The sequence below is a fragment of the Pontibacter sp. H249 genome (assembly GCF_037892465.1).
Lineage (GTDB): Bacteria > Bacteroidota > Bacteroidia > Cytophagales > Hymenobacteraceae > Pontibacter.
The window spans coordinates 57,672-173,014 of the sequence record NZ_JBBKTR010000007.1; the positions used below are offsets into that span (position 1 = coordinate 57,672).

The 115,343-nt window shown below is 43.7% G+C and carries 106 protein-coding genes and 1 tRNA gene (2 of these 107 cut by a window edge); 34 read left to right on the plus strand and 73 right to left on the minus strand.

The features are described 5' to 3' along the window. The 4 genes from WG943_RS10650 to WG943_RS10665 all read right to left on the minus strand — a co-directional run. A protein-coding gene (locus WG943_RS10650) for an OmpA family protein (protein WP_340408840.1) crosses the window boundary here: on the minus strand, positions 1 to 1,709 show its 5' portion. The gene continues 247 nt to the left of window position 1, outside the view; 1,709 of the gene's 1,956 nt are visible here — the first part of the coding sequence; its start codon is at positions 1,707 to 1,709; its stop codon lies beyond the left edge, outside the window. Between the two features lie 21 nt (positions 1,710 to 1,730). Continuing rightward, entirely contained in the window at positions 1,731 to 2,213 is a 483-nt protein-coding gene (locus tag WG943_RS10655) for a hypothetical protein (protein WP_340408842.1), read from the minus strand. 90 nt (positions 2,214 to 2,303) lie between these two features. Next, positions 2,304 to 3,122 carry a (Fe-S)-binding protein gene (locus WG943_RS10660; protein ID WP_340408844.1) on the minus strand — a complete coding sequence of 273 codons (819 nt, stop codon included), beginning with the start codon at positions 3,120 to 3,122 and terminating at the stop codon, positions 2,304 to 2,306. A 107-nt stretch (positions 3,123 to 3,229) separates the two neighbouring features. Further along, positions 3,230 to 4,603, minus strand: coding sequence for a (Fe-S)-binding protein (locus WG943_RS10665; protein WP_340408846.1), 1,374 nt, complete (start codon positions 4,601 to 4,603; stop codon positions 3,230 to 3,232). A 169-nt stretch (positions 4,604 to 4,772) separates the two neighbouring features. Here WG943_RS10665 and WG943_RS10670 point away from each other — a divergent pair. Then, positions 4,773 to 4,845 (plus strand) — tRNA-Phe (locus WG943_RS10670). A gap of 135 nt (positions 4,846 to 4,980) precedes the next feature. On the opposite strand, the gene WG943_RS10675 is transcribed toward WG943_RS10670, so the two are convergent. Continuing rightward, on the minus strand, positions 4,981 to 6,090 hold the full coding sequence (locus WG943_RS10675; RefSeq protein ID WP_340408848.1) for a DnaJ domain-containing protein: 1,110 nt from the start codon (positions 6,088 to 6,090) through the stop codon (positions 4,981 to 4,983). 156 nt (positions 6,091 to 6,246) lie between these two features. Between WG943_RS10675 and WG943_RS10680 the strand changes: the two genes are divergently transcribed. The 3 genes from WG943_RS10680 to WG943_RS10690 are packed head-to-tail and all read left to right on the plus strand — an operon-like array spanning position 6,247 to position 7,944. After that, the gene (locus WG943_RS10680) at positions 6,247 to 6,627 is read left to right on the plus strand and encodes a phage holin family protein (protein WP_340408850.1); all 381 of its coding nucleotides are present in this window, start codon (positions 6,247 to 6,249) and stop codon (positions 6,625 to 6,627) included. Then, entirely contained in the window at positions 6,624 to 7,193 is a 570-nt protein-coding gene (locus WG943_RS10685; protein WP_340408852.1) for a hypothetical protein, read from the plus strand. The genes WG943_RS10680 and WG943_RS10685 overlap by 4 nt, the downstream gene beginning before the upstream one ends. Next, positions 7,183 to 7,944: a geranylgeranylglyceryl/heptaprenylglyceryl phosphate synthase gene (locus tag WG943_RS10690; RefSeq protein WP_340408854.1), complete on the plus strand. Its 762-nt coding sequence runs from the start codon at positions 7,183 to 7,185 to the stop codon at positions 7,942 to 7,944. Before WG943_RS10685 ends, WG943_RS10690 begins: the two co-directional genes overlap by 11 nt. On the opposite strand, the gene WG943_RS10695 is transcribed toward WG943_RS10690, so the two are convergent. The 7 genes from WG943_RS10695 to panC form a co-directional block, all read right to left on the minus strand. Beyond that, positions 7,927 to 8,853, minus strand: coding sequence for an AraC family transcriptional regulator (locus WG943_RS10695; protein ID WP_340408855.1), 927 nt, complete (start codon positions 8,851 to 8,853; stop codon positions 7,927 to 7,929). The two genes, WG943_RS10690 and WG943_RS10695, sit on opposite strands and share 18 nt — an antisense overlap. Before the next feature lie 160 nt (positions 8,854 to 9,013). Continuing rightward, positions 9,014 to 10,153: an acyl-CoA dehydrogenase gene (locus tag WG943_RS10700; protein WP_219876112.1), complete on the minus strand. Its 1,140-nt coding sequence runs from the start codon at positions 10,151 to 10,153 to the stop codon at positions 9,014 to 9,016. 225 nt (positions 10,154 to 10,378) lie between these two features. Further along, entirely contained in the window at positions 10,379 to 11,053 is a 675-nt protein-coding gene (locus WG943_RS10705; RefSeq protein WP_340408860.1) for a zinc metallopeptidase, read from the minus strand. Positions 11,054 to 11,057: 4 nt separating this feature from the next. Continuing rightward, the gene (rfaE2, locus tag WG943_RS10710) at positions 11,058 to 11,549 is read right to left on the minus strand and encodes a D-glycero-beta-D-manno-heptose 1-phosphate adenylyltransferase (protein WP_340408862.1); all 492 of its coding nucleotides are present in this window, start codon (positions 11,547 to 11,549) and stop codon (positions 11,058 to 11,060) included. Then, on the minus strand, positions 11,533 to 12,573 hold the full coding sequence (locus WG943_RS10715; RefSeq protein ID WP_340408863.1) for a lysylphosphatidylglycerol synthase transmembrane domain-containing protein: 1,041 nt from the start codon (positions 12,571 to 12,573) through the stop codon (positions 11,533 to 11,535). Before WG943_RS10715 ends, rfaE2 begins: the two co-directional genes overlap by 17 nt. Before the next feature lie 9 nt (positions 12,574 to 12,582). After that, on the minus strand, positions 12,583 to 12,930 hold the full coding sequence (gene panD / locus WG943_RS10720; protein WP_340408865.1) for an aspartate 1-decarboxylase: 348 nt from the start codon (positions 12,928 to 12,930) through the stop codon (positions 12,583 to 12,585). Positions 12,931 to 13,022: 92 nt separating this feature from the next. Further along, a complete protein-coding gene (panC, locus tag WG943_RS10725; protein ID WP_340408866.1) occupies positions 13,023 to 13,877 on the minus strand; it encodes a pantoate--beta-alanine ligase in 855 nt (284 codons plus the stop codon). 136 nt (positions 13,878 to 14,013) lie between these two features. Between panC and WG943_RS10730 the strand changes: the two genes are divergently transcribed. The 3 genes from WG943_RS10730 (at position 14,014) to glmS (ending at position 18,096) form a co-directional block, all read left to right on the plus strand. Next, positions 14,014 to 14,826, plus strand: coding sequence for a glycogen/starch synthase (locus tag WG943_RS10730; RefSeq protein WP_340408867.1), 813 nt, complete (start codon positions 14,014 to 14,016; stop codon positions 14,824 to 14,826). Next, positions 14,810 to 16,189, plus strand: coding sequence for a DUF4270 domain-containing protein (locus WG943_RS10735; protein WP_340408868.1), 1,380 nt, complete (start codon positions 14,810 to 14,812; stop codon positions 16,187 to 16,189). The genes WG943_RS10730 and WG943_RS10735 overlap by 17 nt, the downstream gene beginning before the upstream one ends. Positions 16,190 to 16,260: 71 nt before the next feature. Next, complete coding sequence (glmS, locus tag WG943_RS10740; protein ID WP_340408869.1) at positions 16,261 to 18,096, plus strand: glutamine--fructose-6-phosphate transaminase (isomerizing); 1,836 nt, start codon at positions 16,261 to 16,263, stop codon at positions 18,094 to 18,096. A 98-nt stretch (positions 18,097 to 18,194) separates the two neighbouring features. On the opposite strand, the gene WG943_RS10745 is transcribed toward glmS, so the two are convergent. Further along, a complete protein-coding gene (locus WG943_RS10745) occupies positions 18,195 to 18,884 on the minus strand; it encodes a 3-hydroxyacyl-CoA dehydrogenase family protein (protein WP_340408870.1) in 690 nt (229 codons plus the stop codon). 47 nt (positions 18,885 to 18,931) lie between these two features. On the opposite strand from WG943_RS10745, the gene WG943_RS10750 reads away from it, so the two are divergent. Continuing rightward, complete coding sequence (locus tag WG943_RS10750; protein ID WP_340408872.1) at positions 18,932 to 19,312, plus strand: RidA family protein; 381 nt, start codon at positions 18,932 to 18,934, stop codon at positions 19,310 to 19,312. A 96-nt stretch (positions 19,313 to 19,408) separates the two neighbouring features. Further along, the gene (locus WG943_RS10755) at positions 19,409 to 19,849 is read left to right on the plus strand and encodes a hypothetical protein (protein ID WP_340408874.1); all 441 of its coding nucleotides are present in this window, start codon (positions 19,409 to 19,411) and stop codon (positions 19,847 to 19,849) included. Positions 19,850 to 19,916: 67 nt separating this feature from the next. Here the strand turns inward: WG943_RS10755 and WG943_RS10760 are convergent, their stop codons facing one another. Further along, the gene (locus WG943_RS10760) at positions 19,917 to 20,948 is read right to left on the minus strand and encodes a YihY/virulence factor BrkB family protein (protein ID WP_340408875.1); all 1,032 of its coding nucleotides are present in this window, start codon (positions 20,946 to 20,948) and stop codon (positions 19,917 to 19,919) included. A gap of 188 nt (positions 20,949 to 21,136) precedes the next feature. Here WG943_RS10760 and gltX point away from each other — a divergent pair, with 188 nt between their 5' ends. The 4 genes from gltX to WG943_RS10780 all read left to right on the plus strand — a co-directional run bounded on the left by gltX (position 21,137) and on the right by WG943_RS10780 (position 24,362). Further along, on the plus strand, positions 21,137 to 22,678 hold the full coding sequence (gene gltX / locus WG943_RS10765) for a glutamate--tRNA ligase (protein WP_340408876.1): 1,542 nt from the start codon (positions 21,137 to 21,139) through the stop codon (positions 22,676 to 22,678). Between the two features lie 131 nt (positions 22,679 to 22,809). Then, positions 22,810 to 23,181, plus strand: a complete 372-nt coding sequence (locus tag WG943_RS10770; RefSeq protein ID WP_340408878.1) for a hypothetical protein — start codon at positions 22,810 to 22,812, stop codon at positions 23,179 to 23,181. A 130-nt stretch (positions 23,182 to 23,311) separates the two neighbouring features. Next, positions 23,312 to 24,079 carry a TIGR00266 family protein gene (locus WG943_RS10775; RefSeq protein ID WP_340408879.1) on the plus strand — a complete coding sequence of 256 codons (768 nt, stop codon included), beginning with the start codon at positions 23,312 to 23,314 and terminating at the stop codon, positions 24,077 to 24,079. An 82-nt stretch (positions 24,080 to 24,161) separates the two neighbouring features. Beyond that, positions 24,162 to 24,362 carry a hypothetical protein gene (locus tag WG943_RS10780; protein ID WP_340408881.1) on the plus strand — a complete coding sequence of 67 codons (201 nt, stop codon included), beginning with the start codon at positions 24,162 to 24,164 and terminating at the stop codon, positions 24,360 to 24,362. A gap of 170 nt (positions 24,363 to 24,532) precedes the next feature. Here WG943_RS10780 and WG943_RS10785 read toward each other — a convergent pair whose 3' ends face one another. Together WG943_RS10785 and lptB are read right to left on the minus strand one after the other, a co-directional pair. Further along, a complete protein-coding gene (locus WG943_RS10785) occupies positions 24,533 to 26,023 on the minus strand; it encodes a GH3 auxin-responsive promoter family protein (RefSeq protein ID WP_340408882.1) in 1,491 nt (496 codons plus the stop codon). 439 nt (positions 26,024 to 26,462) lie between these two features. Then, entirely contained in the window at positions 26,463 to 27,194 is a 732-nt protein-coding gene (gene lptB / locus WG943_RS10790; RefSeq protein WP_340408883.1) for an LPS export ABC transporter ATP-binding protein, read from the minus strand. A gap of 194 nt (positions 27,195 to 27,388) precedes the next feature. On the opposite strand from lptB, the gene WG943_RS10795 reads away from it, so the two are divergent. Further along, positions 27,389 to 28,195 (plus strand): glycoside hydrolase family 25 protein, encoded by an 807-nt coding sequence (locus tag WG943_RS10795; RefSeq protein WP_340408884.1) that lies wholly within the window; start codon positions 27,389 to 27,391, stop codon positions 28,193 to 28,195. Positions 28,196 to 28,260: 65 nt separating this feature from the next. Here WG943_RS10795 and recJ read toward each other — a convergent pair whose 3' ends face one another. The 14 genes from recJ to pdhA form a co-directional block, all read right to left on the minus strand. After that, positions 28,261 to 29,967, minus strand: coding sequence for a single-stranded-DNA-specific exonuclease RecJ (gene recJ / locus WG943_RS10800; protein ID WP_340408885.1), 1,707 nt, complete (start codon positions 29,965 to 29,967; stop codon positions 28,261 to 28,263). A 257-nt stretch (positions 29,968 to 30,224) separates the two neighbouring features. Then, positions 30,225 to 32,042: a tetratricopeptide repeat protein gene (locus WG943_RS10805; RefSeq protein ID WP_340408886.1), complete on the minus strand. Its 1,818-nt coding sequence runs from the start codon at positions 32,040 to 32,042 to the stop codon at positions 30,225 to 30,227. 130 nt (positions 32,043 to 32,172) lie between these two features. Further along, positions 32,173 to 34,284, minus strand: a complete 2,112-nt coding sequence (locus tag WG943_RS10810; RefSeq protein ID WP_340408887.1) for a peptidylprolyl isomerase — start codon at positions 34,282 to 34,284, stop codon at positions 32,173 to 32,175. Positions 34,285 to 34,367: 83 nt separating this feature from the next. Beyond that, positions 34,368 to 35,663, minus strand: coding sequence for a hemolysin family protein (locus tag WG943_RS10815; RefSeq protein WP_340408888.1), 1,296 nt, complete (start codon positions 35,661 to 35,663; stop codon positions 34,368 to 34,370). Further along, positions 35,660 to 35,839 carry a hypothetical protein gene (locus WG943_RS10820; protein ID WP_340408889.1) on the minus strand — a complete coding sequence of 60 codons (180 nt, stop codon included), beginning with the start codon at positions 35,837 to 35,839 and terminating at the stop codon, positions 35,660 to 35,662. The genes WG943_RS10815 and WG943_RS10820 overlap by 4 nt, the downstream gene beginning before the upstream one ends. Before the next feature lie 11 nt (positions 35,840 to 35,850). Beyond that, entirely contained in the window at positions 35,851 to 36,393 is a 543-nt protein-coding gene (gene lptC, locus WG943_RS10825) for an LPS export ABC transporter periplasmic protein LptC (protein WP_340408890.1), read from the minus strand. Between the two features lie 140 nt (positions 36,394 to 36,533). Further along, the gene (locus tag WG943_RS10830) at positions 36,534 to 37,826 is read right to left on the minus strand and encodes an OmpP1/FadL family transporter (protein WP_340408891.1); all 1,293 of its coding nucleotides are present in this window, start codon (positions 37,824 to 37,826) and stop codon (positions 36,534 to 36,536) included. After that, positions 37,819 to 38,535 (minus strand): type III pantothenate kinase, encoded by a 717-nt coding sequence (locus WG943_RS10835; RefSeq protein ID WP_340408892.1) that lies wholly within the window; start codon positions 38,533 to 38,535, stop codon positions 37,819 to 37,821. The genes WG943_RS10830 and WG943_RS10835 overlap by 8 nt, the downstream gene beginning before the upstream one ends. A 1-nt stretch (position 38,536) precedes the next feature. Continuing rightward, complete coding sequence (locus tag WG943_RS10840; protein WP_340408893.1) at positions 38,537 to 40,141, minus strand: pseudouridine synthase; 1,605 nt, start codon at positions 40,139 to 40,141, stop codon at positions 38,537 to 38,539. Positions 40,142 to 40,235: 94 nt separating this feature from the next. Beyond that, entirely contained in the window at positions 40,236 to 40,799 is a 564-nt protein-coding gene (gene scpB, locus WG943_RS10845; protein ID WP_340408894.1) for an SMC-Scp complex subunit ScpB, read from the minus strand. A 12-nt stretch (positions 40,800 to 40,811) separates the two neighbouring features. After that, the gene (locus tag WG943_RS10850; RefSeq protein ID WP_340408895.1) at positions 40,812 to 41,201 is read right to left on the minus strand and encodes a TraR/DksA family transcriptional regulator; all 390 of its coding nucleotides are present in this window, start codon (positions 41,199 to 41,201) and stop codon (positions 40,812 to 40,814) included. 253 nt (positions 41,202 to 41,454) lie between these two features. Continuing rightward, positions 41,455 to 41,931: a 6,7-dimethyl-8-ribityllumazine synthase gene (gene ribH, locus WG943_RS10855; protein WP_340408897.1), complete on the minus strand. Its 477-nt coding sequence runs from the start codon at positions 41,929 to 41,931 to the stop codon at positions 41,455 to 41,457. A gap of 165 nt (positions 41,932 to 42,096) precedes the next feature. Beyond that, positions 42,097 to 42,810: a tetratricopeptide repeat protein gene (locus tag WG943_RS10860; RefSeq protein ID WP_340408898.1), complete on the minus strand. Its 714-nt coding sequence runs from the start codon at positions 42,808 to 42,810 to the stop codon at positions 42,097 to 42,099. Positions 42,811 to 42,932: 122 nt separating this feature from the next. Then, a complete protein-coding gene (pdhA, locus tag WG943_RS10865) occupies positions 42,933 to 43,979 on the minus strand; it encodes a pyruvate dehydrogenase (acetyl-transferring) E1 component subunit alpha (protein WP_340408900.1) in 1,047 nt (348 codons plus the stop codon). Positions 43,980 to 44,107: 128 nt separating this feature from the next. On the opposite strand from pdhA, the gene recF reads away from it, so the two are divergent. The 6 genes from recF (at position 44,108) to bla (ending at position 49,324) form a co-directional block, all read left to right on the plus strand. Then, positions 44,108 to 45,214 (plus strand): DNA replication/repair protein RecF, encoded by a 1,107-nt coding sequence (gene recF / locus WG943_RS10870; RefSeq protein WP_340408902.1) that lies wholly within the window; start codon positions 44,108 to 44,110, stop codon positions 45,212 to 45,214. Between the two features lie 39 nt (positions 45,215 to 45,253). Continuing rightward, positions 45,254 to 45,895, plus strand: coding sequence for a hypothetical protein (locus WG943_RS10875; protein ID WP_340408904.1), 642 nt, complete (start codon positions 45,254 to 45,256; stop codon positions 45,893 to 45,895). Between the two features lie 77 nt (positions 45,896 to 45,972). Next, positions 45,973 to 46,296: a DUF721 domain-containing protein gene (locus tag WG943_RS10880; protein WP_340408905.1), complete on the plus strand. Its 324-nt coding sequence runs from the start codon at positions 45,973 to 45,975 to the stop codon at positions 46,294 to 46,296. 57 nt (positions 46,297 to 46,353) lie between these two features. Continuing rightward, on the plus strand, positions 46,354 to 46,908 hold the full coding sequence (locus tag WG943_RS10885; protein WP_340408907.1) for an acyl-CoA thioesterase: 555 nt from the start codon (positions 46,354 to 46,356) through the stop codon (positions 46,906 to 46,908). 282 nt (positions 46,909 to 47,190) lie between these two features. After that, the gene (locus WG943_RS10890; RefSeq protein ID WP_340408909.1) at positions 47,191 to 48,573 is read left to right on the plus strand and encodes a M28 family metallopeptidase; all 1,383 of its coding nucleotides are present in this window, start codon (positions 47,191 to 47,193) and stop codon (positions 48,571 to 48,573) included. A 16-nt stretch (positions 48,574 to 48,589) separates the two neighbouring features. Beyond that, a complete protein-coding gene (gene bla / locus WG943_RS10895) occupies positions 48,590 to 49,324 on the plus strand; it encodes a subclass B1 metallo-beta-lactamase (RefSeq protein ID WP_340408911.1) in 735 nt (244 codons plus the stop codon). 436 nt (positions 49,325 to 49,760) lie between these two features. Here bla and WG943_RS10900 read toward each other — a convergent pair whose 3' ends face one another. The 4 genes from WG943_RS10900 to WG943_RS10915 all read right to left on the minus strand — a co-directional run bounded on the left by WG943_RS10900 (position 49,761) and on the right by WG943_RS10915 (position 51,666). Beyond that, a complete protein-coding gene (locus WG943_RS10900) occupies positions 49,761 to 50,480 on the minus strand; it encodes a head GIN domain-containing protein (RefSeq protein ID WP_340408913.1) in 720 nt (239 codons plus the stop codon). A gap of 173 nt (positions 50,481 to 50,653) precedes the next feature. Beyond that, positions 50,654 to 51,034, minus strand: coding sequence for a hypothetical protein (locus WG943_RS10905; RefSeq protein WP_340408915.1), 381 nt, complete (start codon positions 51,032 to 51,034; stop codon positions 50,654 to 50,656). 84 nt (positions 51,035 to 51,118) lie between these two features. Continuing rightward, entirely contained in the window at positions 51,119 to 51,316 is a 198-nt protein-coding gene (locus WG943_RS10910) for a hypothetical protein (protein ID WP_340408917.1), read from the minus strand. A 155-nt stretch (positions 51,317 to 51,471) separates the two neighbouring features. Further along, positions 51,472 to 51,666: a zinc-ribbon domain-containing protein gene (locus WG943_RS10915; RefSeq protein WP_340408918.1), complete on the minus strand. Its 195-nt coding sequence runs from the start codon at positions 51,664 to 51,666 to the stop codon at positions 51,472 to 51,474. A gap of 212 nt (positions 51,667 to 51,878) precedes the next feature. Between WG943_RS10915 and WG943_RS10920 the strand changes: the two genes are divergently transcribed. The 3 genes from WG943_RS10920 to WG943_RS10930 all read left to right on the plus strand — a co-directional run bounded on the left by WG943_RS10920 (position 51,879) and on the right by WG943_RS10930 (position 55,751). Then, positions 51,879 to 52,688 carry an N-formylglutamate amidohydrolase gene (locus tag WG943_RS10920; RefSeq protein ID WP_340408919.1) on the plus strand — a complete coding sequence of 270 codons (810 nt, stop codon included), beginning with the start codon at positions 51,879 to 51,881 and terminating at the stop codon, positions 52,686 to 52,688. Between the two features lie 134 nt (positions 52,689 to 52,822). Beyond that, entirely contained in the window at positions 52,823 to 54,664 is a 1,842-nt protein-coding gene (locus tag WG943_RS10925) for a flavohemoglobin expression-modulating QEGLA motif protein (protein WP_340408921.1), read from the plus strand. 37 nt (positions 54,665 to 54,701) lie between these two features. Further along, positions 54,702 to 55,751, plus strand: a complete 1,050-nt coding sequence (locus WG943_RS10930) for a glutathione synthetase (protein WP_340408922.1) — start codon at positions 54,702 to 54,704, stop codon at positions 55,749 to 55,751. Between the two features lie 668 nt (positions 55,752 to 56,419). Here WG943_RS10930 and WG943_RS10935 read toward each other — a convergent pair. Genes WG943_RS10935 through WG943_RS10945 form a run of 3 tightly spaced genes read right to left on the minus strand, consistent with a single transcriptional unit; the run spans position 56,420 to position 58,262 of the window. Beyond that, positions 56,420 to 56,881, minus strand: coding sequence for a hypothetical protein (locus tag WG943_RS10935; RefSeq protein WP_340408923.1), 462 nt, complete (start codon positions 56,879 to 56,881; stop codon positions 56,420 to 56,422). Positions 56,882 to 56,902: 21 nt separating this feature from the next. Next, positions 56,903 to 57,415, minus strand: a complete 513-nt coding sequence (locus tag WG943_RS10940) for a hypothetical protein (RefSeq protein WP_340408925.1) — start codon at positions 57,413 to 57,415, stop codon at positions 56,903 to 56,905. A gap of 16 nt (positions 57,416 to 57,431) precedes the next feature. After that, positions 57,432 to 58,262 (minus strand): TonB family protein, encoded by an 831-nt coding sequence (locus tag WG943_RS10945; RefSeq protein ID WP_340408926.1) that lies wholly within the window; start codon positions 58,260 to 58,262, stop codon positions 57,432 to 57,434. A gap of 153 nt (positions 58,263 to 58,415) precedes the next feature. Here WG943_RS10945 and WG943_RS10950 point away from each other — a divergent pair, with 153 nt between their 5' ends. Beyond that, positions 58,416 to 60,269, plus strand: a complete 1,854-nt coding sequence (locus tag WG943_RS10950) for an ABC transporter ATP-binding protein (protein ID WP_340408928.1) — start codon at positions 58,416 to 58,418, stop codon at positions 60,267 to 60,269. 22 nt (positions 60,270 to 60,291) lie between these two features. Here the strand turns inward: WG943_RS10950 and WG943_RS10955 are convergent, their stop codons facing one another. The 8 genes from WG943_RS10955 to WG943_RS10990 all read right to left on the minus strand — a co-directional run bounded on the left by WG943_RS10955 (position 60,292) and on the right by WG943_RS10990 (position 70,185). Further along, on the minus strand, positions 60,292 to 61,170 hold the full coding sequence (locus tag WG943_RS10955; protein WP_340408929.1) for a DUF2490 domain-containing protein: 879 nt from the start codon (positions 61,168 to 61,170) through the stop codon (positions 60,292 to 60,294). Continuing rightward, entirely contained in the window at positions 61,125 to 62,903 is a 1,779-nt protein-coding gene (locus tag WG943_RS10960; RefSeq protein WP_340408930.1) for an SLC13 family permease, read from the minus strand. Before WG943_RS10960 ends, WG943_RS10955 begins: the two co-directional genes overlap by 46 nt. Positions 62,904 to 63,052: 149 nt before the next feature. After that, positions 63,053 to 63,487 carry a hypothetical protein gene (locus tag WG943_RS10965; protein ID WP_340408932.1) on the minus strand — a complete coding sequence of 145 codons (435 nt, stop codon included), beginning with the start codon at positions 63,485 to 63,487 and terminating at the stop codon, positions 63,053 to 63,055. 99 nt (positions 63,488 to 63,586) lie between these two features. Next, positions 63,587 to 64,051 carry a fasciclin domain-containing protein gene (locus WG943_RS10970; RefSeq protein WP_340408934.1) on the minus strand — a complete coding sequence of 155 codons (465 nt, stop codon included), beginning with the start codon at positions 64,049 to 64,051 and terminating at the stop codon, positions 63,587 to 63,589. Positions 64,052 to 64,147: 96 nt separating this feature from the next. Continuing rightward, a complete protein-coding gene (locus WG943_RS10975) occupies positions 64,148 to 64,771 on the minus strand; it encodes a rhomboid family intramembrane serine protease (protein WP_340408936.1) in 624 nt (207 codons plus the stop codon). A 101-nt stretch (positions 64,772 to 64,872) separates the two neighbouring features. Then, positions 64,873 to 65,847 (minus strand): polyprenyl synthetase family protein, encoded by a 975-nt coding sequence (locus WG943_RS10980; protein ID WP_340408937.1) that lies wholly within the window; start codon positions 65,845 to 65,847, stop codon positions 64,873 to 64,875. A gap of 7 nt (positions 65,848 to 65,854) precedes the next feature. Next, on the minus strand, positions 65,855 to 68,128 hold the full coding sequence (gene rnr, locus WG943_RS10985) for a ribonuclease R (protein ID WP_340408939.1): 2,274 nt from the start codon (positions 68,126 to 68,128) through the stop codon (positions 65,855 to 65,857). Between the two features lie 227 nt (positions 68,129 to 68,355). Then, positions 68,356 to 70,185 (minus strand): ABC transporter ATP-binding protein, encoded by a 1,830-nt coding sequence (locus WG943_RS10990; RefSeq protein WP_340408940.1) that lies wholly within the window; start codon positions 70,183 to 70,185, stop codon positions 68,356 to 68,358. 191 nt (positions 70,186 to 70,376) lie between these two features. Here WG943_RS10990 and WG943_RS10995 point away from each other — a divergent pair, with 191 nt between their 5' ends. Beyond that, positions 70,377 to 71,408 carry a S41 family peptidase gene (locus WG943_RS10995; protein WP_340408941.1) on the plus strand — a complete coding sequence of 344 codons (1,032 nt, stop codon included), beginning with the start codon at positions 70,377 to 70,379 and terminating at the stop codon, positions 71,406 to 71,408. Between the two features lie 78 nt (positions 71,409 to 71,486). On the opposite strand, the gene WG943_RS11000 is transcribed toward WG943_RS10995, so the two are convergent. The 7 genes from WG943_RS11000 to WG943_RS11030 all read right to left on the minus strand — a co-directional run bounded on the left by WG943_RS11000 (position 71,487) and on the right by WG943_RS11030 (position 82,712). Continuing rightward, positions 71,487 to 72,113, minus strand: coding sequence for a lipoprotein signal peptidase (locus WG943_RS11000; protein ID WP_340408942.1), 627 nt, complete (start codon positions 72,111 to 72,113; stop codon positions 71,487 to 71,489). Positions 72,114 to 72,254: 141 nt separating this feature from the next. After that, on the minus strand, positions 72,255 to 75,608 hold the full coding sequence (gene ileS / locus WG943_RS11005) for an isoleucine--tRNA ligase (RefSeq protein ID WP_340408944.1): 3,354 nt from the start codon (positions 75,606 to 75,608) through the stop codon (positions 72,255 to 72,257). Next, positions 75,589 to 78,045 (minus strand): efflux RND transporter permease subunit, encoded by a 2,457-nt coding sequence (locus tag WG943_RS11010; protein WP_340408946.1) that lies wholly within the window; start codon positions 78,043 to 78,045, stop codon positions 75,589 to 75,591. Before WG943_RS11010 ends, ileS begins: the two co-directional genes overlap by 20 nt. Before the next feature lie 218 nt (positions 78,046 to 78,263). Continuing rightward, positions 78,264 to 78,434, minus strand: a complete 171-nt coding sequence (locus WG943_RS11015; protein WP_340408948.1) for a hypothetical protein — start codon at positions 78,432 to 78,434, stop codon at positions 78,264 to 78,266. Between the two features lie 550 nt (positions 78,435 to 78,984). Beyond that, on the minus strand, positions 78,985 to 79,176 hold the full coding sequence (locus tag WG943_RS11020; RefSeq protein ID WP_340408950.1) for a CsbD family protein: 192 nt from the start codon (positions 79,174 to 79,176) through the stop codon (positions 78,985 to 78,987). 114 nt (positions 79,177 to 79,290) lie between these two features. Beyond that, a complete protein-coding gene (locus WG943_RS11025; protein ID WP_340408952.1) occupies positions 79,291 to 80,922 on the minus strand; it encodes a mechanosensitive ion channel family protein in 1,632 nt (543 codons plus the stop codon). A 287-nt stretch (positions 80,923 to 81,209) separates the two neighbouring features. Continuing rightward, positions 81,210 to 82,712, minus strand: coding sequence for a glycine--tRNA ligase (locus tag WG943_RS11030; RefSeq protein ID WP_340408954.1), 1,503 nt, complete (start codon positions 82,710 to 82,712; stop codon positions 81,210 to 81,212). 231 nt (positions 82,713 to 82,943) lie between these two features. Between WG943_RS11030 and WG943_RS11035 the strand changes: the two genes are divergently transcribed. Next, positions 82,944 to 84,080 carry a hypothetical protein gene (locus WG943_RS11035; protein ID WP_340408956.1) on the plus strand — a complete coding sequence of 379 codons (1,137 nt, stop codon included), beginning with the start codon at positions 82,944 to 82,946 and terminating at the stop codon, positions 84,078 to 84,080. Positions 84,081 to 84,309: 229 nt separating this feature from the next. Here the strand turns inward: WG943_RS11035 and WG943_RS11040 are convergent, their stop codons facing one another. The 12 genes from WG943_RS11040 to WG943_RS11095 form a co-directional block, all read right to left on the minus strand. Next, positions 84,310 to 84,768: a hypothetical protein gene (locus tag WG943_RS11040; RefSeq protein WP_340408958.1), complete on the minus strand. Its 459-nt coding sequence runs from the start codon at positions 84,766 to 84,768 to the stop codon at positions 84,310 to 84,312. A 77-nt stretch (positions 84,769 to 84,845) separates the two neighbouring features. Next, positions 84,846 to 85,340 carry a DUF4385 domain-containing protein gene (locus WG943_RS11045; RefSeq protein WP_340408959.1) on the minus strand — a complete coding sequence of 165 codons (495 nt, stop codon included), beginning with the start codon at positions 85,338 to 85,340 and terminating at the stop codon, positions 84,846 to 84,848. Next, positions 85,324 to 87,399: a cation:proton antiporter gene (locus WG943_RS11050; protein ID WP_340408960.1), complete on the minus strand. Its 2,076-nt coding sequence runs from the start codon at positions 87,397 to 87,399 to the stop codon at positions 85,324 to 85,326. Before WG943_RS11050 ends, WG943_RS11045 begins: the two co-directional genes overlap by 17 nt. Before the next feature lie 911 nt (positions 87,400 to 88,310). After that, complete coding sequence (locus WG943_RS11055) at positions 88,311 to 89,927, minus strand: Ig-like domain-containing domain (RefSeq protein ID WP_340408961.1); 1,617 nt, start codon at positions 89,925 to 89,927, stop codon at positions 88,311 to 88,313. Between the two features lie 75 nt (positions 89,928 to 90,002). Beyond that, entirely contained in the window at positions 90,003 to 90,890 is an 888-nt protein-coding gene (locus WG943_RS11060; RefSeq protein ID WP_340408963.1) for a class I SAM-dependent methyltransferase, read from the minus strand. Further along, positions 90,891 to 92,753, minus strand: a complete 1,863-nt coding sequence (gene mnmG / locus WG943_RS11065; protein WP_340408965.1) for a tRNA uridine-5-carboxymethylaminomethyl(34) synthesis enzyme MnmG — start codon at positions 92,751 to 92,753, stop codon at positions 90,891 to 90,893. Between the two features lie 67 nt (positions 92,754 to 92,820). Then, complete coding sequence (gene ybeY, locus WG943_RS11070; RefSeq protein WP_445323631.1) at positions 92,821 to 93,249, minus strand: rRNA maturation RNase YbeY; 429 nt, start codon at positions 93,247 to 93,249, stop codon at positions 92,821 to 92,823. Next, positions 93,233 to 93,658, minus strand: coding sequence for an ATP-binding protein (locus WG943_RS11075; RefSeq protein ID WP_340408969.1), 426 nt, complete (start codon positions 93,656 to 93,658; stop codon positions 93,233 to 93,235). Before WG943_RS11075 ends, ybeY begins: the two co-directional genes overlap by 17 nt. 28 nt (positions 93,659 to 93,686) lie before the next feature. Then, positions 93,687 to 96,998 (minus strand): DUF4175 family protein, encoded by a 3,312-nt coding sequence (locus WG943_RS11080; RefSeq protein ID WP_340408970.1) that lies wholly within the window; start codon positions 96,996 to 96,998, stop codon positions 93,687 to 93,689. Positions 96,999 to 97,139: 141 nt separating this feature from the next. Continuing rightward, a complete protein-coding gene (locus WG943_RS11085; protein WP_340408971.1) occupies positions 97,140 to 97,901 on the minus strand; it encodes an exodeoxyribonuclease III in 762 nt (253 codons plus the stop codon). Between the two features lie 144 nt (positions 97,902 to 98,045). Further along, on the minus strand, positions 98,046 to 98,402 hold the full coding sequence (locus tag WG943_RS11090; RefSeq protein ID WP_340408973.1) for a hypothetical protein: 357 nt from the start codon (positions 98,400 to 98,402) through the stop codon (positions 98,046 to 98,048). 59 nt (positions 98,403 to 98,461) lie between these two features. Next, positions 98,462 to 98,815: a carboxymuconolactone decarboxylase family protein gene (locus WG943_RS11095; protein WP_276498404.1), complete on the minus strand. Its 354-nt coding sequence runs from the start codon at positions 98,813 to 98,815 to the stop codon at positions 98,462 to 98,464. Between the two features lie 95 nt (positions 98,816 to 98,910). Here WG943_RS11095 and WG943_RS11100 point away from each other — a divergent pair, with 95 nt between their 5' ends. After that, a complete protein-coding gene (locus WG943_RS11100) occupies positions 98,911 to 99,597 on the plus strand; it encodes a ComF family protein (RefSeq protein WP_340408977.1) in 687 nt (228 codons plus the stop codon). 96 nt (positions 99,598 to 99,693) lie between these two features. Next, the gene (locus WG943_RS11105) at positions 99,694 to 100,848 is read left to right on the plus strand and encodes a hypothetical protein (RefSeq protein ID WP_340408979.1); all 1,155 of its coding nucleotides are present in this window, start codon (positions 99,694 to 99,696) and stop codon (positions 100,846 to 100,848) included. A 277-nt stretch (positions 100,849 to 101,125) separates the two neighbouring features. On the opposite strand, the gene WG943_RS11110 is transcribed toward WG943_RS11105, so the two are convergent. The 3 genes from WG943_RS11110 to WG943_RS11120 all read right to left on the minus strand — a co-directional run bounded on the left by WG943_RS11110 (position 101,126) and on the right by WG943_RS11120 (position 104,295). After that, positions 101,126 to 101,887 carry a creatininase family protein gene (locus WG943_RS11110; RefSeq protein WP_340408982.1) on the minus strand — a complete coding sequence of 254 codons (762 nt, stop codon included), beginning with the start codon at positions 101,885 to 101,887 and terminating at the stop codon, positions 101,126 to 101,128. A 95-nt stretch (positions 101,888 to 101,982) separates the two neighbouring features. Continuing rightward, the gene (gldJ, locus tag WG943_RS11115; protein ID WP_340408984.1) at positions 101,983 to 103,215 is read right to left on the minus strand and encodes a gliding motility lipoprotein GldJ; all 1,233 of its coding nucleotides are present in this window, start codon (positions 103,213 to 103,215) and stop codon (positions 101,983 to 101,985) included. A 63-nt stretch (positions 103,216 to 103,278) separates the two neighbouring features. Next, positions 103,279 to 104,295, minus strand: a complete 1,017-nt coding sequence (locus WG943_RS11120) for a PorP/SprF family type IX secretion system membrane protein (RefSeq protein WP_340408986.1) — start codon at positions 104,293 to 104,295, stop codon at positions 103,279 to 103,281. A 130-nt stretch (positions 104,296 to 104,425) separates the two neighbouring features. Here WG943_RS11120 and WG943_RS11125 point away from each other — a divergent pair, with 130 nt between their 5' ends. Beyond that, positions 104,426 to 107,431: an AsmA family protein gene (locus WG943_RS11125; protein ID WP_340408988.1), complete on the plus strand. Its 3,006-nt coding sequence runs from the start codon at positions 104,426 to 104,428 to the stop codon at positions 107,429 to 107,431. A gap of 272 nt (positions 107,432 to 107,703) precedes the next feature. Next, complete coding sequence (locus tag WG943_RS11130) at positions 107,704 to 108,489, plus strand: DUF4382 domain-containing protein (RefSeq protein WP_340408989.1); 786 nt, start codon at positions 107,704 to 107,706, stop codon at positions 108,487 to 108,489. A 190-nt stretch (positions 108,490 to 108,679) separates the two neighbouring features. On the opposite strand, the gene WG943_RS11135 is transcribed toward WG943_RS11130, so the two are convergent. The 3 genes from WG943_RS11135 to WG943_RS11145 form a co-directional block, all read right to left on the minus strand. Then, a complete protein-coding gene (locus tag WG943_RS11135; RefSeq protein ID WP_340408990.1) occupies positions 108,680 to 109,156 on the minus strand; it encodes a DinB family protein in 477 nt (158 codons plus the stop codon). A 2-nt stretch (positions 109,157 to 109,158) separates the two neighbouring features. After that, the gene (locus tag WG943_RS11140; RefSeq protein ID WP_340408991.1) at positions 109,159 to 109,548 is read right to left on the minus strand and encodes a DUF6970 domain-containing protein; all 390 of its coding nucleotides are present in this window, start codon (positions 109,546 to 109,548) and stop codon (positions 109,159 to 109,161) included. 66 nt (positions 109,549 to 109,614) lie between these two features. Further along, positions 109,615 to 109,998, minus strand: coding sequence for a diacylglycerol kinase family protein (locus tag WG943_RS11145; RefSeq protein WP_340408993.1), 384 nt, complete (start codon positions 109,996 to 109,998; stop codon positions 109,615 to 109,617). Positions 109,999 to 110,258: 260 nt separating this feature from the next. Here WG943_RS11145 and WG943_RS11150 point away from each other — a divergent pair, with 260 nt between their 5' ends. From WG943_RS11150 to WG943_RS11160, 3 genes are all read left to right on the plus strand, one after another. Then, complete coding sequence (locus tag WG943_RS11150; protein ID WP_340408995.1) at positions 110,259 to 110,975, plus strand: hypothetical protein; 717 nt, start codon at positions 110,259 to 110,261, stop codon at positions 110,973 to 110,975. 33 nt (positions 110,976 to 111,008) lie between these two features. Further along, complete coding sequence (locus WG943_RS11155; protein WP_340408997.1) at positions 111,009 to 111,602, plus strand: hypothetical protein; 594 nt, start codon at positions 111,009 to 111,011, stop codon at positions 111,600 to 111,602. Positions 111,603 to 111,756: 154 nt separating this feature from the next. Further along, complete coding sequence (locus tag WG943_RS11160; protein ID WP_340408999.1) at positions 111,757 to 112,698, plus strand: hypothetical protein; 942 nt, start codon at positions 111,757 to 111,759, stop codon at positions 112,696 to 112,698. Here WG943_RS11160 and WG943_RS11165 read toward each other — a convergent pair. The 3 genes from WG943_RS11165 to WG943_RS11175 all read right to left on the minus strand — a co-directional run bounded on the left by WG943_RS11165 (position 112,695) and on the right by WG943_RS11175 (position 114,284). Continuing rightward, a complete protein-coding gene (locus tag WG943_RS11165; RefSeq protein WP_340409000.1) occupies positions 112,695 to 113,000 on the minus strand; it encodes a peptide-methionine (R)-S-oxide reductase in 306 nt (101 codons plus the stop codon). The genes WG943_RS11160 and WG943_RS11165 overlap by 4 nt on opposite strands. 10 nt (positions 113,001 to 113,010) lie before the next feature. Then, entirely contained in the window at positions 113,011 to 113,412 is a 402-nt protein-coding gene (locus WG943_RS11170) for a methionine-R-sulfoxide reductase (protein WP_340409001.1), read from the minus strand. 95 nt (positions 113,413 to 113,507) lie between these two features. Next, on the minus strand, positions 113,508 to 114,284 hold the full coding sequence (locus WG943_RS11175; RefSeq protein WP_340409003.1) for an SDR family NAD(P)-dependent oxidoreductase: 777 nt from the start codon (positions 114,282 to 114,284) through the stop codon (positions 113,508 to 113,510). A 265-nt stretch (positions 114,285 to 114,549) separates the two neighbouring features. Here WG943_RS11175 and WG943_RS11180 point away from each other — a divergent pair, with 265 nt between their 5' ends. Beyond that, positions 114,550 to 115,343: the 5' portion of an alpha/beta hydrolase family protein gene (locus WG943_RS11180; protein ID WP_340409005.1), read on the plus strand. It continues 652 nt past the right edge of the window; the window shows 794 of its 1,446 coding nt (coding positions 1-794); its start codon is at positions 114,550 to 114,552; its stop codon lies beyond the right edge, outside the window.

Here is a 115,343-nt window from a genome sequence, read left to right on the forward strand (position 1 = left end):
TTGTCGTTTAGTACCTGCACTAGTTTATCCAGTTCTATGGCTGCATCTGGACGGATATTGGCTTTATCGAAATCGTAGAAGATGTTCTCCAGCACAATCGCCTTCTCTTTCACGATCTCGTTAAGCACTAGTGTAGCTGTAAGGCGAACCTCGTTTTCCTCCTCCGTCAGCTGGTCCTGCATTGGCATTTTATCTATAGTTGTGATGCGCTGGCGAGCTGTAAAGAAACCTGGCTTTTCTGCTATCAGGAAGTAAGTGGAGGCTGTATCCAAAGCAAAAGTAAAGCCGCCCTCAGTGCCCGTAGTTGCAGTACGTAATTTGTTTCCTTTATCATCCTGCAGCACAACTGTATGGCTGGTTACGGCAGTGCGTTGCTTTTCTTTATCACGCTGCTGGTACAAAGTGCCATCAACAAAGAAATTAACCGCTTTGCGCTTGCTTCTGGAGATAAAGTATAAATCGTCGCCGCCTTTCCCGCCATCTCGGTTTGAGGCAAAGAAGCCAGTATAGTTATCCTGGAAGAAGATGTTAAAGTCATCTCCTGTTGAGTTTACAGGTTGGCCCATGTTTACAGGCACTCCGTTTTCCATGCGGAACAGGTCAAGGTTTCCTAAGCCAGGCAAACCGTCAGAGGCAATGTATAACGTACCGTCTGGGCCAACAGAAACAAAGCTCTCATTGCCAGGTGTGTTTATACTTGGTCCTAAGTTTTCTGGAGTTGAGAAGCGGCCACTGCCATCTACTGTTGATTTGTAGATATCGTTACCGCCTAAACCGCCTTTTCTGTCAGATGAAAAGTATAAAGTTTTGCCATCTAGCGAGAAAGCCGGAGAAGAATCCCAGGCGCGTGGGTCGCTGATGTTGAGTAGCTTTGGCTCACTCCAATTTCCGGAGCGGAAAAATGAAATGTATAGGTCTACGTTTTGGCGGCCTTTCTTGGTGCCTTCATTGCCACGCGCAAAAACCATGGTGCGACCCTCGTCTGAAAATGTGGTTAGCGCATCGTGGATGCCTTCTAGATTTATACTTTCAAATTTACGGACAGCCCCGCCCAGCATTGCAGCCGAGTCGGTAAGTGTGGTAGCATAAACATCTATAAAGCCCTCACCGTTGCCCATATATTCCTTACCAGGGCCTCGCGTTGAGGAAAATACTAATTCATTGTTCATCACGTAAGGGCCAAACTCAGATGCATCTGTATTAAGAGCCTCTAGGTGCTGCACCTCATAGCGTGGCGCTTTGCGTAGAATATCGCTAAGGGTACTAAAGTTCTCGACCTCTCGGGCTGCTCTACCTTTTAGTTGCGGGTTAGATCCTACTCTTACATAATCCTGAAACTGGTTAAGCGCTTCTTCATACTTCCCGTTAGCTTTTAGTGCTAAACCATAGTAGAAGTAGGCATCTTCCTTCCTGACCTTGTTATCAAGAGCGGCTTTGTAAAACGGCTCGGATTGCGACAGGCGGTTAGACAACCTGTAAGCTTCTGCAATTTTATAATTTACCTCGCCAGGATTGTTGGCATTTTTCAGCGCTTGTTGGTAAAACTGAATAGCACGTTCATACTCTTCTTCTCCAAACTTTTTGTCGCCTCTGCTTAAATAGCGGCCCGAGCCGCAGGCGCTAAGCAGCATAACAAGCAGCAGGAACACACTAATTGCCTGTAGTTGATGCGCAACAGGCTTTGTTTGTCGCAATAGATGCATGAGCATGTATGGTTATGTTTTGCCAGATCAGAAATACCTGGAGAGCCAACTAGCACCGGCTGGTGTAGGCCACGCTTGCTGCAACTCTCCGTAATTGTTTACTAATGTATCAAAGTATAAAGTATCCTTTTTAATATCGCCGGCAGCCACTTTACTTTTAAGTTCATTCATAGCCACCGTTTCTACTTCTCCTTTATTCAGGAACGCCAGCTGCGAACGATCAAAAAACGAAACACCAAAACGCTCCTCCAGCTCTTTTACAAATCGCACTGAAGCATCTATAGAGCAACCGCTGGCAGCAGTAGCCGACTCGTTGTTAGCCAGCACCAGAAAGCGATCGTGCAGCAAATCTGCAGATGCCTGTAAGCCTTTTCCGTGGCTACTCCACTCAGTAGCAAAACGTTGCAAAAGCGGTTTTATTTCAGTCTGCTCTGCCTCTGTAAAGGGCCTGCTTGCCTGGTAAATCCAAAGGCGTGCCTCCGGCGGCAATTCATCAAACGGAATATACATACTTATTTGCTGATTGTTGGTTGTTGATCTTTGTTTATTACCTTCCTATCATCTAAGTATAGAAGCATTTAACAATTATGAATCAACAATTTATTTCGAAAGCCCTTCTGCCTGTGCTATAAGCTCTGCTATATCAAAAACCTTTACGGTTTCTTCCTGCTCCTTGTTCTTCACACCGTCGTTCATCATCACCATACAGAATGGGCAGGCTGTTGCAATTACACCGTTACCGGCTCCTAATACGGCCAAAGCCTCTTCAGTTCTCTCTATGTTAACGTCTTTTTTACCCGGCTCCGGCTCCTTAAACATTTGGGCACCACCGGCACCGCAACACAGGCCATTGGCCCGGCTGCGCTTCATTTCTACAAGGTCGGCGTCCAGGGCAGCCAATACATCGCGTGGTGCTTCATAAATATCGTTGGCGCGGCCCAAATAACAAGAGTCGTGGAAGGTAATACGTTTGCCTTTAAACGCGCCGCCTCCTTGTATCTTAACTCTGCCTTCGTTTATCAGCTGCTGCAGGAACGTAGAATGGTGAATCACCTCATAGTTGCCACCTAAATCAGGGTACTCGTTTTTGATAGTGTTAAAGCAATGCGGGCAAGCCGTAACAATCGTTTTAACATTATAAGCATTTAGTACCTCGATGTTAGTGAGCGCCTGCATTTGGAACAGGAACTCGTTACCGGCACGCTTGGCAGGGTCGCCGGTGCAGCTTTCTTCCGTGCCTAGTACGGCATACTTTACACCCACATGCTCCAGTATCTGCACAAAAGCACGGGTTACTCTTTTATAACGGTCGTCGAAAGCACCAGCGCAACCTACCCAAAACAATACTTCAGGTTCTTCGCCATTTGCAGCCATCTCGGCCATAGTAGGCACTTTTACTAATCTTTTATTCTCTTCCATCTGGTTATTTGTAAACGACAAAGGACCGATTGACAAAAGACACAGGTCTTTTATTTTGAGTCCTGTATCATGAAGTCTTTTGTCCTATGTCTAAAAAATTCTTTTGTCTAGTTTTTAGAAGGCACATACAACTCATCAGCCCAATTAAAGCGATCTGACGCCGGGAAGGCCCAAGGTGCACCGTTGTTCTCGATGTTGGTAAACATGGCATTAAGCGAAGCAGGCGCAGCTGATTCTTCGAGTACCAGGTAGCGGCGTAGGTCCATGATCGTGGAAACCTGGTCTATATTTACTGGGCAAGACTCTACGCAGGCGTTGCAAGTGGTACAAGCCCAAAGCTCTTCCGGTGTAATGTAGCCACGTAGCAACGTTTTCTCTTCTGTGGTATCTACGCGCTCCACGCCTTGCTCTTTGTAATGGTTCGGTGCAAAAATGGCCGGGTGCTCACCTTTTTCCTCCATTCTATCGCGGGTATCCATTACAATCTTACGCGGAGAGAGTAGCTTACCTGTTAAGTTGGCAGGGCAAACTGAAGTACAGCGGCCACACTCCGTACAAGTATAGGAATCCATCAACTGCTTCCAGGTCAGGTCTTCTACATCCTTTGCTCCGAAGCGTTGCATAACCGGGTTACCCTCAGCGTCTACCTCCGGGGCAGGAGGCTGGTAGCTTGGGTCCAGCATGGCTTTTATTTCATGGGTAATAGCCGGATTGGTCGTGAATTTACCCTTTGGCAATAGCTTAGAGTAATACACGTTCGGGAAAGCCATGATAATATGGAAGTGCTTGGAGCTTGGCAGGTAGTTCATAAAGGCGAGTATACCCAGTATGTGGAACCACCAGCCTACCTTGGCAATAATGTAAAGCTGCTCAGGATCTTCACCAAAGATGTCTACAAAGAAACTACTTACAGGGTAAAGCCCTACGACCTCCTCACCGGCCAGCAGCACGCGCTTCATATCAGCAATGTTAAATACGAACAGCGCCAGCATCAGCACGATCTCTACAATCAGAATGATGTTTGCATCTACTTTTGGCCAGGCACGCATCTCTACACCGGTTGCCAAACGCGGCACTTTGGTTACATTACGTCTCCACAGAAACATTACGCAGGCAATGATCACCAGCGCAGCCAGTATCTCGTTTAGTGCCATCAACCCACTGTACAGCGGGCCAACAAAGCCTAGCACACGGTGTGTACCGAAAATACCATCGATTAGAATCTCTAGTACCTCAATGTTAATTACGATAAAGCCAACGTATACAAAAAGGTGCAACACGGCAGGCAGCATTCGCTTAAACATCTTCTGCTGCCCAAAGGCTACCAGCAATGTTTTATTGATACGCTCCGATGGATTATCAGCCAATTCCACATCACGCCCTAGCAGCACGTTTTTGCGGATCTTGCGGATCTGCCACACAAACAAGCCAATACCTATGGCTGCTACTATCAGAAAGATAATGTTCTCTATTCCTATCACGGCAAATTATTCGTTATACATACTAATTTATAGTTAAAGATAGCAGAATAATGAGAAAAACGTATGTACAGGCAATTTTTTAAAATATTTTTCTCAAGAATGTTTGCTACTTAAAAGTTAGTTGCTACTTTTGCATACCCTTACGGAAGAGGGTGACACAACAAGAGCTGGTGATGTAGCTCAGTTGGTAGAGCAAAGGACTGAAAATCCTTGTGTCGTTGGTTCGATTCCAATCATCACCACAGAAAACCTCGTCAGAAACGGCGAGGTTTTTTTGTTTAATACCCTTCTCTTTTCCAGCACCTGCACAAGTTGCAAACCTGTCGTTATACTTTAACCTTTTATTAAAGATGCAGCAGGCATTACTATAACCGGAATTACCGCAGAAGTGTTTGCTCGCAGTTCATGCGCATTTCGAAGAGCGCGGCTGAATAACCCAGTTGGTAAGCCTGGTAAAAATGCGTGCACGCCGAGTCTGATTTTAACTGCTCCACTTCGTTGCGACCCAACAAGTATAAAACACGCCCATTCTGCTTATCCAGTTTGTAAACGGTTCTGTAGTCCAGTTCTGCGGCATAAAAATCTTTTAGCTTAGAATAACCAAAGCCTCTAAAGGTTAAAGCTGTAAGCCAATCCTTGTTACTCCGTTTGCTGTTCTTTAGGTAAACACTAAGGTCTGAGATAGCCTCCTCATACTTTCCTAGAAAGAAAAGTCGCACCTCCCCTCTTGCCAAGTAAGCACTCCATAGATTTTTATTAAGCATGATAGCTTGTGTAAGATCTTTTTCTGCCTGCTGGTATTGCTCCATTTGCTGATAACTGCGCCCTCGCATAAAGTATATCTGCGCCGATGGCTTGGCTTTTAGCTTAACCGCTTTATTCAGATCATCTAGGGCAGCAGAATAGTTTTCATATATATCTAACTCTATCATAGCTCGGGCCTCGTAGGCATCTGCGTTATCAGGCATAAAATGTATAGCATCGGAAAGTAAACGGTGTGCACTGCTATACTTACCATCTTCTATGTAGGTTAAAGCTGTTTTATACTTATCCTCTCCTGTTACATAATCCATTACTACTTTTAGTAGCAGACTAAACGTAAGCAAACCAGCCACAAAGGCAACGGTAATGTACCAGTCTTTGCGTGAGAAGCGATAATTGTCACGCTTAATGGGGCGGTAATAACGCTCCGATACACCAGCCGGCTTGCGAGTTTGGTAATAGCGGGGGTCAAATGCCTGTTGGTGCCGCAGTACACGCTGCCGCTCTCGCTGGTACTGCAGGCGCAAGTCGTAACGCGCTCGCTTGTTTGTGTCTGATAAGGTTTGATAAGCCGTATTTACTTGTTTAAACATTTCCTCTGCCAGCACATTCCCTTGGTTTTTGTCAGGATGGTACTTAACGGCAAGTCGCTTGTAAGCAGCTTTCACCTCTTGTGTGGTGGCTGAGGGGCTTATGCCTAAAATGCTATAATAGTTACGGTCCAAAAAGGTAAGATTCTTAAAAAGATTCTCTTTAAAATTACTTAAAAACGGACAATATACTTCAATTTCCGTACTACACTTTTAATCAGTTATACTTGACGTAAATTTTTGCACCTACCCACGTATACAGTAAAAGCAACAAAAAAAGCTATTAAAACTATGGAAATTCCTGACAACGGCACACGCGAAAAAAACTCCAGCCTTATAGAAAACTTTATGGGTTATATCGATACCCGTATAGATATCATACGATTAGAAGTACAAGAAAAACTAAAAGCTGTAATGGTAAATACCATTCATGGCGTTTTACTTGGAGTCGTGGGTTTTATGTGCCTTATATTTGTCAATATATTCTTAGGGCTGCTGCTTAACCACCTCCTCGACAGTTCTTTCTGGGGCTTCGGCATTATAGCGCTCATCTATGTTATACTTTTAGTTATACTTGTGATAGGCCTTGATAAGAAAGTATTTCAGGACATGGCTGATAAGTCTTTAAACAACACGATCTATAAATCTGATAAACGAGAGAAAAACATATGAGCGAACTATCGAACCCGCTGTTTGATAATGAACGTGATTTTTTAGAACGGCAAAAAGAGGAATATAAAAGAGCTTTGATGGGCGATGTAGACCACATCAAGTCACAGAGCCAGGAAATTGGTAAAAAAGTGGCTATGGCTGGAGGTGTATTGCTTGCCGGCTATCTACTAAAACGAATGCTTAGCGGCAGCGGGAAAAAAAAAGCTAAAAAGCAAAGCAATAAAAAAGATAGCAGTAAAACAGAAGCCAGAGCGTACGATTCAGCTGGCATTCCTGTAATGACCGAGCATGAATCCAGTGGTTATAGCTTTTCAGCTAAACCTGTACAAGAAGGAAAGAAAGGTAAGTCCAAAAGCAGAAAAGAATCTGGCAGCTTTCTGGATTCTAGCCTAGTAAAGGTTGTAGGATCACAGGCTGCAACTTTGCTTCTGATGTATATCACTAAAAAGGTAAGCGATCATCTGAATAGTATCTCTGAAAATAACGATATTGCAGCAGCCCCTGTTGAAGAGGTAACTGTAGTAGAGACAACTGAGATTATTGTTCCAAAAGAGGATGCCTTTTAAAAACCTTCGCTCACAAAAGCATACATCAGGCAGGAAGCACTTTGCCGTTCTGCTAGACCCAGACAACCTTAACGAGGCTTTCTGCCTGAACCTGCTATCCTTGAGCGAAACCCACCAGGTTGACTTTTTCTTTGTAGGAGGTAGTCTGATCACTTCTGAAAATCAGGCTAACATTATCCGGCTCATTAAAGAGCATAGCAGTATTCCGGTTATACTTTTCCCAAGCAGCAGCCTGTACATTGATAAACATGCTGATGGCATTTTGCTTTTATCGCTTATTTCAGGCCGTAACCCGGAGTTCCTGATTGGCCAGCATGTGATTGCTGCACCCATACTTAAGGCTAGTAATTTAGAAATACTGCCTACCGGATATTTGTTAGTTGATACCGGCCGCCAAACTACCGCCTCTTACATGAGCGGCACCACACCGATTCCTTTTGACAAACCAGCTATTGCCGCCTGCACAGCTATGGCCGGAGAGATGCTTGGGCTACAGTATATCTACTTAGATGGAGGTAGCGGAGCAAAAGAACCTATTTCTGCAGAGATGATTGCAGCAGTACGTGAGGCAGTAGATGTGCCAGTAATTGTGGGTGGTGGCATCAACACAAAACAAAAAGCAAAAGCTGCTCTAGATGCCGGTGCTGATGTGATTGTAGTAGGTAATCATATAGAAAAAAACCCCGGCTTTTTGGCCGAGGTTTCTCATCTTATCGCTTCGTATAACGTTGCCTTAGATGTTCATCGCTGATTCGCGACGACGCATTTTACCGGCAGGTATACCAAACATCATCTTAAAGCGACGGCAGAAGTAAGCGGTATCTTTGTAACCAACTTCTTTACCGATCTCGCGGATACTCTTCTTAGTAGTTCTAAGTAAGAATACAGCACGCTCCATACGCTGGTACTCGATGTAATCCTGCGGGTTAATGCCCGTCAGCATCTTAAAGTACTGGCCAACATAGTCCTCAGACACGTTTGCCACGTTAGAAAGCACTTTGTTAGACAGATCGCCACCTAGGTTCTCCTTAATGTAGTTGAACAGGTCGATAAGGCGAGGGTCTTTGAAGTATGTGCTATTTGTAGCCAGCTGCTCCACAAACATTCTGTTGCGAAGGATGTGGCGAACAATTTCCACTACAATATTCTCAGTATAGATGTTGATCAGACGCTCTTTACCTGGCAGTTCCTGCATGCTTTCTTCTACAACTTTGATAACCAGGTTAGCCAGTTTGTTGTTGTTAGAGATAAGGAATGCCGGCAGATCAAGCGACGCGAAGAAGTTTACAGAGTCAAATACTTTTGCCTCAAAGCTCACAAAGCTGTGGCTCTCTTCTGCATCACCGATCAAATCCAGATCGTTATTGTTTTTAAAGAACTTCTCTTTATTCGTGATCAAATCATCGTTAGAGATCGTTTTCCCTTCCCCGGCAGGACCGTAAGCTACTTTCGTGCTGCGGCCACCAGGTATGAACAACAACTCTCCTTCTTCAACCATTTGCTCTTCGTCCCCAAAGAAGATGCTACCTTTATGAAGCAGGATTAAGTTATTGCCTACATCGTAGGAGTTGCGAACCGTAAATGGCTGCTGCAACACCAGATTTTTTGCCTTAATGAACCGCACCCCAAGCGATTCAATAATCTTATTGTAATCTTCCATGTGTGTTACCAACTAACTTTTATACTATAAACCCTTTAATTATGGCCTAAAGCTAAGATTAATCTTTATAAAATTCAAAATAATTTTAAAAAATAAATTTTAATTAGATAAACACTATTCTTGGCTTAAACAACATGGAAACAACGTTTTAGGCCTTTTATTACTTCAGCAGTTCTCTTGAAATTACTATTTTCTGTATCTCAGAAGTACCTTCGTAAATTTGTGTAATTTTTGCATCGCGCATCAAACGCTCTACATGGTACTCTTTTACGAAACCGTAACCGCCGTGAACTTGTACCGCCTCTACTGTTGTTTCCATCGCCACCTTTGATGCAAAAAGTTTCGCCATAGCACCAGACTTACCATAGTCAGAGTGCGTGTCTTTGTCATGTGCAGCCTGCAGGCAAAGCAGACGAGCAGCCTCGATGTTTGTGGCCATGTCTGCCAGTTTAAATTGGATAGCCTGGTGCTTCGCAATCTCTACACCAAACGCTTTACGCTCTTTTGAGTATTTAACCGCCAGTTCGTAAGCACCAGATGCTATACCTAATGCCTGCGAAGCAATACCAATACGGCCACCAGCAAGCGTTGACATTGCAAACTTAAAGCCGAAACCATCTTCGCCAATGCGGTTCTCCTTTGGTACTTTAACATCTGTAAACATCAGAGAGTGCGTATCAGAGCCACGGATGCCCAGTTTATTTTCTTTAGGACCTATCTCAAAACCTTCCATGCCACGCTCAACGATTAAGGCGTTGATACCACGGTGCTTCTTTTCTGGATCTGTTTGCGCTATCACCAGGTACACAGAAGCTGTGCTGCCGTTCGTGATCCAGTTCTTTGTACCGTTAAGCAAGTAGTAATCGCCTTTATCCTCAGCAGTAGTGCGCTGCGATGTTGCATCAGAACCAGCTTCTGGCTCAGAAAGACAGAATGCACCGATAATCTCGCCTGTAGCAAGCTTTGTTAAGTATTTCTGCTTTTGCTCTTCAGTGCCATACTTCTCAAGGCCCCAGCAAACAAGTGAGTTATTTACAGACATTACAACAGAAGCAGAAGCATCTACTTTAGAGATTTCCTCCATGGCCAATACATAAGAGATAGTGTCCATGCCGCCGCCATTATACTTCGGGTCTACCATCATACCCATAAAGCCAAGCTCACCCATTTTCTTAATCTGCTCAGCAGGGAATTTCTGGTGTTCGTCGCGCTCAATAACGCCAGGCAATAACTCTGTTTGTGCAAACTCACGTGCAGCAGCCTGTACTGCCAGATGCTCTTCTGTTAATTGAAAATTCATACTTGTGTATATAAAGGATTCTGTTGAAACAATGATTTTAAGAATACAAAATTATGAAATACAGTGCAATTAAATCAACCCAGTACAACATAAATTGTTATGCTAGCCGAACATTTTTATACTTTACCAACTGGTTGGTACTTCTTATAAGCCTATTTAAACAATAAACGCCGGCTACACATGTGCAGACGGCGTTTATACAATATTATATTTCGTGCTAACATTTTAGTCGCGGCGGCCCATAAGTATTGAAACGTAGTATAGTAACGTTGCTAATGAGCCCAAAGCAGCTACTACATACGTTAGAGCTGCCCATTTTAACGCATCTTTCGCCATTCCGTGTTCTTGCCTTGTAACAATTCCACGCTGGTCTATCCAGGCTAAGGCACGTTTACTGGCATCAAATTCTACAGGCAGCGTTACGAAACTAAAGATGGTAGTTAAGGCAAACAGCGCTACACCAATAGTAAGCGGCACAGGTGTTGTTTGCAGCATAAAGATACCTATAAGTATAATCCACTGCATGTAACGAGAAGCTATACTTAGCGCTGGCACCATGGCCGAGCGGAACTTCAAAAACGCATAAGCTTTAGCATGTTGTACTGCGTGTCCGCATTCGTGAGCTGCCACGGCTGCTGCTGCTGCGCTACGCGCCTCATATACATATTCGCTTAGGTTAACTGTTTTATCTGTCGGGTTGTAGTGGTCTGTTAAACGGCCAGCCACCGACATAACCTTTACATCTGTGATGCCATTGTCGCGCAGCATCATTTCTGCTACCTCACGGCCAGTAAGCCCCGAGCTTAAGGGTGTTTGAGAGTATTCTTTAAACTTGCTCTTCAATCGGGCACTAACTCCCCAACTTGCAAGCATTATGGCGATCATTATAATCCAGATCATATGCTTATTTATACTTTACTTGGTTTTCTATTTTGTTTACGATATTGGTAGTAGAGTAACCTTTAACCAACGGAACTGTTTTAACCTCACCGCCTTTAGCCATTACCACCTCGTGCCCTACAATCTGCTCTACTGCGTAATCATCACCTTTAACAAGAATATCCGGTTGCACGAGCTTGATAAGCTCCAGTGGTGTATCATCGTTGAAGAGCACTACTGCATCTATAAACAAAAGAGATGCCATTACGCGCGCACGTGACATTTCGTCCTGAAGTGGCCGGCTTGGTCCTTTTATACGGCTAATTGACGCATCTGTATTAAGCCCCAGTACTAGTTTATCGCCAAGTTGTCGTGCTTTCTCCAGGTAATCGACGTGGCCCAGGTGCAGCAGATCAAAGCATCCGTTTGTAAAAACTACCTTCTGCCCTTGCTCCCGCCATACTTTTAGCTGCTCCTGCAGCTGTTGTTGCGTGTATATTTTATCGCTTGAACTCATGTACTGTTATTGGATTATCTTCTGTAGCCACAGGCTGCGAAGGGTGCACCATACTTGTTATAAAACTGATTACACCCATCACAACGACTAAAAGTGTTTGCGAAGTATGTGCTACCAAGGCATAAGCCATGCCTGCTTCTTTAGGCACCCCGTATAGGAGCAGCGTTGCCTGCACCAGCAAATGGTAAACTCCTACCCCACCCTGCACCGGCGCTGCCATACCTAAACTTCCAATCACTAAAACAGATAGTCCGGCTCCCCAACCTAAGTTACTCGTGGCTGGTATGGCAAAAAATACAATTACGCTTGTGCCATAGTACATCAGCCATACAAATAAAGTATGTGCCCAGAACACCCCCTGATTATCAAGTTTTGTGATACTAAACACTCCCTTCAGCATACCTTTTACAAAACTTGCTGCTTTCTGGAAATATGAATTCTGTCGCAGGCGGCTCAGGTAGCGTAGCACAATAAAGAGTATAACTACTGTTGCACCTAGCATAACCCAGAATACCCAATAAAGAGAATCTATAGTTTGCTCCAGTCCTGTATACTTATCAGTGAAAAGACTTAAGAAAAAGTCGCGGATACGGTTAAACTCTACCAGGAAGGTTATGCCTATGGCCAGCAGCAGCATAACCATATCGATAAAGCGCTCTGCGATAACTGTTCCGAAACCAGTGTTTACCGGCACGTTATCCGTGCGCTTCAGAATGCTGCAGCGAACCACCTCGCCCATTCGGGGCAGCACCAGGTTTGCCAGGTAGCCTACCATCATGGCGCGGTAGGTACGCAATACTGTTGGGCTATGTCCTGTCGGTTTTATCTGCATATGCCAGCGGTATGCACGGCTAATATAAGCAGCCACTCCCATCAGAAGCGAGACACCAACCCAAGTATAGTTTGTGTTCTTCAGCTCATCCCACATTTTCTGAAAATCGAGTTCCTTTAGCGCGTACCACATCAGAAATGCAGATACGCCCAATAGAAGTGCATATTTCAGAAAGGAGAACAGCTGTTTCATGCGCGGGATTTATACCAGGCGGTTGTGCTGATCAGGGAAAACGAGTGTTGGCGTGTGGGACTTGGCGTCTTCAAATTTAATGCTGCAGTAAGAGATAACGATAACAATATCGCCTACCTGCACTTTTCGGGCAGCGGGGCCATTCAGGCACACAGTACCAGTACCGCGCTCTCCTTTAATCACATAAGTTTCGAAACGTTCGCCGTTGTTGATGTTAACGATTTGTACTTTCTCATTCTCCACAACATTTGCCGCGTCCATTAGATCTTCATCTATTGTGATGCTGCCAACGTAGTGCAATTCGGCTTGAGTTACCTTACAACGGTGAATTTTGGATTTTAAAACCTCAATATACATGGTGTATCTTGTAATAAAGCGCAAAGTTAGACAATTGCCTGCATATTAACTACCAAACTCTGTGGCAGTATGCCTTGCCCCACTGAAACAACTTAACCTTCTTTTAAATTCACCAGCATATTATCTATCAGCCGAACAGAGCCTACATGGGCTGCAATGCATAAAGCCGCTTCGTTTGTGGCTATTACATCTTGTAGGGGCTGTAATGTATTAGGGTCAGCTATTTCAAAATACTCCAACTCTATTTGGCTTATACTTTGCAGATAAGCCTCTACCTCCTGTTTTATACTTTGCACTGGCTTTACGTTTATCATTCCGGCCGCCATTTGCAATGCCTTGTATAACTTAGCTGCTATTTGCCTCTGCTCATAGGTAAGGCGCTTGTTTCTCGACGACATAGCCAAACCACTCTCCTCGCGCACTGTTGGGTAGCACACTAAGTCTAGATTAAAGCTAAGCGCTTGTATTAACTGGCGCACAATGGCTACCTGCTGCAGGTCTTTCTGTCCAAAGTATGCTTTATGAGGTGTTATGTAATGGAAAAGCTTACTCACAATAGTAGCTACCCCATTAAAATGCCCGGGACGGTGCTCTCCTTCCATAACCTGTTCCAGCGCCCCGAAACTAAACTGCAGCAGTGTCTGTTGTGTGTATACCTCCTCAGCATCAGGCAGGAACAGGAAATCGCAGTTTACAGATTTTAGCAATGCAATATCCTGTTCAGATGTGCGGGGGTACAGTTTATAATCTTCCGGATTATTAAATTGGGTGGGGTTCACAAAAATGCTGCAAACCGTTATGTCGTTATCTTGGGCAGAGGCGCGGAGCAGTTGCAGGTGCCCCTCGTGTAATGCTCCCATGGTGGGCACAAAGCCAATGCGCTTGCCGCTACACCTGAGAGCTTGCATTTTTTCACGGATGGTGCTAACCTGCTTTATAACTTCCATTTAATCTGTATGCTTGGTATTATTAGTTTAAGGCCGGCAAATGTAAGTTATAACGCATAGAATTGAAAATTAGAATAAAAAATACTAATTTTGCACGTCCCATTACTGTTGCTTATTAATTTTTAACTTACAATTCATGTCAAAATTGCGAATCTTATACGCCGCCACCGAGATCAATCCCTTCTTACAAACCACTAAAGTAGCTGAGTTTTTACAGACGTTACCACAGGGTATGCAGGAGCGAGGGATGGAGATCCGAATTTTTGTTCCGCGTTTTGGCCTGATTAACGAGCGTAAAAACCGTTTGCACGAAGTGGTACGCCTTTCAGGTATTAATATTGCTGTTGGCGACGACGAGAAACCGTTGATTATTAAGGTGGCTTCTATTCCTAATGCAAAGCTGCAAGTATATTTTATTGACAACGAAGACTATTTCCACAGAAAATCCGTTTTCGTTGACAAGAACAATAAATTTCACCAGGACAACGACGAGCGTGCCATCTTCTTCTGCAAGGGCGTGCTTGAAACTGTAAAGAAACTTGGCTGGGCTCCGGATATTGTACATTGTAACGATTGGATGACAGGCTTGATACCGATGTACCTGAAAACAACATATAAAAAGGATCCTATCTTTAAGGATTCAAAATCTATGTTTACAGTGTACAACCATAATTATAAGCACAAGTTTGACGGAGACCTGTTAGAAAAAGTAAAGATGCTGGATATTGACGACAGCATGCTGGAGCACTTAAAAACGGCCGATTTAGATAGCTTTATCAAGATCGGTATGGAGTACGCTGACTCTGTGATCAAAACGAACGAAAACTTTAGCGATAACATTAACGAGCTGTTTAACGAGTTTATGCAAACCAAAAGCATCAACACTGTTACCGCCGACGACACCCTTTTAGACTCATACTACAACCTGTATAATGAACTTAGCCGTTAGAAGATTTCTATTATTCTTCTTTTCCATCGCCACCCTTGCATCCTGCGATGACCCTACAGATATTGGTATTGACCTGCAGGATGAGAACCTGATAGGCACAAATTTTACTGACACAATTACTATTAATACAGGCACAGTACTTTTAACTGACTCAATTCTGTCGTTTAGAACTGCCCCTGCGCAGGTAGGTTACCTGGCAGACCCAGTATTAGGCACTTTAAAGGCTACTACTTATACAGAGGTGGCGCTTAATGGTACCGATGTAAAATTCGGCGAGAATCCGCAGGTAGACTCAATGGTTTTAACGCTGGATTACAGCTTTATTTATGGCAACAAAACAGCGCCATTAAAGTTAAATGTGTTCCGACTGACTGAAGGGTTTCAGGAGAAAGCTTCATACTTTACAAACACTACTTTAGCAAAGCAGGAAGCTCCGCTAGGTTCTACTACATTAGTGCCTTTGCTTTACGAAAAGAAAAAGCAGTTCGATGTTGACTCGACAGCAGCAAAGCGCCTTGTAAAGATAAAGCTTCCGCAAAGCCTGATCAATGAGTTTGTTGCTCAGTCTGGAAACGACCCTCTTAAATCTCAGGCTAATTTTAAAGCGTTTTTTAAAGGTTTAGCAATTGCTCCAGCAGGAGAACCCAGCAGCATATTAGCGCTTAACTTAGCAGCCGATAGCTCAAAGATTGTGATGCATTATAAGAATGGAGCCGACAAAAAGAAGCATACTTTTCGTTTATCCGGCTCTGCTGTAAATTACTTTACAAACTTTGAAGGCAACCGTGCAGGCACAGCAGTAGCAGAGCTATCTCAGAATGGTGATTTTATACCGGCAACCGAGGGTAATGGCAATGAGAGTTATATTCAGAATAACACACAACTGCTTACAAAGCTTACACTGCCATACCTTGAAAATTTTAGAGAAGCAGCTGGCACCATCATAATTAACCGCGCTGAACTGATTGTTCCTGTTAAAGCGGCATCTACTGGAGCATTTTCAGCACCTCCACAATTGTTGTTGTATCAAACCAACAACACCAACCGCATCTTAAAAGATGGCAGTGGCAATGCTCTAACTGTACAGCAAAACGGTGTAGGTCAAATTAATTCCACAGCTTTTCCGGCTGCACTTACTTTTGATAATAAACGTAATAGATATGCTCTGAATATTACGTCTTATTTTCAGGCAATGCTGCTAGGCAAAAAGCCTAACAATGGTTTATTGCTGGCGCCTGCAGTAGTAACCAATTCACAATCGGGCACTAGTGTTGCATCAGATATCAGACCATTTAGAGCTATTATCAGCAACGCCGGCGACAGCAAAGTGCAGCTGGTTGTGTATTATTCAAAACTGGACTAGAAAACAAATTATTATACATTGATAGGTGCCTTGAAGGAGGCGCCTATTTTATTTTAAAAGAAAAAGGGAGTATGTGTGGAATTGTAGCATACGTGGGGCACAGAGAGGCTTGTCCCATTATCATTAAAGGTCTAAAAAGACTAGAGTACCGAGGATATGACAGCGCAGGAGTTGCCTTAATGAACGGTGATCTGAGGGTTTTCAAGAAAAAAGGGAAAGTATCAGATCTAGAAGAATTCCTGTCTGACAAGGACATCCATGGCAACATAGGGATGGGGCATACACGTTGGGCTACGCACGGTGAGCCAAACGACAGAAATGCACACCCACACTACTCAAGCTCAGGAAATATTGCCATCATCCATAATGGTATTATTGAAAACTATGCAGCGTTAAAAACCCTGCTACAGGAAAAAGGCCACACATTTAAGTCTGATACAGACTCTGAGGTTTTTATCAACCTGATAGAAGATATCAGAGTGAACAACAACTGCAGCATGCCAGAGGCAGTACGCTTGGCTATGCATGAGGTAGTTGGTGCTTATGCAATTGTTGTGCTTTCTAAAGAAAACCAAAACGAGCTAATTGCAGCACGCAAAGGTAGCCCATTGGTAGTTGGTGTTGGCAAAGGCGAGTATTTTCTGGCTTCTGATGCGACTCCGATTATAGAATACACCAACGATGTGATTTATGTAAACGATTACGAGCTGGTAGTAATTAAGGATGGCGAGCTGGAAATCAGAACAAAAGAAGACGTAAAGCAGACACCATACGTACAGCGCCTGGAGATGGAACTAGAGTCTATCGAAAAAGGTGGTTACGAGCACTTCATGCTGAAGGAGATTTATGAGCAGCCACGCTCTATACTTGACAGTATGCGTGGGCGTTTAGTTGCTGAGAGCAACCACCTGATGATGAGCGGCGTGCGTGAGTATGAAAATAAGCTGGCAAATGCGCAGCGTATTATCATAGTTGCTTGTGGTACATCATGGCATGCTGGCTTGGTGGCAGAGTATTTAATCGAAGACCTAGCACGTATTCCAGTAGAAGTAGAGTATGCTTCGGAATTCCGTTACCGTAACCCGATCATCACAGAGAATGATATTGTAATATCCATTTCTCAATCTGGTGAGACTGCCGACACGTTGGCTGCGATTGAATTAGCGAAGTCGAAGGGTGCTACCATATTTGGTATTTGTAACGTAGTAGGTTCTTCTATTGCCCGCGCTACAGATGCTGGTGCTTATACCCATGCTGGCCCTGAGATTGGTGTGGCAAGTACAAAAGCTTTTACAGCACAGGTAACGGTGTTAACACTTATTGCTATGATTTTAGGCAGCAAGCGAGGCACTTTGGAAACTTCCAAGCTGCACCAACTGATGGCTGAATTAGAAAATATACCTGCCAAAGTTGAGCAAGCGCTTAAGCTGAACGACCAGATTGTAGAGATTTCAGAAGTATTTAAAGACGTACCTAACTTCCTATACTTAGGCCGTGGTTATAATTTCCCGGTGGCACTGGAAGGCGCACTTAAGCTGAAAGAGATTTCTTACATACACGCAGAGGGCTACCCTGCAGCAGAAATGAAGCACGGCCCAATTGCTTTGATCGATGAGCAGATGCCAGTAGTGGTAATCGCAACAAAAGACAGCTCTTACGAGAAGATTGTATCTAACGTACAGGAAGTAAAAGCCCGTAAAGGTAAGGTAATTGCTATTGTAACTGAAGGTGATACTACCATTCCTTCTATGGCTGATTACGTGATTGAGATACCGGAAACAAGTGAGCACCTGATGCCGCTGTTATCTGTTGTTCCGCTGCAGTTACTTTCTTACCACATAGCGGTAATGCGCGGCTGTAACGTAGACCAACCTCGTAACTTGGCTAAGTCTGTTACGGTAGAGTAATAGCTAATAATGTATAAAAGGAAAGGGAGCCGTTTGGCTCCCTTTCCTTTTATCTAAAATATAAAAGATGCTCTAGGCAGTTAAAATTCTGCCGTTTTTTATACTTGCACAAATAAAGCCTCGCCTCTAAGATACTTTGTCTTCAGCAGCGGACAGATCTTATAGCGTTCTTCTTTAGTATCTTCGTAAACAGCTTCAAGCACTCGGTAAATATTACGAATACCAATCTGACTGGCCCACTCAAAAGGTCCTTTAGGGTAGTTAGTACCAAGCTTCATTCCAAGGTCTATATCCTCTACGCCTGCTGTCTCCTCTTGTAAAGTATAAAAAGCTTCGTTAATGATCATGCAGATCATGCGAGGCGTAACCATTCCTACACGATCATCTACTAACAAATAATCTGTACCTAAAACCTCGCATACTTCTTTCAGCTTAGTCTCATCTTTTTTGTTCAGAAGACTTACTTCAAGCACAGGTCTATTAAAAAGCGTAGGTAATCCGTTAAAGCCAATTAAAGTGCATGGCTGCTCCAGCTCACTCTGGTGTACAAGCGCAGCAAGTTGTACAGTTGCTGCATTGCAAAATACTACCTGCTCCGGTGCATACATACTTAAGCGCTCCGGCTGCTCATGCAATAAAAAGTCAAATACAACGTCTGTTGGGTTTAGTTGCTGATCCAGCAAGTTATGCGAATGCAAAAAAGTATAAGTTATACCCTCTTTCTCTTCTGAGAACTTCTGCTTGAATTCAGCGGCCATTTCCGGACCAGATAAAACAACTATATGCATATTTCTGTACTTTTGATGGTAAATATACACATTTAAAAGAATCTACTATGGCACATACTATTATCAACTCTACCAAAGCTCCTGCTCCAATTGGCCCATATAGCCAGGCAACTTTAGCAAATGGAACCCTTTATGTATCAGGGCAAATTGCGCTAGATGCAGAAAGCGGGAATCTGGTAAACGATAGCATCGAGAACGAAACGCACAAAGTGATGCAGAACCTGCAGGCCATACTTTCGGAGGCAGGCATGGATTTCAATAACGTGCTTAAGTGTACCATCTTTGTGAAAGATTTAAACAACTTCGGAAAAATTAACGAGACCTACGGCAGCTACTTCACCAGCAATCCACCTGCCCGCGAAACAGTAGAAGTAAGCCGTTTGCCAAAGGACGTGAACGTGGAGATCTCCTGCATTGCAACGAAGTAGTTTTTTAGACAAAAGAGTTTTTGACAAAGGACAAAGGAGCCAAGTATGGGTTCTTTGTCTTTTGTTGTTTTTAACTTATTTCTAAAACTACGGTTGATGACACAGTTTGTAAAAATAGTATTCCTTGGCCTAGCTCTATTTGTAATAGAGTTTTTACTGTGTACTTTTTTACTTCAACTTGATAGCATATATCAGTACAAAGTGCCTCCTTTAGCTATAGAATCTGCTTTAAAAGATAGTATAGAAATAAATTCATTGAGATTAATCTTATACTTTCCATTATGGATAGCGGCAGTATATTATTTACCTGATTACATTGCTATAAAAAAAGCAACTCTTAGGTTAGCAATTAAAAACAGTTCTTTATACATTATCCTATCATTGTTCTATTCAATATTATTTCCTTTTGCAGTAGCATACTTTACTGAATCTTTCTTTTTCATATTAGTACTTTCAACCTTTACAAGTCCTTTTATACTTAGCTTTACTCCTTATGCTAAGCGGATTTTTCCTAAAACAAGCTCCACTTATAACTAAAAAACCCGCCAACATACTTGCTGATGAAACACACAGCAAGGGCGGCTGAAAGTATTACTACTAAATTTTAAATATTCGCTCCCTCCTGCTTTTCTCCCTCATCAGTCACAGTAGGCTCTTCCTCTTCTTCCTCCTCTAAATCCCCATATACTTCCTTATCATGTTTACCGGGTTCTGCGTTAACAGCAGAGTTACCCACCTCCACCTCCTGCCTTATCACGCGCACGGCATAATCTGCAGGATAAATGTTAAAGCCATACTTACGGGAATACACAAACGTGAAAACGGCACCGAAAAAGATAATTTGTGAGGTAAAGAATACCCAAGTTAGTATAACCACAATAGAACCAGCTGCCCCATAAACGGACCCGACATCTGTATTACCCAAGTAAAACCCGATCAGCCCCCTGAACAGCACGAAGAGCAGCGAAGTAACCAATGCCCCTACCCCCACATCACGCCATTTAATCTTTGCATCCGGCAAAAACTTATAAATACAGGCAAACAAGAAAGACATTAGTAGAAAGGCAGACAAAAAGTTAGCCGCATGTATTACGTAAATTATCCAGCCGGAGAATCGTGCAGTTAAAAAATCTCCGATGGCTACCAGAATAGTATTTGCCAGCAGTGATAGCAGCAAGATAATGGCAATGGCCAGTATCATCCCAAAAGAAAGCACACGATCCAGTATCAGTTTAAGGTACCCCCGCTTAGGCACAGGCTTTACATACCAAATTTCGTTTAAAGAGTCCTGCAGCGATATAAAAACACCAGTAGCCGCTACGAACAAGGCAGCAGCACCTATGATAGCAGCAATGTTAAAATCGCCAAACTCATTTACATTCTCCACCATCTTCTGTACCGAATAGGCTCCTTCAGAGCCTATAAGTTCTTTAATGCGAAAGTATATTTCCCCGGAAACAGCCTGCTCCCCGAAAAAGTAACCTGCGGCACTGATGATGATGATAAGCATGGGTGGCAACGCAAAAATGGTATAATATGCCAGTGCAGCTCCTTTCTGGAAGGATTTATTATCAAGAAACTCCAACCAAGTTTCCTTTAGCAAGCCCCACGACATTAATAATCTTTTACGCACCATTACAAGTTGCCTCTTTATATCTATATAGCCAATACGCAATTAGCTGATTATGTTTATACTATGGCAACAGCAAACTAACTCATGTGTTATTTATACTTTGCAAAACACACTGCCTGTTAGCGTTACCGAAACCATAAGTTTATTTTGTACCTTTGCACCAAATCGAGATTCGAATACAAGAACTATACATGGAAAGAGAAGTTAGAGTACGCTTTGCCCCAAGCCCGACCGGGCCTCTCCATATCGGTGGTGTACGCACCGCCCTTTACAATTTTTTGCTAGCCCGTAAAACAGGCGGTAAAATGATTTTGCGTATCGAGGACACAGACCAGAACCGTTTTGTGCCTGGTGCCGAAGATTACATTCGTGAGTCGCTGGAGTGGTGCGGCATTGAATTGGACGAAAGCCCCTGGAACGGTGGCCCGTACGCCCCTTACCGCCAGTCGGAGCGCAAGCCAATGTACATGCAGTACGCCCTGCAGCTGGTAGAGAGCGGCCACGCTTACTATGCCTTTGATACCGCTGAGGAGCTGGAGGAAATGCGTGAGCGCTTAAAGGCTGCCAAGGTAGCTACGCCACAGTATAACGCGATTACGCGCGCCACTATGAAAAACTCACTTACCCTGCCAGAGGATGAAGTGAAGAAGCGCCTGGAGTCCGGCGACCCGTACGTGATCCGTTTGAAAGTACCTCGCAAAGAAGAAGTACGCCTAAAAGACCTGATCCGTGGTTGGGTAATGGTACACTCTTCTGCCATTGATGATAAAGTATTGATGAAGTCTGATGGTATGCCAACGTACCACCTGGCTAACATTGTGGACGACCACCTGATGAAGATTACGCACGTAATTCGTGGGGAGGAGTGGTTGCCGTCTGCACCGCTTCACGTGTTGCTGTACCGCTACTTAGGCTGGGAAGACACTATGCCTGAGTTTGCGCACCTGCCACTGCTGCTGAAGCCAGACGGAAACGGTAAACTGAGCAAGCGCGACGGCGACAAGCTGGGCTTCCCGGTATTCCCACTGCGTTGGCAAGATCCGTTTACAAGCGAAGTATCTTCTGGCTACCGTGAGAGCGGTTATTTACCAGAGGCCTTTACTAACTTCCTTGCATTTTTAGGTTGGAACCCGGGCACGCAGCAGGAGATCTTCTCTATGGATGAGCTAATTCAGGAGTTCTCTGTAGAGCGTATCGGTAAGTCAGGTACTCGTTTTGATATCCAGAAGGCACGTTGGTTTAATGAGCAGTACCTGCGCGCTAAGCCAGATAGCGAATTGGCTGGCTACTTAATGAACGCATTAGAGGAGCACGACATAACTACTACACAGGAGAAAGCAGAGAAGATCGCAGGCCTGATGAAAGAGCGTGTAAGCTTTCCGCAGGATTTCTGGAAAGAGGCTGAGTATTTCTTTGTAGCCCCAACAGAATACAGCGAAAAAGTAGCCTCTAAGAAGTGGAATAGCCAGTCTGTTGCCGTATTCGAAGAGTTTAAAAATGAGCTTTCTTCGCTGGAGAATTTCAATGCTGATGCCGTTAAAGACTTGCTTATAGCCATACTTGAACGCCACGGCATGAAGATTGGCCAGGTTATGCAGGCACTGCGCTTAGCTGTAACCGGTGCAGAAGCTGGCCCTGACCTCATGCAGATTATTGAAGTGATTGGCCGTGAAGAAACTGCTAACCGCATCGAGGCTGCTATAGAAAAACTGAGCCAATACGCTACAGCTTAAGCATAGCAAAGTATAAAATAAAAGAGGCCAGCCCTACAGGGCTGGCCTCTTTTATTTCCGGCACTTTTGGCTGGCTTGTAACAAATTAGCTCTTCTTAGCTTATACATCAGTAAGTATAACCTAGAAAATCATGGCTAAAAATAAAAAAGAGAGCAAGAGCAGCAAGAAAAAATCTCGGGTGCACAAAGACCTCGAAGGATTTGAGATAAAAGTAAACGAGCACGGCGAAATTATGTCTAACTATAGCATAGACCGCATCAACGAGTTCTTGAATAAGAATGTGGATGATAAGAAGCTGATGAAGCGCGATGCCGCCGAGAAAGCGAAACGTGAAGAAGAGGAAGAGTATCATGTAGAGGAAAGTGAAGAGGTAGAAGAAACCGATGAGGACTTTGTACGCAATACCAGCGGAACGTCTAACGAGGAAGATGAAGAAAAAGACTTACCTAAAGCACGTCGTCGCAAAAAAGGAAGCGAAGATGACGAAGACGAGGAAGTATAGCTTTTAAACGCAGTATATGAGCCTTAGTCAGAAGGGCAAGTGGTTAAACTTTGTTTAGCTACTTGCCCTTCTTCCATTATTTAGAATAAAAAGCTATCTTTCATATGTTATTAAAATAATCTAAACAACTATGAGAAACTCACACGAGATAGACTACAAAATTTTTGGTAATGACATACAGGTACTGGAAATTGAGCTAGATCCAAACGAAACAGTAATTGCCGAGGCTGGCGCCATGGTATACATGGAAGAAGGTATCGATTTCGAAACTAAAATGGGAGACGGCTCTAACCCGAGCCAAGGCTTTTTAGGAAAGTTAGTTTCTGCTGGTAGCCGCTTAATTACAGGCGAGTCGCTGTTTATGACGCACTTTACCCATCGCGGCCACGGCAAAAGCCATGTTGCTTTCTCAGCCCCCTACCCTGGCACCATACTTCCGGTAGACTTAAGTATGATGCGCAATAGCGCTCTTATAACTCAAAAAGACGCTTTCCTGGCAGCTGCACTCGGCACAAAGCTCAGCATCCATTTTAACCAGCGCCTGGGCTCCGGCTTCTTTGGCGGCGAGGGTTTTATACTTCAGCGTTTGCAAGGCGATGGCAGAGCCTTTATACATGCCGGCGGCACCGTGGTAGAAAAGCAGCTAAACAACGAAACCCTACGCGTAGATACTGGTTGTGTGGTTGCTTTTGAAGAGGGCATTGATTTTAGTGTGCAGCGTGCAGGCGGTTTAAAATCGATGATATTTGGTGGTGAAGGCTTGTTCTTAGCTACGCTGCGTGGTACGGGCAGAGTATGGCTGCAGTCGATGCCAGTGAAGAAGTTGATTGAGGCACTGATGCCACGCGGAGAAAACGCCAAAAAAGAAGGCGGCATGTTCAGCAGTTTTATGGAATAGGGCGCACTGCGCTTCTAATTAGCAATAGAGTATACTAGTATAGGATGCAGAAATAAGCCTTAGTCAAAGAAAGCTAAAATATATGGCAGCAGAAATCAGAAACGGGTGGCGCTTCGTTAACAAAGTGCTAACTATTACCAACCTTATTTTGCTTGGTCTTGTGACGCTCAATGTTGTCCGTTATAAAGAAGTAAAGGATAAGAAGATACCTATTATTGCTAATGTTTTACTGCTACTATTTCTCGGATTAGGTTTGTATGCAGCTGTCTATCAGTTATGGTAAGCTCTATTTTTTGAGTTACTCTATATAAAAGCAACACCCTCGGTAAGTATTACATGCCGGGGGTATTGCTTTTATAGTATAGTTTCTGTTTTTTTAAAATTCTAGGTGATCACTAATAAATTAACCTTTCAGTAAGTATAAGCTTAATGCCCAAGATAGTACAGCAGGCATTAACTCTTCACCTCCATGTAGCTCATCATTTCTTCCAGATACTCACGGGTATTACTAAGACGAGGTATTTTATTCTGACCTCCTAATTTGCCTTTATCACGGAGCCAGTTTAGGAAAGTACCTTCTGGAGCTATATGTACAATAGGTTCCTGCAACGCAATATCGTTCTGTCGTTTGGCATCATAATCAGAGTTTATTTCTCGGAGCGTCTCGTCCAGCACCTGCGTGAACTGCTGCAGGTTGTTTGGTTCTTTCTCAAACTCTATCAGCCATTCGTGTCCGCCGCGCTTGCCGCTTTCCATGTAAACAGGAGCGGCCGTGAAATTGGAAATTACCGCATCTGTTGTTTGGCATGCTTTCGTGATGGCAGTCTCGGCATTCTCAACTATCACCTCTTCGCCAAAAGCATTTATGTAATGTTTGGTGCGCCCTGAAATCTTAATGCGGTACGGACTTAAGTTGGTAAAGCGGATAGTATCTCCGATTTTGTAGCGCCATAGGCCTGCATTTGTAGAAATAACAAGAGCGTAGTTTTTGCCAAGTTCTACCTGGTCCAGTGTCAGGGTTATTGGATTTTCTTCCTCAAACTGGCTCACAGGTATAAATTCGTAGTATACACCGTAGTCCAGCATCAGCAGCATTTCATCTTCAGTGCCGGCTTGGTCTTGTATGCCGAAGAAGCCCTCAGAAGCATTATATACTTCGAGGTAATTCATTTTATCGGAAGGAATGATATCTCTGAACAATTGGCGATACGGTCCAAATGCCACAGCACCGTGTGTAAAGAGCTCCAGATTTGGCCATACTTCAAGTATATTATTCTTGCCTGTAACTTCTAATATCCGCTTCAGCAGTACATAGGTCCATGTAGGCACGCCACTCATGCTGGTTACGTTCTCCTGCACGGTAAGCTCTACCATCTTCTCTATCTTCTCCTCCCACTTATCCATCAGGGCTACCTTTAGCGGCGGAGTTCGCATGGCCTCCGCCCAGATAGGCAGGTTCTGCATAATCACAGCAGACACATCGCCGCAGTTCATCTTAGAGTTTAACTCGCTGGGGCGGTGGCTGCCACCAATAGAGAGGCCCTTGCCAGTAAACAGTTTTGTTTCTGGAAACAGGTTTACGTAAATGGAGAGCATGTCCTTGCCACCTTTGTAATGGCAATCTTCCAAACTTTCCGGGCTAACAGGGATATACTTGCTGCGGGCATTTGTAGTGCCAGATGATTTGGCAAACCACTCAATCTTACTTGGCCACAGCAGGTTCTGCTCGCCTTTCATGACACGCTCTATGTATGGGTATAGCTCTTCGTAAGTGCACACAGGTACCCGCTCCTGAAACTCCCGAATAGACAAGCCATCTTTATAGCCATACTTCTTGCCCCACTCAGTTCCCTTCGCTGTACTAATCAGGTTCTGGAACAACTCCTGCTGTACTTCATGCGGATATTTCCGAAACAGATCAATATCATGGATCCGCTTCTTCATTACCCAGGTTACGATTGAGTTTATAATCTCCAAAGTGGTAATTGCTGATTGTTAATTGTTGATTGTTTTAAGGCTAGTCCTTCAGATTATCATTCGTCAGCTTTACCAAGCCATCTATTAATTTGGGCAATTTTTGCAATAGTGCAACACTTGCTCATACTCTTCCTGGCTTAGCAGTTTCCGGACCCGGCTCTTTTCATTCCAGTCGTAGCACTCAAAACTGTGCCCACGCATACCGGTAGAATTTTATCTTATCTTTTTTATTGTAGTATGCCAACTGTGTTTTTTGCAAAGTGACTCCACAAATCTACTTTTGACCATACATAGTTACTCAGACTGAACGCTACCTTGTATGATTCTAAATCATTTAGCTGATGATGCTTTTCTCGCTCATGATTTCACTCTAGGCGAAAAACAATCAACAATTAGCAATCAGCAATTAAATCTTCCTCTTCAACTCAAAATGTTTACCCAAGTATACACGGCGCACTTGCTCGTCGGCAGCCAGTTCTTCGGCAGTACCGGCTTTCAGTATTTTACCCTCAAACAGCAAATATGCACGGTCGGTAATAGACAGGGTTTCGTTTACGTTGTGGTCGGTTATCAGGATACCGATATTTTTATTCTTTAACTTGGCTACTATACTCTGGATTTCCTCCACGGCAATTGGGTCTACGCCAGCAAAAGGCTCATCGAGCAGCACGAACTTTGGGTCTACAGCAAGGGCCCGGGCAATTTCGGTACGTCGGCGCTCACCACCCGAAAGTACAATGCCTTTATTTTTACGCACATGGGTTAGCGAGAACTCCTCCAGCAACTCCTCTACTTTTTCGCGCTGCGCCTGCTTCGGCAGGTTTGTCATTTCCAACACCGACAGAATATTCTCCTCCACCGTAAGTTGCCTGAACACCGACGCCTCCTGCGCCAGGTAACCTACACCCCGCTTGGCGCGCTGGTACATCGGCAGGTCGGTTATTTCTTTATCATCTAAGAAAATTTTGCCGCTATTTGGCTTTATCAGCCCCACAATCATATAAAACGAAGTTGTTTTACCGGCACCATTTGGCCCCAGCAAACCTACTATCTCTCCTTGGTTAACCTCTACGCTCACATCATTTACAACAAGGCGAGACTTATACTTCTTTATTAGGTGTTCTGCTCTCAGTATCATCGGGGCTAAATTACGCATTATGGTTGCATCCTGCAACGTACATCTTTATAGCCTCATTCCAAAATACCACTTTACAATATTAGATATTTACTATTTATACATAATAAATATATTTTATGATCGTTACTATAAAGTATTGACAGCGATCAAATTAATAGCTAATTTAATAGCTCGCTTACTTTACAACCGCCTTTATGATTTTTTCTTTACTCATTTCAGCCAGTCACAAGCTGGTGGTGTCCGGATTATTACTGCTTGCAAGCTACACCGGAGTAGCTGACAATACTTCTGCGCCTGATAACAACGATCCCAAATCTACTACCACCTCTACTTCTACAACTTCTCTAAAAGGCATAGATGTGTCTCGTTGGCAAAAAGATGTTGATTGGTCTTTAGTAAAGGAGTCGGATGTATCTTTTGCGTTTGTAAAGGCTACCCAAGGCGATTTCAGGCTGGACCCATACTTTGCCCGTAATTGGGAAGAAACCAAACGCCATGGCATCAAGCGTGGTGCTTATCACTTTTTTAAGCCAGAGGCACCTGTACAGGGCCAGATAGACTTATTTTTAAGCACTGTTACTTTGGAGGCCGGCGACTTACCTCCTGTATTAGATATTGAGGTATACGATGCTAAGATCGGGGGTGATGTGATGCGTAAAAGTATAAGAACCTGGCTGGAGGCTGTAACTGCACACTACGGTGTAAAGCCCATTATCTATACCGGACAAAATTTTTACCGCCGCCACCTAAAGGGGCACTTTCCGGAATACCATTTTTGGATAGCACGCTACAGCGAAAACCAGCCCGAAATTCACCACACCGACAGCTGGATGTTTTGGCAGTTTACAGATAAGGGAAGTATATCAGGTATAAATTCTGCGGTAGATATTAATTTTTTTGCCGGTGACTTTGAAACACTGGCTCAGCTTTGCCTGCAAGATAATGTAGTTGTACAGGAAAGCCCGCTGCAGCAATTAAAGCACATGTACCCAAAGCCATAGTTTTTAATTATTGTTTACATTGAGGTTAAAACAAGAAAGGCTCCTATTAAGGGAGCCTTTCTTGTTTATTTTACCCGGATATCTTTGATGCGGAGCTGAAGCGTTATAACACCCCTGTAAATATTCTCTTCAACTGTATAACACAAGTCAAACGGAATGCCTTTTGCTATTTTGTGGTAATAGTCGCTAAGGCCGAAACCTATAGCATCAATACTATAGTAACCATCTTGCGTCAGGCGCAGCTTCAGGTGGGAATCTCCAACTATTCTTACGCTGCCGGTATCATACACGCACTCTGACACAAACACGGGCCTCATGTTACCCGGGCCAAACGGCTCCATCTGCCGCACAATGTTGTAGAAGTTACGCGTAATCTGCTTTAGCTCTAGCTTGCCGTCTATCTCTATCTGAGGAATCTTTTGCTCTTCTGTAATGGTATCGGCCACCACTTTCTCGAAACGCTCTCTGAAGGCCGGTATATTCTCTACAGGTAAGGTTAAGCCGGCTGCATACATATGTCCACCAAACTGATCAAGCAGGTCTGAACAACTCTCTATTGCATTATGTACATTAAACCCATGCACCGAACGCGCAGAGCCTGATGCTTTGCCGTTAGATTGAGTAAGTATGATGGTAGGCCGGTAGTATTTCTCAATGCAGCGTGAGGCCACAATTCCGATCACACCTTTATGCCAGTTATCCTTAAATAAAACAGTAGAGTTGGCGCTGCGCAGGAAATCATCCTCCTCTATCATTTGCAGGGCCTCTTTGGTAATATTGCTGTCCTTGTCGCGACGCTCTTTGTTAGACTCGTTAATGATATCAGCCATCTTGAAAGCTTCTTCCTTTGTCTGAGCTAGCAGCATACGCACTGAGTTCTTTGCATCGCCCATACGTCCGGCAGCATTGATGCGTGGGGCAAAACCAAATACGATACTGGTGATATCCATCTCGCTGGTTATACCTGCCAGTTCTTTCAGCGCATCCAAACCTGGGCGCATAGGCTGAGGCCCGTTTAGGTGACGTAGCCCATAATAGGCAAGTATGCGGTTCTCCCCGGTTATTGGTACAATGTCAGAGGCTATACTTACTACCAGCAAGTCCAGCAGCTTGTATACCTCCTCTTGGTCAATATCATTCTGGAAACAGAAAGCCTGTAGCAATTTAAAGCCCACGCCGCAACCCGAAAGTTCTTTGTATGGGTAAGGACAATCGACCTGCTTTGGATCCAGCACAGCAACTGCTTTTGGTATGTCCTCGTCTGGCAAGTGATGGTCGCAGATAATAAAATCAATACCTCTTTCAGAAGCATAAGCCACCTTATCGGCAGATTTTATACCACAGTCAAGGCTTATGATCAGGCTAAAGCCATTTTCGGAGGCATAATCTACACCCTGAAAAGAAACACCGTAGCCTTCTTTATACCTATCCGGGATGTAAAAATCAACGTTGGAAGTATAATTGCGCAGGAAGCCATACATTAATGCTACAGAGGTAGTGCCATCTACATCGTAGTCGCCATACACCATGATCTTCTCATTACCGTGTAAAGCATCGTTCAGGCGATTTACGGCATGATGCATGTCCTTCATCAGGAATGGGTCGTGCAGGTCGGCTAGGCTGGGGCGAAAAAAGTGCTTGGCTTCTTCGAAAGTGCAGATATCGCGTTGGCAAAGTATAGCGGCAAGTGTAGGGCTAATCTTAAGGCTTTCAGCAAGGCCTTCTACTACATCGGCTGGCGCCTCCTGATTATATACCCACCTTTTCTCCATATACTTCAGCTACACTGCATTTAATTCATGGCAAAGGTAGCTAATTTAAGGGTATTTCGGGGGCAAACTTACCGGCTGCTGCACATCTTACACTCAAAAAATTCTATCTTTGCGATAGAAGTAGAACAGGATTGATCGTGAAACGATTCAGAGAGATTTACGAAAAGTATAAAAATTATTCGCTTGACCTGGTGATGTATGGATTCTTCATCATCTTCATCCTTATACTTGTTATCTTCTTTGGTGATTAGCTAACTCTAATTTACAGCATCGCCGCGTAATTTACGGAATCGTTTACGAGCCTCTGCCATATAAATGCTACCCTGGTGCTTTATCAGGAAATCGTTGTACAGCTGCTGTGCCTTTCCCGGATCTTTTAGATTTTCTTCGTAGATATAAGCCATTCTGTACAAAGCATCATCACTTAAAATATCATACTGTGGGTTACTTACTATCTTGTTCAGGTTATCAATAGCTTGCTCAAACTTCCCCATACGCTCGTAGATATTTGCTTTTTGGAAGTATATTTCGTCTGTTAAGCTGTGGCCGGAGTACTTCTGCAGCATCTCATCCAATGCCGCTATTGCCTCGGGTAGCTTGTTCTGGAATACCAGCAGATCGATAGCCGCATATTCTTCCATAGCTACTGTGGAGGTATCCAAACCGGTGTTGTCTGTAATCAGAAGGCTCAGGTTCATGGCATCGTTGGCAATTTCGCGGCTGGTGGCTAGCTTTAATATATCCAGGTGCGCCTGCGCCAGCTCAAAATCACCTTTGTAGTAGTTTAATCGAGCATTTCGCAGCTTTGCCTCATGCCCTATGGTTGTTTCTTTATGCGATCGCTCTACTTGCGAGTAAAGTAGCGTACTTTCCCAGGGCTCTCCCTTTAGCAGGTAAATATCACCCAATGTTAACTTGCTGTTTGCCACCAAATCAAGGTTGGCACGTGGCATGTCAATAGCTTCCTGTAGCAGTGCAATAGCCTTTTCTCTATCGTTGAGGTAAAACGCATACAAACCGGCCATGTGTTGCAGCACCTCTACTGTTTTAGCAGAACGGCCTACTTCGCTTAATAAAGCTTCATAATCTGTTATTAGTGCTCCTATCTTATCTTTATCAACTGGAAAAGTATTTTGTACCTGCTCTTCACGTGCGTTTATTAACCGCTGCCGGGCTATAAGGTAGTATGGCCCCTCCGGATACTCTTTTACAATGTATTCGTAGGCTTCTATGGCTCCCTCGTAGTCGTTGTTCTTCAGGCTGATGGCTCCTAATTCCATTACTCGAGTACCGCCACTGCGGGTGCGTTTGTCTACAGCACGGGCCTGCATCAAAGCTGCGTAAAAGTCCTTGCGTTGTATGTAAAGCCAGATCAGAAGTTCGTTATAAGCTAGTTTATCTGGGTTCTGCTGCACGCGCAGAATGAGTTCTTTCTCTAATTCGTCCAGGTTCTTTTCTTCGCGCATACTGTTCTGTAGCATGTTCTGCACGTATCCCAGTTCGTTTTCATCTGCCTGCAGCAGGTTTAGTATTTCAGGTATCAGATTGGTGTTTTTCTGCCGATAAGCATACAGTGCGATTAGGGATCTGTTATGCTCTAGCGGATTGCCTGTAAGTTCACGACCGCGCAGGTACGCTTTTTCTGCATAATCAAAAAGATCGTTTTGCATAAAAACACTGGCTACCACTAATACCTGCTCCGGCTTCAGCTGCTCAATAAGTTTGTTAAAATGCTTTTCGGCTGCGGCCTTGTCGCCTGCGGCTTGGTATATTCTTCCTAGGTCAACCTGATAGTTGGGCATATCAGGGTAGCGTTTGGCTGTTTTCTTTACCAGTTTCTCGGCCTCTTTGTAGTTACGCTGCGCAAGCAAAACCTTCAGATAATCGGGGTATACTGCCTGAAAGTACCTCGGTTGCTCTATCAGCTTGTTATAAAGCTCTTCTGCCTTGGCGTAGTCGCCTTTGCTATAGTACTCGCGGGCTAGCTGCAGCTCTTGGTTCTGGGCTGTGGCGGCAAACGTTACTATAAGCACAAGTATAGCACTAAGTAAAATGCGGAATATTATTGTTGGCATAGTATACTTAAAACGTTTAGTAGCCGGAAGTTGATGTAATTAGGCGCCAGATAAATTGAAGTTACGGCTATAGCACAAAAAAAGCCACTCTTTTAGGAGTGGCTTTTGGTAATTTATACTTTATGTCAGATTAGAAGAATCTAACACGGTTGTCTTTAATGTCAGCCTTATCTTTTAGGGCTTCGAAAGCATTGCTCTGTACGCTGTTAGCACGCACTGCACGCAGCTGCTCTTTCACATTTGTGAAGTCGTTGATTTCAGGAGCTGGATTTAAGCCCAGCTGCTCAACAATTAGCACACCATTTTGGCCTTGTATAGGCGCTGTACGGGCACCTTGCTTCATACCAAATGCTTTGCCTAAGGCAACAGGCTCTATTCCGAAACCTGGTATGTTAGAAGAAGCAAACGTAACGTTATCTACTGTCTTAACCATAGCCTCAGCACCGTAGCTTGCAGCGATCTGGTCTAAAGAACCTTTCTGGCCTTTTAGTTTCTCCATGATCTTCTCTGCTTTCACCTCGTTACGTACAGCTGCAGTAAGCTCCTCTTTAATGTCTTCTACTTTAGCATAGCCTTTCTCACGCTTACCTGTAAGGGTAGCTACAACAAACTGATCGCCGATCTCGAACACAGGAGAAACATCACCTACTTCAGTGTCTTTTGCATATGCCCAGCGTACCAGTTCACGTGCGTTAGACAGGTTGTTAACCATAATGTTATTTTTGCCAATCTCTCTTCCTTCCTCTTTTACAAGAGATTTATTCTTGGCAACATTCTCTCTGAATTCATCTGAGCTACCACTTGTACCAGAAAGCTCGTCGGCAATGGCATAGGCAGCATCACGGGTTGTTTCGCTGGCCTCTACAGAACGCTCTACGGCGGCAATTTTATACTGCTGCTTCGTTTTAGGCTCTGTTACTTTTACAATATGGTAGCCATACTCTGTTTCTACAAGGTTTGGCAGTAAGCCTGTACCTGCATGTCCGAATACTGCTTTATCGAATGGACCAACCATACGGCCTTCGGCAAACCAACCTAAGTCTCCGCCTACTGATGCTGTACCGTCAGAACCGTGCTGCATTGCCATCTGGCCAAAGTCTGCACCACCTTTAATCTGGTTAAAAACTTCCTGTGCTTTGGTTTTAGCTGCCGCTTTAGCCTCTGGTGTGTCACCTTCTGGTCTGATAAGGATGTGGCTTGCTCTGATTGCGCTTTCAGCACCTTCTCTGGCATCCATTACCTTGTAAAGCGCCACAGAACCGTTGTTGTTATATGGCCCATATACTTTACCCTCCTGCAGAGGCTGCTGCTTACGCAACTCTTCAGGCAGCTCGCCAGGAGTTTTGTAAGAGCCATCGAAAGGCTGATCTGAATTAGTATAAACAAAGGCAGAGTCGTTTGCTGCTGTAGCGAACTGCGATGCAAGTTGTGTAATCTCCTGCTGATAATAAGTGCTGTCTTCTTTAGAGGCGTTTACATCAACTACTACGTACTCAATTGAGCGGCCATCTTCAACTTTATAAAGTTCTTTGTTACGCTCATAGTACTCATTAAGCTTGGCATCAGATACCTCTACTGCTGAGTCGGCCATTGTAACATAAGGCACAAATAACACCTTCATGTTAGCAGTTGTATTCTGAGCTTTGTAAAAGTTTTTAGCCTCTAAACCGGTAATGTATACTGATTTTGCAAGCAGGTTATTATACTTGGCAGAAATACGATCAGAGATAACACCTTCCTGGAAGTTGTTCCACATGGCATCAGCCTCAGGTCCCATCTGATCTAAGTTCTGCAGGTACTGTAACACCTGGCTTTGATCAAACAAGCCTGTTTGCGGATTTACAAAGGCCTGCTGTACCGCCGGGTGAATGTTGTTTCCCTGCACCATATCCACCAGTTCTTCGTCGGTAACTTCGATACCTAAACGCTCATACTCTTTCTCTAAGGCAATTTTAAAGATTAGCTGGTTCCATGCCTGCTCACGCAGCATTGCCAGTTCGCCTTCGTTAGCTGCACGACCAACCTGGTTTTCGTAATTAGCTTTCTGTTGCTGTAAAACAGCATCAAACTCTTCGTAGGCTATTTCTTCACCGGCAATCTCACCGATAACATTTGCGTTGTTACCCAATAGCCTTGAGTTTGGCCCTAACAGGTCGCCACCCACTACAAATATACCAAGCCCTATGGCAATGGCGCCTACAGCCCAACCAGACTTCTCTCTAATCTTATTAATTAATGCCATTCTTTATTTAACTTATGAAAGGATTGTGCAAAATAAGGTTAATCGTGTTAAAATTCAAAAATTTTATGCACTCAGCTTTATTATTATACATCTGCCTGATAATCTGATTTTTTAATCAGCTTCACGGCATTAATGCGGTTCTCATCCATAGACAGGACAGTAATATGAAATGGAGGAACTTCTATCTCATCGCCGGGAGACGGAATTTCGCCTAAAACGGAAAAAATAAAGCCTCCAAGTGTTTCATAGTCGCCTTCCGGCAGGTGCAATTCATACTTTTCGTTCAGGTAATCTACCTCATGTCGTGCACTCAGAAAGTATAACCCTTTTTCCGGCATTACTTGTTCCAGCAGTTCATCGTTTATATCAAACTCATCTTCTATCTCTCCGAAAATCTCCTCAATTACATCTTCTACTGTTACAATACCTGATGTTCCACCAAACTCATCCACTACCACAGCCACGCTACGATGCTCTGCCACAAACTTTACAAATAGCTCGCTGGCCAACATGCTTTCTGGTACTATACTTACCTGCGATACCATATCCGCGATACTTTTAGGGCGCTTAAACATATCCAGTTGGTGGCAGTATCCAATAATGTTATCAATGGAGTCTTTGTATACCAGAATTTTAGAGTGTCCTGTTTGCACAAAGGTCTGCCGCAGCATTTCAATAGAATCATCTAGCTCCACGGCTTCAATCTCGGTACGGGGCACCATGCATTCTCGCACTTTCACGGTTTTAAACTCTAGTGCATTATGAAAAATCTGGGGGTCAACCTCAGGCGCATCTTCATTTTCAGGATGATACAGATGATTTTTGATATATGCATTCAGATCCGTGAATCCAAAAACAGGCTTTTCCTCTGAAAACTCTATCCGGAAAAGTTTCTCAGCCACCCATTTACTTAAAGTAACTATAACAATAACAACCGGGTACAGCAGGTAGTAAAGCACCAGTATAGGCACTGCTAGCACCTGCAGCAAGCGATTAGGATTGATAGCTGCTAAACTGCGCGGCAAAAACTCGGCTGTGAGCAGCACTATTACAGATGCCACTACAATTTGCACAAGAAGTATAAAGAAATTTAACTGAAGTTGCCCAGGCAAGTATGCTGTTAGCAGTGTGTTTAGGATGCCGGCTATTGCAAAGCCGTATAGCACCAGTGCCAATGTATTACCAATCAGAGCCGTGCCTAGAAACCGTGACGGCCGCTGCAAAAGGTGCCAAAGTATTCGCCCCGAAAGCACACCGTTTTTTTCGCTAAGCTCAATCTGTATTTTGTTTGCTGCCACAAAGGCCATTTCTATACCCGAAAAAAAGGCAGAGAATACCAAGGCTACTACTAACAAAATAATCTGATCGGGGTCTATCATTTTTTATCGTTCTTTTCGGCGTCTTCGCTTTTATTGCGCCGGTAACGGTACAGCATGTAAAGCACCAGCACGATCATAAAGATCCAGTAATTGCCAGTAACATCACCCTCCTCTATGCTCCGGTGCACACCTATAACCATGGCCACAAATGCCAGCGACAGTAAAATCGTATTCAACAGCTTTGAGTTCATTCCTCTTCGTTTAAGCTAAATGTACCTGTCACTTTAGTTATAGAGTACCTGGAGAAATCCTGGTTAGCACGCAATCCTTTGCCAGTGATAACCTCTTCCGGTGTTGTGATCTTTACAAATTTATCGGTGTAAATTTCCTGCTTATACTTATTCCAGTATAATTCCTCTGTCTCCAGCTTCTCCTGCTTTTGGAGGTTGTTTACCACTACATTTCCCCTGGCAAGATACAGGTCTTTGTTTCTTTCGTGTTTAGCGTAGTTAGCTTTTAGCGTAGAGGTCATCTGCCCCGGCTTTTCATAAAACTCAATATAAATCCCTTTCGGGAAAACACCATCTCCGCCTTCAAACTCTTGCTGTACGGGTGCCTGTAGCTTTACCAGCAGTTTTGCAGAATCGGAGTATAGCGTAACTACATCCTTGTTTTCTATCAGCGGGCCTGAGTATTTTACTTCTTTATCAGGATCTTGTAACTCATCGGTACAGCCAAAGGCCATACTTACCAGTAATGTCATCAACCCAATTATATATGCTTTGCGCATTTTATACTTTTTATTCCGTTGCTGTGAAATTAACAATTTTTATACTTCTCAGTTCACAAACAGTGCCTTATGCAGGTATATCGCAAAAAAGGCCGCTCCAAGAACGGCCTTTTTTGCAAATTTATACTTTATAGCAATGCTTAGTCTATGCGGCGTTTGATAAACCACCTGCTGTTAACTGTAAAACCAACACTAAACTGGAAATAGTTCTCTGCGATCAGGTTGTTATCAGTTGTACCGCGCTGTCCGTAGCCAAAAGCAGCGTTAAGCTGGTACAGGTCGTAAATAGTAGAGCGGCCAAGCGGCATTGTGAAGCCGGCTGTAATGCCTTTGTCTGTAATAGTTTCACCTTTGCTGATGTAAGGCGTATCGCCATAGTATAAACCTGCACGATAGGTAACACGCTCGAAGAAGTTATCTATAGAGTTGGCGTTTGGAGTATACTCTGCTGCAAATGCCACACGATAGCTGTCGCCTAGCTCACTTTCTCCACTAAAGCTTCTGAACTCAGACCACTTTTGCGTGTAGAAATCTGCTCCAATCGTTAGGTTCTTTCCATTATCAAGGGTAAGACCTGCACGCAGACTTGAGGGTATAGTAACATTAGATTGTGAGCTATCGGGCAGTATGTTATCATCTATGATGTTGTCAGAGATAGTTCTGCGCTCATAAGAAGCTTTGCGCTCAGCATCCATATCAGTACCGAAACCATAAACGGCGCCAGCACTTAAGTAATAGTTCTCAGTTATTTTTTTGCGATAGTTAGCTCCAGCTCTAAACAAAAAGCTATCGTAGCGAATGCGTTCGTTGTATACTACTTTTTCTGTGCCTATTCCAGATAAAGAATCATCTTGCACTACAGAAGCAGACTCTTTTGTGATGGCTCCGAAAATATAAGAGGCACTACCACCGATCGTTAATCCGTCCGCGATTTTTACACCATGCCCAAAGTATACTTCTGATAAGCCGCCCTCGCCGCTGTATTGCTGCTGAATTGTAGCTCTTGGATTAGAATCCAATCCCGAAGATGACCTTGCATCGTAATTAACAACACTATACGGTCTTAAACCGACAGCCGAGCTCCAGCGTTTAGAAACCGGTACAGCCAATGTAAGATTGTACAAGTTTGCATTTCCATCTGTTTGCTTGCCTGTGTTGCTCTTGATATTTTTTACCTGTCCAGCCACTCCAATATCAAAAACTGTGATACTATTGTAGTATAAAAGCGCAGGGTTTGCAGTGTTAGCCTGATAACTATTGCCTGCACTTACACCCACACCTGCCATACCTGCATTTCTAATGTTGCCAAGGTTAGAGTTGTATTCTCCTAGGCCATAGCGAGAGTACGGGGTATTACCAATGTTTTGCGCCTGTGTGGCATGTGCCAGGCAAAGTATGGCAAAGCCTATCAGTACTCGGAGTGATTTATACATTATGTGCTAATATTCTGTGAAGCCCGATTAAAACTAACTCAGGAATTACAAAGATGCGTCCTTTTAATTTACTTTCAAAAAATCCTGCGTCTCCTCCGCAAAGTATAACCGTCAGATCTTTTGCTTTTTCTGAATAAGCCTGTATAAAACCATTCAGCTCGCCTACTGTTCCGGCTAGTACCCCGCTTAAAATAGACTCTTGTGTGGTTTGCCCTGCAAGCGGGTAGTCGCTTTCGGTCCGCTCTACTAACGGCAGGCGTTTCGTAAAAGTATGCAGTGCATTAAATTTCATAGTGAGCCCTGGCGAAATACCGCCGCCAAAGTAACTACCCTCCTTATCAATAAAATCGTGAGTGATACAGGTACCGGCGTCGAATATTAGGCAGTTGTGGTCAGAAAACAGATAATGCGCACCAACTGCCGCCGCAATCCTGTCAGCGCCCAAGGTTTCTGGCGTTTTATACTTGTTTGAAACAGGCAAGGCTGTCTGTGCAGAAAGCGTTAAAACACTTCCTTTTACAGACAGCCTTGCTGCTATTTGCTGCGTACTTTCCGCTACTGATGCAATAATGGCTTGTTCGAATGTCTGGTTTAGTAGCTCCTGCGGCAAATCATGCCCCGTAAAGTAGCCCTGTTTAACCAGTGCATCTCCTTCAAAGATGCCATACTTGGTGCCGGTATTACCGATATCAATAGCGGCGCTGCGCATATTACATAAAGTATTTAAGCCTGATTACTTCCTTTTCAGATAAGTAGCGCCATTCACCGCGTGGAACGTCTTTCTTGATAAGGCCAGCATACTGCACCCGGTCAAGGCTCACAACGTCATATCCCAGGTGTTCAAAGATGCGGCGCACAATACGATTGCGTCCGATGTGTATCTCTAATCCTACAAATTTATTCGACTCACCTAACAAAGCTACATCGTCTACCTCTGCCTTACCGTCTTCCAGTTCAATGCCTTCTACGATCTTCTGGAAATCGGCCTTAGTTATAGGCTTATCCAGCTCTACCTGGTAAATCTTTTTGATGTTGTTTGATGGGTGCGTCAGCTTTTGAGCTAATTCTCCGTCGTTGGTAAACAGCAGCAAACCAGTCGTGTTGCGATCAAGGCGACCTACCGGAAAGATACGTTCCTTAGATGCTTTCGCTACGAGATCCATTACTGTCTTGCGACCTTCAGGGTCCTCAGTTGTAGTAATAAAATCCTTCGGCTTGTTCAGGAGCACGTACACCATTTTCTCACGGTTCAGTATTTTTTTACCATACTGCACGTTGTCGCTTGGTTGTACCTTATAACCCATTTCCGTAACTACTTCACCGTTTACTTTTATTTCTCCGGCTTCAATCAGGCTATCGGCTTCACGACGCGAACAAACTCCTGCGTTCGCAATATAGCGGTTCAGGCGTATAGTACCGTCCTCATCCTCTTTACGGTTTGTTTTTTTGATGCGTGGGTTATCCTTATAGCGGCTCAGGTTATAGTCCGGCGCGTCCTGCTCTCCACCTTCCCTGCGGTTGCTGAAGCGATCACGACCAATTGCCTGCTTACCTAATCTACTTTCTTTGTCTTCTCTAAACGGTTTTCTGTCGTTGCTAAAAGAGCGGCGCTCACCGTCTTCTCTTCTGTCGTTGCCAAAAGATCTGCGTTCGCCTCTATCGCTGCCTTCACGTCTATCGTTACCAAACGATCTTCTTTCGCCATCTTCACGGCGCGGGCGATCACTGTTAAAGGAACGGCGTTCTCCTCCTTCTCTTCTATCTCCTCTGCGGTCATCTCTTCTTTCTGGCCTATCAGAGTTAAAAGATCTGCGCTCGCCACCTTCATTCTCACGGTCGTAGCGTTTTACGCGGTTTCCTTCAGATGGGCGTCTTTCACGGTTTTCATCACCTTCGCGTCTGCCTCCGCCAAAAGATCTGCGCTCACTGCTTTCTCTTCTGTCGTTGCCATAGCTACGGCGCTCACCATCCTCACGTCTTGGTCTGTCTGAGTTGAAAGAACGTCTTTCGCCGCCCTCTTTTCTATCATTTCCAAACGTGCGGCGCTCTCCTCTTTCACCGCCTTCCCTTCTGTCACCAAAAGATTTGCGCTCACCTCCTCTGCGGTTTTCGCTTCTATCGTTGTCTCTTCTGTCGGAGTTAAAGCTGCGGCGTTCTCCACGCTCTTCACCGCCTTCAGATCTGTCGTATTTGTCTCTTCTGTTAAAGATTTTTTTGCCTTCGCGGTCGTTATTTGGTCTGTCAGAACGATTTCTGTCAAAGCCATCTTTTCTGCCGGCGTTATCGCGGGCAGGTCTTTCGTTATCTCTTGCCATTTTGTTATTATTATCGATGCAGTATCGCTACTGTACCTTTGTTATGTGCAGTATTAATAGAAATTCTCTATTTATAGTTCATTTAAGGTATTACCTAGTCGGCTGTTTCACCGATCATGTTTTCTTCTGTGGCGAAGTCTTTTAGTTGCGGAAGGTCTTTGATGTGGTTGATGCCGAAGTAATCCATAAATTTCTGGGACGTGCCGTACAATACAGGTCGCCCAATGGTATCAGCTTTGCCCTTAATCTCGATCAGTTCTTTCTCGAGAAGCTTGTGTATAGCATAGTCGCAGCCAACCCCACGGATTTGCTCTACCTGGCTGCGGGTTATAGGCTGCTTATAAGCAATAATTGCCAGCGTCTCCAAAGAAGACGCTGACAGTTTTTTCTTTGATTTCTGCTTTAAGAAGGTACTTACCGTATACTGGTACTCTGGTTTGGTTAAGAACTGGTAGCCGCCCCCGATCGCGTAGATCTGGAAAGCAAAGTTTGCATTATTAAGCTGTTCGTTGATAGCTTCAACAGCTTCAAGCACATCGCTCACTAACACTTCTTCCATGCCAAGCGACTCCTGTAAGCAACGCTGAATTTCTTCGATGCTTATTGGCGACTGGGCACAGAATACCAAGGCCTGAATATGGTTTTGCAGAATATTCAAATCAGAATTATACTAGTCGTTACGCTGTAATTTAGCCTCGATAGAGTGCTGTGTATGCGGAACTGCACGCAGCCTTTCTTTCGGGATAAGCTTGCCTGTTACGATGCAAACACCATAAGTACCGTTTTTAATACGAATCAGCGCGTTTTCTAACTGCTGGATAAACTTCATCTGGCGCGAAGCAAGCTGGTTTAAGCTTTCTTTCTCAGCAGTATCAGCTCCATCTTCCAGCACCTTTGTTGGAGATGCTGTGTTATCAGTACCTGAATCGTTGCGGCGGCTAAGGGTTTCCTTAATAAAGGCTACTTCTTTGCGGGCATTAGCTAGCTTTTCTTCAATGATAGCCTCAAACTCTGCTAACTCCTCGCGCGAATAGCGCTGCTTTTCTTCGTTTGTATTCATTTTGTCTTTACTAGAACTGTATATCTTTAACTCAATACCTGATTTATTAATTCCAATTTACGCTACTTCTGCACTGCTTCACATGAAGCACTTAAGCCATGTCCTACTTTATAGACTATGTATTTTACAAGCAGCTGTTTACTAGTACTTTTACTAAAATTCGTGCAAAAATAAGATTAAACAATTTAATATACTATGGCTAATGCAAATTTAATACCAGCACATTTACAGTATTTTACGAATACTAGTTACCTTAAAAGCTAAGCATGCCAATAACAGCAGCAGCTGCCTCTACGCCTTTATTGCCATGCTTGCCACCGGCTCTATCCAAGGCTTGCTCTAGGTTGTTGGTGGTAACCAGACCAAATGCTACCGGTTTATTAAACTTTAAAGCTACGTTTGTAAGGCCGTTTGCAACAGCGTTATTTATGTAATCATCGTGTTTTGTATCTCCTTTAATCACTACTCCAATACAGATTACTGCATCAATCTCTTCTTGCATAGCCAGAAACTGGGCACCCAAAGTTAGCTCAAAGCTACCCGGAACCGTGTTTATGTAGATGTTCTCCTTTTTTGCGCCATGCTTTAGCAGTGTATCAACAGCACCCTGGCATAATACGCTTGTAATATCATCGTGCCACTCTGCGACTACAATTCCAATGGTTTTATCAGAGATGTCTTTAAAGTTGTCTTTTTTGTAATCGTCCAGGTTCTTTAACGCTGTTGCCATAGTTGATTAGTTGCTCGTTAGTAAATTTCGTAATTCGTATTTTATGATAGTATAAAAATCATCTTATACTTTACCTGTTATACTTTCAGGTTAGCAAATAATAAAAAAGCGCTTTTGCCGGTAAGACAAAAGCGCTTTCCTGTTTAGGCATGTGCCTATTAAACTTTAGTTATTGCCACCCGCCAATGCTTCGGCGCGGGCTTTATACTTTTTAGCCTCTGAAACTTCGTTAGAAGCAACAAAGTCTGTTATAATCTTATCGTAAGCCTCTGTAGCTGCCGAGTAGTTATTATCTGCCTCGAAAGCAATACCGGCTTTCATCAGGTACTGTGGCGAGAAATACTGGTTTGCGTTGTGGTTAGCAGCTTTCATGTACATGTCAGCAGCTTCTTTATTTTTACCTTGCTCAGTCAACGCATCACCTATCAGGCTATAAGCTCGTGCCTGTAACAGATAGTCGTCAGATTTAAAATCTTCTAGGTGGTTCTGTGCCTCTGCAAACTTGCCCTCCTTTAATAAAGCAACACCTGCATAGAAATTAGCTAAATTACCGGCATCTGTTCCGCTGTAATCATCAGCAATGGCAAGCAAACCCTGGTATTGGCCGTCGCCGTTTAAGGCTTTGGCTAAAGAGTCCTGCTCGAAGTAATACACCGCCTGAAACATGGCGTTCTGTGCCTCTTCGTTACGCGACGACTTGTAGTTATACCATAAGAAACCAGCCACAACAACAGCAGCGATTGCGGCAAACACACCGAGCAGCTTCGTTTTGTTTTTCTTCACGAAATCCTCTGATTGTGACAGACGATCTGCCAACGCATCCGGATTTTCAACCAGCTCCTCAAACTCGCTGTGCTTCTTAACTGTTTCTTTTGCCATTGATTTAAATTGAATTATAAATTCAAATGTAAAAATTAAAAATGAATTGCACCAATCTTATTAATAGGTCAACAACTGATTCCTAATTTTTAATTCCTGATGTTTAGTTTTTTATACTTGAATTAGTCCATGATGTATGGATAGTCCGGCTCTACGTAGATATCTGTGTAGAGCTCAGAAGGATCCGGATAAGGAGAGTCCTCTGCAAACTGCACTGCTTCTGCTACTCTCTGCTTAATCTTGTCATCTATCTGCTCCAGTTCTTCTTCTGTAGCCCATCCGTTTTTAAGAATTGTAGCTGCAACAGACTCAATTGAGTCACGGCCTTTATAGTCTTCCAGTTCTTCTTTGGTTCTATACTTGGCTGGGTCAGACATAGAGTGGCCTTTGTAGCGGTATGTTCTGAACTCAAGCAAAGTTGGGCCTTCGCCGGCACGGGCACGCTCAGCAGCCTCGGCTACAGCAGTGTGAACGTTCTCCACGCTCATCGCATCTACCGGGAAAGAAGGCATATCGTACGCAGAACCTAGTTTATAAAGATCCTGCACGTTAGAGGTACGCGATACGGATGTACCCATGGCGTAACCGTTGTTCTCGATTACAAAGATCACAGGCAATTTCCAGCTCATGGCCATGTTCAAAGCCTCGTGGAAAGCGCCCTGGCGCACAGCACCGTCACCCATGTAGCAAATGCACAGGTTACCAGTTTTATTATACTTCTCGGCAAACGCAAGGCCTGCACCTAGTGGTACCTGACCGCCAACAATACCATGACCGCCTACAAAATTCACATTCTTATCGAACATGTGCATTGAGCCGCCTTTGCCTTTAGAGCAACCCGTAGCCTTTGCAAACATCTCGGCCATTACAGCGCCTGGGTCTGTACCTAGTGCCAGCGGGTGTGCGTGGTCGCGGTAAGCGGTAATCCACTTATCATCTTTTGTAAGGGCAGTTACAGCACCAGCCACACAAGCCTCCTGGCCAATGTAAAGGTGGCAGAAACCTTTTATTTTTTGCTGGCCGTACAACTGGCCTGTCTTTTCTTCGAAGCGGCGGATGAGTTTCATGTTCTCAAACCACCACATATATGTTTCTTTTGAAAACTTTGGCTCAGCCTGTACCTTTGCTTTCGCCGACTTCGCTTTTGCCTTATCTTTCGTAGCAGCCATGGGTAAAAATCTAATCTGGGTTTTATCCGTTGCATGTTCAGGCAGAAAAGCACCTGAAACAGCGGGCAATCAGGCCCATAACGGGTTTAGCTTGCGAAATTAAGGAAAAAGAATTCAAAGTAGAAAAAATGCTCCTCGAAAATCTGAGTTTACTGTTTTTTAAAAACTACGAAGAGGCCTCGCTGGCCTTTTCGGAGCATATAAATTGCTTTGTAGGCGATAACGGCAGCGGCAAAACTAACTTGCTCGACGCCATCCATTACCTCTCCATGACCAAAAGCGCTTTTCCGGGCACCGAGGTACAAAGTATAAAACAGGGTGAGGACTTTTTTATGGTGAAAGGTCGCTTTGAGATTGAGAAAGCTAAACATACCGTACAGGTAAGTATGAAGCAGGGCCAGAAGAAGACGGTAACGCATAATAAGGTAATCTACGAGAAGCTAAGTGATCACATTGGTCAGTTTCCGGTGGTGCTTATCTCGCCTTACGACACCGACTTGATTCGTGAAGGCAGCGAAGAACGCAGAAAGTACTTCGACAGCCTTATCTCGCAGCTTAACCATACTTACCTCGAGCAGCTGATACAATATAACTACCTACTCAAACAGCGTAACTCGCTACTAAAGCAATTTGCCGACAGAAACTACTACGACCGCGACTACCTGCACATCCTAAACGAGCAGCTTATACCTTTTGCTGAGCAGCTAACGCAGGAGCGCGAAAAATTTTTAGAGGAATTCGTGCCTGTGTTCCAGAAGCATTACCGCCACATCTCCGACAGCTCCGAAACTGTAACGCTTACCTACAAAAGCCAGTTATCTGGCTCCGATTTTGCCCAGTTGCTACACCAGGCTGAACGCAAAGACCTGGCCCTGCAGCGCACCACTGTTGGGCCGCACAAAGATGATTTCGTGTTTTTGATGGATGGCAACCCGGTGAAAAGCTTCGGCTCGCAGGGGCAGCAGAAAAGCTATGTGATTGCCCTGAAGCTAGCACACTTCGAGGTAATGGACCAGCGCCAGCACCACAAGCCCCTACTCCTACTCGACGATATCTTTGACCGCCTAGACGAAAAACGCATCACCAAACTCATGCAAATGGTGGCCGCCCATACTTTTGGCCAGATATTTTTAACGGATACGCACCTGGAGAGAACTGACAAAATACTCGAAGGTCTTTCGGAAAGTATCCGTAGATTTGAAGTGAAGGATGGGATGGTGAAGCTGATTGCTTAATTGTAGGTTCAAGCCTGACAATAAATATAGTATTATTACATGGAAAGAATTTATATAATTGAATCACCCTCAGATGAAGATCTGTTCGATGAAAAAACTGAGGGCAAAGCACTTTATGAAGCTTTAAAGTTATCTGGATGTGATTGTAGCTATAAATTAGCAACATCTAAAGATAGCTTCTTAAAGGCTTTTTCATTTATAATAGATGACTTCTACAAAAAGAGTGTAAAACTTAGTTCTATGCCTTTTATACATATCTCAGCTCATGGTGATGAAGATGGAATACAACTGACAAGTGGAGAATTATTTGATTGGGTAGATTTTAATGATGAGCTTAAAAAAATCAATGAAGCTATAGGGTATATCCCCAATTTAAATGGTTACTCTGATAAAATTAGTCGAATTGTTTTATGCTTATCAACTTGTAGAGGGTATAATGCATTTAAAATACATGAAGAGGAGGAAGATATTTGTGAATTCCAATGTATAATAGGCCCTCCAGAAGATATTACTTGGTCAGATTCATTAACAGCATTTATTGTATTTTATCACGCAGCTAATTATCAAAGTGTTGCATTTAATAAATCTGTTGAAAGGATGAATTTCGCAATAGGTTCTGAAAATGCTTTCAAGTATTTCGTTAATCCAGAAATAGGAAAAAAGAAGTCAATAGTTAAGTAATTAAATAATATTTGCTACTGCCATTTACCTAACCACCCATTCATAATTCATCATTACTAATCTATAACTCCCCACCCGTGCGCTACTACAAGAAGAAAGAAGAGATTGACAGACGAAAAGCGGACATCCAACCGATTGGAGACAGCCTGAAAGCATTAATGAAAGCCTACAGACTAGATGGCAAACTGGGTGAAGTACAGCTGGTGCAGAACTGGGAGAAGATCATGGGCAAGCCTATTGCCATGAAAACGCAGCAGCTATACTTTAAAGACGGCAAGCTGTTTGTGCGCCTCACCTCTGCCCCGCTCAAGCACGAACTGAACATGTCGAAAAGTAAGGTAATTGAGCTGCTGAACATTGAAGCCGGCAGCGATGTGGTAAAGGATGTGGTTTTCCTGTAAGCGCAACAGCCAAGCCGCTGTTAAAGTATAGACTTTAACACTTGCTATACTTTAACCATGACCACACCTGCATTTCGTACTGTTTCCTACTCCCAAACCACCCTAACCGAGCTCATGATCCCGAGCTACGCCAACTTTGGCGGCAAAATACACGGTGGCATTCTGCTCTCCCTGATGGACAAAGTGGCTTATGCCTGTTCGGCTAAGCATGCCGGCAATTACTGCGTTACGGTATCTGTTGATGGGGTTAATTTTTTGCAACCTGTAGAGGTTGGCGAGTTGGTGTCGCTAAAGGCATCAATCAACTATGTGGGCAACACCTCATTGATGGTAGGAATAAAGGTAGAGGCTGAGAATGTAAAAACAGGTATTATCAAGCACACCAACACTTCCTACTTTACCATGGTTGCCAAAGACGAAGATGATCTGCCTACTTCGGTTCCTGGCCTTATACTCGAATCCAGAGACGATGCCCGTCGTTTTATAGAAGCCATCAAACGTAAAGAATTGTCCAAACGCTACCAAATGGAGTTCTTCAATACTAAAACTATACTTAGTGTGGATGAGGAGCTTTATTTATTGCAGGATGAGCGTTGTAAGCTGGCTTTCTGACTATGACCACGCAGCGTTAACAATTAACACACCGCTACGTCTCTCAAGAGGGGAATTAGCCATTGTCTAAGTATAAGTTTAAGCTGCATAGCTGCTGCCTTCGCACGGACAGGTCGCGACCTGTCCCTACAAAACGCCATTCTAAGTTAAAGCCGCTGCTAAAAGTAACATATCAAGTATAAAACCTTATAACTGCTGTATAACATAACCTACCAACGTCAAAACAATGACTTCTGCAGATTCTTACTTAACTTTAGAAATCATACTTACAACAAAACAAATATGACTTTCAAACCTAACCTTAAAAAATTGCTAGTAGCAGCCCTGCTGGCAACTCCATACTTCATCACCCCTTCTCAAAGTATAGCACAGGAAGTGGTGCGCCAGGATGATGAAATAAAGCAGATGGTAAACCAAGTTTCTTCTAAAAACCTGGAAGAACTGGTGCGCACGATGGTAAGCTTCGGCACACGCCATACTTTGAGTACTACCACCAGCAAAAAAGAAGGCATAGGCGCTGCCCGCGAATGGGTAAAGTCCGAATTTGAAAAGTATGCCCAGGCCTCCGGTGGCCGCATGACTGTAGAGATGGATAAGTTTGTGGTGAAAGCCGACGGACGCCGTGTGCCGCAAGATACCGAGATGGCGAATGTGATAGCCATACTTAAAGGCACTGATCCAAACGATGACCGTGTAATTATTGTAGGCGGCCACCTCGACTCCCGTGCTACTGATGTAATGGATGCTAAAAGCAAGGCTCCGGGTGCAAACGACGATGCCTCTGGTGTTGCTATGGTAATGGAAATGGCACGTGTCATGGCTTCCAAAAAATTCCCGGCTACACTGATGTTCGTGGCTTTTCAGGGTGAAGAACAAGGGCTGTACGGCTCTACGCACCTGGCAGAGCGCGCCAAGAAAGAAGGCTGGAACTTGGTAGCTATGCAAAACAACGACATCGTGGGCAACTCCTATTCTGCTGAAACCGGGTTACACGACAATACAATGGTGCGTATTTTCAGCGAGGGCACACCAGCTAACGAAACCGAAGATCAGGTGCGCCTGCGCCGTACCTTAGGCACCGAAAACGACAGCCCAAGCCGTAACCTGGCTCGCTACATGGAAACCGTTGGCGAAAAGTATGTAGACCAGATTGATGTAGTACTAGTGCACCGCTCCGATCGCTTTTTACGTGGCGGTGACCATACTCCTTTTAACAGACAAGGCTATGCAGCAGTACGCATGAGCGAGATGAACGAAGATTTTGACCACCAACACCAAGACGTGCGCAAAGAGGATGGTAAGCAATACGGCGACTTGCCAGAATTTATGGATTTTGAGTACCTACGCAAAAATACCGGCGTTAATTTAGCAAGTATGGCTAGCTTAGGCTGGGCGCCGGCTGCTCCTCTAAAAGTTGGCGTTATCACATCTAACCTCACCAACAAAACAGATTTAAAGTGGGAAGCACCGGCTAAAGGACAAAAGCCTGCTGGTTACTATGTGCTGATGCGCCCGACTCACACCTCTAATTGGGAGAAGAAGTTCTATGTAACAGACACAAAAGCAACACTGCCATACTCTAAGGATAATTACTTCTTTGCAGTGCAATCTGTGGATGCTGAGGGCCATGCCAGCTTACCTGTACTGCCTGTGCCTGTACGCTAGAAGAGTTTAAGCAAAAATGAAACGATTGCCGCACATCCTCCTTTGCCTGTTGTGCCTGCTGCCAGTTTGTACTTTGCTGGCACAGGAACAACAGCTTAAAGTTACTCAGATAGCTCCCAAAGTATACATCCATACTTCTTACAAGAAGCTGGGCGATGTCGTTTTTCCTTCGCATGGCCTTCTAGTTTCTACTAAGGATGGCGCAGTATTATTTGACACCGGCTGGGGAAATGAGCCAACAAAACAGCTGCTGCATTGGGTAAAAATCAATTTAAAGCAGTCTGTTAAAGTATGCATACCAACACATTGGCACGACGACAAAATGGGTGGAATGAAGGCGGTGCAGCAACAGGGCATTCCGGTAATAACATCTAAATTTACAGCCGTACTTGCCGCAGCAAATGGTGTTGGCACCCCTGATGTTACTTTTGCTCGAGATACGACCTTTAGCATTGGCAGACAGCAGTTTGAAGTATACTACCCCGGTGCCGGCCATACTTCGGATAATGTAGTCGTTTACCTTCCGCAGCAAAGAATTTTGTTTGGAGGATGCCTGGTGAAAGATATGCAGACAAAGAATCTGGGAAATGTGGCTGACGCGGATCTTAACTTTTGGCCTACTGCCATTCAGAACGTACAGCAGCGATATCCGAAGGCTAAAATAGTAATACCCAGCCACGGCCCCTGGGGAGATAAAGCTTTGCTAAGCCATACGTTAGAATTGCTGCGTAAAGTACAACCCTCTAACTAACAAAAGGGGCCGATGCAGTACTGCATCGGCCCCTTTTGTTAGTTAGTCTCTGTTTACCAGTTTGTTAAAATTCCCGTTTGGGTCTTTAAGCAGAACTAGTTTGTTATCATCGAATTCTTTAAAAAAACTCCTCCCAGCTTATCTCATCAAAACTATCGTTTCTGCCGCTTTTATCCGGAAAATGAATACGCAGTACACCTTCACCGTCGCCATCGTTTTCTGTAACTTTAATAATAGCTAGTAAGCCACCGTGCTGATCAGCCCACTTCTTTATTTCGTTGTGATTTGTTGTTTTCTTAGCTTAGCTCATTGCTTTTGTAGTTTTTATGCTGGTATAACTTTACGGCAGCCACAGGCTAATGGGTAGCAGCCACAAGTACAAAAAAAAGCAGCCCTAACATAAGGCTGCTGTTAAGGGTATGTGGTTGTATTCTCTTTACAATCTTGAAATCTTAGCTGCTGCCGAAGTCTCTGATGTTATACTTGGCGTGCCTTTGTAGTATACTGCCGATGCACCGGAAGCATCAATGTGCAGCGTTTTATTAGCGTGTACTTTTATTTTGCTGGCACCACTAGCCCCTACTCTTACATCACTGGCTACTAACTCGGATGCATCTACGTTAGATGCCCCCGACATCTCCATTCTTAGTTCATCTGCTTTTCCGGTAAGTATAACTTTACTTGCCCCACTCAGATCTGACTTCAGCTGCTTTGTATCTATAGCCAGGTTCACTTTTGATCCCCCACTCATATCAAGTGTCATGGTATTGGTTTTAAACGTAGACTTACCTTCAACTTTTACACCGCCGCTTATATCAACTTTATTTAGCTCTTTTATAGTTATGTAAGCTTTCATGCCTTTAGTGCTCGACAGGCTCTTGTCGTTGTAAATATGCAGCACGCCGTTGCGAACCTCTGTTCTTATGTTATCCAGCAAATTCTCCTCTGCCTCTAGCCTCACACTTTCTTTGCTGCCTTGAGTTATTTCTACAGCAAAGCCGCCACTTACATCAATTCCAGTGAAGCCGGATACTTTTCTGTCTTGGGTTTGCATGTTGCCATTACCTCTAAGCTGCTGGGCCATTAACGGTAAATTAACCAGCATTAATGTCATTAAACAGGCGAGGATTGTTGTGTAAAATTTCATAATTCTCATAGTATAAAGTTTCTGGTTTGTTTAATTCTTGTGTAGGTCTTAGTAAACTATTTTCGAATTAAAGATGCAGCCCAGTTGTAAAGGTTGCTTTGCTCCTCCATATTTTATTGCACAGAAGAAAAAGCACGCAATAAAATATTGTCTGCTAATGTTTTGAGCAGCTTATAATCAGCTTAATTATTTACCTGATTGGTAGTTTTAGTAGGAGCGTGTCGGTTTATACTTAGCTGAAATAACAAAGCACCTGCTGCATAAGCTATCACATCCCAAGGGTCGGCTGTATACCTGGCAGCGAAAAGTGGTAGGATTACTTCAAACATCAGGCTAAACAGCACTGCAGCAATTACTAGATAGCGCTTTGGAAGTATAAATGCTGGGTTTTGAAAGTACACTCGCTCTGCAGCAAGTATGATAGTAAGCGTAAGAGGCAGACAAAGAAAATCGTCTAGGTGAGTATGGAGCGGCCATACGTAAACACCATTATTCTCTAGTACCTGGTTCAGGCAGAAAAGCAGGAGGCAAGCTATAAAAAGTGGGTGTTGCAGGACCTTCATCTTTTTTATATTCTTTAGCTGCTTTATGAAGGGCGCGCAAAGTCTTTACTCTATTGCTAAATTATAGAACGTAAAGAGAGTTAATCAGAAGGTAAAAGATTTATTTCTAAAAGTATAAACTATCGCACCAGCAGTCATCCCTGTTATGTACGTAAGCATCAGCGACAGCATCAGCGACAGCATCAGATTAATTTCTATGTGCTGAACACGAATGATATGCATAAATGCGGCCACCATGAAAACGGCTATAGCAGGAAGAAAATAGTTGTGAAATTTTAACATCCGAGCTCTTTAGAATTATGGTTATACTATTTTAACATGAGTACCCATAATTAAGTTTTTATGTTGCTGTTTATTAAATTTATCTGTTTACAACTGTAATTGCAAAGTATTCCTTTATCTTTTTTTGATAAAAGAATCTACCATCTGCGCTTTAGCTATACCGCCACCAGCGCCACCATTAGCATAATGCTACCAAGTATAAGCAGAAAAATCTCAGTAGGTGTAAGGTTCTTATACCAGGCAATTTTATGCTCAGGCAGCGGTGATCCGCACTTTGGGCACACCTGCTTTTCTGCAGCCACTCTGGCACCGCATACTTTACAAATTTGTATCTGATCTGGACTAGACAATATCCTGAGTTATAGTGTAAGTAAACTCTTTATGTGTTTGCTTGGCAATAGTACTCATTATATGGCTAAAAATCAGCAATGGTTACGAAAAGCTTATTAAACCTATTCTTCTGTTTCTTATACCGTTATTGCGCCTTTTGGTGCTGCTATAACTGTTTGAATAAAAACCTTCAGCTGCTTAAAAGGGTACATTCTTAGCAAAACGCCATACTATGACAACTATTAAAGCAGACTCAACATACTATACTATAAAGCGTGGCGACAGTCCTTTAATTGCCACCGCCATACACAGCGGGCATGAGGTACGCCACAACATCAGCAACCTGTTTGCCTTGGCCGCCGAAGAGCGCCTGCGCGAAGAAGACCCATTTACAGACCATTGGGTAGAAGTAACAGACAATTACATAATTGGGCACAACTCCCGGTTCGAGCTGGACCTAAACCGTCCACGCAATAAAGCCATCTACCGCAAGCCCGAAGATGCCTGGGGCCTGAATGTGTGGAAGGACGAACTGGCACATGAGTTTGCAGAAGAATCCTTGATGCACTACGACAGGTTTTATACCGATGTAAAGCAGTTTTTAACAGAGATACAGCAGCGACACGGTTGTTTTGTAGTATATGACCTACACAGTTACAACCACAAACGTGATGGCGCCACAGGCCCCGAGGCAGATCCGCAGCAAAACCCAGAGGTAAATATTGGCACCGGCAACATGAACCATAAAAAATGGGCACCCGTGGTAAATGCTTTTATAAAATCGCTGCAAAGCTACGATTACCATGGCCGCAGTTTAGATGTGCGTGAAAACGTGAAATTTGAAGGAGGCCACTTTATGCGCTGGATACACGACAACTTCGGCGACAGTGCCTGTGTGATGAGCATTGAGTTTAAGAAATTTTTTATGGACGAATGGACCGGACAGCCCGACCACGCACAGGTGCAGGAAATAAAGAATGCGCTAGGGCAAACTACCAAACCAGTGTTGGCTGCCATGCACGAAGTATGCGGAGTGCTGTAAACTTAAACAAAGTAGATTTTGAAAAAGGGCAAAAGGCATATCCGCTCGCAAACCTCAAGTAAGAGTAGGTTGTTTGATTAGGTCAGCGGCCCAAGCAATAAACAAGTACAAGCGAATATGCTTGTAGCATTTATATGATCGAAAGTATAACCGATAGCTTTATCCGGAGAATTACCAGAAGCCTGCAGCGTGGCAAGCAAGTGCACCGCCGCCTGCCCGATGGTGGATTGGTGTACATAGATCGGCCCCTGCCCTTTCTTATACTTTTCCGGCACCCGGCTGGCAAACCCGATCATGCTACCGCCGACTTTGTAAAGGCAACAGCTTCTTATATTATCGCTACACAAGAGCAAACAGAAAGCCTGCGCAGGCTGGTGCAAAGTATAGCCAAAGCCATGGCCGATGAGTTTGGGGCCTTTATGATTATCGAGCTAATGGCAACACAGGATGCGCAGGCGCCGGTGTTCAGAATTCTAGGTCCTAAAAAGCAGTTGCCTGCCACTATTAAAGTACTAAAGGACGAGCTGGAAAGTATAAAGATCAGCGGCGTTCCCATGTCCGTAGAAACAGCCTCTAACGAGAGGCTACTGCAGGAGCCGCATTGCCTGATGCCGGAAGAAGAGCTAAAAAAACATGCTGTACTTATACTTGGTATCGAACTAAAGCCGATCTATAAAAACTTGGCAACCGGCAAAATCTATCCTTTGCTGCTGCGAACACTACGTCAAAAAATAGCAGATGCTATCAAGAAAACTGTTTTCGATTTTGTGCAGGTGCAGGGTACACAGAAGCCGCTGCACTTCCAGACACTTGGCAGGCAAGCTGTAAACCGGGTGGTTTGGCGCATCGATAAACAGCTGACAAGTATAAACAGCCAATTCCGGTTCCTGCTGCTGGTAACGCCGGTAAACAATAAAGAGGCCTGGGAGGAGTTCAGGAAAAACGGCTTCGAAAAAGCACCTACTTTCCACTACCGCCTCATGCCCGTTGATACGGACCTATTAAAGCGCCAACTCTATAACATCTCAGTCGAGAAAGTAGACGACCCAACACTTGGTTTTCTTTTTCGTGACAAGCGCCACGAACTGGACAAGATGATCACGATGCTCTCCGATCGTGGCAAGCCTGACTTTTTGTACAGCAGCATGCAGTTATATGGTGGCATAGATGCCCAGCTGCTTAAAGTAGCAGAAGGTATACTGGCAGCCATACCTGATCCTGTGCGCAACGCTGATGTAGAACTCATACCTGTGCCAGAGTTTGCCGCACTGGCAGAGCAGGAAATCACTTACCTTAAAAGCCAATATCCGGGAGTAGACTCTGGTGTAGATGTGCGGGATGATATTGTGGGATTGATCGTATCGGAAGGAAGGCTAAATGTAGGCACGGATGCTAAGATACCCAGGCACCGGGCACAGGCGCTGATACAGCATGAGGTGGGCACACACATACTTACCTACTTTAACGGCAAGGCGCAACCGCTGCAACAGCTATACATTGGCAGCCCCGGCTACGAAGAGCTACAGGAGGGCCTGGCAGTGCTTAGCGAGTGGCTCGTAGGTGGCCTGGACCAAGATCGGATGCGCATACTGGCAGCACGCGTTATTGCCGTATATCACCTTACTAAAGGCAGCACTTTTGCAGAGAACTTCTGGCGACTGAAAGAGGAATATAATTTTAGCGATGAAACAGCTTGGGATATTACCATGCGCGTGCACCGTGGCGGTGGCCTTACCAAAGATGCCGTTTACCTGCGCGGCCTGGTGCACCTGCTCGACTACCTACAGCAAGGCCACGACCTGGAGCCGCTGCTCATTGGTAAAATACGCCAGGACTATATACCTATTGTACAAGAGTTGATTTACAGAAAGGTACTGCGCCCTGTGCCGTTAAAACCCCGCTACTTGCAGGATGAAAGCATAAAACCTAAGCTGCAACAACTAAAAGCGGGTATATCAGTATTTAACTTACTATGATCTTCCGCCTTATAACAATATAAACCAACAAGCACCCATGAACATTGGATTCGTAGTTAACGACATAAAAACAGAAAAACCCAATTACACTACTATTTTCCTGGCACAGCGCATGCACAACGCGGGGCACAACGTGTACCTGATGGGGGTAGGCGATTTGGCTTATTACCCTGACGGCTATATGGGCGCCACCGCCACAAAAGCCGATTCTAAACATAAGTATAAATCTGAAGCTACCTACCTGGAGGCAATCCAAAGCGATAAAGCGACGAAAGAACGAGTTACAGCCCCGGAACTGGATGTGCTGATGCTCCGAAACGACCCATCATCAGAAGGTGAAGGACGCGGCTGGGCACAAAACGCAGGTATAATATTCGGACAGCTGGCTTTGCGACACGGCGTTATTGTGCTAAACGACCCAACCTCACTCTCTGATGCTGTGAATAAAATGTACTTTCAGCATTTCCCGGAAGAGGTAAGGCCACGTACCCTCATTACCCGAGACAAGGCCGAGATCAAGGATTTTTTTAATGAGCAGAAGAATAATATTATACTTAAGCCATTGCAGGGGTCAGGTGGGTCTGGCGTGTTTATGGTAAAGAAGAAAGACGCTACCAACCTAAATCAGATAGTGGAAGCTATTAGCCGCGATGGGTATGTGATTGCCCAGGAGTACCTACCTCAGGCAACCGGAGGCGATGTGCGCCTGATCGTGATGAACGGCAAAGCTTTAGAGTATAAAGGGAAATACTGTGCCATACATCGTGTAGGCGCAGAAGATGATATCCGGAGCAATCTGCATGCAGGTGGCTCTACACAGGCAGCTAAAATCACCCAAACTATGCTAGACCTGGTAGAACTTGTACGGCCTAAACTAATTCAGGACGGCATGTTCCTGGTAGGGTTAGATATCGTAGGTGATAAGCTGATGGAGATAAATGTGTTTAGCCCTGGAGGACTATCTGATGCGAGCAGATTAGAGGGAGTAGATTTTTCGGAGCCGATAATTGCCGCCCTGGAGCGTAAAGTACATTACAAAAGAACTTACGGCACCCAAATCGACAATAAAACAGTATCAATGATCTGACAGTAGAAAAATTATATTTTAAGCTATAAAATCCAAGTCAGCAGGTTTACCCTACTGGCTTGGATTTTATCTTTTAAGGTAATTTATATGGTTTAGCAAGCAGCAACACAGGACGTCTGCACATACACCCTGTGTGATACTACGATTTTATACTTCAAGAGCAGGATTCGCAGAAAAATTTAAGAAAAAAGTAATTATTTAAACTGTTGATTTACAGGTTCTTGAAAAGCTAAAATGAGAATTCAGAAAAATTTTTGAAAAAAACTTCCGGCTTTCTTTGGAAGAAGAAAACAAACGGCTAATTTTGCACCCGAATTGAGAGAGACAGTGTTGTGGAAAGCTAATATATAGACAAGTTTTTATACTTGCAAGTATTAGGCATTTTTTTTTTCCGAGCCTTCTCATTTCTGCTGCTTAAAGCCCTTTCTAAAATATAGTTTTAGAGGCCGCAGCCACACAAAAAGAAGTAGTATTACTAAAGATAAGGTTAGTTAAAGTTTAGATTAGTTTAGTTTGTTTTAAGGTGAGAAAAAGCCCCGTCGTTTTCGGCAGGGCTTTTCTCGTTATTATAGAGGGGTATACCTCTCAAAAATTTTAAGTTAGACATATAGCAGCAGCGCCCGACCTTTGGCCGGGCGCTGCTGCTTTGTATACTTTATACTTCTATTTTACTGGATTTTACCCATTATCAGCAGCCACGTTACAATAATGGCAATAGGTAAAGCTGAGAAGAACAACTTGCCTGCCAACCCTGGTGTAGAGGTGCCAGTTAACCATGAGCCTCTGCTAAACACGTAGCGCATGCTGGTAGCAAAAGTAGCTAGCAAAAAGAATAACAGCACTCCCTGAGTAATAATCAGCACCCCACTTAAGAAGGCGTCATAAGCCAGTACTTTACGGCCGGCATCTATAGCCCATGGTACAATAGCTAATACACAAAGCATAGCCATTATAGCACCAATCCGCTCCAGGTACAGCTTTACCCACGATACAATACCAAATAGCACCATGCCACTAATAAGTGCTATGGTAGAGTAAATTGTAGGCTCTATGCCCATGTAGCCTCTGTAGATCAGAATTACAAGGGCATGCGCAAAACCTGTCAGGAAGTACAGTAAATATCGGGTCATACTTTACCTACTGCATTTCGCTTATTTCTGATACTTTTTAGGGAGTGGGTGCTTTTCGTTTTCTGGCGTAAACAATAGGCTAGCAATCCACCAGCGGCCTTTGTCGTACACCAGTTGATATGTGTTAATGCCTCGGTCTTCTACCTTTCCGTTTTTGCCATAGCGCGTTTCGTAAGCCTGAAAAGCGGTGGCTATGTTACCAAACTGCTCTACTTTAAGGCTTATCTGGTTTTCATAGAAACCCATTTTCGCATAGCTCGGTCCATTTTTATCAGCAAAATTCTCTACTGTTGTAATGCGCAAAAAACTGCTGTCGCCTTTAAAGAAAACGCCTCCCAACTGTGCATTGGGCAAAAACAGGGCTTTAAATTTTTCCATATCGCGCGGCTGGTCTTTAGGTCCTGAAATAATTTTGAGACCGGCGTTTACAATTGCCTCTACAGTGGCAACATCGGCTTGCGGTACAGAGGTTTGGGCAAAGGAAGTATAGGCTGAGCCAAGGCAAAGCAGCAGGGTAAGCAGGTGTTTTTTCATAGTTTACATTAAGTTTTTATTTTATGGAAAATCTGATTGGCAAAGTATATCGCACGGCAACCGGTTCCCCTTCCAGCATGCCAGGCTTCCACTTGGGCATTTTATTTACTACGCGCAGCGCCTCATCATCTGCATCCGGATGAAAACCTTTTATCACCTCTGCCTCAGCTATCTGTCCGTTCTTCCCAACAATAAAGGAGACAACAACCAGCCCCTGCGCATCGGCCTTCCGGACAGCTTTAGGATACTTAATGTTCATGGATAGCCATTTTAGCATAATATTCTCACCACCTGGAAATACAGGCATTTGCTCCATCGGAAAGAACTTTATTTCCTCTCCAGCTTCATCAAAAAGCTTTCCTGAGGTCATCTTTCCGGTGCTGTTCTCATAAATCTCTATCCTGCGCAACGCACCTGACTCGTAGTATGCCTGCAGGGTATCCTGTGGCAAGCGGCCTTTGTACTTTCTTACATAATGCAGCTTTCCGCTTTCGTACCAGCTTTTGTATTCTCCCGCCAACATATCATCTTTGTAAGCAGCCTGAAGTTTAAGTTCACCGTTCTCGTGCCACTCATAGTAAGGTCCGTCTGCAATGCCGGAGTTATACTTTCCACCGTTAATATCGCTGTAGGTTGTCTGGCTTACTTTAGTGCTGTCTTTTACCAAAAAGCGTGTTTTAGTACCGCCTCCCGATTCGTTTATCTCTTTTAGGGTAAAATAGTATGCCTCTGCTGCCGGCACCTCCTTTCCAATTTTGCTAATGTAAATAACATTGTTGGTCTGTGCCACGGCTGTGTCTGTAAGCAGCATAAAGGCAATAATCAGGTAAGCGTAAAGTGTTTTCATTCTCTAAAATTACTGAAGTAACTGAAATATTCTATGTTATGTTTAAATTTTACTGAGCAACCTCTGGCGTGTGTAATGCTAGACTGTAAACATAATCTATACTTGCCGGTATAGGTATAGCCAAAGCAACAGCAGCGGCGTTTAATAATAAGTATGAGTAAACAAACGAAAGGAGCAAGAGGAGCTAGCACAGCAAACAGCGATAAAAAAAGCTTTAAAGAGCAGGTGGGGGCGCTAAAGAATCTGCCCAAATTCTTCCGGCTGATCTGGGATACGAGCAAACGCATGACCATTGGCAACCTGCTGCTGCGCCTGGTAAAGTCGTCGTTGCCGCTGGCTATGCTCTACATTGGCAAGCTGATTATTGATGAGGTGATAAGGCTGATTGACGTGGCTGGTGAGCGCGACTTAAGTTATCTATGGCTGTTGGTAGCACTTGAGCTAGGACTTGCCATACTCTCCGATATCATTAACCGAGGCATAACCTTACTAGATAGCCTGCTAGGTGACCTTTTCTCTAACCGTACATCCATAGCTTTAATTGAGCACGCTGCAACCTTAGACCTGGCGCAGTTTGAGGATGCTACTTTTTACGACAAGCTGGAGCGGGCACGGCGGCAAACGGTAACGCGTGTGGTACTAATGTCTCAGGTGCTGTCGCAGTTGCAGGATATGGTAACGATTGCCTTTCTGGCGGTAGGTTTGATAGCTTTTAATCCCTGGCTTATCCTTATACTTTTGGTAGCGGTGATACCATCGTTCTTGGGCGAAACACACTTTAACGAGCGTACCTACTCTCTCTCCCGCTCCTGGACACCTGAACGCCGCGAATTGGACTACCTACGCTACATCGGCGCCTCCGACGAAACCGCCAAAGAAATTAAAACCTTTAACCTTTCCGGTTTCCTGTCCAGCCGCTTTAAACAACTATCTGACCGTTACTACAACCTCAACAAAAACCTTATTGTGAAGCGTGCACTGTGGGGAAGTATACTTTCTGCTATTGGTACGCTGGCTTACTACGGCGCCTATGTGTTTATACTTGCACAAACAGTAGTTGGCGCTATTACAGTAGGTACACTTACCTTTTTGGCAGGCTCTTTTAGTAGTATGCGTGGCCTTTTGCAAGGCGTCATGACGCGTTTTTCCCAAATAGCAGAAAGTGCTTTATACTTGCAGGATTTGTTTGATTTTTTGGAATTGCAGCCCCAGATTACACCGCCAACTAATCCGCTTCCTATTCCACGCCCTATACAGCAGGGTTTTACTTTTGAGGATGTTGGCTTTAAGTACCACAACAGTGAAAGGTGGGCGGTGCGGCATTTGTCGTTCCACTTACGGGCCGGCGAGAAACTGGCTTTAGTTGGCGAGAACGGTGCCGGTAAAACTACTTTAGTAAAGCTGCTGGCAAGGCTGTACGAACCCACCGAAGGCCGCATACTTTTAGATGGCATAGACCTGCGCAAGTATGATCTAAACGACCTACGCCACCAGGTAGGCATCATTTTCCAGGATTACGTGCGCTTCCAGATGACTGCCTCCGATAACATTGCCATTGGCCAGATTAGTAACATACAAAACCATGAGCGCATCCAAAACTCCGCCTATAAGAGCTTAGCCGACCCAGTGATACAGCGCCTGCCGGATAAGTATGAGCAGGTGCTGGGTAAGCGTTTTAACAAAGGCGTGGAGTTATCGGGTGGTGAGTGGCAGAAGGTGGCACTGGCGCGTGCCTACATGCGCGATGCCCAACTGCTTATACTTGATGAGCCCACCTCTGCCCTGGATGCCCGTGCAGAGCATGAGGTTTTCGTTCGTTTCTCAGAACTCATAGAAGGCAAAACAGCCGTGCTTATCTCCCACCGTTTCTCTACTGTTCGCATGGCAGATAGAATTCTGTTCCTGGAGCAGGGGCAGCTAAAAGAACTGGGCTCGCATGAAGAACTGCTGGCACAGAACGGAAAGTATGCAGAACTGTTTAAATTGCAGGCAAGGGGGTATTTATAATTTTGGATGATTGAGTGGCTAATCAAGTATCATCTTTCTTTTTGCCTCCGACACTTATATTATGCGTCACTACCAAGCGCACAATATCTCTGTCGTAGTACTCAATGCCTGAGGATCTCTGCTGAAACCACTTTAAATACCCTGCCTCTACTGCCACACTTTTGCTTAAAGTATAGTTAAGCCCACCATAAATCCTGTTCTGATCGAAGCTGTTGTTAACTATTCTCTTGCCGGCATTCAACATTATTTCATCACTTACCTTTAACTTTAAAATTTGCCGATTGATGGCTGCAACAGTATACTCTAATCCAATGCGGTACCTAAAGCGGTAATTCGAGTTGTAGCCATCGGCAAGTTCACCGTTTGCTGTATTCCTAAAAAAACGCATTTCTGCCTTGTACCGATGGGTGATGCTGAGTTTTTTAATTTGCTGTTTGTAGTCGAGTTGCAGATGGGGCCGGAGCTCTGGCACTACCAGCTTTTCTGTAGCTCTTGGGTTTTGCGGGCTCTGCAGGAAATAAGCCAAGCCTGCCGCCACATTCCAATCTTTACCTAAAGTATACTTTAATTGGCTCCTGACCAGAAACTGATGCTGCTTGTCGGGGTTAAAGAACCTTCTCTCCTCAATTTCGGTGTTAACAGACCATTTGTTAGGCCACTCCAATGTGTTATGGTATCCAAACCAAAGTAGCTGCTGGTGTGTTACCTGCTTATTTTGTGCAAACAGGTAAGTTGAGGCCAGGACCAGGCTTATTGTTAAGCAAATCGTAAGTACAGTTACACCATAATTGTATGAATATGCTCTTTTACTTACAAAGCATAAACTTGCCCTTGTTCTATCCACGTGGAACATGATTAAAAAGGAAAGAACACCGGAAGTATAAGAGAGGCAAGTATCCAAAATAGAATATTAAGTGGTGTACCAACTCTGAGGTAATCGGAAAAACGATAGTTGCCCGGGCCGTAGATCATGGTATTGGTCTGGTAGCCCATTGGTGTCATAAAGCTAAGGGAGGCAGCGTAAGCTACAGCCATAATAAAGGGCTTCGAACTTATTCCTAGCTCTTGTGCTGTTACAATGGCAATAGGTGTTAGCAAAGCTGCCGTTGCATTATTAGACATAAAATTTGTAGCCATAAACGTAATAAAGAAGATCACAGACAGCAGCGCATGCGGCCCATACTCTCCTATCCCATATATCAAGTAGTCTGCTAATAGCCTGGCTGCTCCGGTTTTCTCCAGTGCCGCCCCCATCGATAGTACGCCAGCCAGCATAAAAATCACTTTCCAGTCTATGGCTTTGTATACTTCATCTACACGGATGCATTTAAATAGAATAAGCAGTACCACCCCAGCCAAGGCAGTAAGCACAATAGAGGCAAAGCCCATGGCTGCAACGGCTACAACTAATACACTGATTATCATGACCGGAATAATCTTACCATAATTGTAATGGCTATGCTCTGTTTGCGAGATAATCAGCAGGTCCTCGTTCTGGCGAAGTTTAGATGCCTGAAACTCATTGGCGGCTATCAGCAGCACATCACCGGCAGAAAGTTTAACATGAGTTAGCTTCTCGTGCAGGATTTCGTTGCGGTGCCTGATAGCCAGTACAGAAGCACCATGATTGTACGTTCGGAAGTCTAGCTGCTTTAGTGACTTGCCTTCTAAGTATGAGTTTGGCGGCACAATGGCTTCGTAAAATTTACTGTCGTTCAGGTGTAGGTCCTTGTCTTTAAACTTACGTTCTGATTTAAGTAAAATTCCTTTTTCCTCTTTCAGCAGCTTTAGTTTATCTACATTGCAGCGTACTTTTAGTATATCGTTGGCATGCAGGATTAACGACGGAAACACTTGAATTTTCTCTTTGTGGCGCGTTACCTGCATTACTTCTATATCCAGGTCTTTTACCATGGTGGCTTCTGCTAATGGCACTCCTACTGCAGGCGAGTCGGACAGCAGCACAATCTCAGTCACATAATCTCCTAAATGAAATGTCTCGGAAAAATCTTTCTCCAGCTTTCTGTTTGGTAGCAGGTAACGCCCAATAAAGAACATATATGCCACACCAAGCAGCAAAAACCAAATACCCGCTTTCGTGAATTCAAACATTTGGAGCGGTTCCTCACCCTGGGCTTCGGCTATACCACTTACCAGAATATTGGTAGATGTACCGATCAGTGTGCACACACCACCCATTAAAGCGCCGAAAGACAATGGAATAAGCAGCTTAGCCGGACTAACCCTTATATCGTTGCTTACTTGTATTACTACTGGCATAAGTAACGCGACAACGGCTGTATCATTAATAAAAGCAGATAAGCTACCGGCAATCAGCATAACAGAGAGCAGGCAGAGCAGATAGTTTTTGCGCCCAATACGCGTAAGCCCTACCCCTACGCTGCTAAGTGCTCCCGATTTAAAAATGGCGGAGCTTATCACAAACATCGAGGCCACTGTTAAAGTAGCAGGGTTACTGAAGCCAGCTAATCCTTCGGCGGGGGTTAAGGTGCCGGTTACCATGAAGAGTACCATAGTAAGTATGGCCACTGTATCAATAGAGAGCCTATCAGTTACAAAAAGTATAACTGCAAGCATGATAATACCTAATACTATAGCGATCTCAGATGTCATAGGAGCAGTATCAGGCAATTGTATAGGAGCAAAAGCCCTTACAATGCTTTATAAAGATAGTAATATACAGCATTTTACATGCTAATATTATTATGCAGGCATACGGCTGCTAAGCAGAAAAGCTATACTTTTTAGAAAAATAATAGAGATTAGGCCGGAGATACGCTGTTAAGCCAAGCCTCAGCATCCTCTAAAGCACTGAAGCGTTTAAGCTTTAGTTGGCTTTCTTCCATTGTCTGGTCTAACTGGAAATTTGCAATTTTATCTAGAGGCTCTACATAAGCACCATAAGATAAATTGGCTTCTATAAATTTGTGCTGCAGCTTAACATGAAGCGCGTTTAGCTGCTGTGGGTGGGTTACCATTGAGGAGAAATCGGCTAGTAGCGTATATCCTGACTGTGAAAGAGCTAGTGTGTCAGTTAAATCATTTAATAACTCAGGAACAATGTGTTCATTTTTCCAAAAGCCGAGTATGGTAAAGTGCACACGGTTTGCATCTGCTTCGTAAAGCAATTCGTAGCAATCGTTTTTGGAGACAACTACCTTAGCTGGAGAGGTGATATTTTCTTGCGTATCGGACATGGGTACTTGTACTAATACGTACACTTGCTGCTCATGCCTTACACAATGTAAAGTATAAATTGAACTTTGTAAGCTGATTTATAGATAAGTTTGATAGCGCTACAGCTTTATTGAACTGGACAATTTGTGAACTATTCCATTCTTTACTTCAGTGTTTGCCTCTATAACACGTGCCCCGCTTAGCAGTGTATGGTCTTTTTTGCGGCATACAGTTATACTTGTACCAGCCAGTGTTTCTAAGGTAGCACCATCTTTAAAGTCACTTTCTAGGTACCGGCCTTTAAGTATATGCCCAGAAAGTATGGTTCTTAAACGTTGCGCCGGTTCTTTTTTAAGGTTATTGATATCGGCATCAGAAGGCATCAGGAAAGTATATGCTGTGTTTCCAGACAAAGTTGGAGCCAACCCCGCCTTTACGGCCAACTCACCTAAGTCTGGTTGATTATCAATAATATACTGCAGCATAGATTTATGCTCCTGTTGGGCCTGCACCTGCTGTACAGTTAAAAAAAGTATAGCTACAATAGCGAAACTCCTTAGGGTGATTTTGTCTAAAATACTCACGGATAGATATGCTTGTTCTCAGCAACTTATACGTAGCCAGCTAATTTAAAGCCACATAACATAGCATATATTTCTCTTAAAAACCTGTCTATCAGGTTAGAACATGCGCCAGTTAGCTATTTCCGAAAAGAAATTAGGCAAAGCCTGCGGTACCAGAATCAGGCTTAGAACAAAGCCATAAACAGCGCCATATAAGTGAGCATCGTGGTTAATATTATCGCCCATCTTTTTACCAGAATAGTATGAGTACACCAGGTAAAGTATACCAAGAATAAACCCTGGTATGCAAAGTATGGCGTAAAGGCAAATATCCTGCGTAGGGTAAAAAAGTATACTTGAGAAAACGATGGCTGCCACACCACCCGATGCACCCAAAGCACGATATGGCGGATCGTTGCGGTGCTTGAAGAAGGTAGGAATATCAGACACAACTATAGCTCCGATGTAAATTAGCAGGTAAACCAGAATGCCTGTTGTAGGCCCGAAGATGGCCTTGAAAGTGTACTCCACGTTGTTACCAAAAAAGAAGAACGTGAACATGTTAAAGAACAGGTGCGTGAAATCGGCATGCAGGAAGCCGGAAGTAACAAAGCGATACCACGAGTTATCACGCTGCACAGCGTAAGGCTGAAAGATCCATTGGTGCATCAGGCTCTCGTTCTTCCAGGCGTATATAGAGATGCCAACTGTGATGATGATAAGTATAAGGGTAACGCTCATTTTATAAGTTAGAAAGTTAAAGAATTAGAGAGTTAAAGAGTTTAGTAACTAGAAAGTTATAGGGACAAGCCACAGCCTGCCCTAATCATGCACCCAACGATTTATGAATCCCGTTCCATAAGCTGCATAGCCAGGCCGCGCAGTGTTTCTTTATTCTCTTCTGGTAAAGCAATCGCATCAAGGTGGTGCAGCGCTTTCTTAAAGTATACATCAATGTGCTGTTCTGTCTGCTGACGGATGTTTAATTGATCATATACCTTAGTAACAGCCTGTACCTTTTCTGCTACTATACTTTCGTCGGTTTTATCGCGCCAGCTGGTAATGGTTTGCCGCTGCTGTTCATTTGCCTGCTCCAGCGCCGTCAGCATCAGGAACGTTTTTTTGTCGGAAAGTATATCGCCTCCTACCTGCTTGCCGAATTTATCCTTATCGCCATACACATCCAGCAGGTCGTCGCGCAACTGGAAGGCAATGCCCACATTGTTGCCAAACTGCCTTAAGTGCTCAGCATCTTCATCGGGTGCCCCCTGAAGTAAGGCACCCAACTCCAGGCTAAAGCCTAGTAGTACTGCCGTCTTCAGCGTAATCATGTGGATGTACTCCTGTATGCTTACCTGCGTGCGGTTCTCGAAATTCATGTCCAGTTGCTGGCCTTCGCATACTTCGGCGGCAGTGCAGCTAAACAGTTTGAGCACCCGCGCCAGCTTATCCTGCTCTACATTTAGTAACAGCTCGTAAGCACGTACCAGCATCACGTCGCCGCTAAGTATGGCCGTATTGGCATTCCATTTTTCGTGCACGGTTTGCTGACCCCGGCGCAGCGGCGCCTTGTCCATGATATCGTCGTGCATCAGCGTGAAGTTGTGGAAAACTTCTACTGCTGCTGCAGGCAAAAGTGCCTTCTCGATATCGTTACCGTACATTTTGGCTGCTAAAAGCACCAGTAACGGACGGATGCGCTTACCCCCCAAAGCCATAATGTACCGGATTGGCTCGTACAGCTCTGGCGGGTTTTCGCCGTAGCGCATCGTGGATAAAGTATGATGTACTCTTTCTGAAAGGATGTTAATATCCACAGGGTGTTTAGTGAGTTTTGAGTGTTTCTACCAGTTCCAGATCAATGGTACGGTCGGCGAGGTTAGCACTTTTTACGCGTACCATTACCTCATCGCCAAATGATATGATGCGTTTGTTCTGGCGACCAATAATGCGGTAATTGTTCGCATCCAGATCATAGTAATCGTCGTTCAGGTCGGCCAAACGCACCATGCCTTCGCACTTATTCTCTTCGATCTCTACAAATATACCCCATTCTGTAACACCAGACACTATTCCTTTGTATTCGTTGCCGATCGTATCCTTCATAAACTCTACCTGCTTATACTTGATAGAGGCGCGTTCGGCATCGGCTGCACGTTTTTCCATTTCGGAGGAGTGCTGACAGCGTGCTTCATAATCTTCCTTCTCAGCAGACTTTTCGCCGTCGAGGTAGTGCTGCAGCAAGCGGTGCGACATCATATCCGGGTAGCGGCGAATTGGAGAGGTAAAGTGTGAGTAATGCGCAAAGGCCAGGCCAAAGTGACCTTCGGGCTCGGTGCTATACTTTGCCTTTGCCATAGTTCTGATAGCCAAGTTCTGTAGCACGCTTTGCTCCGGCTTGCCTTCTATTTCTTCTGTCAGGGTATTCAGTTCTTTTGAAATATCTCCTTCCGGGTCAACCTTATAGCCAAACTTGCGGGCAAACAGCGAGAAAGTGCTTAGCTTATCAGGATCAGGAGAGCCGTGCGTACGATAAACCATGGTAGGGCGTTTCTTGCCTTTGCCTAAGTTGTACACATACTCTGCTACCTTTTTATTAGCTAGCAGCATGAATTCCTCAATCAGTTTATGGGCGTCTTTACGTTCTTTTACATAAACCGAAAGTGGCTTTCCGTTCTCATCCAGCTTAAACTTTACCTCTACTGTTTCAAAGCTTATAGCTCCGTTCTGGAAACGTTTTGCCTGCAGCTTTTTGGCAATGCTGTTCAGGATGTTAATCTCTTCAGCAAAGTCGCCTTCTCCTGTCTCGATACGTTCCTGGGCCTCTTCGTAGGCAAACCTTCTGTCGGAGTAGATAATGGTGCGGCCAAACCACTCGTTGTACAGTTTACCGTTATCATCAAGCTCGAACACAGCCGAGAAAGTTAACTTCTCTTCGTTTGGCCTGAGGGAGCAAAGGCCGTTTGAGAGGCGCTCCGGCAACATCGGGATCGTTCTATCCACAAGGTAAACCGAGGTGGCTCTGTGGAAAGCTTCTTTCTCGAGTAAGCTTCTAGTGTGCACGTAATGGGTTACATCGGCAATATGCACGCCTATTTCCCAGTTACCGTTCTCCAGCTTTTTTATCGACAGCGCATCATCAAAATCTTTGGCATCTGCCGGGTCAATGGTAAATGTGGTTATATCTCTGAAGTCGCGACGCTTCGCTATTTCTCCGGCGGTAATCTTATCAGATATCTTTTCTGCCTCTTCCTCTACAGACTCCGGAAACTCAAACGGCAACCCAAACTCGGCCATAATAGAATGAATCTCGGCCTCGTGTTCACCAGCAGGGCCAAACACACGGGTAACTTCCCCGGTTGGGTTCTTGCCTGCCTCCTTCGGCCACTCCACTATTTTCACCAGCACTTTATCACCATTTTCTGCACCGTTCAGGCCACGTTCGCCCACGAACACATCAAAGTATAGCTTTTTAAAGTCTGGCACTACAAAGCCAAAATTCTTAGACAGTTGCATAATGCCCACCAGCTCGGTGCGGGAGCGTTCCAGCACCTCCACCACAATACCCTCGGCACGGCCTCCTACCATTGTTGGTAGTACTTCTACCTTTACCAGGTCGCCATCCATGGCATACTTCAGGTGCTCTCTAAATACGCGTACGTCCTCCTCTGTATCCTCCGACACGATATAGGCATACTTGTTATTTGCCAAGTCTACACGGCCTGTAATGATATTCACGCGCAGGTTCAGTTGGTATTTATCGCCGTCTATCAGTAACAGCTTATTTTCATGAACCAGCGTTTTTAAAATATCAGATACTGTTTCGCGGCCTTTTTTATCTACTACACCAAGTCTGCGGTAGATCTGGCGCATGGTAAACATGGTATCAGGACTGTTGGAGAATGACTCTAGTACTATTGTTTTAGCTGATCTGCGCTCTCTATCGCGACTCTTTTCTTTTCTGGATGATTCTCTTCTTTCTGATTCGCCTCTTGCTGATGAACCTCTTTTAGAAGATGCTTCTCCCCTGCGGGAACTGCTTCTTTCGTTACGGCCATCTCTGTCTCTGCCGCCTTTGCTTGTGTTTTTGCTTCTCATGTATCTTCGTCAAATCTGGCAAGCAGCCAAATCAGCTGCCGCTTTCATTTACAATCATTAACTTAAATAGTTTAAAACTACTATACGCCATATATAAGCGTTTGGCTAAAGATCATAGCTAATTGAGCTCAATTTATATAGTTTTTTTTATATATGATGGGTTTTGAAGTTTATTAGGTAAACTCGTTGAATGCTTTTGAAGGACAGGAATGATTATATGCAATTGATTACACCACCCCAACCCGCATTGCCTCCCGCCTCTCCTGCGCCTTCACAATATCTTGTGGCTCACCTTTAGGAATGGCGTTAATAAGTGTGCGGGTATATTCCTGCTGTGGGTTGCGATAGAGCTGCTCCGGTGTGCCGCTTTCCACAATCTGGCCTTTGCTCATTACAAGAATGCGGTCCGACATATACTTGGCTACAGATAGATCGTGGGTGATAAAGATGTAAGTGATTTGGTATTCCTGTTTCAGTTTGTTGAGCAAATTAAGTACCTGCGCCTGCACCGATACATCCAGCGCCGACACCGATTCGTCGCAAATGATGCATTTTGGCTGCAAGGCTAACGCACGGGCAATGCAGATACGCTGCCGCTGGCCACCAGAGAACTCATGTGGATAACGCTTAAAGTGTTCCGGCATAAGTCCTACTTTTTCAAGTAGTTCCATAGCTTTTCCACGGCGTTCTTTGTCGTTAACGTAAAGTTTATGCACACGCATCGGCTCCATAATGGCCTCCCCTACGGTATGCATCGGGTTAAGCGAGGCGTAGGGGTCCTGGAAGATCATTTGGAAATCGCGACGGCTTTTGCGGAGCTCTTCAGAGCTGAGTTGGGCAATGTCGTGGCCATTGAAGTTTATACTTCCTTCTGTTGGTTCCACCAGCTTTAGCAGCGCCCGACCCAATGTGGTTTTCCCACACCCAGACTCTCCTACCAAGCCTATAGTTTCGCAAGGCATCACCTCAAAGCTAACGCCATCTACAGCCTTTACATAGTCGGTGGTGCGGCCAAAGAAGCCTTTCTTTATCGGGAAGTATATTTTCAGGTTCTCTACCTGCAGGAGTGGTGGCTTCTGCTTGTTCTCCTGCTGGTGCCTGATATCAGTAACAGTGCCTACATATTCATTTACCACATCTACCAACGAAGGAGTGTGTACCTCTTTTTTCCTTTCGATGATATTACCCTGCTCATCCTCCAGCATAAAATCAGATACCGTTAGAAGTATAGACTGCGGCTTGGCAGAAAGCTTTGGACGACAGGCCAACAGGCCTTTGGTATAGGGATGCTGCGGATTTATGAAGATATCCATCACCTTGCCCTGCTCTACCAATTTGCCTTTATACATTACCAGTATTCTGTCGGCAATTTCAGCTACTACACCAAAATCGTGGGTAATGAACAGCACGGCGGTATTCTCCTTCACACGCAGTTCATCAATCAGCTGCAGCATTCGTGCCTGCACTGTTACATCCAGGGCGGTTGTAGGTTCATCGGCGATAAGTATACTTGGTTCGCAAGCCATGGCCATGGCAATCATCACGCGCTGCTTCTGCCCACCCGAAATCTCATGTGGATAAGCGTTGAAAATTTTCTCCGGACGCGGGAGTTTTGCCTTCTCAAAAAGCTGTATAGTTCGTTCTTTCGCCTCTTTTTCTGATAGATTAGTATGCAGCAATAAAACCTCAGCTACCTGTTTTCCACAAGTATAAACCGGGTTCAGCGACGACATCGGCTCCTGGAAAATCATACTTATCTCGTTGCCTCTTATCTGCTGCATCTGCTTCTCGGGTAGCTGAAACAGGTCTACCTTGCCATACTTCTCAGACTGAAAAATGGCCTCCCCTCCTGCTATTCTGCCCGGCGGGGTATTAATCAGCCGCATCAGGGACAAAGCTGTTACCGACTTACCCGAGCCTGACTCACCAACTATAGCCACCGTTTCGCCGGGGTATACTTCAAACGATACCTTATCCACAGCTTTAGTAGTACCGCGGTGCGTGGAGAAAACAGTTTCCAGGTTGGTGACTTTAAGTATGGGAGTAGGTGTTGCCAAGAGTAAATTAAGGTTAGTGCTTTTGGTAAAAATAAGAGTTTTTAGATAATAGTTAAAGCTAACCACTTATTGTTAAGAATAACTGCTAATTCACTATCTTCTAAATACTTTTCATGAACCCACTGTTCGGCTGATTACAGTTTAAAATAAAAATGAAATATTTGTGTTAAACTGTCAATCCTATTCACACTATGAAAAAATTAAAATTTCTCCTTTTCCTTCTCCTGCTGAGTTATTCCTACTGTTTTTCCCAGGTTCCTGACAGCGTGAGCAGCTATGTAAATGAGACGCTGGACATCATGCAGAAAAACTCTTTGTATGCGAACAGGCTTGATTGGTCAGCTATACGTGATACTGTAAGCAAGAAGGTTGCAACCGCTAAAAATAATAAGGAGGTAGAAGGGGCCTTGGTATGGGCGTTTAGTCAACTTAAGGATAAGCATGGTTTCTATGCCGGAGCAGACACTTTTTACCGTTATATACCTGTACCTGCCGAGCCAGACAGGCTTAGCAAGGGCATCAAGGAAGAGTATCAGAAGCCGAGGTCGGTTAAGATTAAAATGCTCGAAAATCAAATTGCCTATTATAAAATGCCAGCTGTATTGATTGGCAGCAACACCAAAAAGATGAAAGAATGGGCAAACATACTTTCTGATTCACTCTGCAAAATTGCATCTAAGAATCCGAAGGCGTTTATCATTGATCTTCGCATGAACAACGGGGGTAATAGCGAACCGATGCACCAGACAATTAAGCAACTTGTTGGCAAAAAAAACAGGATCTATGTGGCTGATTCTAATCTGAAAATTATCAAAGAAAAGAAAAATATTGAAAAAGATTCTGCTGAGATTGCTTATCAACAGGCCGGAATACCAGATAGACCTTGTCAGCTAAACAGTAAAATACCTGTAGCTGTACTAATTGGTCAGGGTACAGCAAGTTCAGGGGAAATTATAGCGTTATCCTTTACAACCCGACATAATACTAAGCTGTTTGGAGAGCGTACAGCCGGAGTAGCCAATGCCACTAATGGTTACCAGATCCAGAACAAAGGATACATGTTACTAAGCCATCTTTATGTAGCTGATGCTAAAAAGAGAGTCCTATCGGAGGAGTTTATTGATCCGGATGTCTACGTTAAAAGCGATGACAACTACAATGAGATAGAGAAAGACGTAACAGTTCAGGCTGCCGTGAAATGGCTAAGTCAGAAGATCAAATAATTAATTTTGCTTATTTCTTAAAAACGAAAGGGGCTGCTCCACATGGAACAACCCCTTTTTTATACTTTATACTTTAGATTATAATCCCTGCTCCTGCTCTACTGTAGTGGTTTTGTGTTCAGGCTCGTGGTGCTCTCCGAAGAAACGCTTCTGGTTAAACAGGATCATTAGCACACCTATGAAGATGGCAGAATCGGCTACGTTGAAGATTGGCCACAGCGACATTGGTTTACCTCCGAAAAGCGGTATCCAATTCGGTACAATACCTTCCCATATATCGATGTAGAACATATCAATTACCTGGCCATGAAACCACGGGGTGGAAGAACCATACGGCGCATTATCGAACCAAACACCATAGAAGGTACTATCGATGAGGTTGCCAATGGCGCCGCCAAGTATAAGCGCGATACACCAGATAAGACCTTTCGGAGCTTTGTGCTTAACCAGGTAGTACAGGTAGTAACTTATACCAAACATGGCCACCAAACGGAACAATGTAAGTATAAGCTTGCCGTATTCAGAGCCCAACTCCACACCAAAAGCCATTCCTGGGTTCAGGGTGTAGTGCAGTTTAAGCCAATCGCCGATCAGGTGTATTTCGCCTGGCAGGCCCATTTCCATGTTGTAATGCACGACCAGCTTTACAACCTGATCTATAATGATCACGGCAAGCGCCGCCATGTAGTATTTCCAGTATTTCATATTTGTTCTTTTGGCAGCTTTAGGTTGAATAACGTTGCACGTATCAAGTAGCACGACTTTATACTTCGCTATAAGCTGCTGCAATATACTTAAAAGTATAAAAGCACCGGTATAGCTACTAAGCCCAACCGATGCTTTTAATTAAATGGCTGCTTTACCGTTTGTCTGAATGTTTATCAGAACGGTGTAGTCATCAATATCCAGTGTGGTAGGGCTGGCTAGTTCTTCCACGATATCCAGCGTTAAAGCCTGTGTTTCGGCACAGATGTAAGCACTGTAATTGATTACTGCCTGATTTACCTCTTCTGCGGCACGTTGCATGTAAATGTGGATCTTGTCCTGAACCTCCAGGTTGCTGTCTTTACGCAGGTTCTGAATACGGTTTACCAGGTCACGGGCAATGCCTTCCTGTTTCAATTCTTCGGTGATGGTGATGTCCAGGGCAACAGTCAGTTTACCTTCGCTGGCAACCAACCAACCTGGTATATCCTCAGAAGAGATCTCCACATCATCCGGCGTCAGTACGGCTGTCTCGTCATCAGATAGCATGATCTCGAAACCACCTTCGCGCTCCAGGTGTGCAATATCGTTCTGGTCCATTTGCTGTACGGCAGCGGCTACCAGTTTCATTTTTGGTCCGAAAACCTGGCCCAGCTTCTTAAAGTTAGGCTTGATCTTCTTCACCAGGATGCCCGATGTGTCGTCGATGTACTCGATCGTCTTCACGTTCACTTCGCTCATGATCAGGTCGGCAACGGCTTCGATCTGGTGCTTCATTCTCTCGTTAAGCACTGGTATAAGTATGCGCTGCAACGGCTGACGAACTTTTATCATATGCTTTTTGCGCAGCGAGTGCACCAGCGATGATATAGTTTGAGCCAACTCCATACGCTCTTCCAGGTCTTTGTCGATATCGGCTTTCTCTACCTCTGGGTAGTATGCCAAGTGTACCGAATCCTCTTTGTGCTTGTTGCTAACAGCATTCAGGTCGCGGTACAGCTGCTCCATGTAGAATGGCGCGATCGGGGCCGCAATTTTGGCGATGGTCTCGAGGCAAGTATAAAGTGTCTGGTAAGCTGCAATCTTATCGATATTGTACTCGCCTTTCCAGAAACGCTTACGATTCAGGCGCACGTACCAGTTACTCAGGTCATCTACCACGAAATCCTGTATCGCACGTGCTGCACGGGTTGGGTCGTAATCCTCGTAATTCGCATCAACTATACTTATCAGCGTGTTCAGCTTAGAGATGATCCAACGATCTGACTCAGTGCGTTGCGCCATTGGCACATCGGCCTCAGCATAAGTGAAGTTATCGAGGTTGGCATATAACGCGAAGAACGAGTACGTGTTCTGCAAGGTACCAAAGAAACGGCGCTGCGTCTCTACTACACCCTCCGGGTTAAACTTCAGGTTATCCCAAGGCGGCGCATTGGCAATCATGTACCAGCGTACAGCATCCGGGCCATACTTTCCGATCATCTCGAACGGATCTATGGCGTTGCCTAAGCGCTTGCTCATCTTATTTCCGTCTTTGTCCAGCACCAGGCCGTTGGCGATTACGTTTTTGTAAGCCACGCTATCCTCTAGCATTACAGCCAGGGCATGCAGCGTAAAGAACCAGCCACGCGTTTGGTCTACACCTTCGGCAATAAAGTCTGCCGGGAAGTTCTGCTCAAAGATATCCTTGTTCTCGAGTGGATAATGCCACTGTGCATACGGCATGGCGCCAGAGTCAAACCAAACGTCGATAAGGTCTGTCTCTCTGTACATTGGCTTACCCGACTTGCTTACCAGCACGATGTTATCCACGTAAGGGCGGTGCAGATCTGGTACCTCAATAAACTGCTCCATCACACCGGCTTTCACAGATTTATCGATCTCTGAGGTAAGTTCTACTACAGAACCAATGCAGATCTCCTCCTCGCCGTCTTCTGTTCTCCAGATAGGCAGCGGTGTACCCCAGTAGCGTGAACGCGACAGGTTCCAGTCTACCAGGTTCTCCAGCCAGTTGCCAAAACGGCCTGTACCCGTAGATTCCGGTTTCCAATTAATGGTTTTATTCAGCTCGATCAGCCTGTCCTTAACCGCAGTTGTTTTGATAAACCAGCTATCCAGCGGATAGTATAAAACCGGCATATCGGTTCTCCAGCAATGCGGGTAGGTGTGCTCGTATTTCTCTACTTTAAAGGCTTTGCCCTCTTCTTTTAACTTGATGGCAATTTTTACGTCGGTTGGCCTGTACTCCGGAGACGACTCGTCTTCCTTGGCATAGTTCTTCACGTACATGCCGGCAAAATCAGTGATCTCATCAACAAAGCGACCTTGTTTGTCCACGATAGGCACCTGCTTGCCAGTCTCATCAGTGATCAACAGCGCAGGAATATCGTTCTGGGCAGCAACTCTAAAGTCGTCGGCACCGAAGGTTGGCGAGATATGCACGATACCGGTACCATCCTCTGTAGTTACATAATCACCGATGATCACGCGGAAAGCAGGCTTATCTGGAGTTACGTATGGCATCAGCTGGTGATATTCCACACCTGCAAGGTCGCTGCCGTCAAACTGCTCTACTATTTTGTAAGGGATTAGCTTATCGCCGGAATTATACTCTGCCAACGGAATATCGGCTGCCTTCGGGTTAAAGTAACGGCTTACCAGTTCTTTGGCAAGTATAACCGAGATCGGCTCGTACGTATACTGGTTATAGGTCTGTACTTTTACATACTTGATGTTCTTACCAACTGCCAGCGCCGTGTTGCCCGGAAGTGTCCAAGGCGTGGTTGTCCAGGCAAGTATAGATACATGCTCATCTTCACGCTCAAACAGGAACATGTTACGGGTGATGCGCTTCACGGCAAACTGCGCTACAATGGTTGTGTCCTTCACCATTTTGTAGCAGCCTGGCTGGTTAAGCTCGTGCGAGCTTAGTCCTGTACCTGCAGCCGGAGAGTATGGCTGTATCGTATAGCCTTTATAGAGGTAGCCCTTGTCGTACAGGCGCTTTAGCAGGGCCCAGCATGATTCGATGTACTCTCTCTCAAACGTAATATACGGGTTGTTCAGGTCTACCCAGTAGCCCATCTTTTCAGTCAGGTCGTCCCATTGGCCTTTGAAACGCATTACCGTTTCGCGGCAACGCTGGTTATACTCTTCTACCGTAATTTTCTTACCGATATCTTCTTTCGTAATACCCAGCTCTTTTTCTACCTGCAATTCTACCGGCAGGCCGTGTGTATCCCAGCCACCTTTACGGTTCACGTGGAACCCTTTAAGGGTTTTGTAGCGGCAGAAAATATCCTTCACGGCGCGGGCCATTACGTGGTGAATACCCGGCGTACCGTTTGCTGACGGCGGTCCTTCATAAAATACGAACGGCGTGTTGCCCTCACGGGTAGCTACCGATCTTTCAAATACATTGTGCTGCTTCCAGAAGGACAGCACATCTTCGCCTACTTTGGCGTAATTCAGATTTTTATACTCGTTGTACTTCACCGTTTACAGGTTTTTTATCTTCTTCCAGAATTTCTTCTTCAAATTTTAATTTTAGCTGATTCAGATCTAACTCTTCATCGTCATGCTCCAGGTAATATTCGTCGTAATGCTCTATCAGGGCATAAGGGTCACGTTCATACTTACCGCTGTCGAAGCTCATCAGCAAAGTTGGCAATATAATCAGGTTTGTGAACAATGCAATCAGTAAACTGACCGACATCAGCACACCAAGCGCCTTTGTACCGCCAAATTCGGAGAAGGCAAAGATCACAAACCCAAAGAACAGAATCACCGAAGTATAGATCATACTTGTGCCGGCCTCTGTTAAGCTGGTGGTAATAGCCCTGCTGATGTTAAAACCATTCGAAATCAACTCGCTTCTATACTTTGCTAAAAAGTGAATAGAGTCGTCGATGGCAATACCTAGTGCAATGCTAAAAATAAGTGCTGTACTTGGCTTTAGCGGTATGTTGAAAAAGCCCATCAAGCCACCCGCTATCAGCAGCGGTATCATGTTTGGTATCAGCGAGATTATCACCACCCTCGCAGACTTAAACAACAAGGCGATCACAATAGTTACCAACACAAAAGCAAGTATAAGGCTAGAGCGCAGGTTGTTGATAAGGTATTCGTTTCCTTTGATGAAAAGTAGCGTGGTACCGGTAAGGCTCACGGTAGTCTGTGCACCGGAATCGTCGCGGGTAAAGGTCATGGTGTTGCCTGCCTCCTCAACTGTTACGCCCTCTCCGCCATAGATCTCGCGCAGCTCCGGTTTAATTTTATTGATGATCAGCGTATCTAAAACTCTTGAACCTGCATCAGCAACTTTAAGAGAGATGCGTGCCTGCTGCCCGGTGCTGTCTACAAAAGAACGGAGCAGTTGTTGGTTTGCTCCCTCGCCCTGCTTGGCTAGGTAACTAAAGATGAAGTTGCGTTCTGTGTTGTCTGGTAATCTGTAAGAGCCTGGGTCGCCTCCGTAAAATGCTTGTGTTGCTGTTTTAACCAAACCAACTACAGAAATAGGGGCAGAAAGTATAGGCTGCGTGCGCAGGAAGTTCTCCAGCTGGTTCAGTTTACCCAGGTTCGGCAATCGCATCACGCCCTGCTTTACACCTGTGTCCACAATTATTTCCAGCGGCATTACTCCATTAAAGTGATTTTCGAAAAAGGCAAGGTCGGCGTTTACGCTACTTTCTTCCGGCAAATCGTCCACCATGTACGATACCGTTTTCACTTTATATATGCCCAGCAAGGATAATCCGAGTGCTACAATAGTAAAAAAGTATACCAACTGGCGCTTCTCATGCACAATGTAGTCGATGAACTCAAGCAGTTTGTTCAATGGCTTTGCATCGAGGTGGCGCAGTTGTCTTGCTGTTGGCGGCGGCAAATAGGAAAATACCACCGGTATAAGTACAATGCTGATAATGAATGTAACAAAGATGTTGATGCCAGCCACTACGCCAAATTCGTAAAGTATGGCTACCTGCGTAAACGTGAACACCACAAAACCAATGGCTGTGGTTGTATTCGTTACCAGGTTTACTACACCTATCTTGCTAATTACCCTTGACAGTGCCAGTATCTTATTGCCGTGCTTGCGGTAATCGTAGTGGTAGCGCGTGAGCAGGTAGGTTGAGTTTGGTATACCAATTACAACAAGTATGGCGGGTATAAGCCCGGTTAGCAACGATATTTTATAGTCGAGTAAAGCCAGTGTTCCCAACACCCACACTACCACAATGCTGATCATCAGCAACGGGAAAAGCACAGCGTAGAATGACCTGAAGAAAATGAACAGCGTAACGCCTGTTACCAGCATAGCCAGCAGCAAGAACATTTTCATCTCGGCTGATACTTTGGTCGTCATCACGGCGCGCACAAAAGGCAGGCCTGCGTAGTGCAACTTTATACCTGTAGTTTTAGAGAAAGCTTCTGTATGCTCCATCACATTATCCATCACCTCTACGCGGCGGGCCGAGTTTAGAAACTTCGGATCTACGGTAATAGCAATCAGTGTGGCACCGGTTTTATCGTTGATGATCTGCCCGTCGTAAAAGCCCTGGTTGCGCACCACTTTCAGGAGACTATCCAGCTCTGGCTGTGTTTCCGGGAAGCTGTCAAAAATTGGGGATGTGGTGAACTTACGCTCTGCTGTATCTTTTACCACCTGTACCAGGTTCGGCAACGAGATTACTACTTTCACGCCCTCTACTTTCGCCAGCTGGTCTGTCAAAGCTTTCAGCTTCTTAAAATTAGGAAGCTTGTATACTTTGTTGTCCTGCATGCCCACCACCAGAATGTTGCCATCCTCGCCAAATGTCTGCTTAAAGCGCTGGAAGTACTGCATGTCCACATCGTCTTGTGACACGACATTGGCAAAATCGTAAGACATTTCTGCGTCTTTGGCTTTATAAGCCATAAACGCAGTAAGCATGGCTAAGACGATAAGCAGTCTTAACCTGTTTTTAATTATAAAAATGGCAATCTTATTCCACATGATCTGCTACAATTCGGCAAAGGTAGGCAATTTTGGTTTGCTATATGGCTTAGAAAGTATAAACCTTGCCGGAAACTGCAGTCTTTAAAGGGACTACAAAGCAAAAGGAGCAGCACCCATTTTTAGATACTGCTCCTTTAGGTATAATTTATAATTTAGCTTTTGCTCATGGATGATTTAGAACTAGAGGACTTGTTTTTAGGAACACAGTTTGGTACTTCCTTTCCGTCTTTCTTTTTTGTTCCTACAGGTTCATAGCCTTTCCAGCATGGGTTGTTATCCTTTAAACTGTTATTGCTGCTATTTGATTTCGATGAATTAGCCATTTCTTAATTGTATTGGTTTCACCTATACTTACGAATGGCTCTTTGTGAGCAGTTTTATCTATTTGTTAACCCTGCTTTTGTTTTAGTCAATCGTTAAAACAATGGCGTAACAGGTTGTTGAAAAGAATACAATTATCTCTTTCCTGATTTTACCATAGCCATTTTGCTTATAGCTTTCAACAGCTTTTACTCGTTAATCTTCGCTTAGATTTTAACTTTCCTGAACATATGTCACTTTATAATTAGCCTCTGTGAATAACTGCTATGCAAAACTTGTGTAATTCACTTCAATCGGATTTTTACCCATTTTATTCACATGTAATTCATCAGATAAATTACCCATAATTGAGCAAAGTATAGGGTTAACTATATTTTACATAAGTACTGCACTATAAGCTAAAATGAAGATTAATGAATCCGGCTTTTTTGTATAAAGATCCCTACTTAAAGAACTCTGATTTTAATAATAACAGTTTAAATACTGTGCGTTTTGTAAAGAAAAAGCCCCGTTTACTTACAAGTAAACGGGGCTTGACGAGTACCGCATAAGCTACATGCGATCTATCCATTCTTTAATTTCATGTTTTGTTTTGCCTATCTTCTGTTGCATCCGGCCCAGCCACTCATCCTGTTTGCCTTCCTCATATGTAAGGTCGTCATCAGTCAAATCGCCGTACTCCTGCTTTATCTTACCCTTCATTTCGTTCCAATTGCCTCGGGTTCTATATTCTGCTTCTCTCATAGTTTTATAGCGTTAATTAATAAACTAATAACGTACTATTAAGAACTCAGGTTGGGGGTTCAAAAACAATAAACAACAGGAGAGTCTGTTATATCGAGCCTGTTAGCCTGCTTTTTAGAGCTGAGATGTAACAGGTTGCTGTACTTGTTCTACCCGAAACGATGGTGCCTGATAATCCTGCGGCAGGTAATGGGCAGGTATGGTTACCATATTACCATCGCGCTGTGCCCGGTAGTGCGGCGACAGGATCTCAATACCAGCTTCATTAAACTTATCTTGTATGTTTTGATGGATATCGGAGTAAATCTGAGCCATGTTAGCTGCTTTAAAAGTATAGGCATTTAATTGGTAACTAACATAAAAATCGTCCAAGCTGGTTTGCAACACAAACGGACTTGGTATTTTTTCGATGTTAGGGCAGGCAAGGGCAGCATCTATTAAAGCCTGGTGTACTTTTGGCCACGGCACATCATACCCAATAGTAACGGTAGTATGCAGTACCAAACCTTTCTCGCTCTGCTCGCTGCAGGTTGTAAAGTTAGTGGTATGGTTATTCAGGATCATGGCATTGGGAATGGTGATGTCTTCGTTCTTTGTGGTTCGAACCCTGGTAACGAGCAACGTTTTTTCCAACACATCTCCTGTTATATCCCCTATTTTAATTCTATCTCCTATCTTAAAAGAACGCATATAAGTAAGCACTAGGCCTGCTACCATATTGGCAATGGCCGACGACGAACCCAGTGAGAAAAGTATACCCAGGAAAACCGATACCCCCTGAAATACCGCTGAATCCGATCCAGGCAAGTATGGCCAGATCACCACAAACATAAATGCATAAAGCAGGAAGCGTACAATATTGTAGGTTGGCTTTGCCCAGTCTTTGTAAAAACCCGGAACCTCCAGTTTGCCCTCTTCAACCTCGCCTGCCAAGAAGCGCAGGAACTTCACTACATAATGCGTTACAACTATAATTACCAGAATAGTAAGTAGATTGGGTATATAGTTTACCAACCCGAACACGATTTGGCGAAGTGGACTGATGATATAAGACAGTAATGTTTCAGCATAGCCCTGTGTCCAAGGGAAGATGCTGAATAGCACCGGCAACAGTATGTAGAAAAGTATGAATACGGTAACTACCTTAATAAACTTTACCACTGCCAATATAACTGCGGCTTCGCGTTCCGGCGTGAGCATTTCGTAGTTTTTCACCTTCAGGCCTTTTAATCGCTTGCCCTGCTGCTCTTCTACTTTCTGGAACAGGTACTGAAACAGCCTGTTTACATACTTCATCAGGAAGTAGAAGATAACCAGTACTAGGATAGCTAAACCTATTTCCAGAGCAATGGTACGCAGGCTGTTCTGCTTTGCATATTCGGCTACCGAAGTCCTTATTTTAGCGGCATACAGTTCTGCCAGTTCTTCGCGGGGCCTTTCAGCAAATGTTGCATCGGCTTCTGTTACGCTTACAATTACCTTATCCAGGTACGTGATATCAGTGGTAAGCACATGGTCCACTACATTTACAGAGTCTTCAGAGAAGAGATGTTCACCGGCCAGTTCTTTTACTCTTCTGCTTATGGCTGCAGCGCGTTCTTCTTTACTGAACGAGCCAACCGGATTATAAACGTAGAATAATGTATCACGGTCAAGTATAACTGGTGCTCCTTTTATAACCTTTACTGCCTGCTGTTGGGCGGCTTCAGTATTTTCTTGTGCAAAGCCCTGGCTGAAGACCAGCATGGCAAAAAGGCACAATAAAAGTTTGGTAATTCGCATTCCTGGAAATCTTGTTGAATCCTTTAAACTACAAAAAATTTCCGATTATGCATTTTGCTTATATCCTTTGCTTTACTTTTTACATGTGGATAATCTGCAATAAATCGCCATCTCTATTGCTTATGAAAGTATTCAGGCAATGTTATTAGGCAAATTTTTTAGGTAGATTCATAGCGGAAGTTTGCATCATTTAAACAAAAAAGGCAGCCTGGTTTCCCATACTGCCTCTCTTATACTTTATACTTTTATACTTAAGCCAGCTTCTCGAAGATGCTCTTAAAGCTAACGGCTTTGTTTATATAATTGTGCAATTCGCTGATTGGCATACGCACCTGCTCACGGCTATCGCGGTCACGAACAGTAACGGTGTTATCCTCCAGTGTCTGGTGATCCACAGCGATACAGAATGGTGTTCCGATGAGATCCTGGCGGGTATAACGCTTGCCGATGCTGTCGCGCTCTTCATAGATCATGTTGAAATCATACTTCAACGAGTCGAATATCTCGGTGGCTTTCTCTGGCAGGCCGTCTTTCTTCGTTAGCGGAAGTATAGCTGCCTTAACCGGAGCCAATGCCGGATGGAACTTCAGGAACGTACGCGACTTGGTGCTGTCACCTTCAACGATCTCCTCTTCAGTATAAGCATTGCAAAGCGTCATCAGGAACAGGCGGTCTGCACCAGCTGATGTCTCGATAACATAAGGTACGTAGTTACCATATGGTTTGCCATCTTCGTTCAGGTCGTTGTCGAAGTACTGCATTTTCTTGCGGCTCAGCTCCTGGTGCTGCGTCAGGTCAAAGTCGGTGCGTGAGTGTATACCCTCTACTTCTTTGAAACCGAACGGGAAACGGTACTCGATATCGACAGCGGCATTTGCATAGTGAGCCAGCTTGTCGTGGTCGTGGTAACGCAGACTTTCTGCTGGTATACCTATAGCTTCATGCCATTTCTTACGAGTTTCTTTCCATTGGTTATACCACTCCATTTCGGTGCCAGGGCGAACAAAGAATTGCATTTCCATCTGCTCAAACTCACGCATCCTAAAGATAAACTGACGCGCCACAATCTCGTTACGGAAAGCTTTACCGATCTGTGCGATACCGAAAGGCACCTTCATACGGCCTGTTTTCTGCACATTCAGGAAATTCACAAATATACCCTGTGCTGTTTCAGGGCGCAGGTAAATTGTCTGAGACTCTTCGGCCACAGAACCAACCTGCGTAGAGAACATCAGGTTAAATTGCCTTACATCTGTCCAGTTAGCTGTACCTGAGATGGGGCACTTAATTCCTTCGCTGATGATCAGTTCACGTACGCCATCGAGGTTTTCGTCTTCCAGTAACTTACCCATTTCGGCAAGTAAGGCACCTGCTTCTTCTACTTTGCCTTCGTTCTCATATTGTGCAGCTTTATCTTCTATCAGCACATCAGCACGGTAGCGCTTTTTCGAATCCTTGTTATCGATCATCGGATCGTTAAAGCTGTCTACGTGGCCGGATGCCTTCCAAACCAATGGGTGCATAAAGATGGCAGCATCCAAACCAACTACATTCTGGTTCAGCTGCGTCATGCATTTCCACCATAGGTTCTTGATGTTGTTCTTTAGTTCTACACCCATTTGGCCATAATCGTAAACAGCCTGCAGGCCATCGTAGATATCGCTGGATGAGAATACAAAACCATACTCCTTTGCGTGAGAGATAATATCTTTTAACTGTGCGTTTTCCACAGTAGCTTTTTCTTGTGTCGCCATGGTGCAAAGATAGCTTTTTAGAGTTTTATAATGCCAGTAAGTGTTTAGAGATTTTGTGCAGAGGCTTTTATACTTTTTTACTTACATGCTAGTTACCTTACTTTCTAGTTTTAGAGCTTATGTAACTATAAATTAATTGTGTTAACAATTTCTTAACATTAGGTTTAAGTACGTTCGCAGTAATTTGAGGTAACTTGCACAGTTTTTATAAAATAACAAATTTTTACCCCGATGCCTAAAACCAAGAAAGGGAAAAAACCTATCGTTTCCGTTCAACCTTACAAGTTCAGAAAGCGCTATAGTACGGTTGATATCTACATTCAGAAAGAGAAGAAATTCCTTTACTTTATTGCTTTCTCGCTTATTCTGGCTGGTATTGTTTATCCATATGCCTCTATTGCCATGTGGGTAGGCTTTGCTTTTGCAGGCTATTCTGCCATTGCGAACGATAGTATTCAGACAATCGGTACGTTCATCGTTTCTAATGAAGACAAGAAATGGTATTGGCAGTGGCTGTTTATGGGCACCATTTTCCTTGGTACTGTTTTTTATAGCTGGTACGCCTTCGACGGTGATGTTACCTACCAGCGCTTAGCTTCTAAAGGTTTCGATCAAACCCCTGACAATTTTGTGTACCTGCAGTTGGCGGCTCCTATAGTACTGCTGTTACTAACTCGCTTTAGAATTCCGGTATCTACTACTTTCATGCTTTTGAGTGTGTTTACCGTTAGCTCTGGTGCCATCATTAGCATGGTTAGCAAAAGTTTAATGGGTTATGTAGCTGCTTTTGTTTCGGCATTCATCATATACATAATTCTTTCAAAGGTTATAAAGAAGTTCATCAAAGGTAAAGCACATTCTTTCTGGATTTGGGCTCAGTGGATCATTAGTGGTTTCTTATGGCACACCTGGCTTGCTCAGGACCTTGCAAACGTAGCCGTATATCTTCCCCGCCAGTTAAATATAACTGAGTTTGCTGCCTTTGCTCTTTTCATCTTCCTCGGATTAGGCTTCATGTTTTTTAGGCGCGGAGAGAAAATCCAGCATATCATTAACGAGAAATCTGAAGTTCGCGACGTTAGAAGCGCCACCATTATCGATTTGGTGTATGCAGTTATACTTTACTACTTTAAAGAGGTAAATAATATCCCGATGAGTACTACTTGGGTGTTTATAGGCCTACTAGCAGGCCGTGAGTTAGGTATGCGCCTGCGTGCTCATGACAGCTCAGTTAAGTTTGCCAAGACTTTCGGATTGATTGGTAAGGATATATTTTCTGTAACAATTGGTTTGATTATATCGGTTATACTTGCCGTTGCCATCAACCCTGTTATTCAGGAAGAGCTGATAAACTTCTTCTTCGAGTAAGATTTTGATACCATAATATTTTAAGATGAAGGCCCGGCATTGCTGGGCCTTTCATTTTAAAATATGTTTATACTTTTGCTACAAAAGCGGCTTCCATTTATGTTTTGGCTGTTCTTGTTTACTTTTTCCACTTACATTTTTGAGTCATTGTAACGCACATATTCTATAAAGAAACAGCCCCAACTTTTTTAAAAGCTGGGGCTGTTTCTTTATATTCTTGTTTATACTTTTACTTCTCTGGCCACATCACTTCCAGGTTATCATTAATGAAAACCCCAAAGTTTACCGCTATCAGTTGATCTTCGTCAAAGTATAAGTCGATCATTTCTTTCTCAAATGAGATACGGGTTTCTCCGCTTTCTGCCTCTTCCTCCTCCATACCTGTGATGTTGTTGTCGGCAAATAGTCGGACAACTTGCTCTTTGCTCATCTCGAAAATACGCTCACCCCAAAGTTGTACTTCACGGTTTGCGGTTTCAATGCAGCTTAGTTTGTAATCATCCTCTTTGTCGAAATATAACGAGTAACCGTCTTCCCAGTAGTTCCAGGCTTCGTGCTCGAATTCGTCGTCTTCTTCAGACTCTTCGATTTCTTCCGGCTCGCCTATCAACTCCTCTACTTCTTCCATTGTCAGGCCAAACTTGATCTTACCAAGTCCTTTACCTAACCTGATGTCTTTGTTGATCATTTTTAACAGAAATTATTTTTTGCAAAGATACGTTTTTAACTTATTCTATGGTTATAATTTAATCTACAGTTGTTGCATTACTTACTGTATTTGGCCTTAAACTTCTCCATAAGTTGCTGATAGGTTTTGTTGTGTTTTGCCAATTGCCACTTTTCCTTAAATATCTCAGCTGATTTTGCCTTTACCGGATCGGGATCCTGTGGTAACTGCTCTCTGCCGTGAGCGCCGCTTTGGCCCTTCTTATCATCCGGTACAGGTCCATCGTACTTTTTCCCGCTTTTATGGTTTGCGTAACGCCTGGCTCTTGTATAGCCCATTTGCAGGTATTTACGAGCCATGTCTGCACCTATAAAGTCTTCCTGCTCCAGGTAATCCATGAACAACTCAAATATTTTTTCAGATGATTCTTTGGCTATCTCTGGAGTTTTAAAGCGCCAGTGCGGTAGTATCTCTGATTTATATGGCTCTACTAACAGCACTCCCTGCTCACCTTTACCCACTCTGTACAACTCCGGATGTTTTCTAAAATCTGTTTTACTGAAGTCCTGGTTATAGTTAAACGCTTTTCCCATTCGTCTCTTCGTAAGCCATATTTGCTTGTTTTACTGGCACAGTTTGATATACTGAATACTGCTCTGGGTAAATAACAATAAAGCTATTGTTTTTATAATCTCTTGAAAGCACGCGAGGTACATAATCCAGGTTGCTATTGTACGACACCGTTTTTTTCCTTGCTGAGATTACCACCACCATGTCATCATTTTTCAGGTCAGACCTCATACTTTCTATCTCATCTACATTCGTGTACTGCTGGTAAGCTGCATCTACAGTAGGTTTACTGCTGTTAATCGCCTGTTTTATCTTGTTTAAGGTCCTTCTACGGGCTCTAAATACAATGGGTGCCCCTAATTGTGTCGACAACAATTTAATCGCTCTCATCCACCTTAAAAAGCCTCTTTCCAATTCTGCATTTGTTGGTACAATTACGATTAACCTTCCTGTGGTATTTAAAGGTTGGATCAGCTTACATACCAATATCATCTCATCAGTATTCTCCAGCAGGTTATCCAGTACTGAACCAAATATTCTATCGCGTGCAGTAATTTTGGCGTTCCAGCCCAGCACCACTTCGGTAATCATCAATTCTTTTATAGCCCTTAATATACCACTCGGCACACTTACATCAATTTTAGATACCAGCTGAACATCGTTATCTGTCGCAGAGGCATGTGTTATTGCTTCCTGCAGCATTTTGTTTTTCTTGAAGATTTCTTCTTCAGCATGCTCGTTATCTATGACTACTGCCAAAGGATATATGGGTGCTTTGTGCATTGGGTTCTTAAGCATCACTGCCAGATCAATTAGCCTCTCAATTGTTTTAGGATTACCAATCGGTACTAATATCTTGTCTGGTTTTTGACTGATGTCTGGTTTTCTTCTGCTTTCGAAAATGGCCAGTTTCTTGCCCACTTTTTCTGTTGATAGTGAGCTTATCATACTTGATGTTAATATCAACACTACTGCACCATTTAAAGCACTTTCTCCAATCAACCCAATCTCGAATCCTGCTAATACCACTGCCAGCGTTGCGGCCGCGTGTGCACTACTCAAACCGAATATCAGGTTCCGTTGCAGTATGGTAAATCCGAATATTTTTTGCGTGAGAAAAGCTGCAGCATACTTTGTTATAGGTGACAGCACTACAATAGTTGCTGCTATAAGCATGGCATTGGTATCTGTAAAGAGCACTTTTAAATCAACTAGCATACCTGTGCTTATGAGGAAGAACGGAATAAAGATGTTGTTACCAACAAATTCTATTCTGTTCATTAGCGGTGATGTATGGGGGATCAGTGGGTTAAGTGCTAAGCCTGCCAAGAATGCGCCTATTATCGCTTCCATTCCAGCTAGCTCTGACAAAAACGCTGCAAAGAAGATTACTGTTAGCACAAATATGTACTGCGCTCCCTTCTCACTTTCTAGCTGCTTAAACATCCATTTTGCAATCTTTGGAAAGCCCCACAAAACTACTGCAACAAAGGCTATCATTTTGATCACCATTAATACCCAAAAACCAATGTTTGTCTCGCCCTGTGTAGAATTTATTATGATAGCCAGCACAAACAGCACAGCTGTATCTGTGATTAATGTACCACCGATAGTTATTGTTACTGCTTCGTTTTTGCTAAGTCCTAACCTGCTGATTATTGGGTAGGCAAGTAATGTATGAGGTGCAAACATACTGGCCAAAAGTATAGCTGGCTTTATATCATAGTTGTGTAGGTATAGGAATACAAGTGTTCCTATGGTTATAGGTATGATAAAGGTAAATGTGCCGAAAACTATACTTCTGATTTTATACCTTTTAAAATCAATCATGTCTATTTCAAGCCCTGCCTGGAACATGATATACAGTAATCCTACTGTACCGAAAAGTACTATACTTGCATCCCTCTCTAATATGTGAAACCCGTTCGGCCCTAATATTACTCCAGCTACTATTAAGCCTACTATACCTGGTATGCTAAATTTCTTCAGGAATATTGGTACAATAAGTATTACCAGAAGGACCAACGTAAATATTAGTACAGGCTCTTCGAACGGGAGCGCCAGATTCATCAAAAGCTTCATGTTTCTCTTGGTGTCGTTTGTGTATGCTTTAAAGATATAGAAATTTTATTTTACACTTTTGTTTCCTCGCTTGTGATATTTACTCTTTTCTGAGTTGCTTTTCCACCTATCCACATCATCTATATCTTAATTATTTTTTATAAGATAAATCTTTAAATAAATCTTCTTTTGTTATTTGGTGTGTTTATAAGTTGATAACTCTACTCATTTTTGAGAAGCCTTTATAACTTGTTTACTCAGTTTATACTTATCACCAGTTCTTCCACATACTCGTTTCACTATTTCTTTTGATCTTCAAAGTTTTAAGTTGTTTTTCCACTATTTTCCATTTTATGTGTATTTCTTTTTAAACACTTTACAGATTCGTGGAAAATAGTTTTTCTTGGTGCAGCTTATGCACCACTTTCCACTTTCTACGCAAATTTTCAGGGTTTATACGAGTATATGATTTTAGGTGTGTAAAGTTGTTCTGTAGTTACCCACGTTTTTCCACAGTTATACCCACACTTTTGTTAAGTTCTCACACCCCTTATTTGATGTGTAATTTTGATTAAGTATTATTCAAGATTACACTTATAGGGACTTCGCAGCTGTCATACATTAGAAGTATTTTCAGCTCATCATAAGTTGGCTTGACCTTAACATTCTTTGAATAGTAGATTACCTTTCTCTCAAGAGATGGCGATTACTCTTATGTGGATTGCCTTAAATAGTATGGCATAGTGTGGCAGCGGCTTTAATGTTTATACATTATGCTGACTTGTATCTCTGTTACAAGTACTGCAGCTGCAATTATTATGTAAGGTTATTGGAGGCTTGCTGTCCTTATTAAATTTATGTTACTCTCGGATTTTGTTAAGCATAAAAAAGGGAAGCTATATGGCTTCCCTTTTTCGTAATGTTCAGGTTTTTTAAAACTCTATCTTTTCTCCTTCTATTGCCCAATTTGCTCTTACATCTAATGTCTTTTCGTATATATATACTTTTTCAGGACTTCGTTTAAATTCAGGATCTCCTCCATCCCATCTACCATTGTTGTTCTCATCAACCAGCACTCTCAATTTGTATGATCCTGGTGTGATGTTCTGGAAATTAAATGATTTATTATTTTTTACTTCTCTTATCACTTTGAAATCTGGAGTAATGAGCTGAATTATAAATGAAGGTTGTTTTGTTGTTACAGTTCCTCTTATACTTCCTTCTCCTTCAGTTTCTGCTATACTTATTGATACTGGTGTAAAACTTATTGGTGCTCCTTCTGTAGGCTTAACTACAGTACTATCTACTAGTATAGATATCCTTTTATTATTGATACCATTAAGTTTAGGCATCCTAAATGTAATTTCTGTTTTAGTTGAATCCAGTTTTACCTCTTCAGGATAGGTGAGTTTTTTTGAAACAATTGTATCAGCTAATATACTTACTGGTTCTTTGCCAACTATTGTAACAGGTGTTTCTAACTCTACAGTAACATCAGATCCTATAGCATTAGATTGGCTTGCTGTATTGTTCATAATTTTTAGTTGAGCCCCTCTAAATCTTTGTGCTCTCTTGCCTTCGAATTTTATCTCGACAGTATCAACCTTACTATTACCTGCAGAATCCACAGCTGTCAATATTGCTTTTCCACCTTTGTAATTACCAGTTTTAAACACATCTACAGTTTTTCCATCTGCGGTTATTTTGTATGGAATTTTAATAGTACCAGCCTCAGCAGGACTCGCTTTAAATGTGCGGATTCCTTCGTTATAGTTTGCAGCAAATCTATCTAAGTAATTTTCTCTGCGTAGCAGTATAGGTTTTTTAGTATCTATTTTTATCAATCCTAATTTAACAGGTTCAGTATCTGCCGTAATGTTAATCGGTTTAGGCAGGTAAGCTATTCTCTCTTCTTCATTGTCGTAAAATGCGTTGTTGTTTTTATCTGCTAATGCATATATCCTGTACTCTCCCTCTTTTATGTTTGTCAGCTCAAAGCTTCCAGCGTCTGATACTGTGGTTTGATAATATGGTTTGTTTTTTCTGATGCTTAATGTGTCTGTTGTAGGATATAGCGCTACAATTACATCTTTCTGTGGCTGCTGGGTTAAAGCGTTTACCACAGTTCCGCTAACTTTACTTGAATCTATGTAGTCGCCTGTACTGAATGATAACCTCAGGTTTTCTACTTGATTTTTTTCAGTGATATCTGTTATACCTTCCCTGAAGCTAAAAGTATAAGTAGTATTCTCAAGAAATGGCTTTTCAAATTCCAGGCTCAGCACATTTTTGTTTGATCTGACTTTATACTTGTTGTCCGTATTTGGTGTAATTAGCAGCTGTGTGTTTAAATTGTTTTGCTGTACTTCTTCATCAAATGTTAATGTTATCGTATTGGTATTAACATTTAGTTGCTGATCTTTTGGATTGCTGCTTTGTAAAGTAGGGGGCGTTTCATCTTTAGGTCCCCCTTCTGGGGCGCTTACACTGGCACAGGATGCTGCCATGGTTGCTGTGGATAAGATCAGGAAAATGTGCGTTAGCTTCATGTATAATGGGTTTCTTTTAAAGTAAAAGAGGCAAACTTTCGCCTGCCCTTCACTTTATCTTCTGTAATTTTTGATTTATTTCTTTCTAGCTACAAAAATAAGACTTGAGTAATCATTGCCGTTCTTTTCAGCGTAGCTGTTGGATTTAAAACCATTCATCACGCTATTAATCATTTTTGTTTTGCCTGCCTTATGTTTCTCACTTAGCATGCTTACATAATATGCGTCGAATTTCATTGGCAGCACCTCTTCCAGAACCATCTTGTGTTTCTTCAGGAAACGCTTCATGGTTGCTTGAGTGAAGTGATAAAGATGTCTGGGTACATCGTACGCTGCCCAGTTCTCTTTGTAAAGTTGAGCATCATGTGAGTCTGCATTTGGAACTGCTATAACTAAAGTTCCCTCTTCTTGTAGCATCTCCACTAATTGCGCCATTGTTTCATTCAAAGTATGAATATGCTCCAGCACATGCCACAAAGTTATAATCTCAAATTTCTCACCTTCCAACTCGTTTAAATCGGAGGCTATTAATTCTTCTGTTTCTTTAGAAGCTATAGCTCGGGCTTTCTCGCTTGGCTCTACTCCTCTTATTTCCCAGCCATCTTTTTTGCAAGCTGATAGGAATATACCAGTGCCGCAACCATAATCTAATATTGTACCTTTTGTGGGAATGTATCTGTTAATAAGTTCTACCTTTTGTTTTGTAGTGATAGACCTTACTACATGATATGCTTTGTTGATAATTCCTGCTTTGGTGTTGCTGTGCGATATGTAATCCTCGGATTCGTAATAGTTACCAATACTATCAGCATCTGGCCTTGGGTTGGTAAACTTGAAAGAGCAATTTTCACATTCCACAATTACAAAGCTTTCCTTTGAAACTGAGTTATCTGTTACAACCAAAAAATTCTTGAATTCTTCTTTGCCACATACCGGGCATTGCTCCAATCTTTCGTAGCTCATTTATTTTCCTAAGTATACCATTAACACAGAAATGTCTGCCGGCGACACACCGCTGATTCTAGACGCTTGGCCAATTGTTTCTGGCTGCACTTTGAATAGCTTTTCTTTTGCCTCTGCCGATAGCGCAGGGATATCACGGTAGTTTATTTTACCCTTGATGTTGTAGTTTTCCAGCTCGCTCATCTTGTTAGCCATTACGTACTCTTTCTCGATGTAGCTTTCATACTTTACTGCAATACCCGCCTGTTCTACACTATCATTTTTAAACTTACTCAGGTACTCTGCAATAGCTGGTATTGCGGCAGCGATATGCTCTATTTCAACGTTTGGCCTTTTGATCAATTGCCCAGCACGTTGCTTTTCTGTTATCGGAGCAGAGCCAAGTTCTTCCAGTTTGCTGTTGATATCTCCTGGCTCAATCGGCTTGTTATTTAAGTATGCGATGATTTCACCTGTTTCTTCTATCTTCTTATCCACAGCTTTCAAACGTGCTTCGTCTGCCAAACCTAATTGGTAACCAAGCTTTGTAAGGCGGATATCTGCATTATCCTGGCGTAGCAGAATACGGTGTTCGGCGCGTGAGGTGAACATACGATACGGCTCATCTGTACCTTTATTTACCAAGTCATCGATTAGTACTCCTATATAAGCCTCAGATCTTTTTAATACGAATGGTTCTTTGCCATGCACTTTATTATGCGCGTTTATTCCGGCCATCAGCCCTTGGCAGGCTGCTTCTTCATATCCTGTTGTTCCGTTGATCTGACCTGCAAAGTATAAGTTGCTAATAAGCTTTGTTTCCAGGGTCAGGTTAAGCTGCGTCGGCGGGAAGAAGTCGTACTCTATTGCATAGCCAGGTCTAAACATCTTGGCATTTTCAAACCCTACTATTTTACGAAGTGCTTTGTACTGTACATCTTCAGGCAGCGAGCTGGAGAATCCGTTAACGTATACTTCTACTGTATTCCATCCTTCCGGCTCTACAAATATCTGGTGGCGGTCACGCTCAGCGAATCGGTTAATCTTATCTTCTATACTTGGGCAGTAGCGCGGGCCTAATCCCTGTATACGTCCCTGGAACATCGGAGATTTTTCAAATCCTGTTTTCAGGATCTCGTGTACCTCTGAGTTAGTATAGGTAATGTAGCAGCTGCGTTGTTTAGCTAATGGCTCTGTATCTGTGTAGGAGAACTTAGATGGATTCTCATCACCAAACTGCTCTTCCATGCGGCTGTAATCCAGGCTACGTCCGTCTACTCGTGGCGGCGTTCCGGTTTTCATACGGCCAGCTTCAAAGCCGAGTTCTATCAGTTGTTCGGTTATTCCTTTGGCAGATTTTTCACCTGCTCGGCCACCTCCCAGTTGCCTCTCTCCAATGTGGATAATGCCATTCAAAAATGTGCCATTCGTTAAAATTACGGCCTTTCCACGTATAGTTATCCCCAGGCTAGTACATACACCAACAGCTCTTCCATCCTCTACTTCTATACCAGAAATCATCTCTTGCCAGAAGTCCACGTTTTCTGTTTGCTCCAGCGTTAAGCGCCAGGCTTCTGCAAATCGCATGCGGTCACTTTGTGCACGTGGGCTCCACATAGCAGGACCCTTCGATTTATTAAGCATTCTGAACTGGATCATGGTTTGGTCGGTGATAATGCCGCTCATACCACCCAAGGCATCTACTTCACGAACTATCTGACCTTTCGCCACGCCACCCATTGCAGGGTTGCATGACATCTGGGCTATTGTGTTCATGTTCATAGTTGCTAACAGTACTTTCGAACCCATCTTTGCTGCCGCAGCGGCTGCTTCGCAACCCGCATGACCGGCACCAACTACTATAACGTCATATTCTGGAAACATGTAATTCTGGATTTAGAGATGTTTCACGTGAAACATCATCTGGGGGTTGGTAATTCCTTTTTTACGATTAAAATTTACGCAAAGATAAGGAAGAATCTTCTTGATTGCGCATAAGCTCCTCTTGCTCTTCGGTTTTATCCTTAAAACCTAGCAAGTGTAGCACGCCGTGGATGATTACGCGGTGTAATTCATTGTCAAAGGTGGTTCCCAAATCTTTTGCGTTGTCCCGAACACGATCAATACTAATAAAAATATCACCTTCAATGATGCCTTCTTCATCGGCATTATCAAAGGTGATAATATCTGTTAGGGTATCGTGGTCGAGATAGGATACGTTCATCTCGTGAAGGTAATCATCGGAGCAGAAAACGTAAGTAAGGCTTACTAACTCCTGGTTATGTTCTTCAATTACGTCGTTGATCCACGCTGCAACCTGATCTGGGTTTTTTAGCTCGAACTCTACGTCCTCGCTAAAAAACTCAATTGGAAGATCCATTCTGTGATGGGGCAATGTTAAAGACTAGCTGTACTTTTTTACCGTTCTCCTCGAAGCTTACTTTATCGCAAAGGTTACGCATTAAGAAGATGCCACGACCACCTGGATTCTCAAGGTTTTCCGGAGCAGTAGGGTCTGGCAAATTTTCGTAATCAAAACCTGGGCCTTCGTCTTCAATCTCGAAAGTAAGTTGGTTGTCCTCTACCTGCAGGGTAAGATAAACGTTTTTGTCCTTATCAAACTTATTTCCGTGGCGGATGGCGTTGTTAACAGATTCTGTAACGGCAACCATAATGTTACCATAAATATCATCTTCAAACTCGAATTCATCTTTAGAGTTGTCTATAAAACTTTCAACTACACGGATGTTTTCGATTAGAGAAGGAATCTGAATTTTAACCTGATTCATATTAATCGTTAAGTGAAACTATAGGTGCTTAATTATTACTAATATTCTGAAAGTACTCGTTTACCTTCTGTTTATAATACGGAGAAAGAGCAGGTGAAATTGTTTTAAGCAATTCAGTCTGCTTTTCTTTTGCTTTTAAATACTTCTCAAACGACGGAGGTACTTTCCTGTTTAATTCCTGAGCCGTCTTTGCCTCACGCTTATTGTCAAGCTCCCGCTCTCGTGCAGACTTCTCAGCCTCTAATAAACGGGTAAGAATTTCGCGCTGGCGCATGATGGTTTGCTCAGTCAAACGTTTATTAACGAGATCAGTCTCGCTTTGTTCCATCATCTTACCCAAATTTCCTAATTCACCGTTTTTGCCTTTCTCGCCAGGTTTTTGGCCTTGCTTCTCCAGTTCCTTAAGTGCATTTCGAAGAGCCTCCTGCTCCGCAGCTAATTTAGCTAATTCTTCAGATAGTGCCTTACCTGATTTACCACCTTTTTTTAAATCTTCGATTTTTTTATTCAATTGTTGCTGAAGATCTCCTAAATTTCCGGGTTGTGGCTTATTTCCTTTCTGCTTCCCGGCCATTTTTCCCTGCATTTGCTGCATAGCCTGCTGCATTTGCTTAAGAGCATCGTTAAGCATAAGAGCGAGGTTGTTCATACTTGTCATGGCCAACTGTTGTTGCGCAGTAGCACGACTTAAATTGCGATCTTTAAGTTCTTTCATGCTGTTGTCCATGCTCTGGTTCATGGCGGCCACCTCACGGGTAACAAAAGACTGTATCTGGAAGACCTTATTGGCAAGCGCAAACAGACTATCTTCTATTACTTTGGCATTATCACGCAGGTTAAGTTGCTGCTGCGAAAGAGCAATAAAGCGTGGGTCACTTTGGTTAACGCCTCTAAACTGTTTCATCAGATCTTCCTGATCGAAAGATAGCTTAATAAGGTTCTCTAAGATATCGCGTAGGTTATCCAGGTTCTGTTGCATGCCCTGCATTCCCATCTGGCTTTTCATTTGCTCCATTTGCTGGGCCATTTGCTCCATCTTCTGCCCTGCCTTCTGCTGCGACTCGCTGGCTTTTTTATTCTGATTCTTCTGAAGCTGTTCCTGGCTCTGCTGCATATCCTGCTCTATACTTTGCTGGTTCTGCTGCTGTTGCTGCTCATCCATACTATTAGGATTCTCTAACTTGTCGTTCAGCTCTTTAAGCTCCTCCATCTGCTTCTTCACATCTTCGAAATCCTGCTGTAGCTCTTTCTGCTGTTCCTGCAACTGTTTGTTTTCCTCCTGCTTCTGCTGGGTTTTATCAGCTAGCTGCTGTTGCTCTTTAGCCATTTCCTGCAGCTTATCGGTCATATTATCTAGTTTTTGCTCAAATTGCAGTTGCTTAAATAGCTCTAGGGCACGCTCCAACTCACGTTCTAAGTTACGCTCACGGTTATCCAATTTGCTCAATAGCTTCTGCAGCTCAGCATCGTTAGGGCGTTGCTGCTCTAATAGCTTCTCCAGTTCTTCGTATAACTTTTTAGTTTCAGGATCGAGCAGGTCGTTCATCAGCTTTTGCAGTTCCTGTGCTTTCTGAGCTAGTTGCTTGTCCTGCTCACTTAGCATGTTCTGCTTTTTATTGAGCTCCTCAAATAGCTCTTTCATCAAAGAGATATCCTGCTCTAGTTGCTTTTTCTTCTCCACCAGGTCCTCCAGCTGCTTTTTATCTTGCCAGTTGAGGTCGCGCTTGGTCTTCATTTTCTCCTCTGACTTGGAGAGTTCTTGCTCCAGTTGGTTTGCCTTCTCTAGTGTTTTGCTTAATTGGCTGGCAACAGATTGAGAGTTGCTATCAAGCTCTTTCTGCAATTCACGCTTATCCGGCACCTTAAGCTCAAACGTGCGGGTACGGGCGCTTTTAGGGCCATTAATTCCATCATTGTCCCAAACCTGCACAAAGTACTCTACCTTATCGCCAGGCTGTAAATTAAGGTCAGCAGTATTCCATTGATAATAGTAGGTTTGGATGAGCTGGTTGTTCAGCGGCAGGTTTATACTTTTATACTTTGCCTTTAGGTTTTTACTGTTGTTGATGCGGTAGTTTAAGGCAAGGCGCGTTAGCCCATAATCGTCCGACACATCGCCTCCTAATACCATAAACCTGTAAAGTGCCGTATCCTGAAACTGCTCAAGGCTTATCTGTGGTAAACGGTCCGGAATGATATTGATCTGGTATGTGATCTGTTCTTTATTAGTGCTATGGGCGTTCTGCAGCTTTATGCTGTAGTTCTGATTTTGGCTAAATTCTTTGCTGGCGGTAAAGGTATCGCCATTTTTTGTAGCATCTATACTTTGTGCTGGTTCTTCAAAGGCAAGATTTATACTTTCTGTTTCGGTAGCTTTAAAATTCCATCGGATGGTGCTGCCAGCTGGTATGGTGGCATTACCGGTATTTTGAACATACTCTGGCTTTCGCTTAAGGTAAGCTGGATACTCCACCTCCATATAAAAGTCCTTCAGGTTAGGGCGTGAGAGTAGTTGCAGGTTATACTCATCAGACATAAATCCGGAACCCTCCAGTTGAAAATCTATACTTCGTTGTGGCTGCTTAAAAGTATAAGTATAGGTGCCATCAGCGCTTGGTGTTAGCTTTTGTCTGCGGCCGCTGTAGTTAATGTATACTTCGTTGGGTACGGTTTTACCATCTACATCCACTTTTAATTCGAAGTCCTCTCCCCTATAGGTTTGCAGCTTATCATTTTTTACCACAAACTGAAAGGGTGCCAACGGGGCGTAATAACGTTTGTAATTGATGATGCGCTCCGTGCCCTGCACAAAAATAGTAGGATAGACTATTACAATGAGCAAAGCAACAAGTGCAGGCAGAGCAATATACTTTAGCAGCGGTTTGTTTTCGCGGTAGGTGACGGCTTCTTTAAACTTAAAGCCCAGCAACTGACTGGAACGCTGTTCTATACTTGCCGAAATAAGTTCGTTGGTGCGATCCAGGTTTTTTAACTGAATGGCGTTGAGTAACTTATCTTTTATCTCGGGATAATGTGAGCCAACACGTAGGGCAGCCTGCTCGTCGGTAAGTACTTTCTTAAGTTTTGCTAAAGCTGAGATAGGAAGTATAATCCAGCGCACCAGCACATAAATAACAACTGCAATAAAAGAGAAAAGCAAAAAGCCGCGCACATATTGTGGAAAATAAAACATGTACTCCAGCAAGCTGTAAACAATGTAAATAGAAAGCAGGAGCCCGACAGCAAAAATACTACCTCGTAACAGCATGTTGAGGTAAAACTTCTGCTTGAACTCCTGCAGCTGATGCAACAGTAAATCTAGCGCATCGTTTTGTTTCATATTTTACTCTTTCTGGTTACATCTCTTGCTATAGTAGTAAATTAACGAAAGGTGCTTAACTGGCTGTGCAATAGCAAGTGAGGTAGTTAAGGATTGCCTTTAAAGTATAAACTATAGTATTTCTGTTTTTAGTATACGGTGTTACTCAATTTCAAGCAGTACAGGGCAATGGTCTGAGTGCTTAGCTTCGGTAAGTATGGCTGCACGCTTTAAGCGGTTGCGTAGGTTTTCGGTAGCCATGTTATAATCAATACGCCAGCCCAGATTTTTGTTGCGTGCTCCTGCCCTATAGCTCCACCAAGAATAATTATGCGGCTCAGCATTAAAGTGCCTGAACGAGTCAATAAAGCCGCTTTCGATAAGCTTACCCATCCAGCTGCGCTCCTCCGGCAAAAAGCCTGAGCTCTTAGCGTTAGACTTTGGGTTATGAATATCAATAGCCTGATGGCAGATGTTATAGTCGCCGCTTACGATTAATCCTGGTACAGTGGACTTCAAATCGCCGATATAGCCGTAAAAGTCATCCATCCACTGAAATTTGAAATTCTGACGTTCCTCTCCACTCGAGCCGGAAGGCATATATACGCTCATTACAGAAACATCGTCGTAATCGGCACGCAAAACTCGGCCCTCAACATCATAGCAGTCCATGCCACAGCCAACTTCAACGTGTTTCGGTTTTTCTTTTGAAAGTATAGCCACACCACTGTAGCCTTTCTTAACGGCTGGGTGCAGGTACACGTGATAACCCATATCTTCAAATAAGGCTTTGTCAAATTTAGATTCGTCGGCTTTAATCTCTTGTAAGCAAAGCACATCAGGGTTAGCAGCCTTTAGCCAGGTGTCAAAGCCTTTGGTAAGCGCAGCACGAATGCCGTTAACATTATAGGTAATAACTCTCATGGGTGAATATTGTATTTGAAGCAGGTATTAAGCACCTCTATTTTTACTACTATCGCTGGTAAGAAAAAGCAGCGATGATACCAGTATAAGGTTTAGGAGTTTAAATTTCATAAAATAGCCGAAGGTAGTGCTACTTAATATAAACTAAGGTTTCTCTATTTCGTTGGCACGGTTAAAATATTCAATCACATGCCATTTAAGCATACTCTCCTGCTCCTTCAGGTTGGCAAAAGGTATGGACTTAACAGCTCTAAAGTGTGGCCACCCTTCTTCGTCGCGGCCGGTAAACTCATAAAAACCTGACAAGCTAAAAACACGGCAGGTAGCTATGTGCATCAGGTCTTGTTTCTCTTCTTTGGTAAACTCTCGGATGCCCATACCTAGTTCCTGAATTCCTATGAGAAACAAGATAGCGTTCATGTCTGGTTTTTTACCAAACCGTTTCATCAGGTCGGCCCTAAGCTGTGTCCAGTTATGTTCTAAATTTTCGGAGTCGTACATTTTTTAACTGTTAGTTGTTAATTGTTGATCGATAAAAACAATCAACAATTAACAATAATTTATTCGGCAGATCCTCTTGCCTTTAGTTCTTCCCAGTACTCTACGGCACGGCGGAAGTGCGGGATTACAATAGAGCCACCTACCAAGTTGGCGATAGAGGATACTTCCATGAACTGCTCATCTGTTACACCCTCTTCGTAGCACTTGCCTACGTGATACTTAATGCAGTCGTCGCAACGCAGCACCATAGAAGCTACTAACCCAAGCATCTCTTTCGTTTTAACGTCCAGGGCACCTTCCATGTAGGTGTTGGTGTCGAGGTTAAAGAAACGCTTAATTACTTTATTGTCGTAAGACATGATGCGCTCGTTCATGCGCGTGCGGTAGTCATTGAATTCTTCTACTAAGCTCATTGTTGTGTGTTCTGTTGCTATAAAAGCAGATAAAAAATTATAGTATAAAGTTACTAGAAATTACTCAGAATACCTTAAACCAGAGTCGTTGCACAATGTTTGAAGACCTGCTTTCGCTTTTATTCCCAGAGAGTTGTTATGCCTGCGACGGTGCTATGGCGCGAGGCGAAAAGTATATCTGCACTGGTTGCAATATAAAGCTGCCTTACACCAATTACCATGTGCACGGTGCTACAGAACTTAACCCGCTGCAGCGCCGCTTCTGGGGCAAAGTGCAGGTGCGGTACGCTTTCTCTTATTTGTTATTTATGCCAAAGGGCAGGGTGCAGCGCATTTTGCACAAGCTAAAGTATAAAGGCGGAAAAGAACTGGGCGTACATTTAGGTAATCGTTACGGTTCCCTCCTATCCGACTACCATTACACTGACCAATTCGATTTAATTGTGCCCGTGCCCTTACATAAGCATAAACTACGACGCCGTGGCTATAACCAATCCGACTGTTTTGGTAAGGGGTTATCAGAAAGTATGAAATTGCCTTTTAAAGCAGATGCCTTGTTACGCACTATAGATACTAGCACCCAAACACGAAAAAACAGGCTGGATCGTTGGCATAATGTGGAGCAGGTATTTCAGGTTAAGCAGCCTGAAAGTATAAAAGGCCGCCGCATACTTTTAGTGGATGATGTAATGACGACCGGCGCTACCTTAGAGGCTTGTGCAGCAGTGTTGCTGTCAGTTGGAGCCACAGAAGTAAGTGTAGTTACCATTGCAGCGGCATAAACTTTGTAACTTATACTTTTAAGAGAACTGAATTGCACAGATTCGTTGTTTCTCATAAAGCTGTTTAACAGGCAGTTACTTCTATTAAATATCCAGATGAAATTTCGGAATAAATTTAAAAGCAATACCCTGAGAGGCAAAGCCTACCGCAGGGCAGCGTTGTGGGCGCTTGTGTTGCTGGTTATTGTAAGTATATGGGCAGCGGGACCACCGGTTGCCAACACAGAACCCATCGTTCTAAAAGAAGAGCCGCTGCCGATAGCTCCAAAGGAGTTCTATATTGCTAAAGTGGTTGATGATCGACCGAACAAGAAAGCTATAGCTCACTTGTTCCCGGCAACCGTTGGTGCAGCAATGCCAACCAAAGCCATTACTGTGGATCTGAAGGGAGGCACACAAATGGCCTTACAAAATTATCTGCGTAAAACTCTGCCTTATAATACAAAGCTGCGCCCGGTTACAATGCGGCTAAAAGAATTAAAAGTTACAGAATCTGCTCCGGCCAAAAGCCGCGTAGAGGGTCGGGTGGTAGCACATGTTGCGTTTAGTTATTTACGTGATGGGGAGCAGGTGCCGCTGATGGAGCATGAGGGAGGTATAAGGTATAATCGCCCAGCAAGCCAACTGGATGTGGTAGAGCCTTCCATCCGCCAGGTGCTTACAGAATCGCTGCGCTACTTTGATGGCTGGATGAACCAGGAAGCTAACCGAAGTGAATTGCTGGCAAAAAGTTTAAAGGTAAGCTTTACCGACTATACTATTGATAGGAAAGATGATACCGTATTTTATTCTCTGAATAGGCCCCTGAATTGGATGGATTTTATGGCCAACCCAACAAAAGAGAGCCGTTATGCCGCCGCTGTTTACCCTGGTTTTGCCTACGAAGGAAGAAATGAAGTAAAAAACGGTGTTATACATTTAAACCTGACGATGAAAGTATTTGTGGTAAAGAGTGCTTCATGGGCTAAAACGGCAGCACGTGATGCTTATACTTTAAACCACGAGCAACGCCATTTTGATATCGTGAAATTGGTAGCCGAGCGCTTTAAGCAAAAGCTACACCCAGATAGCTTATCCATAGCTGACTACAACAGCATCATGCAGTATAAGTATATTGAGTCGTTTAGGGAGATGAACCGCCTGCAGGAGCAGTATGATAGAGAAACCGCTCACGGTACAAAGCAATTAGAACAGGCTCGCTGGAACCAGAAAATAGACGATGAGCTGCGCGCCTTTAAGGTGAAGAAGTAGATTTGGTTGATGATGGTTAATTGTTTGTCTGTAATTACCGGGTCCAACCACCCCTAGCCCCTCCTTTTCTAAGGCGGGGAATTTGTACTTGCTATTCTAGCTGCCATTACCTTAGCTGCTGTTCTTTTTTTTTGTCATCCTGAAAGGATCTTGGTTTGTAGGAGGTTAAGCAGGATCTACTGAGCCCAGACTTTTGATAAAGTAAAGTCAAAACTCCTCGCCTTAGAAAAGGAGGGGCTGGGGTGGTTGGACCCGGAACCGCTTAAATTTCACTCAATTACTCATACCTATCCTTAACATCCACCTCAGCCAGTTGCACATATAGTTCCGCCATCTTCTCGGTAACAACTTTAAAAAACCTCTCCCCTTTTTCTTTTGTGGCTGCTTTAGGATTACCTATACCTGTATCTTCCGTTACCATAGACCATTGCCTCTCCGACCAAGCCCAACCTTCTCTTATTCCCTGTATCTTTGACTTTTTCTCTTTGCCCTCTCCTGCTTCCTCAAGCGGCAACACTAGTTCTGGCTTTAGGTAAAGTATAAGGCTGGTCTCCATTTCGTCTGCATGATCGCCTTTCTCGTCGAAGTACTGGTTCTTGTCAGGTAACTGAAACCAGTTGCTGCTTACCAGTAGCATTTCCGGGAAACGCAGTCCTAGTTCTCGAAGTATAGGTTTAAAGTCGTTGCCGCCGTGGCTGTTTACAATCAGTAGCTTTTTGATTCCCTGCCTGTTAAGTACCTCTACAATATCCTGTACAATGGCCAGTTGGGTACTAGGATTCAGGTTGATGTCCAGTTTAATATCGGCTTGGCCAGTATTTACACCAAAGGGTATGACTGGTAGCACCGTAATTTTTGCTCCCCTCTCCCAGGCTATTCTTCCTGCCTCAGCGGCAATATATTCTGCCTCGTAAATATCGGTGCCGTAGGGTAAGTGGTAATTATGAGCCTCGGTTGCACCCCACGGAAGTATAGCTAACTCTACCTCCTGCTCTTTGATCGCTTTCCAGTTTGATTCTGCAAGTATGTATGGTCTCATAAGTATAGATTTCTTGATTAGAGAAACTTTACAAGTATAAAATAAAAAAGCCTGAGGTATAAACCCCAGGCTTTCCTTTATCTAAATTATTATAATTATCTGTTAGATCCAGCGTTGATCATAGCACAACGGAAACCGATTGTAGCAGTAGCCGAGTCTTTTACCATGAAACGACGTGTGCCAGGAGATAACCAGTAAGCAACATCTTTCCATGAGCCGCCTTTGTATACTTTCACGTCATCTGTAACCAGAGAGTGGAAACCTTCGCCAGAATCGTAGTTCTCCTGCTCATCCAGGTAGCCATCACGACGGAAAGGGTTCAAGTCTTCAACATCCTGGAAAGAAAGCGGACGGTAGGTATCCTGCACCCACTCGTTTACGTTACCAGCCATGTTGTATAAGCCAAAGTCGTTTGGCGGATAGCTATAGATGTAGTCAGTAATCATGGCACCATCGTTTAGTGCACCTGCTATACCGGCATAGTCACCGCGGCCACGCTTAAAGTTAGCCAGAAATTTACCCATTTGCTTACCGTATGGATTACGTACCTGATGGCCATCCCAAGGGTAAAGTCTGCGGTTGTTCTGGTTTTCGTCTTCAGAATACTGCGTACCTATCATTGCCTGAGCTGCATATTCCCACTCAGCCTCTGTTGGTAGACGGTAGTTTGGCAGTACATAGCCAGACTCAATAGATGGCTTGCTGCCTTCTGCTGTTTCGTCGCTGCCACCTCTACGGCCAAACAAGCCTCTGCCACCACCGCCGCCAGTTGCTTCTTTAGCGAGGTTCTCGTTTACTTTAGCAGTACGCCAGATGGTATAGTCATGTGCCTGGTTCCAGCTTACACCTACCACCGGGAAAAAACGGAAGCCTGGGTAACGCAGGTAATAGGTTACATAAGGATCGTTGAAAGAAAGCTGACGTGCCCAAACCATAGTATCAGGTAGAGCAGCTGTATACACTTCTGGAAGCGAGTCTTGCTTTAGATAGTGGAGGTACTCCAGCCAGTGAATGTTAGCCACCTCAGTTTCATCCATAAAGAACGAAGCTACAGTAACCGTACGCTCGATATTGTCGCGCGTCATGGCTACGTCTTCTTCCATAGAACCTAAAACGGTACGTCCACCTTCGATAAAAATCAAGCCAGGGCCACCTTCAATATCAGCATAATCGTTTACCTGGAAAGAGTTTTCCTCTTCGCCATACTCAATACCGGTAGCGGTACTGTAGTCACCAGGGTTTCTGCTAGTAGGCTGTCCTCCTTTAGAGCAAGCTGTCAGGAGAAGGCCTCCCAATACTGCAGCCGATAGATACTTTGCAAACTTCATAAAATAGTACCCAAATAAGATAAGGTTCTTTTAACGTAAATTAAAGTGCAATTATAAATAAAATCAGAATGCCGGACAAGGAATGCGTCTGTTAATTTTGCTCCCTAAGCGGCTTCTAAACAATTTATTAAGTTCAAGTTGTTCAAAAACAAGAGAAATCTCATTTGCCCCCCCTGCCTGTTTGCTTATTCCGCTCAAACCAACATCATGACTGAAGCCAATTTTGAAGGCCTCAATTTGCAACCCTGCTATTACGGACAAGGCTTGGTCGCGGTTAGTTCCAGTTGTTACCGGAATACCTTTATATACTAGTCCTAACGTAAGCGGCGTGTATATAGTATGTATGCCTATATCAACCCTGCTAAAATCATCCTGTTGAATGTAAGTGGCTGATGGTGTAAAGCTTAACTCGAATAACCTGCCACGTTCTTCGTAAGATCTGGCATAAAACTTATACCCTGCATTTGCCAGGTAACTGATGGGCAATTTAGTCTGATTTTCGAAACCATAAGCAGGCTTGTTTAAGTTGTTTACCTTTAACCCTACCCAAAACTGATTAGAGTACATCAAACCCCCTACAGCAAAGCTAACAAAACTGCTTGGCTCAAACCTGGCAGCCTCTGCCGAGGTAACTGCAACCTGCCCATTATCAGAAAGTTGGTCTCCAAACACCAGATTGTCGTAATTAATTCTGAGCGATGCTATACTTGCCTGTAAACCTGCGGACATAGACCAGTTATCTGTGATAGCGGTATGGTAAGCATATCCTGCTGTTGCCTGCAGTTTTTGCAATCCTCCGATACCAGCACGATCCTGGTGCAGGATCAGGGCAATTGCACTTTTTGAATTTTGAAGCCTGTAGTCGGCAGCAAACTGGTTAGTAATAAAAGAGCCGTTAAGGGCTGGCCATTGGTTACGGTGCGAAAGTGAGGCGCTCCAGTTGTGGTTAATACCGGCAAAGGCAGGGTTAAGGTGTAATTTATTGGCATACTGCTGTGTAAAATACGATTCCTGGGCTAGTGCTGTAAACCAGCCAAAGAAAAGTATAGCAAAGCTGCAGGATGCCTTTTTAAACAACATAATTTTATTCTGCTACAACCGTAGGGTTACTTAAATAAGTATACTTTATAAATAGGTGGGCAATAACTAGCACGGTTTTAGCTTTAATTATATAGTTTCGCTTTTAAAAGAATATCACCCTTAAACCCATATGAAAAAAGTAGTAATTGGCTTCTTTATCTTTCTGGCGGTGTTACTTGCAGTTGCAGCCCTTGTGCCCGTTCTTTTCAAAGATAAAATTAAACAAGCCCTCGACAAAGAGATTGCAAAAAATATCAACGCCACCGTTGCATATGAAACCGACGATGTAAGTCTTTCGCTTTTCCGCGATTTTCCAAACCTTTCGCTCGGCGTAGATAACCTATCTATCATAGGCAAGGACTCTTTCCAAACAGATACGCTGGCACAGATACCTTCTTTTCGGATGGGGTTGAACCTGAGCAGCGTTATCTCTGGCGATGAGCTTAAAGTTAACTCTATTACTTTAGACGAACCTACTATACGCCTTATTGTGCTTAAAAGTGGAAAGGCCAACTGGGATGTATTTATTGAGGATACCACTGTAGCACCAGCTGACACGGCTGCCTCTGATTTTAATATGGCTATAAAAGGCTGGAAGATTAACAACGGTACACTTTTCTACGACGATTTAAGTATACCCTTTGGCGCAGCGCTTTATGGAGTAAACCATTCCGGCTCTGGAGATTTTGAGCAGGATGTGTTTGACATGGACTCTAAAACCACAGCCGAGCGCTTTACCATGACCTATGATGGAGCCAACTACATCGAAAATGCCAAACTAAATGCCGATGTAACCATGGCCATGGACCTGAACCAGTCGCTTTATACTTTTAAGGAGAACGCTATTCGTATCAATGAGTTTCCGTTTAAGTTCGATGGCACTATCCTGATGCCAGAAGAGGCCATTGACTTCGATCTTACCTTCAGTGCCACAGAAACAGACTTCAGAAATGTGCTGTCGATAGTGCCAGGTATGTACAGCGAGCAGTTTAATGATATTAAGACAGAAGGTAAACTGAGCTTTGATGGCTTTTTTAAGGGCCGCATGATTGACACGTTGATGCCAGGTTACGGCGTGAACCTAAAGGTGATAGACGGTATGTTTAAATACCCAGACCTGCCAGAAGCTGCCCGTAACGTAAACGCTGATATGAGTGTAATTAGCACCGACGGCACACCACAGAACACCAGCATCGACATCCGCAAATTCCATATGGATCTGGGTAAGAACCCTGTAGATGCCCGCGTTACAGTGAAAGGCCTGGAAGTGATGCAGATAGATGGTAACGTGAAGGCAAACGTGGACCTAGCTGAAATGACTAAGGTTTTCCCAATAGAAGGCATGACACTGCGTGGCTTACTTAAGGTAGATGCCGATGCCAAGGGTACTTACTCCGAGAAAAGCATGCCCGTTATTGATGCAGACCTGAACATGACCAACGGCTATATCAAATCAAAGGATTTTCCGGCGCCTATTCAGAACCTGAACATGGTAACCAACATCCGTAATACCACCGGCAATACCGACGATACTCGCATTAACGTGGAGCGTTTCAATATGACCCTTGATGGAGAGCCGTTAGCAGGAAACATGCTGATACAGGGCATTGATAAACCCGCTTTCGACGGTCGTATAAAAGGTATACTTGACCTTGCTAAATTAACCAAGATATTTCCACAGGAAGGTATGACGGTAGCCGGTAGAATTACGGCTGATGTAGCGGCTAAAGGTAAGTTAAGCGATATAGAGGCTGAAAAGTATAGCAATGTGATTGCAAACGGTACCATGGGTATCAGCAACCTGAGCTACGTAAGCACTGATCTTCCGCAAGGTATGAAAATCAGCAAGGCCAATGCCACCTTTAATAATGAGCGCATTAACCTGCAGAACATGGCTGGTTATTTAGGTAAAAGCGATTTCCAGGCAAACGGCACTGTGTCTAACTACTTGGGTTATGCCTTAGCCGATAATCAATCCCTGCGAGGCAACTTTAACATCAGCTCTAATAATTTTAATGTAAACGAGTGGATGGTAGATGACGAAGGTGCTCCTGCAGATGCTTCTGCTGAAGGTGTGGTAGAAGTGCCGGATAATCTGAATATAACACTGAATATAAATGCAAAGCAGGTGCAGTACACCGATCTGAAACTGAACAACGTAAGTGGGCAGGTGCAGGTAAAGGATAAAATAGCTAAGTTAAACAAAGTAACCTTTAACACCTTGGGTGGCACCTTTGCAGTAGGCGGCAGTTACAACACGCAAAATCTGCAACAGCCGTTGTTCGATATGAAGCTGGATATTCAGAACCTTGGTTTTAAAGAGGCTTTCAACGCTTTTAATACGATTCAAGCTATAGCCCCTATTGCCAAGCTGCTGGAAGGTAAGTTTAACACCAATTTTGCATTTGCCGGAGAGTTAGGCCAAGACATGACACCAATCTTTAAAACCATGGATGGTAGCGGTGTGATAAATGTTATAAAAGCAGCTGTACGCGACGTGCCTATCGTGAACAAAATCAGTGAGCTTACCCGCTTTGAGGAACTGAAGAGTTTTGTTGTGGAAAATAAGAAAATAGATGCTCAGATAATTGATGGTAGCCTAGTGATCAGACCTTTTGATATGAAAGTAGGTAACATTGAAATGACCGTGGGAGGATCTAACAACATCAATGGCCAGATAGACTATGTTACAGCTTTAAATGTACCTGCCGGAAAAGTAGGCCGTGAACTTAATACCCGCTTAGCAAGTGTACTGGGCAACAATGCCCTGTCGGCTTCGGAGCGGGTCACGCTTAACCTGAGCATTGGCGGCACCCTCTCCAACCCTAGAGTAGGCTTAGCGGGAGGCTCGGTAAAAGAGCAGGCAAAAGATGTTGTGAAAGCAGCTGTACAAAGCAAGGTAGATGATGCCAAACTGCAACTAGAGCAGCGTAAGCAGCAGCTACAGGATAGTGTGCAAAATGAGCTGAACAGGCGCAAGCTGGAGGCAGAGCAAAGAGCACGCGAAGAGCTTGAGAAAAAACGCAGAGAAGCTGAGCAGAATATTAAAAAGCAAGCCACTGATAAGATCGGGGATTTATTGAGATCCAGAACAAAACCACAGACACCACCAGATACAACTAAAATCGGTAATTAAAAGAAGTACAATTTCCGGGAAAGCGTTGAAGTACAACATTATAGTATAAAATCGTTAAAATAAAGATGCCAGGAACTGCAGTTCCTGGCATCTTTATTTTAGGGCTGCACGTAATTTCGTGCAAATTATTCCGTTTCTACTCTACCTGCATGAAGCTGCGTCAAAAGAAAATAGATATTAAATAAAGTTAAATAAACTCATTTTTTTAAGTCTTCATCTTGCCTTCATGTTGCTGCCAGAAATTTGGCATATAACTTTAACGTACAATTATTATGAAAAAGAAATTCATCCTTCCGCTGCTGTTGAGTGGCCTTGTGTGGTTTAGTGCCTGCGAGAGTAACAACGAAGAAACAGGCACTGCTAAAATGCAAGTTCGTATGACAGATGCACCTGGAGATTATGCTGAAGTGAACATTGATATTAAATCTGTGCAGGTGCATAAAGAGGCAGAAGGCGACGACTCTGGCTGGGTAACACTTGATCAGATAAACCCAGGCGTGTATAACCTGCTTGACTTTGCCAATGGCAAAGACACGCTGCTTGCCAGCTCTACCCTACCGGCTGGTAAAATATCGCAGTTAAGGCTTGTACTAGGTGACAATAATACACTTAAGCTAAAGAACGGAGAAGTAAAAAGCCTAAAAACACCTAGCGGCCAAACTTCTGGCGTAAAGCTACAGATTAACGCTGACTTGGAAAGCGATGTAACATATGTGCTGCTGCTCGACTTTGACGCTGCTAAATCTGTTGTTGCCAGAGGCAACGGGCAGTATAACCTGAAACCGGTAATAAGAACTATAACACAGGCAGTAGCAGGTGGTATTAAAGGCAGTGTGACCCCAGCGGAGTATAAGCCGGGTATTTATGTTATCTCAGCAGCTAATGATACAATAGGTGGTTTTGCAGATGACGCTGGTAAGTTTTTAATTAAAGGTGTGCCATCAGGCACCTACACTGTTAAGTTTTATACGGAAGGCGGTGCTCACGATAAAACAGTAGAGAACGTAAGCGTGTCTCAGAACCAAGTAAAGGATCTCGGTACGGTAGTGCTTGAGTAAGCTTTTGTTTTAGTTGTCTACTTAGAATTTGAAAGTATAACGATCTATACTTTGTGACAAAGCACCGTTAGTTTGTGACGAAGCACCGTTAGATAGAAAACATACAGGTAGAACCTTTAATATAGTCCTTCTCTTTATCAAATAATTCTTTGTCTAATGGTCTTTTGTCAAAAGATTGCTTTGTCAAAAATTAGAACACCTGCCCCATCAGCTCGCGCACATAAGTCACGTAATCTGTGTTAGGAGGGGTGTGGCCATTTTTGCGCAAATCTGTGGCTACCTGTGCGCGGTGATAGGTAGCATGGTTAAAAGCGTGTGTAAGAATATCAAGTACGCGAGTGCTATACTTGTTGCCTTGGCTGTTTGTATAATCTATCAGGCGGTTAAACTCTGCCTCGTCGGCATTGGCAACTAACTCAGCTATTTTGTACGATGCGCTCTTGTGCAGTTCCTTCAGTTCATCCAGATTATGCTCCTGCCATACTTTAACCGGGCTTTGGGTGCCTGTAATGCGGGCAATCCAGATGGCCTGCGCGTTTAAGGCATGGCTAAACAAACGTGCAGCATTATTCGGAACGCTAGGTAGCGAGCTAAATACATCCAACATGGTCTGGTTAGCCCAGATATTATATTCTGAAAGGTTCTTTAATACGTCGTTTCCTGTCATGGTTACTTTTGTTCTCGTTTATCTTCCCAAATCAAGGTCTCATTAGACCGTTTCTCAAAAAAGTCTGTGCAGCGGCCATCTCCCTTGCCTGTTATGCCTCCGTCGGGCTCGCAAAGTATATTGCCGTGTAAGTCGTATACTTTGCTTGGTATATCGCAGCAGCGGCCTGTTAAGTAAAACACTTCCTGGTTGTTGTAAGTGTAGCGGTAAATTTTAGCAGGAGGGTTGGCTGGTTTATTTTGCTGGATTTCTTGTATAAGCTGGTTTAGCCACGGGGCTGACTGGGCATTGGCCACTTCGGCATCAGAAATCTGTGGTGATACACCTGGGTTGCAGGCAAAAGCTATACTTGCTAACAGTATGGATATTACAAGTGTTTTTATACTGCCCATCAGGCCTTATTTAGTTATGAGGACGCAAAGGTAATAAACGTAGTCTTCTTAAAAAATGATGAATGGTTAAACCTTAAAGTAGGCTAACCAATAGGGTAGGAAAATAATAACACCTATTACAGCGGCTGTAATGGCAGCCAAAAGCACAGCTCCTGCGGCAATGTCTTTAGTTTTACCGGCTAAAGGGTTATGCTCTGGCGATACCAGGTTAGTGAGGGTTTCCAGGGCAGTGTTAAATGTTTCGGCTACCCACACCAAGCCAATGCAGAAGATCAGGATACACCATTCAGTGAGGGTTACATTAAACCTATAAGCCATTACCATTACCATTATACTTGCTATAACGTGCAAGTGCATGTTAGGCTCGTGCCGGAAAACGGCAGCTAAACCTTTAAAGGCAAATTTAAAGCTGTTGTACCTGGTAAAAAGAAATGATGGCCTGTCCTTCATAAGGTTAGGTTTTGGTGGAGTTGGTGTTGTTTGCTTTTACAGTGCAGCAAGGTATAAAGTTATATTTCTGCTGCTATACCCTATGGCTAAATTATAAGAGGGTTGCTAATTCCTCTTGTAGCTCACTACACAAATATCACTGTTTACACACCTGTTTAAAATGATAAAAAGCAGTATTTTACAGCTGGTATTTACTTTGTTAAGTATAGATAAAGAGGTATTTTTAACAATAAATAATTCACCTGAAATTACTGCCTCTCATGAGAAAGCTTACGCTGCTATTGTTAATGCTTTTGCCTTGCTTTTTTGTGCAGGCACAGGATGTGCTGCTTAAACGAAACGGCGACGAAATACAGGTAAAGGTACAAGAAATAGGCCTGGAGGTGATAAAGTATAAACGCTTCGATAACCTGGAAGGGCCTGTTATTTCGATAGCCAAGCGCGATGTGTTCATGATAAAGTATGAGAACGGCACAAAAGAAGTATTTAATGAAGTACCTCCTGCCTATACTCCGCCGGCAGACAACAGAAGGTATAGTTACGAGCAGGAGAACCTAAAGCTATCAGGACCCAGAATTGGTTTTACCATACTTACAGATAAATACCGAGACAACATCCGCGAAGATTATGATACTGATGTAAACGCCTTTATGACTCAGTTTGGTTGGCAGTTCGAAACCCGTGTATTCACTTTAGATAATGGCGTGTCTGGGCTGTTTGAATTTGTGCCTCTGGTAGGTGGCTTGGAACAGGGCAAATTTTTACCCAGCTTAAGTGCCTTGATAGGTGTAAGAGGCACCAAAGGAATGGAGTTCGGATTTGGTCCCAACGTTTCGCTGGCTGGAGCGGGCATTGTAATGGCTGTGGGCACAAACTTCCAGAGCCAGGGCGTTAATTTTCCGGTAAACTTCGCCTTTGCCCCATCTAAAGACGGCGGCCGCTTTAGTTTGCTTTTTGGGTTTAACTCGCGCAGGTAAGTATAAAAGTATAACTAATATAATGTCCTTCTGATGAAGAAAAGTATACTCCTTTTGTTGTTGCTGCTTGCAGTAACGCAATATAGCTTTAGCCAGGACAGGATTGTAAAGCAGAACGGCGACGAGCTAATGGCACGGGTGCTGGAGATCAAGCTACAGGAAATCGTGTATCAACATCCGGACTCATTAGAGGGTATTTTATACATTTTGCCCAAAGCTGATGTGTTTATGATACACTTTGCAAACGGCACTAAAGAAGTGTTTAAGCAGAGTTTCCCTGAAAATCAAGTAAATAACTACAGCCTCGCCGACCCTGCAGAAATGTACCAATTAGGGCGCAATGATGCACGTCTGCTCTACAAAGGCAACGGTGCCATGTGGGGCTCAGCGGGGTGTGCCTTGTTCTTTCCGTATGGGCTGGCTGGGTCTGCGGCCATTGGTTTAACAAAACCCAGAGCTTTCCGGAATCCAGTATCTAACATTAACTACCTGGCAGACCCTAATTATGTAAAGGGGTATGAGCAGCAGGCGCACCGTAAAAAGGTAGGTAAAGTGGCAGCAGGTGCTGGTATAGGTTTAGCCACTATCACAACCATTGCGGTTATTGTATTATCATCCGTATATTAATAGCTGGTATAAAAGCACTTCGTAAAGCACTTGTTGCAACAGCAGCAGGTGCTTTATTTTTAATGAGTAGTTCTATACTAGTAGCAGTATCTCTTCTTTGTTGCTTTGTAACTAAAAGTTTAGTTAATTAGTATGACTAACGAAACAAACTTAAATGAAAAAGCTGCTATACCTTACTGTACTGTCCATTACCTGCCTAGGCACTTGGTCCTGTACCCGCGATCTTTATACCCGGCCTGTAACCGTCGATAAGCTGGATTTCAGGAACAACGCCGGCGAAAAGTATGATTACCAATTTACAAGAGTAAACAATTGGTTTCTGCAGAAGATAGAAGCGCTGGAGCAAGAGAAGCAGACTTTTAAAATAGACACTACTGGCAAAAAGCGCTACCGTAAGTATAACTATACGCTAGTTGCCTCGCTGGATAACTTGGTTATAGAAGACAAGGCTGGTGTTTATTACCAACTTTACCTGCGGCCAAACAGCGGCATTGGTAAAGTTAAAGGCGGTGTGCAGGATGATATGTACAACGAGCTAAAGCTGTTCTCGCCGGAGAAGATCTTTTTGCAGCACGAGCAGCAATATTACACCGATAGCATCATAGCAGGACCGTTCAAAAGGCTTATAGGAGTAACAGAGCTTTATCAGCCGCTAAATGCGGATCAGCCAGGGGTTGTAAACCTATCGATAGATAGCATTAACTTTACGAAGGGTTTTAAGAAGCGCCAACGCGAAGGTATTGAACGTTTGATTAACAACTCTATAGTGCTGATGCAGCAAAACAACCCGACAAAGAACCCGAAAAAGGGACCCGCCTTCAACTACTACCCCAACTATAAGACAAAGGAAAAAGGGCCTGCCTCCTACTCGCTAAACATTAATGTTATTCAAGACCCCGTATCAGATAAGATAAAGGTAAGTATAAACAGCCCAGGCTATACACCAAACCAATGGACAAGAACAGAGGCTAGCTTTAACAGATTGGACTACCTGGCTGGTTATGATTATGAAGCTAATATGCGCCTTAACATGTTTGTGCGGTCTTTTGTAGGGAACCTGTATCATGACAAAACGAGACAGGCAAATAAAAATTAAGGTTGATAGTTAATGGCCGCTGCGTTAATACAATAGCGCACTTGGGTGGGAGTGCGGTTATCATCGAATAGGTGGCCCAGGTGCTGCTGGCATTGGCTGCACAGCAGCTGCACCCGTTGGCGGCTATAAGTAGCTAGTTGCCGGTGCTGCACATGCTCCCCTACCTGCCTCCAAAAGCTAGGGAAACCGGAGCCAACGTCAAATTTATACTTCCCCTCGAAAAGCACTTGTCCGCAGTTAGAGCAGGTATAAATTCCAGTTTCCTGTTGCTTCTCCCCTACTTTGCTCCTGTGCCTGAACATCACTTAGTGGCTAATCTTCTTTCTCCAGGTCCTCTACCGGCACAAACTTCATGGAGAGGGAATTAACGCAATGGCGGATATTCTTGGGAGTTAAGTACTCGCCTTCAAACACGTGGCCCAGGTGCGCGCCGCAGTTAGCACAAACAATTTCGGTACGGCGGCCATCTGTATCGGGTACACGCTTTACGGCACCGGTAATTTCATCATCAAAGCTCGGCCAACCGCAATGCGACTCAAACTTATACTCCGAAGTATAAAGCGGCGCATTGCAGCGGCGGCACAAGTATACGCCCTCTGCCTTGTTATGCTCATACTCTCCGGTGCCCGGATATTCGGTGCCCTTGTGTACGATAATGCGTTCTTCTTCCGGGGTAAGTTTGTTATAATCTGATGGGTCTTTTGCTATTTTCATGAGGTTTATACTTTGTGGTAAGTTACAGCTATAGTTGCTTTAACAATTAACGCACCGCAGGGTTTTGAGGTGACAGTTTGGCTGTTCTATATTATCTATGCCCCTTGCCCTACGTTCTGAGAAAGGCCTCCATCCATAAAATAGCTGGAACCGGTAACATAATCTGAATCTGCTGAGGCCAGGAACAAAGCTACCTTTGCGATCTCCTCTGGTTTTCCTGCTCGTTTCATAGGTATGTTTTTCTCGCTCTCCTTTCGGGTTTCTTTATCGTCTACAGCCTCTTGGTTCATAGGAGTCAAGATCATGCCGGGGCAAATATTATTTACATTGATACCATCCTCTGCCAACTCCAGCGCCAGGGTACGGGCAAGGTTACGAACAGCTGCCTTAGATGCACAGTAATCTGCTGTACCAGCCGATACTATTTCTTCGTGCACAGATGATACATTGATAATCTTACCTTTGCCGCCTTTCTGTTTGCGATGCCTGATAAAAGCACGAGAGCAGAAAAAGGTGCCGTAGAGGTTGGTGCGAATGGTGCGATCAAAGGTTTCAGTGTCCATGTCGGCTACATTGATGCCAGAGCCGTTTACAGCCGCGTTGTTCACCAGTATATCAATGGTGCCGAACTCCTTCAGGGCCTGCTCAAAAAGTTGCTCTACCTTCTGTTCATCGCTTATATCTACCTGCAGCACAATAGCTTTCCTATTCTGCTTTTCAACCTGCTGCAGAGTTTCTTCGGCGCCTTCTTTATCAGAGTGGTAAGTAACAATGATGTCTGCTCCTTCTTTGGCGTATTCTATAGCGGTGGCCTGCCCAATGCCTGAATCAGAGCCTGTAATTAAGGCTACTTTGCCTTTAAGTTTGTCCATAGTAATAGTGGTTTAGGATGTCGTGCTTTCATCAGAAAGTATTTGTAATCATACTTGTGGTTATGCCTGAGGGTTATACTTGATACTTGTTCTGCAGGAATTGAAGATTAACCAAGGTTCAGCATACTATAGTAAAGGAGTAGGAATATGCTTAATCAGTAAAGTAAAAATTCTGTCAAAAGCCTCTACCTGTCAGTTGATTTTTGATTATGCATTAATATATGTATTTTGGTATATGAGGAGTTTACTAAAAGCCGTACAATCTATGAAATCACACTTACAAAGGCTGTTTATTTGCTTGATCGCTATTTTTTCTCTTCTATACTTCCCCTTAAACCTACTAGCCCAGCAGTTGCCAGCAGGCACATGGGCAGGTGACTTAAGCTTAGGCGGTCCAGCACCTGCTAAGATCATTGTTGACTTTAAACCAACGGTAGCAGCCAATGCACTCTTATCCATACCTGCAAACGGGTTGCACGATCTGCGTGCTGAACTGGTTGAAACTGCAAATGATAGTCTGCGCTTACGCTTCAGGGACCACGGCATGACTTATACAATTACTATAAAACATAATGGCCCTGAGTTACGAGGCGTGTTTGCAGTTGCAAGTGCCGGATTTAAAATACCGTTAGCCTTAAAAGAGACGGATATAAACACGCTTCGGCCATCCCGCCCTCAAACACCACAAGCTCCTTTTCCTTATTCTGTTTTGCCAGCTGAGTTTAAAGGTGGAGATACAAGCATAGTTTTACGCGGAACCATTACGGCACCAAAAGGCAAAAAGAGTGTTCCAGGGGTAATACTACTTTCGGGTTCAGGGCCTCATAACCGGGATAGCGAACAGTTCTTTCATAAAACATTTATGGTATTGGCTGATGAACTGACCAGAAGAGGATTTGCTGTGATGCGCTACGATGAGCGTGGTGTGGGAGAATCATCTGGTACTTTTGGGGGCAATTTTACCGAAGATTTTGCCCGGGATGCTGCGGCTGCAGTAAAATCATTACGTAATGATAAAAGACTAAACGTTAAAGATGTATATGTGATTGGCCATAGCGA

What these genes read in the sequence shown, in the direction of transcription:
- WG943_RS10705 (WP_340408860.1), bottom strand. Translation starts at nt 11,053, where the DNA reads ATGATCTGGATTATAATGATCGCCATAATGCTTGCAAGTTGGGGAGTT.
- WG943_RS10945 (WP_340408926.1), bottom strand. Translation starts at nt 58,262, where the DNA reads ATGAAAACACTTTACGCTTACCTGATTATTGCCTTTATGCTGCTTACA.
- WG943_RS10885 (WP_340408907.1), top strand. Translation starts at nt 46,354, where the DNA reads ATGACCACACCTGCATTTCGTACTGTTTCCTACTCCCAAACCACCCTA.
- WG943_RS11130 (WP_340408989.1), top strand. Translation starts at nt 107,704, where the DNA reads ATGAAAAAGAAATTCATCCTTCCGCTGCTGTTGAGTGGCCTTGTGTGG.
- WG943_RS10950 (WP_340408928.1), top strand. Translation starts at nt 58,416, where the DNA reads ATGAGTAAACAAACGAAAGGAGCAAGAGGAGCTAGCACAGCAAACAGC.
- WG943_RS11090 (WP_340408973.1), bottom strand. Translation starts at nt 98,402, where the DNA reads ATGTACGACTCCGAAAATTTAGAACATAACTGGACACAGCTTAGGGCC.
- WG943_RS10685 (WP_340408852.1), top strand. Translation starts at nt 6,624, where the DNA reads ATGAGCGAACTATCGAACCCGCTGTTTGATAATGAACGTGATTTTTTA.
- WG943_RS10755 (WP_340408874.1), top strand. Translation starts at nt 19,409, where the DNA reads ATGACACAGTTTGTAAAAATAGTATTCCTTGGCCTAGCTCTATTTGTA.
- WG943_RS10900 (WP_340408913.1), bottom strand. Translation starts at nt 50,480, where the DNA reads ATGAGAATTATGAAATTTTACACAACAATCCTCGCCTGTTTAATGACA.
- WG943_RS10940 (WP_340408925.1), bottom strand. Translation starts at nt 57,415, where the DNA reads ATGAAAAAACACCTGCTTACCCTGCTGCTTTGCCTTGGCTCAGCCTAT.
- WG943_RS10925 (WP_340408921.1), top strand. Translation starts at nt 52,823, where the DNA reads ATGATCGAAAGTATAACCGATAGCTTTATCCGGAGAATTACCAGAAGC.
- WG943_RS10860 (WP_340408898.1), bottom strand. Translation starts at nt 42,810, where the DNA reads ATGGCAAAAGAAACAGTTAAGAAGCACAGCGAGTTTGAGGAGCTGGTT.
- WG943_RS11175 (WP_340409003.1), bottom strand. Translation starts at nt 114,284, where the DNA reads ATGGACAAACTTAAAGGCAAAGTAGCCTTAATTACAGGCTCTGATTCA.
- WG943_RS10965 (WP_340408932.1), bottom strand. Translation starts at nt 63,487, where the DNA reads ATGTCCGATACGCAAGAAAATATCACCTCTCCAGCTAAGGTAGTTGTC.
- WG943_RS10760 (WP_340408875.1), bottom strand. Translation starts at nt 20,948, where the DNA reads ATGGTGCGTAAAAGATTATTAATGTCGTGGGGCTTGCTAAAGGAAACT.
- WG943_RS11150 (WP_340408995.1), top strand. Translation starts at nt 110,259, where the DNA reads ATGAGAAAGCTTACGCTGCTATTGTTAATGCTTTTGCCTTGCTTTTTT.
- WG943_RS10780 (WP_340408881.1), top strand. Translation starts at nt 24,162, where the DNA reads ATGGCAGCAGAAATCAGAAACGGGTGGCGCTTCGTTAACAAAGTGCTA.
- WG943_RS10785 (WP_340408882.1), bottom strand. Translation starts at nt 26,023, where the DNA reads ATGAAGAAGCGGATCCATGATATTGATCTGTTTCGGAAATATCCGCAT.
- WG943_RS10905 (WP_340408915.1), bottom strand. Translation starts at nt 51,034, where the DNA reads ATGAAGGTCCTGCAACACCCACTTTTTATAGCTTGCCTCCTGCTTTTC.
- WG943_RS10835 (WP_340408892.1), bottom strand. Translation starts at nt 38,535, where the DNA reads ATGCGCAGCGCCGCTATTGATATCGGTAATACCGGCACCAAGTATGGC.
- lptB (WP_340408883.1), bottom strand. Translation starts at nt 27,194, where the DNA reads ATGATACTGAGAGCAGAACACCTAATAAAGAAGTATAAGTCTCGCCTT.
- WG943_RS10805 (WP_340408886.1), bottom strand. Translation starts at nt 32,042, where the DNA reads ATGCCAACAATAATATTCCGCATTTTACTTAGTGCTATACTTGTGCTT.
- WG943_RS10730 (WP_340408867.1), top strand. Translation starts at nt 14,014, where the DNA reads ATGTCAAAATTGCGAATCTTATACGCCGCCACCGAGATCAATCCCTTC.
- WG943_RS11030 (WP_340408954.1), bottom strand. Translation starts at nt 82,712, where the DNA reads ATGGCGACACAAGAAAAAGCTACTGTGGAAAACGCACAGTTAAAAGAT.
- WG943_RS10815 (WP_340408888.1), bottom strand. Translation starts at nt 35,663, where the DNA reads ATGATAGACCCCGATCAGATTATTTTGTTAGTAGTAGCCTTGGTATTC.
- ybeY (WP_445323631.1), bottom strand. Translation starts at nt 93,249, where the DNA reads ATGGATCTTCCAATTGAGTTTTTTAGCGAGGACGTAGAGTTCGAGCTA.
- WG943_RS11160 (WP_340408999.1), top strand. Translation starts at nt 111,757, where the DNA reads ATGAAAAAGCTGCTATACCTTACTGTACTGTCCATTACCTGCCTAGGC.
- WG943_RS10750 (WP_340408872.1), top strand. Translation starts at nt 18,932, where the DNA reads ATGGCACATACTATTATCAACTCTACCAAAGCTCCTGCTCCAATTGGC.
- WG943_RS10850 (WP_340408895.1), bottom strand. Translation starts at nt 41,201, where the DNA reads ATGAATACAAACGAAGAAAAGCAGCGCTATTCGCGCGAGGAGTTAGCA.
- WG943_RS11075 (WP_340408969.1), bottom strand. Translation starts at nt 93,658, where the DNA reads ATGAATCAGGTTAAAATTCAGATTCCTTCTCTAATCGAAAACATCCGT.
- WG943_RS11020 (WP_340408950.1), bottom strand. Translation starts at nt 79,176, where the DNA reads ATGAGAGAAGCAGAATATAGAACCCGAGGCAATTGGAACGAAATGAAG.
- WG943_RS10660 (WP_340408844.1), bottom strand. Translation starts at nt 3,122, where the DNA reads ATGGAAGAGAATAAAAGATTAGTAAAAGTGCCTACTATGGCCGAGATG.
- WG943_RS10775 (WP_340408879.1), top strand. Translation starts at nt 23,312, where the DNA reads ATGAGAAACTCACACGAGATAGACTACAAAATTTTTGGTAATGACATA.
- WG943_RS10930 (WP_340408922.1), top strand. Translation starts at nt 54,702, where the DNA reads ATGAACATTGGATTCGTAGTTAACGACATAAAAACAGAAAAACCCAAT.
- WG943_RS10690 (WP_340408854.1), top strand. Translation starts at nt 7,183, where the DNA reads ATGCCTTTTAAAAACCTTCGCTCACAAAAGCATACATCAGGCAGGAAG.
- WG943_RS11060 (WP_340408963.1), bottom strand. Translation starts at nt 90,890, where the DNA reads ATGAGCTACGAAAGATTGGAGCAATGCCCGGTATGTGGCAAAGAAGAA.
- WG943_RS10890 (WP_340408909.1), top strand. Translation starts at nt 47,191, where the DNA reads ATGACTTTCAAACCTAACCTTAAAAAATTGCTAGTAGCAGCCCTGCTG.
- bla (WP_340408911.1), top strand. Translation starts at nt 48,590, where the DNA reads ATGAAACGATTGCCGCACATCCTCCTTTGCCTGTTGTGCCTGCTGCCA.
- WG943_RS11110 (WP_340408982.1), bottom strand. Translation starts at nt 101,887, where the DNA reads ATGAGACCATACATACTTGCAGAATCAAACTGGAAAGCGATCAAAGAG.
- pdhA (WP_340408900.1), bottom strand. Translation starts at nt 43,979, where the DNA reads ATGGCTGCTACGAAAGATAAGGCAAAAGCGAAGTCGGCGAAAGCAAAG.
- WG943_RS10715 (WP_340408863.1), bottom strand. Translation starts at nt 12,573, where the DNA reads ATGAAACAGCTGTTCTCCTTTCTGAAATATGCACTTCTATTGGGCGTA.
- WG943_RS11010 (WP_340408946.1), bottom strand. Translation starts at nt 78,045, where the DNA reads ATGCTTACTGCGTTTATGGCTTATAAAGCCAAAGACGCAGAAATGTCT.
- WG943_RS11135 (WP_340408990.1), bottom strand. Translation starts at nt 109,156, where the DNA reads ATGACAGGAAACGACGTATTAAAGAACCTTTCAGAATATAATATCTGG.
- WG943_RS11140 (WP_340408991.1), bottom strand. Translation starts at nt 109,548, where the DNA reads ATGGGCAGTATAAAAACACTTGTAATATCCATACTGTTAGCAAGTATA.
- lptC (WP_340408890.1), bottom strand. Translation starts at nt 36,393, where the DNA reads ATGCGCAAAGCATATATAATTGGGTTGATGACATTACTGGTAAGTATG.
- WG943_RS10795 (WP_340408884.1), top strand. Translation starts at nt 27,389, where the DNA reads ATGATTTTTTCTTTACTCATTTCAGCCAGTCACAAGCTGGTGGTGTCC.
- WG943_RS10975 (WP_340408936.1), bottom strand. Translation starts at nt 64,771, where the DNA reads ATGAGCGTTACCCTTATACTTATCATCATCACAGTTGGCATCTCTATA.
- WG943_RS11105 (WP_340408979.1), top strand. Translation starts at nt 99,694, where the DNA reads ATGAAATTTCGGAATAAATTTAAAAGCAATACCCTGAGAGGCAAAGCC.
- recF (WP_340408902.1), top strand. Translation starts at nt 44,108, where the DNA reads ATGCTCCTCGAAAATCTGAGTTTACTGTTTTTTAAAAACTACGAAGAG.
- WG943_RS10995 (WP_340408941.1), top strand. Translation starts at nt 70,377, where the DNA reads ATGAAAAAATTAAAATTTCTCCTTTTCCTTCTCCTGCTGAGTTATTCC.
- WG943_RS11145 (WP_340408993.1), bottom strand. Translation starts at nt 109,998, where the DNA reads ATGAAGGACAGGCCATCATTTCTTTTTACCAGGTACAACAGCTTTAAA.
- glmS (WP_340408869.1), top strand. Translation starts at nt 16,261, where the DNA reads ATGTGTGGAATTGTAGCATACGTGGGGCACAGAGAGGCTTGTCCCATT.
- WG943_RS10770 (WP_340408878.1), top strand. Translation starts at nt 22,810, where the DNA reads ATGGCTAAAAATAAAAAAGAGAGCAAGAGCAGCAAGAAAAAATCTCGG.
- recJ (WP_340408885.1), bottom strand. Translation starts at nt 29,967, where the DNA reads ATGGAGAAAAGGTGGGTATATAATCAGGAGGCGCCAGCCGATGTAGTA.
- WG943_RS10655 (WP_340408842.1), bottom strand. Translation starts at nt 2,213, where the DNA reads ATGTATATTCCGTTTGATGAATTGCCGCCGGAGGCACGCCTTTGGATT.
- panC (WP_340408866.1), bottom strand. Translation starts at nt 13,877, where the DNA reads ATGGAAGTTATAAAGCAGGTTAGCACCATCCGTGAAAAAATGCAAGCT.
- WG943_RS11100 (WP_340408977.1), top strand. Translation starts at nt 98,911, where the DNA reads ATGTTTGAAGACCTGCTTTCGCTTTTATTCCCAGAGAGTTGTTATGCC.
- WG943_RS10910 (WP_340408917.1), bottom strand. Translation starts at nt 51,316, where the DNA reads ATGTTAAAATTTCACAACTATTTTCTTCCTGCTATAGCCGTTTTCATG.
- WG943_RS11025 (WP_340408952.1), bottom strand. Translation starts at nt 80,922, where the DNA reads ATGCTGGTCTTCAGCCAGGGCTTTGCACAAGAAAATACTGAAGCCGCC.
- WG943_RS10680 (WP_340408850.1), top strand. Translation starts at nt 6,247, where the DNA reads ATGGAAATTCCTGACAACGGCACACGCGAAAAAAACTCCAGCCTTATA.
- WG943_RS10830 (WP_340408891.1), bottom strand. Translation starts at nt 37,826, where the DNA reads ATGTATAAATCACTCCGAGTACTGATAGGCTTTGCCATACTTTGCCTG.
- WG943_RS10735 (WP_340408868.1), top strand. Translation starts at nt 14,810, where the DNA reads ATGAACTTAGCCGTTAGAAGATTTCTATTATTCTTCTTTTCCATCGCC.
- WG943_RS11085 (WP_340408971.1), bottom strand. Translation starts at nt 97,901, where the DNA reads ATGAGAGTTATTACCTATAATGTTAACGGCATTCGTGCTGCGCTTACC.
- gldJ (WP_340408984.1), bottom strand. Translation starts at nt 103,215, where the DNA reads ATGAAGTTTGCAAAGTATCTATCGGCTGCAGTATTGGGAGGCCTTCTC.
- WG943_RS11170 (WP_340409001.1), bottom strand. Translation starts at nt 113,412, where the DNA reads ATGAAAATAGCAAAAGACCCATCAGATTATAACAAACTTACCCCGGAA.
- WG943_RS10745 (WP_340408870.1), bottom strand. Translation starts at nt 18,884, where the DNA reads ATGCATATAGTTGTTTTATCTGGTCCGGAAATGGCCGCTGAATTCAAG.
- WG943_RS11015 (WP_340408948.1), bottom strand. Translation starts at nt 78,434, where the DNA reads ATGGCTAATTCATCGAAATCAAATAGCAGCAATAACAGTTTAAAGGAT.
- WG943_RS11000 (WP_340408942.1), bottom strand. Translation starts at nt 72,113, where the DNA reads ATGAAATACTGGAAATACTACATGGCGGCGCTTGCCGTGATCATTATA.
- WG943_RS10920 (WP_340408919.1), top strand. Translation starts at nt 51,879, where the DNA reads ATGACAACTATTAAAGCAGACTCAACATACTATACTATAAAGCGTGGC.
- WG943_RS11165 (WP_340409000.1), bottom strand. Translation starts at nt 113,000, where the DNA reads ATGTTCAGGCACAGGAGCAAAGTAGGGGAGAAGCAACAGGAAACTGGA.
- WG943_RS11120 (WP_340408986.1), bottom strand. Translation starts at nt 104,295, where the DNA reads ATGTTGTTTAAAAAGGCATCCTGCAGCTTTGCTATACTTTTCTTTGGC.
- WG943_RS10810 (WP_340408887.1), bottom strand. Translation starts at nt 34,284, where the DNA reads ATGGCATTAATTAATAAGATTAGAGAGAAGTCTGGTTGGGCTGTAGGC.
- WG943_RS11050 (WP_340408960.1), bottom strand. Translation starts at nt 87,399, where the DNA reads ATGAAGCTTTTGATGAATCTGGCGCTCCCGTTCGAAGAGCCTGTACTA.
- WG943_RS11045 (WP_340408959.1), bottom strand. Translation starts at nt 85,340, where the DNA reads ATGGGAAAAGCGTTTAACTATAACCAGGACTTCAGTAAAACAGATTTT.
- WG943_RS11080 (WP_340408970.1), bottom strand. Translation starts at nt 96,998, where the DNA reads ATGAAACAAAACGATGCGCTAGATTTACTGTTGCATCAGCTGCAGGAG.
- WG943_RS10840 (WP_340408893.1), bottom strand. Translation starts at nt 40,141, where the DNA reads ATGGCAAGAGATAACGAAAGACCTGCCCGCGATAACGCCGGCAGAAAA.
- WG943_RS11035 (WP_340408956.1), top strand. Translation starts at nt 82,944, where the DNA reads ATGCCTAAAACCAAGAAAGGGAAAAAACCTATCGTTTCCGTTCAACCT.
- WG943_RS11055 (WP_340408961.1), bottom strand. Translation starts at nt 89,927, where the DNA reads ATGAAGCTAACGCACATTTTCCTGATCTTATCCACAGCAACCATGGCA.
- WG943_RS11095 (WP_276498404.1), bottom strand. Translation starts at nt 98,815, where the DNA reads ATGAGCTTAGTAGAAGAATTCAATGACTACCGCACGCGCATGAACGAG.
- panD (WP_340408865.1), bottom strand. Translation starts at nt 12,930, where the DNA reads ATGTATATTGAGGTTTTAAAATCCAAAATTCACCGTTGTAAGGTAACT.
- rnr (WP_340408939.1), bottom strand. Translation starts at nt 68,128, where the DNA reads ATGAGAAGCAAAAACACAAGCAAAGGCGGCAGAGACAGAGATGGCCGT.
- ribH (WP_340408897.1), bottom strand. Translation starts at nt 41,931, where the DNA reads ATGGCAACAGCGTTAAAGAACCTGGACGATTACAAAAAAGACAACTTT.
- WG943_RS11040 (WP_340408958.1), bottom strand. Translation starts at nt 84,768, where the DNA reads ATGATCAACAAAGACATCAGGTTAGGTAAAGGACTTGGTAAGATCAAG.
- WG943_RS10700 (WP_219876112.1), bottom strand. Translation starts at nt 10,153, where the DNA reads ATGAATTTTCAATTAACAGAAGAGCATCTGGCAGTACAGGCTGCTGCA.
- WG943_RS10875 (WP_340408904.1), top strand. Translation starts at nt 45,254, where the DNA reads ATGGAAAGAATTTATATAATTGAATCACCCTCAGATGAAGATCTGTTC.
- WG943_RS10960 (WP_340408930.1), bottom strand. Translation starts at nt 62,903, where the DNA reads ATGACATCTGAGATCGCTATAGTATTAGGTATTATCATGCTTGCAGTT.
- gltX (WP_340408876.1), top strand. Translation starts at nt 21,137, where the DNA reads ATGGAAAGAGAAGTTAGAGTACGCTTTGCCCCAAGCCCGACCGGGCCT.
- rfaE2 (WP_340408862.1), bottom strand. Translation starts at nt 11,549, where the DNA reads ATGAGTTCAAGCGATAAAATATACACGCAACAACAGCTGCAGGAGCAG.
- mnmG (WP_340408965.1), bottom strand. Translation starts at nt 92,753, where the DNA reads ATGTTTCCAGAATATGACGTTATAGTAGTTGGTGCCGGTCATGCGGGT.
- WG943_RS10935 (WP_340408923.1), bottom strand. Translation starts at nt 56,881, where the DNA reads ATGACCCGATATTTACTGTACTTCCTGACAGGTTTTGCGCATGCCCTT.
- WG943_RS11125 (WP_340408988.1), top strand. Translation starts at nt 104,426, where the DNA reads ATGAAAAAAGTAGTAATTGGCTTCTTTATCTTTCTGGCGGTGTTACTT.
- WG943_RS10695 (WP_340408855.1), bottom strand. Translation starts at nt 8,853, where the DNA reads ATGGAAGATTACAATAAGATTATTGAATCGCTTGGGGTGCGGTTCATT.
- WG943_RS11155 (WP_340408997.1), top strand. Translation starts at nt 111,009, where the DNA reads ATGAAGAAAAGTATACTCCTTTTGTTGTTGCTGCTTGCAGTAACGCAA.